Raw genomic sequence first — 115343 nt, 5'->3', positions numbered from 1 at the left:
TTCTTTAGAATCCGTATACATATGTCTTAATGATGATAAGATTGTCGGACAATCTATCACACTTCCGGAAAAGTTTGCTTTTAAAAATAATATTTATTCTGGTTATTGGGGGCAGGATTATTTTGTTGATGAAGAATACAGAAAGTTTGGAATTGGAATAGGATTGGCAAAACTATTCATAAAAAAAGACTACTATTTTGGGATGAATGCATCTACGAATGCACTTAAATTACAACAAAAATTAGGATGTAAAATTATTGGAGAACTTAACTTTTTTTATAAACCTACCAGTTACTATCATATTGTAAAATTCTTATTTCATCGTTTTTTTAAAATAAAAAATCCTTCATTACATCAATATAATTTCCCTGATCAATTAAATTTTTCACACTATGAAAATCAAAATTTCAGACTAATTACAAATATTGATGATTTTGTTATTAATACTCCACAATGGAATGAAGAAATTATAGAGACACTGAGGGATAAAGATTTTATGAGCTGGAGATTTTTACACAAAAAAAATCGCTATTATATTTATCAATCTACCATACACACTGATCAAAATAATCCTTCATTTTTTGTTGTAAGACCGGTACGTTGGAAAGCTGTTAATTGTTTAATGCTTGTTGACTACAGATATGATTTAAATAATCCTTCCGAACTCCAAACTATTATAAATAGCGTTACAAAACTATCTGAAAAATTAAATCTATTTGCCATCATTACCTCTTCTTCTTTGACTGCTTGTAACAATATATTATTTAACAACAATTTTAAAAAGCTAAGTTCCACATCAGTATTTAGTACATTTTCTAAGCATATTACTATCGAACCTTCTGATACTAATACAGAATTTCAACTTTCATATGCTGACAGTGATGCAGAGTATTATTTTGGTACTAATAAATTTGTATATGATTAAGATTATTAACTTCCACGAAATAAATGACCCAAAATGGTTTGAAGAAACCATTCAACTTTTATTATCTATGTACAGTCCTTGCAAAATGGAAGACATCCAGAGGTTTTATAAAGGTGAAAAAATAAAGGAAAATTCTTTCTTTATAACTGTGGACGATGGTTGTTTAACAGATTACACTATCATTTATCCAATTTTAAAAAAATATAATTTGCAGGCTGCTATTTTTGTTTCTCCTTACATTCTTAAGTCTGAAACTAATTTTTGGTTTCAAGAAATGGAGGGATATAATGAAAATTATGTTCGACAAATTATTTCAAAAAAATTTAATATCAGCATAGAGTTCATGAAAGATTTTTATCTCTATTCCATGTTAAAAAATATGAAAATATCTGATATTCTTGATATAATTTCAATTTATAAAACAGAAAATCAAATATCTTCAAGGCCTAGAAGGAATATGAATATCTCAGAATTAAAAGAGTTAAACAATTCCGGACACTTTCTTATAGGAGCACATACTCTCAATCATCCTATTCTTGCTAATGAATCCGATGACATTGCATATAATGAGATCAATCAATCGATAAATGAACTAAGTGACATACTAAATCAACCCATTAAATTATTCGCTTACCCTAACGGCGTTTTTAAAACAGACTATGGAAAGCGAGAAATTAATTTACTTGAAAACACATCTATTGATTATGCTTTTAGTTTTACATATAAAAAATTAAATCGTAAAGACCTTCTTTATAATATCCCTAGGTTTGGTTTAAGTCACGGTTCTACTTCCAAATTGAAAAAGAAATTAATTGTAGGTGAATACTGGGAAAATCTTAAAAATTTATTATTTAATAATGAGACTAAACATAGAAAACAAATTAAACAGCAAATAGACTTTTTAAAATAATTTTTTTTGGCACAATTAATGTTCTTTAAAATTGTGTTGTTTTGTATCTAAATTATTATTAATTTTGTTAGCATAATATAGTTATGGTGAAAGTTCTATCTTTTATATTTATTTTTCTTTCATTTAACTTGGTAGTTGCGAAAAACGAACTACCAACACAAACTTCGTATATTAGTTTTAACGAAAAAACCACACGATCTCTGCTGTTCCCTAATCCTGCTACGGATTTTACCATTATAAAAAACACAACATCTACTAAAATAAAAAACATATCAGTTTTGTCTATGGTAGGAAGTTCTGTTATCAACAGAGAAATCTCTGACAACAACGCCAGACAAGAACTTAATGTCGCGAAACTTCCTACGGGAAGATATTTTATTAAGGTTTCTTATGCAGATGGCGAGGTTGAAATTCTTACTCTTATTAAAATATAAAAATATTCTACAAATTGTATGTTACTTATTCTTGCAGCTGTGAGGCAGCAAGTGATATTCTTTTTTATTTGGCATATTAATTGACTTTTGTAAGTAACAGAATATGACACTGTTTTCTTTATACTCTAATTTTCAAAAACATACAGAATTATCATACTCTATATTTATTTTAAATTCAATTAAAGAACAGAAGGTTTGTCATAAAATAAAATATATAACATTATGAAATTTGACATCTTGTCATTAGATCAGGTAATGCAAAATGATAGCGAATTTATTCCGTTATTAAGTCAGGAAGAAGAAGACAAAATGATGAACGAGTCATTCCAAAATGTACTTCCACTTTTGCCCGTAAGAAATGTAGTTTTATTTCCCGGCGTAGTTATTCCAATAACTGCAGGAAGAACTAAATCTATTAAGCTATTGCAGGAAGCGCAAAAATCGGACAAAATCATTGCCGTTGTCACACAAAAAGACGTCAAAACCGATAATCCACAAATAGAAGATTTACACAAAATAGGTACAGTTGGTAAAATATTGAAATTACTGAAAATGCCTGATGGTAGTTCTATGGTAATTATTCAGGGGGTTCGTAAATTTTCATTAAACAATATTATTGAAGATGAACCTTACATGAGAGCCGAAGTTACTTTATTGGAAGATAAGAAAAAAAAGACAACAAAAAATCAGGAACATTTTAATGTTCTATTGGAAAGTTTAAGAGAAACGGCAATCAAAACTATACATGAAAATCCGGCTATTCCTTCGGAAGCCTCTTTTGCTTTAAAAAATATTGAAGGAAGCACGTTGTTGGTTAATTTTGTTGCATCAAACCTTGACCTGCCTTTACCTGAAAAACAGGAATTATTAGAAATCGATAATCTTTCAGATCGTGCAGCTAAAACTTTAAAGTATTTAAATCTGGAATTACAGAAAATTTCTCTTAAAAATTCCATTCACGATAAAGTAAACACAGATCTCAATAAACAGCAGAGAGAATATTTTCTTCATCAGCAAATGAAAACCATACAGGAAGAACTGGGTGGAGTATCTTATGAAGCTGAAGCTGAAGAAATGAGAGATAAAGCTTCGAAAAAGAAATGGAGTAAAGCTGTTGAAGAGCATTTCGAAAAAGAATTAAATCGTATGGTCAGGATGAATCCTCAAACTCCTGATTATGGAGTTCAGAGAAATTATCTTGAATTAATGCTGGATTTACCTTGGGAAAAATTCTCAAAAGACAATTTTGATATTATAAATGCAGAAAAAGTTTTAAACAAAGATCATTTTGGATTAGATGATGTTAAAGAGCGTATTCTAGAATATTTAGCTGTTTTAAAACTTAAAGGAGATATGAAATCTCCCATAATTTGTCTTTACGGCCCTCCGGGAGTAGGTAAAACCTCCTTAGGTAAGTCAATAGCATCTGCTTTAGGAAGAAAATATATTAGGATGGCCTTAGGGGGATTACATGACGAATCTGAAATACGAGGGCATCGTAAAACCTATATTGGTGCAATGCCGGGAAGAATTATACAATCTATTAAAAAAGCTGGGACTTCCAACCCGGTAATGGTTTTAGATGAAATTGACAAAATTACCACCAGCGGGCATGGTGATCCTTCTTCTGCATTGTTGGAAGTTTTAGATCCGGAACAAAACAGTACTTTTCACGATAACTTTCTGGATATAGATTATGATTTATCTAAAGTATTGTTTATAGCTACTGCTAATAGTTTATCTACCATACAACCGGCCCTGTTGGATCGTATGGAAATTATTGACATTTCCGGATATACTATTGAAGAAAAAGTAGAAATTGCCACTAAATATCTTTTACCTAAACAAATATTGGAACACGGCTTAAGCAAAAAAGACTTATCTATAGGTAAAAAAGAATTGGAATTTATTATTCAGGCTTATACCAGAGAATCAGGTGTAAGGAATTTAGAAAGAAAAATAGCCAAAGTTGTAAGACATATTGCCTTGTTGATTACACGTGACACAGAATATAACAAGAAACTTTCCAGAGAAAAATTAGAAGAAATTCTTGGACCTCCCATGAAGCCTGAAGAATCAGAAAACAATACAGTTCCTGGTGTAGTTACCGGACTTGCCTGGACTCAGGTTGGAGGAGATATTCTTTTTATTGAAAGCATTTTATCCAAAGGAAAAGGACTGCTTACTATGACAGGAAATCTGGGCAATGTTATGAAAGAATCTGCAACTATTGCTTTGGAATATATTAAAGCGAATTATGAAAAGTTTGGAATAGATCCTTTAAAATTAGAAGAAAGTAACGTACACATACATGTGCCGGAAGGAGCTACACCTAAAGACGGACCTTCTGCCGGTATTGCAATGTTAACCTCTCTGGTATCTTCATTTACAGGAAATAAGGTAAAATCCAAATGGGCGATGACCGGAGAAATAACTTTACGAGGTAAAGTTTTACCTGTAGGGGGGATTAAAGAGAAAATATTAGCAGCTAAAAGAGCTGGAATTACCAACGTAATCTTATGTGAAGAAAATAAAAAAGATATCGATAAGATTAAGCCCGAATACATTAAAGGATTAAAAATTCATTACGTATCACAAATGTCTGAAGTAATTGAACTCGCTTTGTAACAGTTCAATGATTATATAAAAGTCCGGTTTTTTTAAAACCGGACTTTTTTTATATAAAAACCTAACTCCATAAATATCACTGACACACAGTTGTCACTCCCCTCTTTTACCTTTGTATTATAATTATAAATACACAATTATGAAAGATGGCATTTTAAATCCTGCTCAATTATTAGAATATTTTCAGGGACACCGAAGAGTTACCCGGAAAACGATTGAAAAATTCCCTGAAAAAGATTTATTTGAATTTTCAATCGGAGGCATGAGGCCTTTTTCTCAAATGATAGAAGAATTATTGGCAATTGCAGGTCCGGGACTCAAACAAATTGTAGAGAAAACTCAAGAGCCTCATGCAGAAAGTTTAGGACTTTCCACAAAAGAAGAAATTCTTAAATGTTGGGATGAACAGACAGAAATAATCAACACGTATTTTAAACAGATTCCTGCAGAAAAATTTCCTGAAAAATTTAATTTGTACGGACAATACAACCTTCCTATAATTCATAGCATTTTTTATTTTATCGATAACGAAATACATCACAGAGCTCAGGGATTTACCTACTTAAGGGCTTTAGGAATAGAACCTCCTTTCTTTTGGGAGATGTAACTTATTATAAAGGTCTTTTTACAAGACCTTTTTTCATTATATAAAGCAATAATCTATATTTTTTTTAACTATAGATTATGTTACAAGAAAATATAACTAAAACCCGTGTTTGCTTTTAATGTTATAGAAAATATTTTTCACAGTAACCTTAAGTTCTTCCGGCTCCAATATAGTTGCATAATCTGCAAAAGATAAAAACCAACGGGGAAATCCTTCATTAATATCAGCAGTTTGAAATGTCATTTCTATCTGATTTCTTACTTCTCTTTCTGAAATAAATCCAAAACCAGTTTTTGCATTAACTAAATATTTAGCCGTTAACTTATCTACTAATATTTTTACTCTAATTTTAGAGCCTGTGCAATATTCGGTTTTATAATCTGACAATTCCCCATGAGTACTGGTAAATTCTTTATCTGTCTGAATGATATTTAATATCCTGTCTGTACGAAATTGCCTGTAATCCTTTCTAAGCAGACAATACCCCATGATATACCAGAAACTATTTTGAAAAAATATACCTACCGGTTCAATTGTTCTACAAGTTATTTCATCTGTAACCGATTTATATTTTATAATACTCTGTCTTTTTGCTACAATACTTTCTAAAACAATCTGTAAAGAGTTTACTATATCTGACCCTGAAAAAGAATTTACAGAACGAATATCAATTCTATTTTCAATACGGCTTACTGCATCTTTCTGACTAGAACGTAACACTGACTTAATTTTAACCATGGCCGATATATAATGTGCACCTATTCCCTGATCCGTAAATTTTGTCATTAATTTTTCAGCAGTTATAAAACTAAGTGCCTCTTCTTTACTAAACATAACCGGAGGTAAACGGTATCCTTCCATTATAGAATACCCTGTACCGGCTTCACTTACTATAGGAATACCTGCTTTTTCTAAAGAACGAATATCTCTGTATATGGTTCTTATACTTACATCAAAACGAGAAGCTAAATCCTGAGCTTTTATAATTTTCTTTGATTGCAAAAAGGTCATAATAGAAATGATCCTGTTAAATCTTTTTAAACTTTCATCATTCATAGTCGTTAGTTTACAACTATCAGCAAGATATAAAAAATAAAAAAAACCGTTATAAGATATTTATTTATTGAAAAATAAATTCTATTAAATTATCTTTGAAACATGAATTATAACGAATTAAATAATTATTATCTTGAAATTATAAATAAAGAAAAACAAAAATTAGAACCTTTAAAAAAACAGATTTTTCTTATCGCCTTACTGCGTTTTATCTGGACTATTGGCGGAATATTACTCTCCTACATCTTATGGAGTCATACTTTTTACCTGATTAGCAACATATTTGTTTTTCTTATAGGCTTTATTGTTTTATTAAAAATTCACGACAAGCTTTTTTATAAAAAAAATTATGCCTTAACTATGATTCAGCTTGCAGAAAATGAATGTAAGAGTATTAACTATGACTTTAGTCCTTTTGACGGTGCTCCTGAAAATATTCTAACTGAACATAGTTTTTGCTATGATCTGGATTTATTTGGTGAACGATCCTTATTTCAATCAATCAATCGCACCATTACTAAAATGGGTAAAAAATATTTATCTGACTTGTTTTTATATCCATTAAGTGATAAACAAAAAATTATTGAACAACAAGAAGCTATTAAAGAACTTACAGGAAGTCAGCAGTTAATTCATCACTTTAGAGTTATAGGCAACCTTGACAAAAAAGAAGACATAGATACTACAAAGTTTACCTCTTCTTTTTCTCATAAAAATCTTTTATATAAAAATAAATTCTGGGAAACTGTATCTTTACTAGTTCCTGTTATTTATTTGATTACTTTAGTCCTCTGTTTTACAGGTATGCTCCCCTTCATAACATTTATTCCATTATGGTTAATAACATTTGCTTTAAGTTCTTCTTCTATAAAATCTATTCATACTGTCCTGGATATTTTTGATAAAAAAACAGACCAACTTTCCAATTACCACTCTCTATTTCAACTGATCGAAAATCAAAAATTTGAAAGTAATTTATTAAACACTAATCAGAATTTTTTAAAATCTGGTACTACACAAGCGTCTCTTGCCATAAAAAAGCTGGAAAGATATTGTTCCAACATAAATATGGGACTTTCCTATCCGGTGGTCTTATTTTTTAATCCGGTTTTATTCTGGAATGTACGTTATGCTATTAAGATTGAACAATGGATTGAAAAACATCAAAATGAAATTCCTTTATGGTTTGAGGCACTTTCCCGATTTGATGCACTATCATCTCTTTCTGTTTTTAGTTACAATCACCCCGATTATATTTACCCACTCCCTATTACAGATCACTTCAATTTCGAAGGTAAAGATTTAGGTCATCCACTCATACCGAGAGATATTTGTATAAAAAACGATATACAAATTAAAAACAACTCTTTTTTTATGGTCATTACCGGCGCAAATATGGCTGGAAAAAGTACATATCTCAGAACTATTGGAGTAACTCATCTTCTTGCCTGCATAGGTGCACCGGTTTGTGCTAAAACCTTAAATTTCTATCCGGGTAATTTGGTTACAAATTTAAGAACCACCGACTCATTAGTTGATAATGAATCTTATTTTTTTTCGGAATTAAAGCGTTTAAAAATGATTATTGACAGACTAAAATCCGGTGAGCAGTTATTCATAATTTTAGATGAAATATTAAAGGGCACTAATTCAGAAGACAAACAAAAAGGATCTTTAGCCTTAATGAAGCAGCTTATACAATTAAATGGTAATGGAATAATAGCTACACATGATTTAGTTTTAGGTTGTTTAGAAAATGAGTATCCGAATCATATTAAGAACTATCGCTTCGAGGCTGATATTACTCATGATAAATTATCATTTACCTATAAGATGCAGGAAGGTATTGCTAAGAACATGAATGCTACTTATCTTATGAAACAAATGGGTATTACCGGACTCTAAAATGCACAGGAAACAGGAAGGTTGCTTAAGATAAGCAACCCTCCCCATTGATTTAATTAACTATGAAAAATTAATGTATTAAATAAATCATGGTAAAAATAAACATCAAAACCTAGTATTATAAAATATACTCTTACACGATTTAAACAAGCGGTTCGTTCTTATCAATCACAACTTTTTTACGAACCATCGCCCGGTAACGTTTAATAAACCTCTCCCTATTATCAATGATAGCTGTTAAAGCTTCTATAACATCCTCTTTAGCTCTGGCAAATCGAGTTCTTACATTTTCTGGTGTGGTTTTTAGCAATTTAGATGCTAACACATAATCTCCTACCTCCATTTTTTCTTTAATTTGTTCGATTGTCATAACAATATAATATTTTTTTAATATATTTGTTTATTAATAAACCAAATATATAAACATTTTGTTTCAAAAACAAATTAAATTACACATAATGTTTATATTTTATATTAAACATGGATAAAAAGAGCATTTTAAGAGAAATAATGAGCTATTACAATTTTAAAAGAAAGTATATGTTTGCTCAGTTTTTAGGAATTTCTTCACAAAGATTATCAAATTGGCTATCTCGAGGAACCTATAATCCCAAATTATTAACCACAAAATGTGTAGAATTTAACCCCGAATGGATTGTTACTGGCAAACAACCTGTTTTCAAAGACGAATACAAAAAAATAGATTTTACTGAGAACCTGGTCGAAGAACCAGAAAACGGAAGTATATATAAAAAACAAAAAGCACAAAATATTCCTTTATATAAATTAAACGCGAACACCAGCCTCAAAAACGTTATCAACAACAAAAGCAAAAATATAGCTATAACCGATTTCATACACTTACCAGATCTAGCAGAGTGTGACGGAGCAATATATGTTAAAGGAGAATTTATGAGTCCGCTTCTAAAAAGCGGAGATATTATCACATTTAAAACCCTTTCAATTAAAAACATACTTTGGGGAGAACTTTACCTTGTTGAAACAACTCTGGAAAACAAGAACATATCTTTAACTATCGGATACATTCAAAAATCAGATATTGGAGACAACTTTATAAAGATAACCAGTGAAAATCAAAATTTAGAGGAATTGAATTTAAATATCAATAAAATAAGTTATTTAGCCCTTATACATTCGAGTATTAGATTTCATTAAAAAGGAAAATATTTCCCAATATAATATCTATTAATGTTTTTGATTTTCTAATTATCAAAAAACAAGATTGTTTACCTGTTATAACAATATTATCGTTTTTTTATTATATTTGTCTAATAATCAAACCGATAAATAAACAATATGTTTATTTAAAAGATAAAAAACGTATGAATATTTCTGAAATTTTAAATAAAATCAAAGAATTTTATGGTATAAAAAAGGATGCAGAATTGGCAAAGATGCTTGACATATCACCTCAGACACTTTCTAACTGGAAAAACAGAAATACATACGACCCACTTCTCGTTTACACAAAATGTGTAGGCATCAATGCAGAATGGCTTCTTACCGGAAAAGGATCTATGAACAGACATGAACCTTTAGACAAAGACGTCCTTATTCAACTGGCAGAAGACACTGATTTTGTTTTTACCCCGGACAAAAACAAGATAATTCCTCTTTACGACCTTGACAATAATGATGATCTAAAAAATATACTGGAAAAGAAAACCGACGACTCTCAAATACTTAATTTTCTCAAAATACCTAATTTAACCGGCTCCGATGGAGCAGCCTACGTTAAAGGCAACTCAATGAAACCTTTGTTTAAAAGCGGAGATATTATTATTTTCAAAGGCATTCCGGTGAGTGATATATTTTGGGGAGAGATATATCTTATTGAAATCGCCTTAGATGATAATACATGTTTTTCAACTATTAAATACCTTCACAAGTCAGAATCAGGAGAAGACAGTATCAGATTAACCAGCGAAAATCCTGCTTATGACTCACAAGACATTCCTCTGAACAAAATAAATGCAATCGCATTGATACGAGCAAGCATCAGAATGCATTAAATAAGTCTTAGTTTAAAACTCCTTAATCCCTTGATATTATACCGGTCACAACTTATTTAATTTTATTTAAGCAAACCACACATACAAAAAAAACACCAAATATAATTTTGTTTATTAATGCTAAAATTATAATTCTAAATCATCCACATAAACACAAAATAAGACTTTTTGTCACTAATTCGCTTCCTGTTAATTAAAAAACGACATTTTGACTTATTTAAATTCATAATTATATCATATATGTCATAAATAAATGATTCATAGCAAATTAATTTAACTAATAGCTAATTTGGATCACATTTTGATGAATCTATTTCAGATAATTTAAACTATGGATTTTAATAAATTAACCATCAAATCACAAGAAGCCTTACAGCAAGCACAAGTGATTGCTCAAGGCATGGAACATCAGGCCATAGAGCCTGCTCATTTGCTAAAAGCTCTTTTAGAAAGCGAAGCAAGTGTAATAACATTTATATTAAAAAAACAAAATTCCAATTTAGCATATATAAACTCAGAATTACAATCTATATTAAACTCCTTACCAAAAGTATCCGGAGGTCAATTATATCTTTCACAAAACGCTAATAAGGCACTTAATGATGCTCAGCTTGAAGCAAACAAGATGAAAGATGAATTTGTAAGTCTTGAACATATTTTTATTGGAATTCTTTCTGTTAATGATAAAACTTCCCAATTACTAAAAGATCAGGGAGTAACTAAAAATGGAGTAGAAAAAGCTATTGAAGAAATACGGAAAGGAGAAAGAGTAACCTCTCAATCTGCTGAGGACAATTATAATTCTCTAAATAAATATGCGAAAAATCTAAACGAATTAGCTCAAGAGGGAAAATTAGATCCGGTAATTGGTAGAGATGAAGAAATAAGAAGAGTATTGCAAATATTATCCCGTAGGACTAAAAACAACCCTATACTAATTGGTGAGCCAGGAGTTGGTAAAACGGCTATTGCAGAAGGTATTGCCCATAGAATAATTAACGGCGATGTACCAGAGAACTTAAAAGATAAAACCATTTATTCTCTGGATATGGGAGCGCTAATTGCAGGAGCTAAATACAAAGGTGAATTTGAAGAACGGCTGAAATCAGTTGTGAAAGAAGTTACCTCTTCCGAGGGTAATATTATCCTCTTCATAGATGAAATACACACTTTGGTAGGAGCCGGAGGCGGAGAAGGAGCCATGGATGCTGCAAACATTCTAAAACCTGCGTTGGCAAGGGGAGAATTACGTTCCATTGGCGCAACTACTTTAAATGAATATCAAAAATATTTTGAAAAAGACAAAGCTCTGGAAAGGAGGTTTCAAAAAGTAAATGTGGAAGAACCTGACGTAGAAGATGCGATAGCTATACTGAGAGGTATTAAAGAAAAATATGAAGCGCATCACAAGGTAAGAATTAAAGACGAAGCAGTCATAGCTGCTGTAGAATTATCAAACCGTTATATTTCTGACAGATTCCTTCCGGACAAAGCGATAGATCTTATAGATGAAGCCTCTTCTAAGCTTAGAATGGAAATGAACTCCAAACCAGAAGAACTGGATGCATTGGATCGAAAGAAAATGCAGCTTGAGATTGAATTGGAAGCTGTTAAGCGAGAAGCAGAAAGCCCTACTTCAAATGAATCCATTAAACAGGCAAATGAAAAGAGGCTGAATCTGGTAAAAGAAGATTTAGCTCAACTTAATGAAAGACGTGATGAATTAAGCGCTTCATGGAAAGCTGAAAAAGAGAGAGCTGAAAAAGTACAGGAAATCAGAAAAAATATTGAAGATTACAAACTGGAAGCGGAAAGAGCGGAAAGAGCAGGAGATTATGGAAAAGTTGCTGAACTGCGCTACGGAAAAATTAAAGAGCAGGAAGAACTTCTCTCTCAGGCAGAAAATGATCTTTCCGATGACAGACCTAGGCTAATAAAAGAAGAAGTTGATTCTGAAGATATTGCTGATGTAGTTGCTAAATGGACTGGTATACCTGTAACTAAGCTGGTACAAAGTGAACGGGAAAAATTATTAAACCTTGAATCTGTTTTACACCAAAGGGTTGTTGGACAACAAGAAGCGATTGAAGCCGTAGCAGATGCAATACGACGAAATCGTGCCGGATTGAATGATGAAAGAAAACCTATCGGATCTTTTCTTTTCCTTGGAACTACCGGAGTTGGTAAAACAGAATTAGCCAAAGCCTTGGCTGAATTTTTATTTGATGACGAAAATTCAATGACCCGAATTGATATGAGTGAATATCAGGAAAAACATTCTGTAAGCAGATTGGTTGGAGCTCCTCCGGGATATGTAGGTTATGATGAAGGTGGACAATTAACTGAAGCTGTAAGAAGAAGGCCTTATTCTGTTATATTGCTCGATGAAATAGAAAAAGCACATCCGGATGTATTCAATATATTACTTCAGGTACTTGATGATGGAAGATTAACGGATAATAAAGGAAGGACTGTAAACTTTAAAAACAGTATTGTCGTCATGACCTCTAATATGGGCTCAAATTTAATACAGGAAAATTTTGAGAATCTTACTCAGGATAACCATAAGGAAATACTTGAACTAACCAAAAACCAGGTCATGGAACTATTGCGCAAAACTTTACGACCTGAGTTTTTAAACAGAATTGACGAAACTATTGTTTTCAAACCATTAGATAAAAATGAAATCAGAAGCATTATTGATATACAATTAGATTCGCTTAATAAAATTCTCAGTAAAAAGGGAATACATATGAATATGACTGATGAAGCAAAAGATTATATTATGAGTAAAGGTTACGATCCTTCTTTTGGTGCCCGACCTTTGAAAAGACTCATACAACATGAGATTCTTAATCAGCTTTCTAAAGAAATATTAGGAGGAAAAGTAAATGATAACGATAATATAGTCGCAGATTACTTCCCTGAAACCGGTCTGGTTTTCAGAAAAGAAAATGCTGATTAAAAGCCAACGTTAAATAACTTCACAAAAACTCTTTGGGTTACCAAAGAGTTTTTTTTAACCTATAATAATATCTTTGTAAAAGTCTTATATATATGTAGCTATAAAAACTTCATTCCGTAGCTTTATATAAGAATAGTTTAAAAGAATATAAAAAAAATCATTTATTTTATTTTTTAATTAATGTATATTTACTATATTTGTATAAAGCATGAAGGGGTTCATGTTATATAAGAATAATTCGCACTATAATTTTTTATTAAGGAACTCCCCAAGACATCTGTCGGGGAGTTTTTTAAATTTTAGGCTTTTTTTTATCTATCTTAATCTAACCTGAAATCAAGGCTAAATAAACTCATAAAAAAATTCAATCTAAATAACTTACCTTTGTAACAATTTTAAAAATTCTTACACTTATTTAATAAAGAATGAAAATTCATTTTACAGAATGAGAATTTACATTATTATAATTGCTTTTTTCATATATGAAATAGCTAATGCTCAAAAAGTATGGTCTTTTAATGATTGTCTTACGTATGCACGTGAAAATAATCTGCAGGTCTTGGCCTCCAAATTGAATGAACAATCACAGGAAGCAAATTACAAAATTGCTAAAAATCAGAAATTGCCGGATTTTATAGGTAATGTAGGTAATGACTTTACCTCCGGTCCTATATCTAAGCAAACGATAGATCTTAAAGAATTAAAAATTAATTCCCGATATAATTATACTCAGGGATATCAAAACAGTTTAGCTTTGCAGTCCTCTGTTATTTTGTATAATAATGGAAACCTAAAAAAAACAGAAGAAAAAAACAGTTTGTTGCTGAAACAGTATCAATATACTACTGAAAAAATAAAAAATGATATCTCTTTACAACTTGTTGGAAATTATTTGACAGTATTGCTAAATAAAGAGCTAAAAATTGTAGAAAAAAACTCTTTAAATACGTATGAACAACAATACGACAGAAATTTAAAATTATATAATGCAGGAAGTATTCCTTTGAGTACTTTATATGAATCTAAAGCTAATCTGGCAAATGCGAAAAAATCATATGAAAATTCCATCATTGAAGTAGATCGCTCACTTATGGTTTTAGCAATGCTTTTACAAAAAGATTACAGAGGGTTTCAAATAGAAGACGTTAAAATATCAGATAATATAAATTCTCCGCTGATCAATGTTCCGGATGTGGTACAATACGCATTTCAAAATCAACCAGAAATTAAATCCGCAGAATTAGGTATAGAAGCAGCCAAAAAAGATATTGATATAGCTAAAACAGCTCTCTATCCTACTATTACCGGTGGTTATAAAGCAAGTACTTCTTATCAGAATTTTTTTGACCGTTCCAGCAAATCATTGAGTGAACAATGGTATGATAATCACATTCAAATGCTCTCAGTCGGTGTAAAAGTTCCTATTTTCAATAAAGGTATAAGTAAATTACAAATTGAGCAGTCCAAGATTAAACAATATGTTGAAGAAAACAAACTTGAACAAGAAAAGCTTACCTTAAAACAAAATATTGAAACTTCTTATTTTGATGTTAATTCATCCTTCCAGACTTTTCTTTCGGCTATGGAAGCAGTCGACTCCAACAGAATTTCTTACGAATTTGCTGAAAAAAGTTTTGCTGCCGGAAAAATAAATGTTTATGATTTAAACATTGCCAGAAATAATTATTTCTCTGCTCAATCTCAAATGCTTCAGGCTAAATATTCATATCTGTTTAAATTAAAAATCCTTGATTTTTATACCGGAACTCCATTAAATATTACTTCAGACGAGGATCTATCCGGGAATCAATCCAAAAATCAAAACTTATCTCCTCAACAAATACTTTCAGAAAAAATAGAATCTGAAGAAATGACACAAAACTCTTCTGAAACTGTGTCTTCTCAAGAAAATACTAATAGTGTATTCAATTCAAATACTCAAAAAGACAAAAGCAATGAAAGTGATTACAATGAGAAAAAAGTTACTGCAAACTCTGAAGTAGAAAACATTAAGAAAAGCACAAACATTCCTGCATCCGAGCAAACAACTGGCAAAACAGTAACAAATAGCTTTGAAAACATCAAAGAAAATCCTTCATCAGGTATAAAAGATGATGTTGTTCCAGCCAACCCGCAAAACATGCCAGCCCCTGAAACTAAAGTATCAGATGCAAAACCTGCTTCTAAATCTGTAGATGATGAAAAGGCTAAACGTGAAGCATTAATTATGGAGAGACGTGCTAAACTTATGAAAGGAAGTCAAAACGACACAATTTCCAACGATGCTCAGAGAGAAGCCTTGATAAAAGAGAGACGAGCAAAATTAAGTAAAGGTTTATAAAAAATATAATTGTTCAAAGGATTCTAAATTTAGAATCCTTTGAACTGTTTATTTCATTAAATTTTATAGGCATATAACTTCTGAACATATTTACCTATAATATCAAATTCAAGATTAACTTTATTACCGACTTTAAGATTTTTTAAATTAGTATTTTCCCAGGTGTAAGGTATAATAGCAACAGAAAATTGGTTATTTTGACTATTAACTACTGTCAAGCTGATGCCATTTACAGTTATTGAACCTTTTTCAACGGTTATGCTGTCTCCTTCATAAATAAAAGTCAACAGATAACTGCCATCTTGGTTTTCTACTGATTCTAAAACTCCTATCTGATCTACATGTCCCTGAACGATATGACCATCCAGACGATCCGAAACCTTAACACATCTTTCCAGATTTACAATATCACCGACTTTTAATTCTGAAAAATTAGTCTTTTTCAGAGTCTCAGCAATTGCAGTTATACGGTAACATTCTTCATTGATATCTATTACTGTTAAGCATGTTCCGTTATGAGAAACACTTTGATCTATTTTTAATTCAGTTAAAAAAGGAGCTGATATGGAAATCAATAAATTAGATTCTTGCTTTTCGATATCAATTACTTTACCTGTAGCTTCAATAATTCCTGTAAACATGAGATTGTTTATTTTTTACTCAAAATTACTATATTTTAAACACATTTAAAGTAATTAGCATAATACAATTGTATCCTTCGAGTTGAACTGTGGCTGCACAAAAGTCTTAGAACAGGAATCTTCCTCTTAAATTTTCTTTTTAATAAGACGTTTCAACGTTTATTTTTTTTAATTTTGTTCTCAATATAATATAGCAAAATCTGTGATGAAAAATAATAGGATAAAAGTTGGAATTAGTGTAGGTGATCCTAATGGAATAGGTGTAGAGGTAATTCTTAAAGCCTTACAAAATAAGGAAATTCTTGATTTTTTCACTCCTGTTATTTTTGGCTCTACTAAATTAATGTCATATCAGAAAAACATTTTCGGACTAAACTCCATGCATTTTCAGGGAATTTTTAAACCTGAAGAAGCAATACATGGTAAAATAAATGTAGTAAATCTTTGGAAAGAAAATGTAACTATAGAGTTTGGGCAACCTACTGCTGAAGGTGCGCAAATGGCACAATCATCATTAAATGCTGCTTTGGAATCATTACAAAAAGGCTCAATTGATGTATTAGTTACCGCTCCGATAAATAAAGAAGTTATGCAAATGGAAGAATACAAATTTCCCGGGCATACAGAATTCCTGTCAGATGCTTTAGGAGGAAAAGCTCTTATGCTACTTGAGAATGAGAATTTACGAATAGCATTGGCTACACACGATCTTCCTTTATCTGAAGTAGCTCCTAAACTAAATAAAGAGGTTCTAAAAAAACAAATAAAATCTCTAAATACAACACTTGTTCAAGATTTTTGTATTGAAAGACCCAAAATTGCTGTACTAGGTTTAAATCCTCATGCCGGAGATAACGGATTGCTCGGAAAAGAAGAAATTACAATTATACAGCCTGCCATAAAAGAGAGTTTTGATAGAGGAATTTTAGCATTCGGCCCGTATTCAGCAGACAGCTTCTTCTCAGAAGTACAATATACGGCATTTGATGCTATTTTAGCCATGTACCATGATCAGGGAATAATACCATTTAATACTATTACAGCTGAATATGGAGTTAAATTTACTTCCGGATTATCCTTTATTAGGACAGCACCCAGTCATGGAGCAGAGTATTCCATAGCAGGCCAGAATGTTGCTCAGCCCAAATCATTTGAGCAGGCTATATTTGAAGCCATATCCATTTATAAAAATCGAAAAGAATATATCAAATTAAAAGCTAATGCCTTACAAAAAACTAAAATAGAAGGTATTGATATTGATGAAGATCTTCCTTTGGATGGAGAAGAAATATAAAAAAACAGATTACATATTTATAAAATCGCAACTTAAACTTTCCATTTCACAAAAAGGACGCAAAGCATTTATCGTTACAAAAGCATCAAATGCATGAATATCTTTTACAGCTATATCTATCGGTTTAATTTTTCCTTCATCTATCAGCTTAGCTCGCTGGGTACCCTTTAACAAAGGAATTCTAGGTGTAAACCAATCATCATTTTTCCTAAAAACTATATTTGCTATTGAGGTATCAGTTATTAAACCATTTTTTAAAATCAATATATCATCCGCATCAATATCTTTTTTCAGCAATTCGATGCAGGAACGATTTTCGTATTTATAATTATATTCTATAGTATTACTAATTACTAATTGTAGCGTTTTAATCTCCTTTTTTATATAAGGAATAAATTCATAACTCTCTATAACATCTGAATAAATAATTCTGCAACGATAAATTTCATTCTTATTTAATTCGTCAGGAACTGATATTTCATTCTCAATTTTTAAAATATCAGATAATTTAAAGAAATCATATCGGCTTTTATTTAATCTAAAATTATGATAGTCAATATTTTCCAACTTATTATTTTTAACTAATATAGTTTCAATAAACCGGCACATATATTTTTTGTATTAATTCTTCGTATTCTTTTCTTGCATCACTCATAGAGGTTATTCCTCCCCCACTTTTATAATAATAATTATTATCGTTTTTTTCAATATAACGAATCATAACCATACTATTCACCGTATTACCATCAAAAATTCCGGCAATCCCCGTATAGAAACCTCTGGAATGTGTTTCTGTCAGATTAATTATTTCAATAGTTCTTTCTTTAGGAGCTCCACATATTGAGCCGGCTGGCAAAAGTTTATCAAAAATGTCTCCTATATGCATATTCCAGTTATTATTCAAGATTCCGCTTATTCGTGAGCTTACCTGCAAAATACTTCCATTCTGAGTTTCAACTTTTTCAATATATCGAAATTTCTCTACTGTAACATTTTTAGAAACTAAATTTAAATCATTTCTTATCAAGTCCACAATCGTATAATGCTCAGAGCTTTCTTTAATGTCAGACAAAATTATACTTTCAGCATTAGGTATACTTCCATCTATTGTTCCTTTCATTGGATAAGAAAAAATTTTATTATCTATTATTTTCACAAAAGTTTCCGGAGAAAAACACACAAATTTATCATCAAGCCAAAGCCTGTATTTAGCTTTTGCGCAGTGGAAAATCTCCTTAAGGCTATATTTGCTTTTAATGGGTGTAGAAGTGGTTAAATTGAGCAAATATGTATTCCCAGAAGCAATTTCATGCTGTATTCTGTTAAATTGATTTAAATAAGTTGTATAATCAACTGGAAACACTTCCAGCTGAATTGATTTTTCAGATTTAATAGTCTTGCTTTCAGTATTTGAAATACCTTCAAAATCATACAAGAGCATGTCTGTATTAATTTCACTTAAAGGTATAACTACTGAAGTATCTTCATGATAGTCTATTATAAAGACAAAAGGAATTTTCTTTTGTCCAAGTAGGTTCATTTTTTCCTTAACAACATGTGATATTTTCATAGAATTTATAAATAACAAAAATAATATTTAATTTTGTGCCCCGACATGGTCAACATAGCTTTAATCGATAATCATGATTCTTTTACCGGCAATCTTTATCAATTATTTGATGAAAATAAAAGTTGCAGGATTAAAGTCATTCCTTACAGCCAGATAAATATAAATGAGTTAGAGGTTTTTGATAAATTAGTTTTTTCACCAGGTCCAGATATTCCAAAGAGATATCCGCTATTATCGGAAATTCTTAACCGATATTCAACAACTAAAAGTATTTTAGGCATTTGTCTCGGCCATCAGACTATTGTAGAACATTTCGGAGGAAGCCTTTATAATCTCCCCAAAGTAAAACACGGTGTAAAGGAAAAAGTATATATTGAAAATAACGAATTATTATTTGCTGATCTGCCTAACGCTATAGATGTGGGCTTGTATCATTCATGGGCTGCAAATCCAAGAAAATTACCTAAAGATTTTACTGTCATTGCGAAAAATAAAGAAGGAATAATTATGGGAATTTCTCATAATCTGTTTAATATTATAGGTCTTCAATTTCATCCTGAGTCTTATATGACTGATTTTGGGAAGGTAATTATTAATAACTGGTTACATTTAAAATAAAAAAGGACGGTAAACCGTCCTTTATATATAATTTTTTTAGAATATTATCTTGCTATGTTAACAGCTCTGGTCTCACGAATTACAGTTACTTTAACCTGACCGGGATAGGTTAATTCATTTTGAATTTTTTCACTAATTTCAAAAGATAACTGAGAGGCTCTCTGATCATCAATTTTTTCACTTTGAACCATCACCCGTAATTCTCTACCTGCCTGAATTGCAAAAGCTGTGTTAACACCATCAAAACTTAATGCTGCTGTTTCTAAATCTTTAAGACGTTGTATATAAGATTCGATTACCTGTCTTCTGGCTCCGGGTCTTGCACCACTTATAGCATCAGCTACCTGAACTATTGGAGCTATCAAGCTTTTCATTTCAACTTCATCATGGTGGGCACCAATTGCATTGGATACTGTCGGGTTTTCTCCGTACTTTTCTGCCCATTGCATACCTAATATAGCATGCGGAAGTTCAGATTCTTCTTCCGGAACTTTACCTATATCATGCAATAAACCAGCTCTCTTAGCTATTTTTGCGTTCAGCCCTAACTCAGAAGCTAAAATTCCTGCAATATTTGCAACTTCTCTGGAGTGCTGTAAAAGGTTCTGACCATAAGAGGAACGATATTTCATACGCCCTACAGTCTTAACTAACTCAGGATGCAATCCATGTATTCCTAAATCTATAATAGTTTTTTTACCTATATCTATAATCTCTTCCTCGATCTGTTGTTGCGTTTTTGCTACGATTTCTTCGATTCTTGCCGGGTGTATTCTTCCATCTGTTACTAAACGGTGAAGGGAAAGTCTGGCAACCTCTCTTCTTACCGGATCAAAGCAAGATAACAATATAGCCTCGGGAGTATCATCAACAATAATTTCAACACCGGTAACAGCCTCTAACGCACGAATATTACGTCCTTCACGACCAATGATACGTCCTTTAATTTCATCAGACTCAATATTAAAAACCGAAACTGAGTTTTCTATAGCCTGTTCTGTACCCACTCTTTGAATGGTTTGTACAATAATTTTCTTCGCTTCTGCTTTTGCATTTAACTGAGCTTCTTCTACTATAGCTTGTATTTGAGCTTGTGCACGGGTTCTGGCTTCCTGTTTTAAAGCCTCTACCAATTCTGCTTTAGCATCTTCCGCAGAGTAACCGGAAATTTTTTCCAACATCTCTACCTGCTGCACGTGCATCTGATTGAGTTCCTCTTGTTTTTTAGCTAGCGTCTCTGCTTTTATAGTATTATCTTGAACAGCCTGTTCAAGCTGTTTCTTTTGATTATTGTTCTGATGCAGTTCTTCGTTTAGTTTAGTTTCTTTGTCTTTAATTCTTTTTTCAGCTTCAAGCATTTTTTTCTCTCGTTGATTAATCTGTTCTTCGTGTTGAACTTTTAATTCAAAGAATTTTTCTTTTGCCTGAATCATTTTTTCCTGTTTTACAGCTTCGGCTTTTAATTCCGCTTCTTTAACAATTACCTTGGCTCTTTCTTCTGCTTCTCTTATTTTATTTTCTCTGAATTTATTCAAAGAACTTTTTGATAGGAAAAAACCTATAATTGCACCTACAAACAAGGTTGCTATCAACTCTATTATTATCGTTGCATCCATAACTATATATTATTTATATAAAAAAACCTACATCAATTCTAATATACTGATTTGAGTAAACTCCATTAATCAGGATTTAAGCTATGCTTTTTCTTTGTAATCTGCTGTTGATATAAAATCAAATCATCCCTAAAGATGAGAGGCAGCCCGCCATTAAAAAAAACAAATCACTCTGTCAGTCAATTTGCGTTGAGTTTACCAAATTGAGTTAGAATCAATGTAGGATATTTTGTTCTACATATATTTTATTTATAAGATCAAATAGAAATGTTTCCGTATTATTCAGTAACTAAGTTACTAATTTTTTTTATTCTAAGCAAAATTTCTTCCTGTTCCTTTGTTTTCTCTTTAAGTAGATTCTCTAATTCAGAAGCAAGCTGCAAAGCACTCATAGCTAATGCATCTTGTTTTTCAGATATGCTGTAATTTTTTTCAAACCGAACCACATATTCTTCTAATCTTTTAGCTGCATTTCTTAACACTTGTTCTTCATCTTCCTGTACAACCAGCGGATAATTTCTTCCTGCTACCCGTATGTTTACTTTCTGCGACATTTTTTAAGTATTCTGTAATTCAGCAATGCATGAATCTATCTCTTTAATCATTCTATTCATCTGCAATTTCATCACTTTTTTGTATTCTCCGCTTCCTGAAACTGCATTAATAACCTTCAATCTTCTATTTTGCTCTTCTAATTCTTTATATTGTTTTTCTTTAAGAATAAATTTATCTTCACTTTTCGAAAGAGACACTTCCAGATATTCACACTTATCTTTCAACTCCCGATTTTCTTTAGAAAATTCGAGGATTGTAAGCTCCAATCTTTTTAATTCTTGAATTATCTCTTCCATAGGTAATGAAAACATTTACCATTCTAACTCTGGCGCAAATATATAAAATTCTTTGAAAAAAATTGTAACTATTTTGTAGTTTTACTCAAACTTTACCGAAAAGACAAAGGCTCTGGAGTGTATGGATTTTAAAGCTCCGGCCCAGTAAGGTGGAGTTCCCGGGTTATCTGCCACCAATTCATTATTGAAGAAGAATATTCCTCTGACTGCAGGAGTCATTTTGAATCTTTTAAAGTAAATTTCAATTCCTGCTTCTAATTGGTATGAAAAGTTATGGGTTTTCATTCGGAAAATCTGATCGTAATTATCCTGCTCTTTCTTCTCATTGGACTGTAAATTAATCAACCAACTGATACCACCTTGTACATATGGGCGGGTATTTTTCCATCGATCACCATGAAAATTAAGAAATAAAGGAAAATCTAAATATGTAGATTTGACATTCCTGTAAATATCCTGCTCAGTATAGCTAGGTGTCATGCCATTAGCAACTTCCTGATCAATAAGTTTCTGAACATTATGAAAAATTAAATCTCTTTGCACGAAATGCATAGCTGGCTCCAACCGTAAATCTACATAATCATGAACTCTCATTCGCCCGATTAAACCTACAGTAAATCCTGCTTTAGTGTCAGCATTAACTAAAAATCGTCCAGATTGTTCAAGCCCTTCTTCACTCGGATGCAGTTTTAAATCAAAATAGTTAGCACCCAGATAATATCCCCAGGAAAACGGTTGCTCATCGAAATCCGTATATCTTTCCAAAACCTCTTTGGTACGGAACTGTGCATTTCCCGTAAAATACAGCATTAACAACGCAAAAGTGACAATCTTCTTCATAGTAGGTGAAACGTATTTTTTACTCATTTATTTTATTCCCTCATAAATAGTTGCAACGCCAAAAGTATACTTTTTAAACTTAGCTTCTTTAAAGCCGTTTTTCAAAATCAGACGGGTCATTTTGTCCCCGTAAGGCATAGTGTCGACTGAATTGGGAAGATAAGTATATGCTTTAGAATCACCAGAAATTAATTTACCAATTCCAGGTAGAATATTCTTAAAATAAAACATAAAAAACGGAGCAAAAAAACCTGAAGGTTTAGAAAATTCCAAAATCAGCAATTTACCGCCATCTCTAAGTACTCTGGACATTTCAGAGATTCCCTTTTCCAGATTTTCGAAATTACGCACTCCGAAAGAGGCTGTTACCATATCAAATTCACCTTCATGAAACGGAAGGTTTTCTGCATCGCCTTTTATTAGCTTAATTCTATCTTTAAAGCCACTTTTATTAACTTTAACCTGGCCATAATCAAGCATTTTTTGAGATAAATCCAAACCTGTTACTTTTGCCTGGGTTTTCTTAGCATGCTCAATAGCTAAATCAGCCGTTCCGGTTGCAACATCAAGTATTCTTTCCGGCTTAAAAGCAATTACTTTCTTTTCAAGCTGATTTCTCCAATATATGTCTATTTTGAATGACAGCAATCTGTTTAAAAAGTCATAGTTTTCAGAAATATTATCGAACATTTCCTCCACTTGCTTCTTTTTACTATCGGTATCATTATAAGGCTTAACTATATTAGACATAGGAAACAATTTTTCTTTCAGTGAGTTGCAAAAATAGCAGTTTTATTTAAAACTTGTTTGATAAAAATCCAAAAATTGATTTTTCCTGAAAAGCTTAACTCTTGATTCTACAGAATCTACTTTGTTAATTACTTTAGGAAAATTTTGATTTACATTGTAATAAAAGTTTTCAATTACCAAATGATTATATCTTTTGATTTCTCCAACAAATTCATCTCCGTCAATAACCGTTTTGTGAATCTTGTATAAAGAATCAATATTTTTGATATGTCCGTAATACCGGCGAAAAGAGTAATACACAGATAGTGTTGGATTAATAAGTCCCCTATCAGTTCTCCTCACATTAAAAAAAGTATCTTTTAAAATCAAACTTCCCTTATCCGTTGATGAGGATATCGTATTTCTTCCGTCTTTAACTGCTACTGCTAAAGTCTGCCCAGGAGCAAGAACATACTTATCTCCATTTAAAAAAACATCAATACTCTTTTCTGTAGGATTATCCAGTAAAAAAGAATCTTTTTTCTCGATAAATATTTTGTAAACAAAGAAAGAAATTATAGATAGTATGACAGCTATGAATAACCCCATCAATGATTTTTTATCGGACATAATTTATTTTTTAAACACAAAGGTAAGAATATAATAGATTAATTAGTATTTATTGCATAAATTTGTCCAATTCTTTAACTAGTAACATACATTCATAGTAAAAGCATATGTTGAAAAGTATTATAATAGGATCCGGTTCTTATCTACCAAAAAAGATTGTTCCGAACAGTAGTTTTGAAGGAATCACATTTTATGATGAAAACAGAGAGCCAATTACCAAGCCAACTCCAGAAATCATTCAGAAATTTGCGGATATTACCGAAATAACGGAGCGGAGGTATGTTGACGATCCTAATGTGATGAATTCCGACTTAGCCGCAGAAGTCGGCAGACTCGCTGTAGAAGACGCAGGAATAGATAAGGAAGAGCTTGACTATATTATAGTCGCACATAATTTTGGTGATATTGATGCTAATGAAAGACAGGTCAGAATTATGCCTTCTATTTCAGCTCTTACTAAACACAAAATGGGTATTAAAAATTTGCAGTGCAGACCGTATGATATGACATTTGGTTGCCCCGGATGGAATGAGGGCATGATTCTGGCGGATCAACTTCTTAAAGCCAGAATAGCTAAAAAAATATTGGTTATTGGCTCAGAAACATTATCCAGAACTGTCGATCCGTATGATCGTAATTGTATGATATTTTCCGATGGTGCTGCGGGTGTGGTACTCGAATCCAGAGAAATTAATGAGGAAATAGGTATTTTAAATCACTATACACGAAGCGATAACGGGGATGAAGTTGGCTATTTGATAACTGACACTTCGCTGAATCCTGATTACATTGGCTCGAAAGCCAACATACGTATGAGGGGACGCAAAATTTACGAATATGCTTTAACTTATGTACCTCAGGTAATTAAAAAAGTAATAGATGAAGCTGGATATTCAATTACTGATATTAATAAAGTATTAATCCACCAGGCAAACGCTAAAATGGATCATGCTATGTTACAAAGGGTTTTCAAGCTTTACGGACTAGGTGTAAACTCAATTCCAGAAGGCATTGCCCCAATGACTATTCAAAAATTCGGAAATTCTTCTGTAGCAACTATACCAACCATGTATGACATGATGATAAAAGGGAATTTTCTGAATCAGAGTTTAAATTCTAAAGATTTGGTGATCTTTGCTTCTGTGGGAGCAGGCATGAATATTAATGCCATTCTGTACAGAATGCCTTAGAAAAAATTATTTTATGGCAAAAACCTTAATTGGAGTCTTATTTTTTGTATCTCTGATTATAGAATATTACTCTTATCAGTCAATAAAAACACTTACATCGAAAAAAATATTTCGAAGGATATGGATTGCTTTTTCTATCAGCTCCTTTCTTATTATTTTTGTTTGGTCGATGTATATAGATAGAAACAACAGAGCTCAGGTTCAATTTTTAATGGGATTTTTTGTACTTACTTATCTTCCCAAGCTTGTTTTATCGTCTGTTCTTATCATAGAGGATATTTACCGTTTTGTTTTTTATATCTTTAAAAAAACAACCAAGAGGGCTGAAAATCATAGAGAAAACTCCAGCTATTATCCTGATAGAAGAAAGGCAATAAGTACTTTAGGGCTTGGGCTGGCCAGCATTCCTTTTTTCGCAGTTATTGAAGGAATTGTATGGGGTAAATTTGATTTCAGAGTGCGGAAAATAACCTTGTCTTTTCCGGATTTACCTGACTCTTTTGACGGTTATAAAATAGCTCAGTTATCTGATATTCACATGGGCAGTTTTGACATAAAAGATTATAACAAAATTGAGAAAGGAATTCAGTTATTAAATGAACAAAAACCAGATATTTTCTTTTTTACCGGTGACTCTGTTAATAATTATGCTGATGAAATAAAACCTTGGCTGAATTTACTCAAAACTATTAAATCCAAAGATGGGAAATATTCAATTCTAGGAAACCATGATTATGGAATTTATGTTTTTGGTGCTGAAAATAAATCCGCTCAGGAGAAAAATATTGAAAAATTACATCAATATCATTCTGAAATTGGATGGGATTTATTAATGAATAAATCTGTAAGGCTTCATAAAGGAGATGATACCATTAACTTAATTGGTGTCAGAAATTGGGGAGCCGGAGGTCATTTCCCTAAAGACGGAGATCTTCAAAAGGCAACTGAACATATAAATGACGGAGAGTTTAACATCCTTCTCTCCCATGATCCTTCTCATTTTGATCATAAGATTAAACAATTTCCTAAAAAAATGCATTTAACTTTATCGGGTCACACACACGGAATGCAATTCGGTGTTGAAATACCAGGTATTATAAAATGGTCTCCGGTTAAATACCAATATCCAAAATGGGCCGGGCTATATCGTGAAAATGATCGTTATCTCTACGTAAACAGAGGTTTTGGATTTATCGGATTTCCTGGAAGAGTGGGAATATGGCCAGAAATTACTTTAATAGAATTAAAAAAAGGTTAATTTTGTCTTTCACTACCTTAGAAATTATAATTTTCTGACATAAAAATAGAATTAATATGTTGCAATCAATGACCGGTTACGGTAAATCAGAAGTTAATACTGAATGTTTAAAAATATCTATCGAAATAAAAACATTAAATAGCAAATCTTTAGACTTATTTGTTAGGATTTCTCCCAGATATAGAAATAAAGAGCTTGAATTAAGAAAAATTATCGGAGATCAATTATTAAGAGGAAAAGTCGATTTTTCTATAGCTATTGAAAATCTTAGCGCTGATAATAACTCCAGAATAAATTTAAATACTGTACAGGGATACATTGCTAATCTGGAAGAACTAAATATAGAGGGTTCAAAACTGGATTTTCTGAAAATGGCAGTAAGAATGCCTGAAGTATTTACCAATCAGGAAGTAGAAATAAGCGATGCCGAATGGAAACTTGTCATTGATTGTCTTACCTCTACTCTTCAAAAAGTAAACGAGTTCAGGCAGGAAGAAGGAGGTTCTTTAGAAAAGGTACTTCAAGAATATGCGCACAATATTTTAAATTTACTTACTGAGATTGAAAAATATGAAACGGAAAGAATTGATGGTATCCGTAGCAAATTGCAAAAACAGCTTTTGGATTTACAAGTACAGTTTGATGAGCAAAGATTTCATCAGGAATTGATATATTATATTGAAAAACTGGACATTAATGAAGAGAAAGTACGATTGAAGCAACATTGTAAATATTTTTTCGAAGTTATGGATACCGATTTTCAGGCAGGAAAAAAATTAGGATTTATTTCTCAGGAAATGGGTAGGGAAATTAATACTATCGGCTCAAAAGCTAATCATCCTGAAATCCAGAAACTGGTAGTCCTGATGAAAGACGAACTTGAAAAAATTAAAGAACAAATTAATAACGTTTTATAAATCATGGCATTGGTATACCACAAACCGGGAAATGACACTTTACAGTTGAAAGAGCTATTACCGGGTAAACATATTGAAGGAAAACTTATAATCTTATCTGCACCTTCAGGAGCAGGTAAAACTACAATTGTACAATATTTATTATCGGTTATACCTGAACTATCATTTTCAATATCTTGTACTACAAGGCCTAAAAGAGAGAATGAAACGGATGGAAAGGATTATTACTTTCTGACTGAGACTGAATTTAGGGAAAAAATTGAAGGAAAAGAATTTATTGAATTTGAAGAAGTTTATAAAAATCGTTTTTATGGAACACTTCATACAGAAATCGATCGCTTATGGAATCAAGGAAAGCATGTAATATTTGATATAGATGTGCAAGGCGGCTTAAATTTGAAAAAACAGTTTGGTGATCGTGCGCTTGCTTTATTTATAGCTCCTCCTTCGTTAAAAGAACTAGAAGAAAGATTACGCAGTAGAAATACTGAAAATGAAGAAACTTTAAAAATGCGCATAGAAAAGGCTGATCAGGAACTTTCTTTCGCAAATAATTTTGATCATGTTATTGTTAATGATAATTTAGAAAAAGCAAAAAATAAAGCACATAAATTAATTACTTCATTTTTATCCGAATAATTATTTATATTAAAAATACACAAAAACTGCCTATTCAAACGGCAGTTTTTCTTTTATATAATAATTTTACATACATCCAGTATCGACATTTATATTAAAATTTATTTAGACTTCGTAATTACTTTATAAACTATATGTAATTTAAGTAAGGTATATTAAATTTATTAAGAATAATCATCTTATTAAATACGCATATTTATTAGTTTTATAATAATATTATTTTTAATCAATAATTTATTTAAAATAATTATATTTTAATGTTATAATAAATTTTTTATTGATTTGTTTAACTATTATAAACTAACTATTATAAAAAATTCATATGCAAAAAAATGCTGTAAAATCTATTCGTTGCTTTTTCCTTTTATTACTTCCACTGCTTAATTACCAAATGCTGAGCCAGACATTGGATGAAGAAAGAATCTCAAATCTTGAAAAACGAATAAGTGTTCTGGAAGATTCAATATCCGTAAATAGGAAGAAAGAGAAACAAAGCAATACTATCAAAACTGTGTTGAATAAGGTTTCAATCGGAGGTATGTTTCAGACTCGTTTTATTAGCAGCTTAAGTTCTGGAATAGCTCATAACGGTATACATTTTGGAGATCAGGACCATTCAAGCAATACGTTTGACATACGAAGAGCCCGCTTATCTGTTCAGGCAGAGATAACGCCCAAAATCAAAATTAATGTACTCACCAATTTTGCTGATTTTAAATCTGATACTAAAACCCGTGTATTGGAAAATGCTTATCTAGGATTTAAGTATAATAAATATTTAAATTTTCGTATAGGACAATTCCGTCCATTAGTAGGTCCTGAAAATATAATACCTGTTGATATAGTAAAATCATTGGACTTTTCAAATCAATATTATTCATTAGGTGCAAATGGTTGGGGAAGCTTCCAAGTCGGAATGGATGTTTCCGGAAGCGTAGATATTGGCAAAATACCCATGTCATATTCAGTTGCTATTGTCAATGGAAATGGAAAAAACAAACTGGATACTGACAATGGAAAGTTATTTATTGCCCGAGATGCATTTAATCTTTATAAAAAATACAAATTAGAAATCGGCATAAACGGTAGCTGGGGACGAGTGATGAAGAAAGATGTCTATATGGGAGCTATTGACATCACCAGCACTATTCCTCTTGCTTCTCAATGGTCTTTATTTCTTCAAGGTCAAGGGGGAAAAGCAATTAATCACAATGAATATTTAAAGGCTTCTAATGTATCTACTTATAAAATAAACGACTATATCATGCAAGGCTGGTTTATTTTACCTAATCTCAGATATGAGGCAAAAAGAAAATATTTACACTCTGTAGAGTTTTCTTGTAGAATTGAGGAATGGGAAGTAAATAAGTTAAACGATAATAAAAAAACTTCAGTAACACCTGCACTAAGTTTTGAGTTTATTGAGAATTATAAACTTCGTCTTGTCATCGCCATGCAAATGGATCGATACAAAAAAAATATCCCTTCAACATCCTTTTACAACAGCAATTTACTTACTATTCAGTTACAGGCAAGATTTTAAATATCGACAATTATTTAATGCATAAAATAATTATGATTTTAAAACAAGTTTTATAAATTTGATGTCTTGAAGATTTTATTTTCCAGAAAAATTAAAAAATGGTAAAAATTCCTTATGAAAAAAAGGACAAAGAAAACAACGAAGAATCAAAACCTAAAAAATCCAAGCTATAAATTTTATTATTGGCTTACAGGAATTATTCTTTTACTTGCACTTGTTTTCTTTTTCAGAACTACATTTACCATGTACTATTTCATAATCAAAGGTAAATTTGAAGAAAGAGAGTATGGATATAAAAATCTGGAAAAATTAAGGCCTGAATCTGAAGCTTTAAAAATTCATTCGATAATTAATAGATACAGATCTCATGCGATAGGAATAGATATAAGTCAACATCAGGGAAATATTGCATGGGACAGTGTTAAGTATATTAAAAATGATATTCCCATTTCGTTCGTTTTTGTGAGGGCTACACGCGGGGCTTATGTTCAAGATGCTTTTTTCAGGAAAAACTGGACAAATCTTAAAAATAAGAATCTTTTAAGAGGAGCTTATCACTATTATGATGTAAATAGAAACTCAACCGATCAGGCTGAAAACTTTATGAAAACGGTAACTCTTGAAAAAGGAGATCTTCCACCAGTTCTTGATATTGAAGAGTTACCCAAAAACCAGTCTTTGGAATTATTAAAAAAAGGCATAACCAACTGGTTACATTTAATTGAAAAACAGTATCAGGTGAAACCTATTATTTATTCCAATGATGCCTATTTTATTCATCATATTGCAGATATGGATTTGACAGAATACCCTATCTGGGTTGCAAATTACAATCCCAGAAATAGTCCTAAGCATAGCCGATGGTCTTTCTGGCAATTTTCGGAAAAAGGTATAATTAAGGGTATTACAAGTAATTTTGTAGATATTAATATTTTTAATGGTAATACGAATCAGTTGGAAAAGCTAACTATAAAATAAGGAAAAGGCCAGTAAACAACTGGCCTTCTCTGATCTTAACTAAGTATAATTATTTAAAAATTCAAAAATATTTATCGGAAATATCCGAAAAACACAAGAAATTTATTTTTTTACAAATTCTAAAATCAACTGTCCATCCTTAAACAAAAACAAATTGTTGCCTTCATATTTTGCGATGTTTACACTTTCCATTGCCTGAGTAAATCCGTATTCATCATTTTTATTTTGACACATCATACGGGTGGTTACGAGTCTGGATATTATAAATTTATTTCCTTCCAATGCAAAACCACCACTGTAACGATTACATCCGGCAAACCCCTGTACTCGTGATTCTGCTTTGTCAAAACTTAAGGTGGGAACTTTATCAAATAAATCTTTCGCAGACTTACCGTTCATTTTAACCAACTCCCAGGTATCTTTAGACTTTATATTATCAATTGACAGAAAATCCGAGTTTGAAGTTTCAACTAAGGAAAACTCTGAACCAGCAATTACCTTTTCACTTCCACCAATTTCATTATTGTCCCTTTTTTCATTTTTATGCGTTCCGCAATTATAAAGCATTATCAGAAATACAAGAATTAAAGACAATTTCAAATACTTATTTGTTATTTGCATAACATTTTTCATAATTTAGTTATATTACTATTAATGCGCATTCGAGAACAAAAAACCTGCCAAATCTTTAGAATCTTCTGATTAAAATATGTTTGAGGAAGCTTATATTAAGAAATACTTGACTTTAGGGTGTTTCATATTGTATATTTGCAAACTTAAATTGAAAATATTTATAAATGAAGACTTCAGATTTTGATTTTAAATTACCCCCTGAGTTATTGGCTGAAAGACCTGCGGAAAACAGAGATGAGGCAAGGTTAATGGTGGTACACAAAAAGACAGGGGAAATTGAACATAAATTATTTAAAGATGTCATTGACTATTTTGACGAAGGAGATGTCTTTATTTTGAATAATACAAAAGTTTTTCCCGCTCGCTTATATGGCAACAAGGAAAAAACCGGAGCCCAAATTGAAGTTTTCTTACTTCGTGAACTTGATGCTGAATCAAGAATTTGGGACGTATTGGTAGATCCTGCCAGAAAGATCCGAATCGGTAATAAACTGTTTTTTACAGAAGATGATAGTCTGGTAGCTGAGGTAGTAGATAATACCACTTCCCGTGGAAGAACTTTACGTTTTTTATTTGATGGTTCTTATGAAGAATTCAGAAGAAAATTAAAAGAACTAGGGGAAACACCACTTCCAAAATATATTAAAAGAAAACCGGATGCTGATGATGCTGAACGTTATCAAACTATTTATGCAAAGGAAGAAGGAGCTGTAGCAGCACCTACTGCCGGATTACATTTTTCGAAACATTTACTTAAACGGCTGGAAATTAAAGGCGTTGAATTTGCTGAAGTTACTTTACATGTTGGATTAGGAACTTTTGCTTCTGTAGAAGTTGAAGACCTCTCCAAGCACAAAATGGAAAGCGAACAAATCAGTATAAATGAAAAAACTTGCAAAATAGTTAATAATGCAATTGAAAGTAAACATCGTGTATGTGCTGTGGGTACGACCTCGATGAGGGCTATTGAAACTTCTGTATCTGCTAATAAACGATTGAATCCCTATGATGGATGGACGAATAAATTTATATTTCCTCCTTACGATTTTGGTATTGCAGATGCTATGATTACCAATTTTCATACACCTAAATCAACCTTAATGATGATGATCGCAGCTTTTGCGGGTTATGATCTGATTATGAAGGCTTATAAAGAAGCTATTAAAGAAGGATATAAATTTTATTCGTATGGTGATGCTATGCTAATCATATAACATACGGGATTATATTTTGAACACAACTAAAAAAGATATAAGAGCCTTAAGTTTACATGAACTTGAGGCTTACTTTTCATCTATCGGTGAAAAAGCGTTTCGTGCCCGTCAGGTATATGAATGGTTGTGGAATAAAAATGCTCATTCTCTTTCTGATATGACCAATCTGTCGAAATCTTTACGAGAAAAACTGGATGAACATTTTATTATAAATCCTGCAGAAATACACGTTATGCAGAGGTCTATAGATGGAACTATAAAAAATGCGGTAAAGCTTCATGATGGCAATGTGGTTGAATCGGTAATGATTCCAACTTCTACCCGAACGACAGCTTGTGTATCTTCTCAGGTTGGATGCAGTCTTGATTGTACCTTTTGTGCAACGGCAAGACTTTCCAGAATGAGAAATCTTACTCCTGCTGAAATTGTAGATCAGGTGGTTTTGATAGATAAGCAAAGCCGAGAGTATCATGAAAAGCCTCTTTCTAATATTGTTTTTATGGGTATGGGTGAACCCATGCTTAATTATCCCTCTGTTACCGAAGCTATACGGAAAATAACAGATGAAAAAGGGTTAGGCATGTCACCTCGCAGAATTACTGTATCCACTTCCGGAATACCTAAAATGATTAGTAAACTGGCAGATGAAAATTTAAAAGTTCGTCTTGCTTTATCTCTTCACTCAGCTATAGAAAGTAAGAGAAATCAATTAATGCCATTCAGCATTAAATTTCCTTTATCAGATGTTATGGAGTCTTTACAGTATTGGTACTTAAAAACAAAAAGCAGAATTACCTTTGAATATATTGTATGGAAAGGGATTAATGATACTGACGAAGATATTCAGGCGCTGGTAAGATTTTGTAAAAAAGTACCGTCTAAAGTCAATTTGATTCAATATAATTCTATTGAGGAAGGAGGCTATAATCAGGCTTCCAACCAAATTACAGAACGCTATATCCAACTTCTGGAGAAAAACGGAATTACTGCTAAAGTAAGAAAAAGCCGGGGCGAAGATATTGATGCAGCCTGTGGGCAGTTAGCCAATAAGCATTAAAGTTATATCAAATATTCTGAAAGAGCTTTTCTAATTTCTGTGTTTCCGTCCTAATTTGACTTACTCCGATAACACCTCCTGAAAATCCGCTGGATACAGAGGATACTGCAACAGAATAAGTGTTTTCTCCCTCGGGTTTTATAAGAACCTTAAATTTAAAATACTTTACAAATGCTCCAAATAAGAGTCGTAATACCCGATCTCCTTTAACATATACCAAACCTTTTGCACTGTCAACTTTTTTGTATTTTTCACCTCTTAAAGCCAGATCTATGGTGTTTTCCAAATCGCTTGCTGAGGAACATTTATAGATGTGCACAAATGCTATAGAAGAAGTAATTTTATTATTTAAAAAAAAACTCATAATTATAATTTATTACTATTATTTTATAAAAATACTAAATTTAATTAATTTCTAAATTGTTTTTAAACGCAGTAAACATAAAATTAATTACATTCTTTTCAATATAAATTGTTTAGATATAAAATCTGAAATAAACTTTAACAATAAAAATTTATTTTCCGGATTCTTTATACCATTTATAAACCCCAATTAAGGCATTGATTTCATATAATACCGACTGAACGGCGAAAATATAATTATGGGAGAGTAGGTTAACGGTAAACCATATGAGATTACTTACAGACCAAAGAATCCAGGAAAAGGGTTGCCTCATGATCATAGTGAACTGTGCAGACACTCCAATGACAAAGGCTATACAATTTAATATAAATAACCAGAAACTGGTTTCTTTGCCTATAATTGTTTCTCCACAGAAATACATAATTAATACTCCTAGTACACAGAACAAGATAGTTAGAACAAGACTTGTATAATTAATTTTTGATATTTTAACCTTGCCTTGCCTATCCTGATTTTTCTTTTGGGTCCAGAGACTTAAACCTAAGATATGAGTAATAAAGTAATATAAGCTACTTGCAGCTAATCCTAAATTACCAAATAAATACTGAGTGTAAATTTCTCCTACATTGGCAGACATACCTAATACGTTTGACCATATGGGTGAACGCCCTACTAAAACACTTACACACATATACCCTAAAAATACGGTAAGAACAAAAATACAGACTGCCGTGAAAGGCTGTTTCCCGGTTTCCCACATCTCCCAGCCTAAATATAAGGTAATTCCAAAGGCAACTGCATACCATAGAATTCTGAAAATTTTCTCTAAAGATAAATAATGATTTCTATTTTTTGTTTCCATACATTTTATTTTACCTTCTTCCGTACGTATTTTATTTTAACTCCATTCTCTGCCAGATAAACACCCGCTAATATACAGATAGAACCTGCAATTGCTATCTGGGTTATTTTTTCGCCTAAAATTGCGGCAGAAGTTATCAAAGTAACTAAAGGCACTATATAAATATAATTAGATGTTCGGATAACTCCCAAATTTTTAACTGCTGTATTCCACATGAAAAAACATAGCATGGAGGCTATAATTCCTAAAAACAATAAATTTATATAAACTACAGGTCTAAATAAAATTTTTAAATCAATGCTAATAGGCTCGTATATAAAAAAGGGAACAAGAGTTATAATTCCGTAAAAAAAGACTTTCCTTGTGATAAATAATATAGGATATCTATTTTCCATTTTTCTTAAAATCAGACTATAAAAGGCCCAGGAAAAAGCTGCCGCAACAGTTAAAAAATCACCCAAAGGATTTAATTTTAATATAAAGCTACCATTAAAAATTACTAAAGTTACTCCAATAATAGCCAGTAATGAACCATATATGAGTTTGGTGGTTGGTTTTTCGTTTTTTCTATTGATTAAAAAAGACAAAAGAGCTGTAAGTAAAGGAGCTGTACATAAAATGAGAGAAACATTGGAAGCCTGAGTTATTCCTAATGCCATATTTTCTGTTATAAAATATAACGATCCTCCGAAAAGACCTAATAGCCCGAAATAAAATTCATCTTTCCAGTTTTCTGATAAAAATTTTTTGGGAGAAAAGAACCATATACAGAGATAAGCCATTAAAAATCTAAAAAAAAATATTTCAGTTGGCGTCAATCCGTTATATATTAAAATCTTAGTTGATATTAATGTAGTTCCCCAAATTACAGCTGTTATTAAAGCCAGTAAATGATATCTAATTTCTTTTCCTTTTGCAATCACTGAATATTGTATCTAATTAGATGCAAAAATAAAAAATACTGGCAGTTATAAAATATAACTGCCAGTAAAATAATTTCTGTAGAATAAAATTAAATTTTAAGGATTTAGCTTTTTAAAAACTGATCGATATGCTCAGCTGTCTTTCTTGCATGAGCAATACTGGATACTACTAAAGATTGCCCACTGACACAATCTCCGGCAGCAAACACTTTATCAACACTAGTTTTTCTTAACTCATCCGTATGAATATTTTTTCTTTCATTCATAATGATTTCCATTTCTTCTAAAAATCCTTCCTGTATAGGGTGAACAAATCCTAAGGCTAAAAAAACCAAATCAACTTTCAAAGTTTCTGAGTTTCCGGTCTCATTTAGCATCATTCTTCCGGTCTCATCTTTCCCCCATTCTACTTCAACAAGTTCTACACCTGTTAGCTTTCCGTTTTCTCCAATAAATCTTTTGGTATTTAGTGCCCATCGTCTGTTGCTACCTTCTAAGTGAGAAGATGAGGTTTTAAGATAAACCGGAAAAGGAATCGGCCATCTATGTTCAACTTCTTTAAGTTCTTTGGGCTTAGGTAAAATTTCAATCTGGATTACATTAGCTGCTCCTTGCCTGTTTGCCGTACCGATACAATCTGATCCGGTATCTCCTCCTCCTATTACTAATACATTTTTACCTTTTGCATTAATTAATTGCTCATCAGGAACCATTTCTCCGGCAATAAGCTTATTTTGCATAGTTAAGTACTCCATAGCATAGTAAACCCCCTCCAGCTCTCTTCCTTCAATGGAAAGATTTCTAGGCACCTGAGAACCTATAGCTATACAAACCGCATCAAACTGAGCAACTAGTTCAGAACTTTTAATATCTTTCCCTACTTCGGTATTGGTCACAAATTCAACTCCTTCCTCTTTCATTAGCTCAACCCTTCTTTGTACAATATTTTTATTGAGTTTAAAATCAGGAATACCATATCTCAAAAGTCCACCTATACTATTTTCTTTTTCAAAAACAGTTACCATATGTCCTTTTTTATTTAATTGATTGGCTACTGCCATTCCTGCCGGCCCTGACCCTATGACGGCAACTCTTTTGCCTGTTCTTTCCAATGGAGGCTGAGGTTTCATATGTCCTTCGGAATACGCATGTTCCATTACTGCTGCTTCATTCTCCCGAATAGTAACCGGTGAATCATCAATGGCTAATACACAGGTTTTTTCACAGGGCGCAGGACATACCCTTCCCGTAAATTCGGGAAAATCATTAGTAGACTGTAAACTATGTGCTGCTCTCTTCCAATTTCCTTTATAAATAAAATCCTGCCATTCAGGCATTTTATTTCCTAATGGACAACCATACTGGCAAAAAGGAACTCCGCAGTCCATACATCGTGATGCCTGCAACAGGCGATCTTCTGTGTTTAATGTCTGCTCTACTTCGCCATAATCTAAAATCCTTTCATGTTTTGGACGATAACCGGCTTCTTTTCTATATACTGTTAAAAATGCTTTAGGATTTCCCATTTTTATTTTCTCTTATCTTAATAATCGTATTCTACTTTTGAAATTTTTTCATTAATTGCTTTCATCTTTTCTTCCTGTAATACCCTTTTGTATTCAATCGGCATTACTTTTATAAAGCGATTAACCTCTTCGTTCCAATTATCCAGAATTCTTCGGGCTATAGGACTTTGAGTATGTTCATAATGTGTGGTTATCAGATTTTGTAGTTCCCGATTATCTGACGAATCTTCAATTAAAGACAACTCCACCATTTCCATGTTACAGTAATAGTCAAAATCACCATCTATGTCATAGACGTAAGCGATTCCACCACTCATTCCAGCGGCAAAGTTTCTTCCGGTTTTACCTAATACTACGGTTCTACCTCCGGTCATATATTCACAGCAATGATCTCCTGCACCTTCAACTACTGCAATAGCTCCACTGTTTCTCACACAAAATCTTTCTCCTACCTGTCCGTTTATGTAAACTTCTCCTGATGTTGCTCCGTATAAAAGTGTATTTCCAGCTATTATGTTACTTTCAGGTCTGAAGTTGGATGAACCTGGGGGTAATAATATAATTCTTCCTCCTGAAAGCCCTTTTCCTAAATAATCATTAGCATCTCCTTTTAATGTAAATGTAACTCCTCTGGATAAAAAAGCTCCGAAACTTTGTCCTGCTGATCCTTTAAATGAACAACATATCGTATTTTCCGGAAGGCCCTGGTTGCCATATTTTCTGGCAATTTCACCGGAAAGCATAGATCCTACGGTTCTATCCGTATTTTTAATAGCATGGGTAAGCGAAACCGGCATGGCTTTATCAATTGCGGGATGACAAATTTCTATAAGTTCCCTGTCTAATACTTTATCAATTTTATGATCCTGAAGTATTGCCTGACGTATTGAGTTTTTATTCTCTTGTGGATAGTAAAGTATTCTTGAAAAATCTAATTTTTCCTGACGAGTATTTATACCTTCTTTTTTAGCATATAAAAGATCTGCTCGTCCAACAACATCTTCCAATCTTTTAAATCCTAGTGCAGCCAGATGTTCCCGGACTTCTTCCGCAAGGAAATTAAAGAAATTGATTAGATAGTCACTTTTCCCTTTAAACTTGGCTCTTAGTGCTTCATTTTGTGTAGCAACCCCTACCGGACAGGTATTTAAGTGACATTTTCTCATCATAACACAACCTAAAATTATCAGGGCACTTGTAGCAAATCCAAATTCTTCAGCACCTAGCATAGCCGCTACTAAAATATCTTTCCCTGTTTTAATTTGTCCGTCAGCCTGTAATCGAATATTACCTCTTAAGTTATTAAGTACCAAAGTCTGCTGAGCTTCTGCTAAACCTATTTCTAATGGTAAGCCTGCATGTTTAATAGAACTTAAAGGGCTGGCTCCGGTACCTCCGTCGCAACCACTGATTAAAATTAAATCTGCTTTTGCTTTAGCTACTCCTGCTGCAATGGTTCCTACTCCACTTTCTGATACTAACTTAACACTTATTATAGCTCTGGGATTTACATTTTTCAAATCATAAATTAACTGTGCTAAGTCTTCAATTGAGTATATATCGTGATGGGGTGGCGGAGATATTAGGGATATACCCGGTATGGAATGTCTGGTCTTAGCAATAACATTATCCACTTTAAAACCCGGTAACTGTCCTCCTTCTCCTGGTTTTGCTCCCTGAGCAACTTTAATTTGAATTTCATCTGCATTTACCAAATATTCCGTGGTAACTCCAAAACGTCCGGAAGCTACCTGCTTGATAGCTGAGCGCGCATTTGTAGCAAAACGTTCTGCCAGCTCTCCTCCTTCTCCTGTATTACTTTTTCCTCCAATTGTATTCATAGCAACCGCCATGGCTTCATGGGCTTCTTTGCTAATAGAGCCAAAGGACATAGCTCCCGTTACAAACCGTTTCATTATGGAAGATGCCGGTTCTACTTCGCTTATATCTACGGGTTGATTGGACTTGAAATCAAAAAAGTCACGAATAAATATTTTATTGGTTTTATAATCGACCTCACGGGTAAACTCTTTAAATTTGCTATAATCGCCAGTTCTGGTAGCTATCTGTAGTTTAGCTATGGTCTCGGGATTCCAAGCATGCGCTTCTTTATCTTTTCTCCAAGAATAAAATCCTAAATTTTCATAAAATGTGGAATTATAATTTTCTTTATATGCTTTATTAAATGCCTGTATTGCATCTTCTGCAATATCTCCTAAATCAATTCCTTCGATTTTTGAGACTGTATTACCAAAATAAGTACTCAATACACCTGTATTAATTCCTACAGCTTCAAATACTTGTGCACCTATGTAACTTTTCAGGGTTGAAATCCCCATTTTAGAAAGCACTTTAAGAAGACCTTTATGAATAGATTTCATATAATTTTTTTCCGCTGTAGGAAACATCATCTGAATTTCTCCTCTTTTCACCAGACTATCTAAAACGGCAAATGACAAATACGGATTAACTGCATTTGCGCCATACCCAAACAGCAAGGCAAAATGCATAACTTCCCGGGGTTCGGCAGATTCTATAACCAAATCAACCTGCATTCTTTTCCTTTTGTTTACCAGATAATGGTGTACAGCTGAAACTGCTAATAGTGAAGGAATAGCTATTTCTTTCAGACTTGCAGTACGATCACTTAAAATAATGTAATTACTTCCACCATCTACAGCTTCTTCAACTTTTTTACAAACTATTTCTAATCCTTCCTCTAATCCTTTCGTAGGTGAATGATCATCAGGCGAGAATGTCATAGGAATAACTGAAGACTTAAAACCTTTATAATCAAGATGTAAAAGTAAATCAAGCTCTTTATTCGTAATTATAGGATAGGCCAATCCTACCATTTTACAATGTTCCGGCATTGGCTCCAAAATATTTTTATGTAATGAACCTATATACCCGGCCAAAGACATTACCAATTCCTCTCTTATAGGATCAATAGGAGGATTAGTAACCTGTGCAAAATGCTGTCTGAAATAATTGAATAACTGGTTGGGTTCTTTTGACAAAACCGCTATAGGAGTATCATTTCCCATAGAACCAATAGGTTCTTTCCCATCTACAGCCATGGGTATTAATAATTTTTCAATATCCTCTCTATAATACCTGAAAGCGGAAAGTTTTGTTTCTAAATTATCCAACTCATATTTAACAGATCTTCCAGAACTTATACCATCGAGAGATATTCTGTTTTTACCTAGCCATCTTTTATATGGGTAAGCTTTGGCTAAATTTTCTTTTAATTCTTTATCATATTTAATAGTTCCTTCTTCAATGTCTACCATCAGCATTTTCCCAGGTCTTAACCGGCCTTTTTCTCTAATTTCAGAAGGATCAAAGTGTAATACTCCTGTTTCTGACGCTACAACCATTACATCTTTATGGGTTATTAAATATCTTGCCGGACGTAATCCATTTCTATCGAGCAGTCCGCCGGCATATCTACCATCACTAAATAAAATAGTTGCAGGCCCATCCCATGGCTCCATTAAAATACTATGATATTCGTAAAAAGCTTTAAGATCTGAAGAAATAGGATTTTTATCGTTCCATGATTCTGGAATCATCATTGCCAATGCGTGAGGAAGAGATTTTCCAGACATTACCAGAAATTCTAATACATTATCAAAGGATGCACTATCACTCATTCCTTGTTGTACAATAGGCCAAATATCTTTTATTTCTCCGATTTTTTCGGATTTAAGTACGCTTTCTCTTGCCTCCATCCATAAACGATTACCTTTAATCGTATTGATTTCACCGTTATGCCCTACGAGGCGAAAAGGCTGAGCTAAATCCCAGGTAGGGAATGTATTTGTACTAAACCTTGAGTGAACCAATGCTATTGCGCTTGTAAAGTTGGGATGTAACAAATCAGGGAAATATTGCCTTAATTGACAAGATGTCAACATTCCTTTGTAAATAATTGTTCTTGTGGACAGACTGACAATGTAACAACTCCTTTTATCTTTTATATCTGCTTCTAATATTGCTTTTTCATATTTTTTTCTTAACAAATAAAGTTTTAGTTCTAATTGTTCTTGTGAAAAATCTTCTCCTGAGATAAAAATTTGTTTAATTATAGGCTCGGTTTCTATTGATGTTTCTCCAAGTATATGACTATTGACGGGAACATCTCTGAACGCTAAAAACGTAAGTTTTTCTTTATTTATTAAATCTTCTAAAATAGCTTTAGCTTTTTCCTCTTCGCTTTTTTCTTTAGGAAAGAAAACCAGTCCGGATCCGTATCTCCCTTTTTCGGGAACGGCAATACCCTGAAGAAGAACAAATTCATGAGGAATCTGCATCATGATACCGGCACCGTCTCCTGTTTTATTATCTGCACTTTCTGCTCCTCTATGAGTCATGTTTTCCAGCACCTGAAGCCCATTCTCAATAATTGAATGCGAACGCACACCTTTAGTGTGAACTATCAATCCTACCCCACAAACATCATGCTCATATTCGGGGCTATACAATCCCTTTTGTATTACTTCTTTTTTCCACATATTATTAATTCAGATAATTTTAGTTTGTATAAGATTATTCTACTTGTTTATTTGTGACGTGCCTATACATTAAATACTGATTTATATTTCAGAGCTTGAAATATTTGATTTATTTAGCTGATTTTATTTCCAGAATTTGTATTTAAAAGTATTTACCAACAAACAACCTGCAAATATATCAAAAATCAAGAATATTTTTTAAACAAAAAGCAAAAAAATAACACTATTTTATGTAAATATCATATATTAATAATATTTTATACCATATAAAACAAATTAAAAGATTTTTTGGGATTTTTTTTAAGAATATTTCAACATTATTTTTTTATTTTCATTAAAAAAAGTATGACCCCCTATTTAAAACAGATCTACTTCTATAAAATAATTAAAAAAAAATAAACCACCCTTATTTTATTTAGACTGCTTCTAAATAAAATAAGGGTGGTTAAATTCTCTAACATACAATTTGAAGTATATTACGGATAAGTTTTTTTTCTTTTTGAGCTGTTAGTAAGTCGAATTTTTGTTTTTCGAAGATGCTTATGCATATTTCTATGTAGTTTTTGATGATATAAAAACCATCCCCCTAATGCACCTATGCAACTGCCAATAGTTATATCCAGAAATCGGGCATAAATTGACACAGACGGTTGTGTATCAATTGTTTTTCCACCTTCAGCCATGAATATGGTTAAAGCTGTAACGAAGATAATTGCAGCTCCATAATGTCTGGTCACCAACATTTCTACAATAAATTGTAAAATAACTATACTTATACATATTGAAATTGCCGACATATGGGTACTTAACAGAGCAGAAGCTAATCCGATACCTATAAATGTACCTATTATTCTGTGAAGGCTTCGCTGCCAAACATGTTTGCTGGTTGAACCCTGCATTACTGCTGCACAAGATACCGGCACCCAATAGGGATTAGTTAGATTTAAGCAGTAAGCCAGCATTAATGCTGCCCCGATAAATAATCCTGTAATTATTGATTCTGTAATATTTGAATATGAACTTTTATTGACAATAATTATTTCTGTCCGATCTGAGTATTTTTTTAGGGTTATTAAACTGTATATAAAAGCCAACATACAGGTTGAAATAGTTCCCATTGTAATAATACCCAGTTTAGCCGATATTTGATCAGGTTGAAACGGCATACATATTGCAACGGATGCAATTAAAATAAAAAAGAAATATCCTGGTGGTTTTAACCTAAAATATTTGGTTATCCAATACATTACAGATGCATAAAGACCCAGCGTTATGGATGCTACCCAAGGATTGAAACTAAAAATAAGCCCTGCGAAAAATGAAACTACAAATCCGAACGAACATATCATTAGAGTTGTCATTCTATTAGCTATTGCGGTCTGCGGTAAATATAACACTACCAAACCGGATATACTTGCTAAGATACCATTAGCAACCTGATTCATAAAAAGCCCCGATAACAGAGGTACACCCACACAAAATGCTGCTAAAACCGGCAAATGCCATTTTCTTTCAGTTTTTTTAAATTCTACTAGACTTTTTAAATTTTCTTTAAACCCTGAACTTATTTTTATATTCATTTTAACTCTTAAAATTATATTCTTATTATTAAAATTAATTCTCCTACTATGTAGTGTGCTTAATTAACCTGCACATAGTACACAACTTTTTACTCTTTTCTGATTAACAAAACTTATATGAAACAAAATTAAATCTGTCAATGCTTTCATACAAACAAACAGCATCTTTTTTAATAAATAAGAAAAATTCATACGCAAATGACAAAATCCATATAAGATAAAATTAACTCCTTCTTATCTGTTTAGTAACTACTTCTTAATATTTATATGCTTTTTTTGCCGAAAATTATTATATGAAAAATTATTTATTAAAGATAGGAATTGCATGTATCGGATTTATACAAGCTATATCTTGTAGCAATGATGATACGGCTACAACTAATACTAGCCTGATTAATGGTAAAGATATCTCGACATATGCTTCGCTTACTGCAAACAAATCAATTCAAAAAAGTGAATTTAGCGTTCTAAACAACGGAAACTGGAAGCTTTATGAGGGCGATAATTCAAATTTTAATTTTGATATACCTCTTTTACAAGGAACCAGTGAAGGCAAATATTTGCTTGACAATCAAATATTTAAACTTTATTGCTTTGAATGGAAAGATGGTTCAAGAAACATTTTAGGTCTCAGACAGTTACCTATTGAAGGACAACCTAATTTTCGTGATTTAGGGGGATATAAAACCCGAGATGGTAAATATGTAAAATGGGGTGCTGTGTTCAGGTCCGGTAAATGCAATATACTTACGAGTAATGATCTCTCCTATTTGTCTACTATTCCTTTAAAAACTATTATTGATTTTCGCTCTGAGAGTGAAAGAACTTTCGAACCGGACAGGGTTCCTACCAGTGTAAAAACACAAATTCAATTACCTATTGAACCTGGAAATCTAAGTTCAATAAATATTTCAGATGTTCTTGCTAATGGTGATGTGGCCTCTTCTAAACAATTTTTAGTTGATGCTAATAAAATATTGGTTTTAAATTTTCAAAATGAATATAAAACTTTTTTTGCTCATTTAATGAATCAAGATAGTAAACCAATCATGTTTCATTGTACGGCAGGCAAAGACAGAGCTGGTTTAGCTGCCGCTCTATTTTTATCATCTTTAGGTGTAGATAGAGAAACTGTTATTCAGGATTATCTTCTTACAAATACCCTAACCGGAGTAACTATGGAATCAATGAAAGCTAAATACGGTGATAATGCTACTGCTGAATGTATGTATTACTTATATTCGGTACAAAAAGAATATATTGAGGCTGCTTTTTCTACCATAGAAAAGGAATATGGAAGCGTGGAAAATTATTTAACTCAACAGCTTAATGTTGATTTAAACCTTATGAAAAGCTTATATTTATATTAATAAACCTATTTATAACAAAAAAGAGACAGGAAATATATTTCCTGCCTCTTTTTTATTTTGAAAATTTATAATCCTGAATGAAAATATTAACCGGCAGCTAATTTTTCTTTAATCTGGACTTCGATTTCTTCTAACAATTCAACATTATCTTTTAGTAATTGTTTTACAGCATCTCTACCTTGTCCTAGCTTGGTATCCTGATAACTGAACCAAGAACCAGATTTACCAACGATTCCCATCTCTACACCTAAATCTAAAACTTCTCCTACTTTTGAAATTCCTTCCCCATACATAACATCAAATTCGGCCTGACGAAACGGAGGAGCAACTTTATTTTTAACAACCTTAACTTTTACACGGCTACCTATAGCATGTTCCCCATCTTTAATTGGTGTACCTGATTTTCTTATATCAATTCTAACTGAAGCATAAAATTTGAGTGCATTCCCTCCTGTTGTTGTTTCAGGATTACCAAACATAACACCAATTTTTTCCCTCAGCTGGTTAATAAATATAACTGTACACTTGGTCTTGCTGATTGTTCCGGTAAGTTTTCGTAATGCCTGAGACATTAGACGTGCATGTAACCCCATTTTGGAATCGCCCATTTCTCCTTCAATTTCTGCTCTGGGTGTAAGTGCAGCGACTGAATCGACAACAACAATATCAATAGCTCCTGAACGTATTAAATTATCAGCTATTTCCAAAGCTTGTTCGCCATCATCCGGTTGCGAGATAATCAAATCATCAAGGTTTATACCTAGCTTTTGCGCATAGGTAGGATCAAAAGCATGTTCAGCATCAATAAAAGCTGCTATACCGCCTTTTTTTTGGGCTTCTGCAATTGCATGCAATGTCAAAGTTGTTTTACCTGAAGATTCCGGTCCAAATATTTCAATCACCCTACCTCTTGGATATCCATTCACGCCCAGTGCTAAATCTAATCCGAAAGAACCGGTAGGAATTACATCTACCTCTTCGACCGGTTTGTCTCCCATTCTCATTACAGCTCCTTTGCCGTAAGTTTTATCTAATTTATCCAGAATTAAATTCAATGCTTTTTTCTTAGCATCAGAACTATTTGCTGACTCTTTTTCTGCCATTTTTATTTTATTTTTTATTTTGCTCAATGATTTGTTCTGCGTGATTTTTAGTTTTTACTTTAGTTATTATGTTAGTTATTATTCCGTTTTCATCAATTATAAAAGTGTATCTTAATATTCCATCAAACTCTCTGCCCATAAACTTTTTCTTTCCCCAAGCACCAAATGCCTGGATAATTTTCTTATCGGTATCTGCAATCAATGGAAATGGAAAATTGTATTTATCATGAAATTGTTTTTGTTTTTGAATTGTATCAGCACTTACACCTAAAATAGAATATCCTTCTGCTTGCAATACATGATAATTATCTCTTAGGCTACATCCTTCAGCAGTACACCCGGGCGTATTAGCCTTTGGATAAAAATACACTACTAATTTTTTGCCTTGAAACTCCTGATAAGTTATTGTTTTTCCTTCCTGATCTACCCCTTCAAACTGGGGAATTTTATCTCCTATAGTTAACATATTTTAAGGTCTTTAGCATTCGTTATATGTAAAGATATTTATAAATAATGTAAGTATCAATTTATAAGTATCAAATTTACACACACCCCAATCAACGCCTTAATAAACAACAACTTACATAATAAAATTTTGTTTACAAACCAATTAGTAATACTATTCGATTATTCAGCTAAACAAAGTAAATGTTAAAAAATTTTATTTTTTCGACAAAATCAAATCAGAAATTCATCGTATCTTTTCGTAGTTTTAAATCCTTTCTGATTGAAGTATTGTTGGGAATTTTCTGTATTTTCAGCCATAACAAAGTCTCCGCCCCAAGCTCCTAAACTTTTAATGAAACCGGGATAATCGGAGAATATTTCTTCTTTAACTGTAGGTATTCCTAAAAATTCAGAGATGGACTGTTCATGTAAAACCATAAGTTCTGAAAATTTTTTAAAAGTACATTTTGGTTTGTTTACAGCTTTCGTGATTTGAGTTATGGTATTAATTAAATCCTGTGATTTTTCTTTTTTTCGATACTGCTGGATTCCTTCTCTGGAATTTTGTTTTTTATTTAGATGTACAAAAATTAAATTATCAGATATAGATGAGGATATAAATGCATCTTTTACTAATGGTTCACCATTCATAAGTTGATATGTAATGGGCGTTTCAGCATCAGCACAGGCTATATCATAACCACTGCCCCCAAAAGTTTTGGATAGCAGATGATATGGATTAACTTTTGACCATTTAGCTATATTATTGATTAATGTTGAGCTTGAACCTAAGCCCCAATCTTCTGGAAATTCTAACTGGGTTTCACATTCATATCCAAAATCTTCATTAAAAATAGGTGAGCCTAATTCATGTACTTCGTGAAATATCTGCAACAGGGTTGCTGCCAGTTCTGGCTTATTAGTACTAACAATTTGATTTTTAATCACATCAAGTATACAAGTAAACCATAATTCACCATTATTTTTATAGGCAAGCCATGTAATTCTGTTATTTTTCTGATTTGAAAAGTGTACATTTAGTGATTGTCCTTGCTGTGTTGGAACTGCTAGAGCTAATGCTCCATCCAGTACAGTATATTCTGCTGTTAGTAATATTTTTCCTTTGCTTCTGAAAGTTTTAACTGAGTCCAAATTTAGTATTCTATCTTTTTAGAGGTTTAAAATAATAAAAATTCATGGTTAAGCAAAATATTTTTCTGCTTCTTGAATTGATTCCGGTTTACCAACATCAATAAGCTGCGCAGAATGTTTGTAGCCTAAAATATTCTGGGTTTCCATTATATCAAGGTATGTTTTAATAATTGAATATTTACCTCTTTCTTGCATCAATTTAAAGAGTTTTGGATTTACTACATGAATACCACTAAATGCAAAAGCATCTGTATCTGATAGAGAAAATCCATCTTTAAAGACTGAATCTCCTGAGGTTAAATTACTCCATCCTACAAGACTATTATTTGAAAAAAAAAGTTTCCGTGAAGAATTTCTGTCTGAAACGGCCAAACTTACCAATGGCTGATACTGCTCATGAAACCTTATCATAGAATTAAGATCCAAGTCTGTTAAAATATCAACGTTCATTAGCAGGAAGGAATTTTCTTGTAAGAATGGCTCTGCCTTCTTCAAGCCGCCTCCGGTTTCTAAAACTGCTTCTCTTTCATCTGATATTTCAATTTGACAATCAAAATAGTTATGGTATTTTAAAAAATCTATAATCTGCTGGCCAAAATGATGTATATTGATAACTATATCATTAATCCCAAAAGATTTTAAATATTGAATATTACGCTCAAGTAATGTCTTACCATTAACTATAGCCAAGGCTTTAGGGTGGTTTTCAGTAAAAGGCTTTAAACGAGTCCCTAAACCTGCGGCAAATATCATTGCCTTCATAATCTAATTATATATATTTTGAAAATGCCTGATCTAAAACTGTGGGTAAACTAACTCTTCCTTTAACTACTGCTACCACTTCTGCTTTTGCTTCTGAACATATTTTACCATCTGATTCCCGAATTATTTTCTGATTAAAAAAATATCTTATTCCTTCTTTTTGCAAAGAATCTACTGTACATAAGAATTTATTTGATCCTTGTAAAGGAACTAAGTATTTCACATGGATACTTATCAACACTAAATCGGTTCCCTGCTGATGAAGTTCGTAAAAGTTCAAATTATTTTCTTCTAAAAATTCATGTCTTGCAACTTCGTAATAGTGTTGGTAATTTGCATTATTCACTATTCCCTGGGCATCACATTCGTAATCCCTCACTTTCATCGATATCTTAAAAATTGAATTATCCATTCGTTTGTTTTAATGTAATCAGATTTATTTTATTTTTAATTATGTAAAAATATACCAAAGCACTCCTACATTTAAGCGGAAGTCAGTATAAGGATTTAAGGGTGTACTATAGAAATCATACCCGGTGAGACTGGAATTAAAATGTTGCCCTTCCAGTATAATCATCATTCTTTTTACTTTAAACTGTAAAAAAATATCAAATACCGGATATTCTCCTATATTATAATTTTCTGTGGAAGATTGTAGTCTAAACTCATTGGTAACAGGAAAAAATATTCTGGATTTAAATTTTGAAAAATAATAGGCATTTAAGCCCAGTTGATATTCTGCATGATTTTTAAATGCCTTGGATTGATAGTAAAATGTTGCTCTCCCTACAAATTCCGGTAAAGGCAAAATCTGACTGTTATTTGTTACTTTTTGATACGCTAAATGAGTTTCAAGATGAAATTTTTTAAACTGAAAAGAGTTTTGTAAACCTATTTGAACAATATTTACTGATGCACCAGATTGTTGTGGCTGTGCATTTTCATCTATGTAGGTATATTTATTTAAATCATAAAACTGCGCCCTGATTCTGGTATTAAAAGGTTTTAGGTGCAATGTACCACCAGCTTGCAAAATTCTTTCATTTGATGGATTTTCCGTAAAGTAATTAAATTTTTTATAAAAACTTTGATTATAAAGCAGATTCAGAGATGGAATTTGTGATTTAATTCCCAAATTGGCATCCAAGTAGTAGTTTTTAATCGGCTGAATTACTAAATGGTTATCAATAAAATAGGAGTTTTTAAATGTATCACCTGTTAAAGCTTCCGCTTTTGATTTCAAAATTACTCCTTCTTTCCAATTGAAAGTCAGGTTACCTGCTGCTCCTATTCTGTTGTCTTCAATATGCTGCGGATAATTAATGCTTGAATCTACAGGCCTGTCAAACTTAAATTCCAAATGTTCGTATTTTAGTCCGGCTTCAAAAAGCAATTTATCTGTCCAGTTAAAAGTTGCCGAAGTAAAATTGGTAAATTTCCTTAGTTTTTTTGAATTATAATGTCCTTTGATATTAGTTCCGTCAAACATATTATCCTGAGTGTCAAAAAAGGTATTTAATGTGCTGGTTTCTCCGTACGTATAATGAGTAGTTTCGTAAGATAAAATATTTCTAAGTGACACAGGGTATAAATTTTCTCCAGATGAAAAAAGGCCTAACTGCTGTCCTATATAAAATCTTCGTTTTTCATATTTGGAATTTGCCCCTGATAAATTCATTTCCATCCTGTTACGATTTTTAAAACGAGAATCTCCATTTTCAAAATTTTCGGGATACATAATTCCAGCATTTTCTTCGTTATTTACATTTGCAACCATATAATGCCCCCATAACTGGTATCTTCTATTTTTTGTATGATAATTGGTTGTAAATAGGAGTGTATTACTGGACGCAAGCTGATCCATATATTTTCCTTCTGATCTCAACCCTTTATATTGTATGGAGTAGTTGATACGTGAATTAATATTATGTGTAAATAAACTGGATAAGGAATGTCCTTGTTTATAGCCATTGTTATACTGAAATTCGGTCATAGGTGTCTGAACATCAAAATATCGTATGTCTTCAACTCCCAATATGTTTGATGATTTTCCAGCTGGCATTAAATCTATGGACGAATTAATTTTTGTACTATATAATAATTGATTGGCTGCTTCTCCAATATTTGAAAAAGGCATACTTCCAAAGTAATCTTTAAAATTGTACATTCTATTTTTGTAGTACTTGTCAATGGTTAAAACGGTATCAAAAATAGTTTTGGGTGATTCTTCTTTCCAATATTTATACGACTGTATAGTTGGATTATAAATCTTTACAGAATCGTTTGCGGATCCTGATTTGATATTGGTTTCCGGTGGATTTTTTTTATCATTTTCTTTTACCTGAGCAAATAAAAAACTTCCTACGAATAAACAAATTAAAAAAATTTTTATTCTAGTCATTTATAAGAGATACAATATGCAAATATAACAATAAAAAGCCGGCTCAAAGACCGGCTTTTTATGTAAGCTTGTTAATTTTTATAAAAAAATGTTAATTTTTACTGAACAATAATTTTCTTAGTTTCTATTTTTGTTCCGTTATTTAATTTGATTAAATACACGCCGGTAGTTAATCCTGTTATATCCACTTTATTTTCGCCATCTGTTAAGTTTCCTACCGAAATAATTTTTCCAGCCATATCAAAAATCGTAAAATCTACTTTTTGATTAACAGAAACATTTATATTCCCATGAGCAGGAACAGGATATATTTTTGTTTTAAATTCTGTCGTCGATATATCTTCATTTCCTAACGTCTTTATATTTGCCCCTGTCACTAGCAGCGTATACTCCTGATTACCGGAAACTTGTGAGTTAGCAGCATTTAATTCTTTTAAATCTCCTTTATGAGATACTTTAACTGTATATTTTCCTGCAACAGGTTTTAAGATATCTATTCTTTCAAAGTTATCTACCAAATTATCTCCTTTTGTTGCTGCCAATGATGGATTTTTGCCATTCAATTTCCAAGGATAGTATGTATTGCCTTGAGTATCAATTACTCTTACATCCAAATCATTTACTAAATATATATCATCCGGATCAGTAGCTCTTTTACTATTGTAATTAGCTGCTGGCAAATCTGTCCATGATATAGATACGATCAAAGGTTCTGTGTCACCGTTTACATTAAATTCCTTCGTATAATCAGTTCCGTTTTCTAAAATGTTTTCTTCTAAAATAGCTTCTCCGGTTTTACTTCCGGAAATAGTTAAAGCAGATTTCTTGAAATCGGCTAATCCCCAACCATATCTGTAATCGGGTCCATCTGCATCACCAGCTTCTTTTGCAGTATGTTGTACAAGACCTCTTACTGTAGCTGATTTCATAAATTTCCCGTTTAAACTGTTAAAGTATTGTTGTATAAGCAGAACACCTCCTGTTATTCCTGGAGATGCCATAGAAGTACCACTCATCGATGCATATTTATTTGTCTCTGTTGGATTATTAGCATCAAAATATGTAGAGTATACTCCTACCCCCTTACTCGCTATGTTCGGTTTAATTCTTCCATCATCTGTAGGCCCGGGACTACTGAAATAAGCTAATTTTACTGAAGACGGACCGGTATAGTTTGAAACATTTTCTACTGCTGCAACGGTTAAAACATTTTTAGCAACACCTTGAGCGGTAATCAATTCATATCCTTTTTTATGAGGATTTATATAACTCCATTCATCCAAATCATTTCCTGCTGATTTTACAATCTGGTAGCTTTTATTGGAGTAAGCTACTAAGTCTGCATTATAAGTAGAAGCCAAATAAGCTCCATAATAATAGGTAGGTAAAACATAACCAGAACTGTGAATACTGGCTAAACCATATGAATGGTTTGAGACTATATATCCTTGAGAAGCAAACTTCTGCATGGCTGCAATATCATTATCCCAATGATAACTATGTGCTTTAGCCACTGATGCCATTCCTTTAGCTTTTGTATCAATTCCCTGAGCCATTATTGTACCTGCCACATGTGTTGCATGATAATGATTAGCTACTGAATCTTTTTTAATTAATCTATTACCTGAAAATTCAACATGATTAGGCATTGCTATTCCTCCATCCCAGATACCTGCCACCATATTTTCTCCATTAATTTCTAAACCTAATTCCCCGCCAGATTGTAAGGCATTAGCACCAATAGTTTGTGCAGCTCCCTGATTAAATGTACGATTAAATACTGGTGTTCCAAATTCAGAAATTTCAGCTATTCCATAGATTATCCCATCTTTAACATATTGTCTTTTAACATCTGGATTTCGGATTAGATATGATTCAATCTTACTCTTTCTTTCATTTTCAAATGTATTAATAACCCTCTCGACTGAAACCTGCATCTCTTTGTCGTAGGTCTCAATAACTCTTTTTCTTTCTTCAATAGTTTGTGAATTAGCCAAACTATAAAATGCTAAAAAAGCAAATAATAAATTTTTTTTCATATACACATTAATTTATAATATGCTCTAAATTATAAAAAAATTCATAACAAACCTCTTAATTAAGATTATTTTTTCTTCATTTAGGAATAATATACCTTATTATTATATCAGAAAAATACAAATTATTTAATGGTATTTATATTATTTAAGCTAAAAAATCGTTAAAATTGATTTTTCAAATTATAAATACTTCAAGCACTTGGTTTTTTTATATCAAACTTATTTTTTTCACACTTCAAATAATTTTATTCACGACATTGCTATAATGAGCTTTTTCTTAGATACTATATATCTAAATTTTTATTTTATACTCAAATTATTATTTCTAAACTAATAATGAAATATTACTGTTATTTGATTTTATTATATTAAAAAAGCCGGATAAACCGGCTTTTTAATTTTATTTACTGAACTATTATTTTCTTTGTTTCTATTTTATTACCATAATCTATCTTTACTAAGTAGGTTCCTGTTGGAAGACTAGATGTATTTAATACATTTGTCCCTTGAACAAAATTACCTGAAGAAAGTATTTTGCCTGTCATCTCAAATAAAGTATATTTAGCTTTTTCATTTAATACTACAAAAACCTGATTCTTTGCCGGTATTGGATATATTTTTGTTGTAATTTCTTTCAAATCTATATCTTCCGCATTTAAGGTTTTCATATCAGGCCCTGTAATTATTAATGAATATTCTTGTCCTGAACCTGATAAACTCCCTTTATGTGAGACTGTTACCAAATACTCTCCATCTGGATTTGAAATGTCTATTCTTTCAAAATTATCTACATCATTGGTTGTATCATTCTTAGCAGCTTCTGCTGGAGCTTTACCATTTAATCTCCATGGATAATACGTTTGTAAAACATTACCATCTTTATCTATTTTATCTACTTTAACATCTATATCGTTAACCAGGTATTTAGCTCCACTAGGATCTTTTTCTCCTATTATGGAAACCCCTTCATTAGAATATCCTAAAATATCACCATTATAGGTAGTAAATTCAGGATCTGTCCATGAAATTGAAACCTGAAGAGGAGTAGATCCGGAAGATTCAATTTTTTTAGTATATGTCTTCTGGTTTTCTAATTTATTTTCTTCTATGAGTGAACCTTGAGTATTATTTGTAATTGCTAAAGCAGCAGATTCAATATCTGCCAATCCCCAGCCGAAAGAGTAATCCGGACCGTCATAGGAACCAGCTTCTCTGGCTGTATGTTGGATCAGTCCTCTCACTGTAGCAGAAAGCATAAATTTAGAATTCAGATTTTTATAATGTTCCTGTAAAAGAAGAATAGATCCGGTAATAGCAGGTGTTGCCATGGATGTACCTTGATCAATATAATAATTTGAATCTCCGGTTGAGTTTGTTGAAAAAACAGACACTCCTTTTGCTGAAATATTTGGTTTTATCCGACTATCATCTGTTGGTCCGTAGTTACTAAAGGTTGACATGGTAACACTAGAAGCTCCGGTATAATTAAGTTGTTCATAAACAGCCGCCACTGTTAAAACATTTTTTGCTACTCCATAAGTTGTTACCAATTCGTATCCTGGATTTACTGTATTTAGTTGAGAACCATAGTTTCTATCGTTTCCGGCAGCAAAAACCATCTGATAATATTTATTCAGATGAGCAATCTGATCTATTTTATAGCTGGTATAGTCATATGCTCCCAGTCCCCACCAATTAGCCCCATAATAAGGTTTACCATTGACTATCAAGGTTATCCCATAGGAATGATTGGAAACCAAGTAACCATTAGTTCCAAAAACCATCATTTCGGACAAATCATTAGTAAAATCGTATGATTTTATCAACGCTTTAGGTGCCATACCTTTGGAATAACCTGCTGGATACGTTACGGATTTTATGGTATTCGCAGGAGACACTCCTGCTGCTGCAATAGTACCTCCTACATGCGTTGAATGGCTACTTAATGCTGTAATACTATCTGTTCCCAGCTCAATCCTGGAACTTCCTCCTTGTGTGACAAATTCAATATGACTTCTTCGTATTAATCCGCTATCCCAAACCCCTGCATATAAACCCTCTCCGTTTAATCCCAGATTGAGATTAACGTTTCTTGCGCCTATAGTTTTAGCCGAGCCTTCGTTAAATGTGCCAATATAAACTAAGCTTCCATCCGGATTAATTCCAACAGCCAGTTTACCCTGAGCTTCATCGTTTGAAAAAGGTAAAACTTTAAATTTATTCAAATAATTATTTAGCGTTTTCTGTCTTAAATTATTTTGTAAGATAAGTTCCTTTTTAACTTTTTCTATCTTATTATAATCGTAAGATTTTGTCATCTTCTTTTTCTGTTCTGTTGTTTGAGCGCTAAGAAGAATCACTGAAAAAACCGATATGATAGTTAATAGTTTTCTTTTCATATAATCATCTCATTTATAGATTATTTAGTACAAAAGTAATAAATAACTGAATATCTTTTTTAATCTTCTCTATAATAAATTTTATTATAAAAAAATAGCCGCTAAGTATAGCGGCTATTTTTTATTTTATATGAAAATTAAATTTTTAATTTCTTTTTGACTTCTACTTCCTCAAACGCTTCTAATAAATCACCTATCTGGATATCGTTATAGTTTTTGACATTCAAACCACACTCGTATCCTTTAGTTACTTCTTTCACATCATCTTTGAATCGTTTAAGACTTTCCAACTCTCCGGTATAAACTACAATGCCTTCTCTGATAATTCTGATTTTAGCATTTCTTGTTATTTTACCATCAAGAACCATACATCCTGCAATTGTTCCGACTTTAGATATTTTGAAAACCTCTCTGATTTCGACGTTACCCATAATCTGCTCTTTAATTTCAGGAGAAAGCATACCTTCCATTGCTTCTTTCACATCATTAATCGCATCATAAATAATTGAGTAAGTACGTATTTCAATTTCCTCTTTATCTGCTAAATCTTTAGCACTCATGTTTGGCCGTACATTAAATCCTATTAGGATAGCATCTGAAGCTGCAGCAAGCAATACATCAGATTCTGTAATCTGTCCTACCCCTTTATGAATGATATTGATTTGAATCTGATCATTTGATAGTTTTTGTAAAGAATCTGTTAAGGCTTCTACCGAACCATCCACGTCTCCTTTAAGAATGATATTAAGTTCTTTAAAGTCTCCTAAAGCTATACGTCTACCTATTTCATCTAGAGTTATATGTTTTTGAGTTCTGATGGATTGTTCTCTCATCAGCTGCTCTCTCTTATTAGCTATCTGTTTAGCTTCTCTTTCATCTTCAAAAACTCTGAATTTATCTCCGGCAGTTGGCGCTCCATCCAGCCCCAAAATAGTAACCGGTACAGAAGGACCTGCTTCTTTCATAGGTCTTCCTCTTTCGTCAAGCATAGCTCTTACTTTTCCATGGTTCTTACCTGCTAAAAGATAATCACCTACTTTCAAAGTTCCATTTTGAACCAACACTGTGGAAACATATCCTCTTCCTTTATCTAAAGCAGCTTCAATAACTACTCCATTTGCAATTCGGTTAGGATTTGCTTTTAAATCTAAAATCTCTGCTTCTAATAAAACTTTCTCTAGTAAAACATCGACATTATTTCCAAATTTAGCTGAAATTTCCTGGGACTGAATTGTTCCCCCCCAGTCTTCTACCAATAAGTTCATTTGAGCTAATTCCTCTTTGATCTTATCCGGATTTGAATTTGGTTTATCTATTTTATTTATAGCAAAAATCATCGGTACTCCAGCTGCCTGAGCATGGCTGATAGCTTCTTTTGTTTGAGGCATTACGTTATCGTCAGCAGCTACTACAATAATAGCTAAATCCGTAACCTGAGCTCCTCTTGCTCTCATTGCGGTAAAGGCTTCGTGACCCGGCGTATCTAAGAATGTTATTTGCTGTCCGTTGTTTAATTTAACGTTGTAAGCTCCAATGTGCTGAGTGATTCCTCCGGATTCTCCGGCTATTACATTCGCTTTTCTTACATAATCCAAAAGAGAAGTCTTTCCGTGATCCACGTGACCCATTACAGTAACAATAGGGGCTCTGTGGATTAAATCTTTTTCATCATCTTTAACGTCTTCTATTGCTGAGTCATCAACCTCAGAATCTGTAAATTCGATCTTATATCCAAATTCGTCAGCTACCAGAACCATGGTATCAGCATCTAAACGTTGATTCATGGTAACCATGACTCCTAATGAGAAACAAGCAGATATAATTTCTGTAGGAGATACATTCATTAAGCTGGCTAATTCATTTACTGTAATGAACTCGGTCACTTTAATAGTGTTATCTCTGCTTTCTAATTCAAATTGTTCTGCTTCTTGTTCTCTTCTCTGAATCCTTTTATCTCTTCTAAATTTAGAACTCTTAGATTTCCCTCCTTTGGAAGTAAGCTTTTCAAGAGTTTCTTTTATTTGATTTTTAACTTGTTCGTCAGTTAATTCAACAGGTCTTACGTTACGGTTGTTATTACCTCCTCCTGTAAATCTTCTATTACCACCGGTGTTATTCCCACCTTTTTTGAAGTTCCTGTTATTATTTTGTCCTTGCTGGTTACCCGCAGGTTTTTTATCACCATTGATAGTTTTCGCTACCTGATTTACGTCTACCTTTGAATCTTTAACAATACGCTTTCTTTTTTTCTTTTCCGCATTACTATCTTTGTTTGTATTGGTCTTCTTAGGGCGCTCAAATTGAGATAAATCAATTTTTTGTCCCGTCATTTTAGGCCCATCAAGTTTTTGGTACTGAGTCGTAATTCTTTCTGGTTCGTCAGGCTCTTCCTGTTTTTTCTCAACAACTTTATCCATTTTAGGAGCTGGTTGTGCAGGTGGCGTTTGTTCTGCTTTAACAACTGGCTGAACTTCCTGTTTCACCGGTTGATCATCTTTTGTCTTCTCTTTTTCTTTAACCCTCTTTACAGGATGTGTCGGCTCCTTAGATCTTTGCAAATCTTCTGCTGACATTTTTCCTATAATTTTAATTCCTGATGTTTTTGCACCTGTAGTTATTTCTTCTTTTTTCTCAGTAACTAGATCTTGCTTAGGCGCTTCAACTTTTTCTTCTTCTTTTTGAGGTGTATTAATTTTAGGTTTTTGAGCATTTAAGTCTATCTTTCCTAAAGTTTTAGGTTTAGATATCTCTTCTGCTTTTGCTTTAATAACCTCTTGCTGAATCGGTTTTTCTTCTTTCTTTTTTTCTGGAATTTTGTTAATGACCACATCTAAAGACGCATCTTTTTTTAGTTTATCTTCTGAAAATTCAGTAACTAATAGTTTATACGCCCCTTGATCTAACTTAACGTTAGGGTTCTTCTCTATCTCAACATTTTGGGAATGCAAATATTCCGCAGCTCTGTCAAGAGAGATGTTAAGGTCTTTTAATACTTTACTTAATCGAATACCCGACATATAATATTTTGTTGTTATTCTTTTTATTTACAAATATGGTAATTTATTGATAGTAATACACTATTACTCTTCAAATTCTTCTTTTAAAATACGGATAATGTCCAGAACGGTTTCTTCTTCCAAGTCCGTAAGTTCCAATAGATCATCTACATCTTTTTCCAATACTGATCTAGCTGTATCCAGTCCTACTTTTTTAAACTCTTCAATAATCCATGAATCAATTTCATCAGTAAATTCTGTCAACTCTATATCTTCTTCTTCTGGCTCGTCTCTTCTAACATCGATTTCATACCCCGTTAACCAGCTGGCTAACTTAATGTTCTGACCTCCTTTTCCAATCGCTTTTGACACCTCTTCAGGCCTTAAAAAAACAATAGCATGTTTTGTTTCCTCATTTACTTCCATTGAAGAAACTTTTGCAGGACTTAATGCTCTTTGAATGAACAATTGTTGGTTATTGGTATAATTAATAACGTCAATGTTTTCATTTCTTAATTCTCTGACTATTGAATGAATTCTAGAACCTTTCATTCCTACACAAGCACCTACCGGATCAATTCTGTCATCGTATGATTCTACGGCTACTTTTGCTTTTTCTCCCGGGATACGTACTGTTTTTTTGATGGTAATTAACCCATCGTAAATTTCAGGAATTTCAAATTCAAAAAGTTTTTCTAAAAATTTCGGGGAAGTACGTGAAAGTATAATCTGAGGTTTCCCGCCTTTTAGACCTACTTCTTCTACAACTGCACGAACTGTTTCTCCTTTTCTGAAAAAGTCTGAAGGAATTTGATTTTCTTTGGGTAATATCATATCATTTTGTTCTTCATCCATAAGAATTACTTGCTTATGTCTGATATGATGTATTTCACCACTTACAATATCTCCTTCAATAGATTTGAATTTTTCATATAAATTTGAGTTGTCATATTCAGCAATCTTAGTATTCAAAACTTGTTTGAATGCTAAAATATTTCTTCTTCCTAACTCATTCAATTCTATTTTCTGAGTATATTCTTCCCCTACTTCAAAACTCGGATCTATTTTCTTTGCTTCACTAATTTCCATCTCCAGCAAATCATCTTCAGACATTTCATCTTCAACAATTTTTCTGTTTAAATATATTTCTAAATCTCCTTTATCCGGATTAACAATAACATCGAAGTGTTCATCTGAACCATATCTTTTTCTCAATACAGTCTTCATCGATTCTTCCACGATGGCCATTAAAGTGATTCTATCTATATTTTTTTCGTCTTTAAAATCAGCAAATGACTCGATTAATTCTATACTATCCATTGATCCTCATTTAAAATTTAATAATGATTATTGCTTTCTTTATATCGTTATAGGGTATTTGTTCTTTTAATTCAACTGTTTCTTTGCCTTTACCTATTTGTTTAGGCCTTCTTTCTTTCCATTCTAAAACTACATATTCTTCCGTAGATTCGGTTAACACCCCTTCAACCTCTACACCATCCACTTTTGTTATTTTTAAATCTCTTCCTACATTTTTGTGATATTGCCTTGGAAGCTCCAACGGATTTGAAATCCCCGCAGAATATACTGACAATTCAAAATCTTCTTCCTCTCTGTCTAAATTATTTTCTACTGCACGACTACAATCTAAACAATCCTGTACGGAAACACCTTCATCACCGTCTATAATAATCTCAATCTGATTTAATGGAGAAACTTTACAGGAAATCAAAAATAAATCTGTTCTTGTCTGTAAAAAATCATTTAATAATGTATCTACTTTATCCTTTAATTTCATATTTTACTTTCATGCAAAAGAACTTATTTTATTAACAAACAGAATGTTAGCAAGAAAAAACTTAAACTGTAAGTACAAAAAAAAGCCCTTTGTAAATTAGGCTTTTCATTTTTTTAAGTCCCAAAACTTTGCAAATATAATACTTTTTTTTTAATTTTTAAAATATTACACGCCTTAGAATAAGAGAATTAGTAACTTATTTTATCTGTGAAACTCAGCTATATCAATTTTAACTGAAAAAATATTTGAATAGAGCGCCACAGATGCATTCCCTATGTTGGTTAAAGCATAGTCAACCGTAACTCCTCTGTATTTAAATCCAATTCCTGCATTGGGCTGCATTGTGATTTTTTTTGTTCCATCATATTGCATTTCATGTTGCATATTTGTAAAGCCCGCTCTAAGAAACACGGTATTATCATAATCAAACTCAACTCCTAAAGATGGCGACATACTTACAACATCTGAAGATACCAAATCGTTTGTTTTAGAAAATTCAAAATTTAAATTTGCTTCTGCTAAAAAACCAATTTTTTCGCTTATATCCAACTTTTTAGCCACACCTAATTTTAGTTTAGGAATGGTTAATTCTATCTTATCTTCAGGGGCTTCATTTAAAGTCTCTCCATCTAGTTCCATTTTATTTAATTCTTTCTCATTAACCGACCACACATTAAAGGTTGTTGTTATGTCGCGTACCATTACTCCAAAATAAAACTTATCTTCTGTTCTATATTGCAAACCAGCATCTAAACCAAATCCGAATGCATTTGCAAATTTACCAACATGTCTGTATACAATTTTAGCATTGGCTCCTACTGATAAGTTAGGATCATTAAAAAGATTTCCTGCATATGAACCCATTAAAGCATAATCTGCAGTTGAAAAACGACTTATTTTATTATAATCAATATTTCCCTGATTATCTATTAATTGTGTTGTATTCATGATATCGTCAACTGCGAAACGATATAAGGAAATCCCTACCGTTCCTTCTGTACCTCCATTTAAAGGTATAGCAACAGCTGCATATTCATATTTTGCAATAGATTGAAAATATTCTGCATGCATAAGAGCTGCCTGCCATGAATCAGTAACTTGAGTGAGACCCGCCGGATTCCAGTAAACGGAATTTACATCTGAAACATTAGCAACCACATTATTACCCATACCAAAAGCTCTTGCATCGGCTCCAATATTTAAAAATTCATTAGAGTATTTCCTGAATGATTGCGCTTTAATTGGCAAATTAATTATAAAACTAATTATTACTAATAGTAGTAATTTAATTGTATTTGTTTGTTTCCTTTTCAAAAAATAGTTTTTGCAAAAATAATTTTAATTTTATAAACGTACGAATTATGTTTTTATTACCACAACTATATTCCGTAAATGGCAAAAAATTATATTTAAAATTCATAGATTTGTAACTAAATTTTTTCCTCGAAGTAAATGAAACATCTCCCCAATATACTTACTCTTGCAAATTTATTTTGTGGAAGTATCGCTTGTATTTTTGCAATAATTAATGCTCCTACCTCACTTATTTTGTATTTACTTATTGCTTCTCTGATTTTTGATTTTTTTGATGGTTTTGTTGCTAGAGCTGTACGAGCTTCCGGTCCTTTAGGTAAAGAATTGGATAGTCTTGCTGACATGGTTACCTTTGGCTTATTACCAGGAATATTAATGTTTAAATTGCTAGGTGGTAATTTAATTTTGAATAGTTTTCTTTCTCAATCATTTACACTTACGGCTCATTCTATATTTCCTTTTTTTGGGCTGTTAATCACATTATTTTCGGCTTTACGTTTGGCAAAATTCAATCTTGACGAAGAACAAAGCTATTATTTTAAAGGGTTGCCTACTCCTGCTAATACTATTTTTATCTTTGCTATTTATTGGATTATCGAAAAAAATTCAACTATATTCTGGAATAATAGTCTGATTCTTTTTTTTCTCACAATTTTAAGTTCCTATATTCTTGTTGCTAATCTTCCTCTGTTAGCATTAAAATTTAAGAGTTTGAAATGGAAAGATAATTCGCTTGTTTTTTCATTTATCATTCTGTGTGTTGTTTTATTACTTTTACTTCAAATTTCAGCAATCCCAATTATAGTATTCCTATATATAATCATATCAATCTTATTCAGAAAAAAAATAATATCTAATGGAACTAAAACTACATAAATCAATCTGCTTTTTTGATCTGGAAACTACCGGAATTAATGTCAGTAAAGACCGAATAGTTGAAATAAGTATTTTAAAGGTCAATCCCAATCAGTCCAAAGAAAGTAAAACATGGAAAGTCAATCCCCAGATACCCATTCCTAAAGAATCATCTCTTATACATGGTATTTATGATACGGATGTTGAAAATGCTCCAATATTTAAAGACATAGCTCCTCAGATATTAGAAATGATTAAAGATTCTGATCTGGCTGGATACAATTCTAATCGTTTTGATATTCCTTTACTTGCTGAAGAACTATTACGAAATGATTTTGAATTTGATATTAAAAAACATCGTCCTATTGATGTACAGGTTATTTTTCACAAAATGGAACCTAGAACTTTAGCTGCTGCGTATAAGTTTTATTGTGATTCTGATCTTGAAAATGCTCATTCCGCATCTGCTGATACCTTAGCTACTTATGAGGTTTTAAAGGCTCAAGTAGAAAAATATGATGCTGTTGAAAATGACATGAAGTTTCTGCATGAGTTTACCACTCAGAATAAAAATGCTGATTTAGCCGGTTTTGTAGGCCTGGATAAAGAGGGCGATGAGATTTTTAATTTTGGAAAACACAAAGGGAAAAAATTAAAAGAAATTTTTAAATCTGATCAAGGTTATTATTCTTGGTTAATGAATGCTGATTTTCCTTTATATTCAAAAAAAATATTTACAAGAACTAAATTAAAAAGTGTATTATGAAAATTATATGTGTGGGAAGAAACTATAGCAATCATGCTAAGGAGCTTAATAATGACATTCCTAAAGAACCTGTATTATTTTTAAAACCGGACACAGCAATACTTAGACCGGGTGAAGATTTTTATATTCCTGAATTTAGTGATAATTTACAGCATGAAGTCGAATTATTGCTGAAAATATGTAAAACAGGAAAGTATATTCAACCTGAATTCGCTGAAAATTATTACTCCGAAATAGGCCTTGGAATTGATTTTACTGCTCGCGACTTACAGGATAAACTTAAGGATAAAGGTCTTCCTTGGGAAATATCTAAAGCTTTTGATCATTCCGCTTTAATTGGAAATTTTGTTACTAAAGATAAAGTCAATCTAGAAAATGTTAATTTTTCTTTATTAAAAAACGGAAATATGCAACAGCAAGGAAATTCTTCCGATATGCTTTTTCCTTTTAATACGCTCGTTTCTTATATATCCCAGTTTTTTACATTAAAAACCGGAGATATTATTTTTACCGGAACTCCTTCTGGTGTTTCAGCTGTAAAGGAAAATGACATTTTGGAAGGTTTTATTGAAAATGAGAAATTTTTTGAGATAGCTATAAGATAAGTTTATTTATTTATCTTTATCTTATGATCCTGGCTTTTTGGAACAATAAAAAATTTTTCAGGCGACCACTGTGCTAAAAAAATTTCGGATACGTCTTCATATCCTTCTTTTTTAAGCTCTTCCTTAAGCCAGTCTTCCGTTTTATCTATTCCTTCCAGATAAACATGATTAATTTCCCCTTCTATAACTAATAAAACTGCGTATTTGTCATAATCATCTGTAAAAGCTGTAATCGACCCATCTTGCTCCATTTGTGCAAAATACACTTTAGATATATCATAGATTCCATCATTTTTCAAAACGTTTGCATAGGTCATAATATCCATTTTTGCTTTTTTAAATCCTTCAACATTGAGTTTTCCTTTAAGTACCAAGGGAATAATAGGCCCTTCAATCAATCCTCTTAAACGGCTATATTTTTTCGAAAAAAAAGCAATAAAATATATAATTATGGTCCATATCAATAAGACTATCCCAAACTCTAATATAGAAATACCCGGATTGTATAATATCCCTCCGACGAGACCTCCTAAAACAATATTCTGAATAAGGTCTATACCTGATACCTGATTTAGGATTGTTCGCCCAATAAGCTTAATGTAAACTAAAACAGCTATAAATGCTACAACAAGTTTTATTCCAATAAAAATGTTGTCAACCAAATTAAAACTACCGAAAAAAGCATTTTTTAAATCCATTACCTTATGTAAATTAGTGTTGAATACAAAATTATAAATTTTATCTTACAAATTGTCTAATTTTTCTTAGCTCATTTAATTGACTATACGTTTTTAATTAAACAGATTATAAAAAATGAGCCAAAAGTCTTTAACTTTCAGCTCATTTTAAACAAAACTAGATAAAACCTTTCTGTTTTAATCTAAAACAGAAACCGGCCTTTTATCATCTCCTACAGCAACAAAAGTAAATTCACCAGTAACAGCTTTTTCTCTATGTTCATAATACATTTGTTCAATAAATATTTCCACTTTTACTTTTAAACTGGTGTTTCCAATTTCTATTACATTCCCAATCAGTTCCACAATTGTTCCTGCAGGTATGGATTTTTTAAAATCAATTTTATCACTTCTAACGGTAACCATTTGCTTGTGGCAAAATCTTGTCGCTGTAATAAAAGCAACTTCATCCATCCACTGCATAGCAGTTCCTCCGAATAAAGTGTCATAATGATTTGTTGTACCAGGAAATACAGCTTTTAAAATTCTTGATTCCGATTTTTTCTTTCTTTCTTCCAGGTTTAGATCCATATTTATTATTTTATTGTTTATACATGCGAAGCTCTCATTTCTTCAGCAGCTGCTACCATTTCTATAAGAGCTTTTTTTGTTTCATCCCAGCCTCTGGTTTTTAAACCACAATCAGGATTAATCCATAATTGATTTGTAGGAATTTCTTCTTCGGCTTTCTTCATAAGATTTACCATTTCTTCTCTCGAAGGAACCCTTGGTGAATGAATATCATAAACACCCGGCCCAATATCATTTGGATAATTGAATTTAGAAAATACATCTAATAACTCCATGTTAGAACGAGAACATTCTATAGTAATTACATCTGCATCCATATCAGCTATATTCTCTATGATATCGTTGAACTCAGAATAGCACATATGCGTATGAATCTGCGTTTCATCCTTTACACCACAAGACGAAATTCTAAATGCTTTAATTGCCCAATTAAGATAGTTTTCCCAATCTGCTTTTCTTAAAGGCAATCCTTCTCTGATAGCAGGTTCATCTATCTGTATAATATTGATTCCTGCTTTTTCCAAATCAAGGACTTCATCTCTAATTGCTAATGCTATTTGATAACAGGTATCTTTTCTTGGTTGATCGTCTCTTACAAAACTCCATTGCAAAATAGTAACCGGACCTGTCAACATACCCTTAACCCATTTATCTGTAAGAGATTGCGCATAGGCAGACCATTGCACAGTCATAGGCTCAGGACGATGAACATCTCCATAAATGATTGGAGGTTTTACACATCTGCTTCCATAGCTCTGCACCCATCCATTTTTTGAAAATGCAACACCTTCCAGACTTTCACCAAAGTATTCAACCATATCATTTCGTTCAAATTCGCCATGAACGAGAACATCCAATCCAATTTCTTCCTGAAAACGTATAGCCTTTTCAGTTTCTTTCTTTAGTAAATCTTCATATTCAGAGAGAGAAATTTCTCCTTTTTTCATTTTTGAACGCCACGAGCGTACTTCAGCGGTTTGTGGAAATGATCCTATAGTTGTAGTAGCAAATAAGGGTAATTCCAGAGCTTTTTGTTGTTTTTCTTTCCTTTCGGAGAAAATATTATGTCTTTTATCCTCTACTTTTTCTATATTTTTAATTCTATCCTGAACGTTTTGATTATGAATAAGCGGAGAAATATTCCTTCTACTTACAGAATCTGTGTTTTCTTCCAATTCTTTTAAAAATTCGGGTGTATCCTTTTTTTCTGCTAATTGTTTAAGTGTTACTACCTCTTTGATTTTTTGTTTGGAAAAAGCCAGCCAATCTTTAATTTCCGGAGAAAGAACTTTTTCGTTGGTTTCTGAGTCCAAATCTACAGGGCAGTGAATTAAAGAACAGGAAGGTGCTATTATCACTCTATCTTTTCCTACTTTGTCTGAGGCTCTGTCAATTATTTTTAAAGAATTCTTAAAATTATTTTTCCAGATGTTTCTCCCATCAATAATCCCTAGAGAAACAGACATATTTTCCGGAAGCTTGTCAAGTACTTCATCAAGTTGTTCAGGACAGCGAACCAAATCTATATGTAATGCCTGCACAGGCAAGCTGAGAGCTAGATCTAAATTATCTTTAAGACCATCAAAGTAAGTAGCAATCATTTTCTTGATAAACGGATACTTTTTATTAATTTCGGTATATACATATTGTAATGCATCCTTTACTTCAGCGTCTATATCTAATGCAAGAAAGGGTTCATCGAATTGTATCCATTCCACTCCTGCTTCTTTTAATTTTTCAATGATTTCCAAATAAATCGGCAGAAGACTTTTTACTAATTCTATCTTATTGAAATCTTTTTCTTTTTCTTTACCAAGCAACAAATACGATACAGGACCTATTATAACAGGCTTTGTAATAATGCCTTCTTGTTTTGCTTCTAAAAATTCATCTATAATTTTTGTTGAGAATAAAGAAAATTTCTGATTCTTTTCAAATTCAGGTACAATGTAATGATAGTTAGTATCAAACCATTTGGTCATTTCCATTGCAGTTATATCAATACCTTCCTTTTGATATCCTCTTGCCATTGCAAAATACAACTCCTGTTCAGAGTTTGAGCTCTTTACTAAAATTTTGTTGTAACGTTTAGGGATGGCTCCTACCATCAAAGACATATCCAATACCTGATCGTAAAACGAAAAATCGTTGGAAGGTATTACTTCTATTCCAGCACTTTTCTGTAACATCCAGTTTCCTAATCGGATATCTTTCCCTGTTTTCATCAGTTCCTCAACTGATATTTTACCGGCCCAAAATTTTTCACAAGCCTTTTTAAGTTCTCTGTTACTACCAATTCGCGGGTAGCCAAGATTGTGTGTTTGCATCTTTTTTAACTTTTAAATGATTAAACTATAAAAGTTCTTATTGTTAAACTTCAAAAATGCTTTCAAAAAAGAGTAAAGTATATGAGGTGTACTATATAGAAATAAAAATACCTCCCAGAAATATTTTATGGGATATACTTATCTTTATAATTTAACCTACGACCTTTGCTTCAAATCGCGAAAGCATTGTCAATTCAAAATAGGCAGGTCTCCTGGCTTGTAATATTTTATCTACCTTCTCACTTTTTACGGCAATGGTATATATTGATAAAACTCATACATTACTTACAGTTGCGCGACAGCTCATGATTTACACATGATTCCCTATTATTCTGCTTTTACACAGCACCATATTCTGGTTGATAAAGAAATTAAGAAAAGAACTTAACCAAACAAATATATAAAAAAAGTTATCTAATATTACGATTTATAACAAAATAAAAATGAGAGCAACACTCTCATTTTTATTTTGATTTAATTTTATTTAAAAAGCTTTTATTTATATTTTTTATAAAGTCAAAGTATCTGTTTTTATATACTTACTATTTAACTTCATACTCCAATCGAATAGTCACACTTGCTGTTTTATTTTTGGAAGAGGTATTAAATGTTCCTCCCCAAGAATATTCATCATCAGATGAATTTTGTGCTGTAATTTGAAAAACACCTAAATTTGCTGTTTTTAATTTACCTAATTTACCTCCTGCATTTTTAGCTATTTCCTCTGCTCTTTTTCTCGCATCTTGAGTAGCATCTGCAATCATCTGAATTTTTAAATCCGCTAATTTTGTATAATAATAAGAAGGGGCTTTTGAATAAAGTTCAACGCCACTATTAATTAGTTCGGTTATTTCACGTGATAAATTTTCAACTTTTTCGACATCTTTGGATTCAATGGACACTGTTTGATCTAATTGATAACCTGAAAATACAGAACTTCTCCCTCCATCTGTATTATAATAATCATACTGTTTATTAATATCTACAGAAGAAAAAACCAGCTCATTATCTTTGAACCCTTTTGACACCAGATAATCTCTTATTTTTTTCCTATCTTGCTCTAAATCCGAATATGCCGTTTTTAAATCCATGCTTTTCTTTGAAAAATCGCCATTCCATACAATCAAATCAGATATGAAATCTTTAGTACCTAAACCTTTAACTGAAATAGAAGTAGTCAGATTTTTATTTTTGAAAGAATTACCTAAAAAATAGGCTGATATTATTAAACCTAAAGAAGCTATTAATGTTGATACAACTAATCCTTTTCTCATTTTTATATTTTTATACCAAATATACAAAAAAAATAGCCAGATTATTAATCCAGCTATTTTTTTACTTTATAATTACTATTAAAGAGTATCAATATTATTTAAATCTTTAAAGGATTGTTCCAGTCTTTTCCCAAAAGATTCTTCTGATTTACGAACCCAAACTCTTGGATCATAATATTTTTTATTTGGAGAATCTTCTCCTGTTGGGTTACCTACCTGAGTTCTCAGATATTCTATATTAGTTTCTACATAATCTCTTACTCCTTCAAGATAAGCAAACTGTAAATCTGTATCTATATTCATTTTTATTACTCCGTAACTAATAGCTTCTCTAATTTCCTCCAAAGAAGATCCAGAACCTCCATGGAATACAAAGTTGATAGGTTTTTCAGAACCGCCAATTTGTTTTTGAATATACTCCTGAGAATTTCTTAATATTTTCGGTTCTAATTTAACATTACCCGGCTTATAAACTCCATGAACATTACCAAAAGCAGCAGCTATTGTGAAGTCTGGACTAATTGAATGTAATGCCTGATATGTTTTGTAAACATCTTCCGGCTGAGTATATAGTTTAGAGCTATCAACATCAGAGTTATCCACTCCGTCTTCTTCACCACCTGTAATTCCTATTTCTACTTCAAGAGTCATTCCCATTTTAGCCATTCTTTCGAAATATTTAGCCGAAATCTCAAGGTTTTCTTCTAAAGATTCTTCTGATAAGTCCAGCATATGTGAAGAGTATAGTGTTTTACCTTCTTTTTTATAAAATTCTTCACTTGCATCTAGCAAACCGTCTATCCAAGGAAGTAATTTTTTAGCGCAATGGTCTGTATGTAAAATTACTGTAGCACCATAAGCTTCAGCTAAAGTGTGAATATGTTTAGCTCCTGCTATAGCTCCTAAAACGTCTGCTCTAACATTATCATTTTTAAAACCTTTTCCGGCATTGAACTGTGCTCCTCCATTTGAAAATTGTATAATAATAGGAGCATTTACTTTTACTGCAGTTTCTAAGGCCGCATTTATATTACTGGAACCAATCACATTACAAGCAGGCAAGGCAAATTGTTTTTCTTTTGCGTAATCAAATATTTCTTTAACCAACGAACCGGTTGCAACACCGGCAGGAAACTTTCTACTCATGATTTTTTTGTATTTATTAAACTTTTAAGTTGTAAAGGTACTAAAGAAATTACATTTTAAAACCTAATTTTCATTGAATTTTCTCAGGTTTATGAGTTAATTTAACCAAATATTATATATTTACCTGATAAGCGTTAAAAATAAATACATTGAAATAGGATGAAAGATATATTTGAAAATAAAGTTATTTGGATTGTTGGTGCATCTTCGGGTATCGGTGAAGCTCTGGCTGTATATTTTAATCAATTAGGCAGCAAAATCATCTTGAGCGCCCGAAGGGAAGAAGAGCTTTTACGAATTAAGAACTCAACTTTATTTCCAGAGAATAATAAAATTCTGCCACTAGATTTATTTGATTCTTCTGATTTTAATGAAAAAACAAAAGAAGCTTTTTCATTTTATAATACTGTTGATTACGTATTTCTAAATGGGGGAACAAGTTCCAGAGGTTCTGTTGCGGAAACGAATATTGAAGTTTATAGGAAAATGATGGATTTGAATTTTTTCAGCTACGTAGAATTAACTAAAGAAATCCTCCCTTATTTTAATAAGCAAAAACATGGTCATTTTATAGTCACAAGTAGCACAATGGGTAAGATAGGCTCACTTGGGCGATCGGCTTACGCTTCTTCTAAACATGCCTTACATGGTTTCTATGATTGTCTAAGAGCAGAAGTTACTCCTCAAAATATTTATGTCACTTTATTAACTCCCGGATATATAGCTACTAATATTTCATATAACTCTCTTATGCCCGACGGATCTCCTAGAAAAGAGATGAGTGAAAACATTAAAAACGGTCTTCCTGTAGCTAAAGCAGCTCGACAGATTGCCAAGGGTGTCAAAAAAAAGAAAAATGAAATATTTATTGGAAAAAAATTGGGCGTAGAGCATCTATCATTATTTTTAATGCGTTTTTTTCCAGGTATACTCCATAAAGCTGTACGAGCTTTCCCTCCTAAATAAAAAAATTAGAGGAATTTATAAAAATAAATTCCTCTAAAAACTCTCTATAGCTACTAATGCTAACAAAAAATTAATTATGTTTTTTAGTATTTCTATTTAACATTACAAATGTACTAATTGAAACAAACCATATTTTGCTGATTTAATTTAATTACGAAAAAAAATTGCATAACATATAACAACCAGATTAAAAGCATCTTACATCAATTAATTTCAGAAAAAAACTTATTTTATTTTAAGATTTACTTTGTTTATTTTCTTTAACTTCACGCCCGCTAACTAATATATGAAATAACTTGTGGACAATTTTAAAAAAAACAGTACCAAAATTTTTATTGATACAATTAAAAGGGAGTTTATAAAAAACTATTTTAAGCTGCTCTGTTTTATGCTACTCATTAATTTAATTATTTATTATGTGTATGAGTGCAAAATGTTAGTAGATTACTTGCTGGGTGCAACTCTTTTTTTGCTTTGTTCACTTTTTTTATTTCCCAAATATTATAATATTAATCGTTTAGTAGATACCTGGTTTATCTTAAGTCCTATATATTTTACAGTTTTTATTATTCTTTTATGGAATTATTCATGCATTATTGTTATATGGTTGTTTCTAACCCCGTTGGGTGCTTATATGTTTTTCACTTTTAAAAAAACTATATACTGTACAATATTTATTTTCATTTATATAGCTATTCTTTCTGTCATATCTCATTATGTAGGTCCCTTTAATAGCTTTAGTATTGACAAAAATGGTGTTTTTATTATTGATATGGTAACCATTATTAATTACTTTATAAATATGGTCCTTTTACTTTTTTATAAAAACAAAATTAACAGAGCACAGTATAATGCTCAAAATCAACATGAAATTGAAAAATTGATAAATATTAGAAAGAAATATTTACAATCAGAATTTACGCCGGATGAATTAACTAAGTATAGTGAATTGTTTACAAAAATAAGTGACTATGTGGAAGTGAAAGAACCCTTTAAAAAATCTGATTTCACCATATCAGAATTATCTTCTGCTTTAAATTCAAATAGCTCCTACGTATCCAGAGCTATACGTATGAACGGTTTTTCAAATTTTAACAATTTCATGAATTCTTATAGAATCAATTATGTAAAACAACAGCTTCTTCAAAATCGTCATCAACAATATACTTTATGCTATATTTATACTGAGGCGGGTTTTACTCATCAGTCAACTTTTAACAGAATTTTTAAAGATTTTACTGAACTTACGCCTTCCCAGTACATTCAAGAAATAAAAAATATCCCTCAAAAAGATTTGTAAGGGATATTTTTGCATTTTTTTGAGCTTTGCACTTATTATTTTAATGCTGAAATTGCTTTTTCGTAGTCTGGTTCATTAGAAGTTTCTGCAACTTGTTCTTCATAAACAACATGACCTTGTTCATCAAGAATTATTACCACTCTGCTTAGTAAACCTTTCAAAGGCCCATCTGCAAATTCAAGCTCATAGTCTTTTCCAAAGTCAGATCTAAAGGCTGATAGTGTTATAACATTATTTAGTCCTTCGGCCGCACAAAATCTGGATTGTGCAAAGGGCAGATCTTTAGAAATACATAAAACTACTGTATTGTTTAACTCGGAAGCTTCTTTATTAAATGTTCTCACAGACATTGCACAAGTTCCAGTATCTACACTAGGAAATATATTAAGAACTACCTTTTTTCCAGTAAAATCAGAAAGTTTTTTTTCTGATAAGTCAGCTCCCGTTAATATAAATTCTTTAGCTTTTTGACCTATCTGAGGTAAATTACCTAATGTATGTACTTCGTTTCCTTTTATTGTAACTGTTGCCATATTTTTTTATTTAAATGTAGTGAATTATGTTTATCAGTTCATCTATATTCCTATAATTATATATTATATTTTTATTACAATTAGTAATAATCCATAGCTGAGTTTATTATTTATAATTATTGAGTAAATATTTTAATGTTTTCTAATAGTTAAAAATAAACTATATCTTTGAGTTAAGAAATATAATCTTATGTTTAACCTTTAAAATAATAATTATGCAGCCTATCTTTAAATATTGCCCGAATTGTCAAAGCTCTGACCTTAATTTTAGTAATGGAAATAAGATTTATTGCTCAAATTGTGATTTTGAATATTATCATAATACTGCTGGAGCTGTTGCTGTTATTATTCAAAAAAATGATGAGATACTACTTACTGTCAGAAATAAAGATCCAAAAAAAGGTTTTCTTGATTTGGCTGGAGGTTTTGTAGATCCGGCCGAAACTGTTGAACATAGTTGTGCAAGAGAATTGGAAGAAGAACTAAAAATAGTTATAGATAAGTCTAAACTTAAATATATCAATTCAAATCCTAATACTTATGTATATAAAGATATTCTTTATAATACTATAGATTTATTTTTTTTATACAGAGATGATCATTTAATTATAGAAGATTTTGACTCACTAGAATTAAATGGATTTGTCTGGAAAAAATTAGAGAGTATAAATCTGGATGAGCTAGCTTTTGAAAGCCAAAAGAAAACTTTATCTATGTTGATAAATAAAAAAAGAAACATATAAGCTTTTTTTTATTTACTATTTTAACTGTTGTTTATAATTTTTTAGATATAAAAAAAAGAAATGATTCTAAGCCATTTAGAATCATTTCTTTATTTTACTTTTACTAATTTTAAATTACTAAAATAGAAGTGTAAAGTAAAATATATAATTTCTCATTTTTTGGTTTGTGTTTGAAGCCTTTACTTCGTATGCCACTAATATAATAAAATATTTGAAAGGCGTATGCTAAACGTAAAAAAAATCATAATTTTATTTATATACCTTAGCAAATAATAACATTAATAATTAATAATCAGTTAATTATGTAAAAATATTTTTTTTATAAAAATTATTTTTACAGGTGTATCTGCTACACTTTTCAATCATTTTAGTATTTTTATGCAATCAAAAACCTAACATTTTTGATTGCAAGAATATGAAAGATGAGACATTTTACGAAAAAGTGTATCAAATTGTAAAAAAAATTCCTGTGGGTAAGGTTACTACTTATGGCTTAATTGCAGAATATTTGGGCACTAAAAAGTCTGCTCGTTTAGTAGGCTATGCAATGAACAATTCACATTCTTTACAAATTCCCGCCCACCGAGTAGTTAATAGAAATGGCTTGTTAACAGGTAAACATCAATTTCCTATTCCTACACTCATGCAGGAATTACTGGAAAATGAAGGAGTAATTATTAAAAATGATCAAATAGTTAATTTTACGGACTGTCTTTGGATTCCTAAAGACCAAAATAATTTATAAAAGGTATTTTTTTTTTACTAATTTCGCAAATTAGAAACATCTAACAATTGAGTAAGAAATCCCTACAAGAAGTTCATCAGTCGGTAGATACTGATAGTTCAAAGAAGTGGCGTCGTATTTTCGCATTTTTCGGCCCAGCTTATCTCGTTGCGGTGGGTTATCTGGATCCGGGTAACTGGGCAACTGATATAGCCGGAGGTAGTAAGTTTGGTTATGCTCTTATCTGGGTATTGCTAATGAGCAATATTATGGCCTTACTCTTACAATCACTAAGCGCCAGATTAGGAATAGTCAGAGGGCTAGATTTAGCTCAGACAAACCGTGAATATTATCCAAAATGGATGAATTATATTCTTTATGGGTTTGCTGAAATTGCTATAGCGGCAACGGATCTGGCAGAAGTTTTAGGAATGGCCATAGGTCTACAGCTACTTTTTGGTCTGGATTTGATATGGGGTGTATGGATTGCAGCATTGGATACATTACTTTTATTAGTTCTTCAAAGATTCGGAATTCGAAAAATGGAGGCATTCATCATTGCTTTAGTCAGCATTATTGGTGGTTGTTTTCTTATGGAAATGTTTCTGGCTAAACCTGATTTAGGTGAAGTCGTTAAAGGATTTAAGCCTACTTTACCTAACAATGAAGCGCTATATATTGCTATTGGTATTATTGGAGCAACAGTAATGCCTCATAATTTATACCTGCATTCGGCACTCGTGCAAACCAGAAAAATAAAACGTGATTATAAATCCATTAAAAATGCAATTAAATATAATTTTTATGACAGTCTAATAGCTTTAAATATGGCCTTTTTTGTTAATGCTGCTATATTGATTTTAGCTGCAGCAACCTTTTACAAGGCTGGACTTCATGATGTTGCCGGTTTACATGATGCTCATAAAATGCTATCTAATTTATTAGGTCCTTTGGCTCCATTTCTTTTTGCAATTGCTTTAATTGCCGCCGGACAAAGTTCAACTGTAACAGGTACATTAGCTGGACAGATTGTTATGGAAGGTTATCTGCATTTTCGTATGAATCCTGCATTAAGAAGATTACTAACCCGAATGCTTGCTATCATTCCAGCTGTAATTGTAATTAGTATACTTGGGGAAAATTCTGTTGATGAAATGCTAATTTTCAGTCAGGTACTGTTGAGTATGCAACTAGGGTTTGCCGTAATTCCTTTGATTCATTTTGTAAGTGATAAACAAAAGATGGGGAAATTTGTAATTAAACTACCAGTAAAAATATTATCATGGATTGTGTGTACTGTTATTGTTCTTTTAAATATTAAACTTATATATGATGAGGAAATAAATTTATACAACAGTCCTGATGTATCAATCTTTATTAAGCTTTTACTTGGTGGTGTTTCTTTGGGTATGCTACTATTCCTTGTCAGTATACTTGTATATCCTTGGATAAAGAAAACTCAAAAACTTAATTACTCTGTTCATAAAACCCGTATACAGAAAAAAATTGGTGAAATTCCACCTTTTGAAACTATTGGTTTGGCTTTAGATTTTAGTGAAAACGATAATCGTGTGTTGAATTATCTTCCATTAATAGCTGATTTAAATACCAGTATAATTTTATTTCACGTTACCGAAAGTGCATCAGCCAATTATTACGGAAAAATGGCTGATGATTATGAGGTTAAATTTGATCAAAACAAATTGGAGGATTATAAAAAGTTACTTCATCAGGAAGGCTATACAACAGTTGAAACCTGCCTGGGATTTGGTACTCCAGCTGTTAATTTACCTAAACTAATCAAAGAAAATAATATTGATTTGTTATTGATGGCCAAACATGGACATAAAGGATTGGGTGATTTCATTTTTGGAACTACTACTAAACAACTTAAAAATAAAGCTGACATCCCTATATTAATAGTATAAATTGCGATTAAATTTATATTGATTATTTGACATAAAAGTAATTAAGTCCGAATGTACGTCGTTCGTAAACTTTTCGGACTTATATATTACAGAATCTATTATTTGTTTGTTAAATCCAAAGCTGATTGAGGGTATCTTTCTCCAGTATCTGGATATTTTGATATTATATTTTCTACTTCAATAATTTCATTAGTAGTAAGTTCTATTTCTACTGATTTTGCATTTATTTCTAAGTATTTTCTCTTTTTTGTACCTGGAATGGGAATAATATTGTCTCCTTTTGAAAGCAACCATGCTATAGCTATTTGAGCTACATGCACATTTCTTCTTTTAGCAAAGTCGTTGAGTTCTCTCATTAAATTTTTATTATTTTCCAAATTCTTTCCCTGAAATCTAGGTAGTAATAAGCGTGCATCTCCTTCGTCAATTTTTCCTGAGAAATCTTCAGTAAACATGCCTCTGCCTAATGGTGAATATGGTATTAATGACATTCCTAACTGGTTTACAACATCTAAAATTTCACCCTCTATATTCCTGCTTAGTAATGAATATTCACTTTGTAAAGCTGAAATAGTATGAATTTTGTTTGCTTTTAAAATAGTTTGGGTTGAAGCTTCTGATAATCCGATATAGCGAATCTTCCCTTGTTTAACAAAATCAGCCATAGCTCCTATCGTTTCTTCAATCGGAACCTGCGGGTCTACCCGATGTAAATAGTATAAATCTATATACTCTGTTTGCAACCTTTTTAAACTTTCATGAAGAGCTTCATTTAACCATTGGGGTGAGCCATCAATCTTACTTGCTAACAAGTTACTTTTCTCATATTTTAATCCAAATTTACTAGCTAAAACAATCTTATCTCTGTTTTCTTTTAAAACATTACCTAATAGAAGTTCATTTGCCCCATTGCCGTAGAAATCGGCAGTGTCCCAAAAATTAATTCCTAAATCAATTGCCTTGTGTAGTGTAGCTAAACTTTCCTTATCATCTTGACCTGTATAAGCATGTGACATTCCCATACAACCTAATCCGATTGATGATATTTTAATTCCTGTACTTCCTAAGCTTCTGTATTTCATAATTCTTTTTTTTAGTACATCAAATGTAGCAACAACAAGATAAATTTAATTTAACAAATCAAAGCATTAGTTACACAAATCAAAGAGTAGGAAATCTTATTTCTTTAGGAGTACTTTTTGTGTGCTTTTTTACAAAATTTGTAAAATGAGAAGGGTATTCAAATCCTAAAGAATAGGCAATTTCTGATATTGTCCAATCTGTATTTTTTAACAAAGCCATAGATTCTCTTATAAGACTATCGGTTATTAAATGTCTGGACGTTTTACCCGTATTTTTTTTTAATGAATAATTTAAATGATTAACATGAACAGATAATTTTGAAGCAAAATCTTTGGGTGCTCGTAACTCTAAAGTCATTTCAGGAGAATCAAGAGGAAACTGATATTCCAATAATTCTAAAAATTGATAGGTTAATCGCTTAGAAGCATCAATACGAAATAAATCAATATTTGCCTGAGGTCTTAATTTTTGTAATTCATGAATTATTAGATGTAAATAATTTCGTATTATTTCTGTTTTATATAAATACTCTGAAGACATTTCCATAACTATCTTTTTAAAAATAGTATTCATATATTCCAGTTCATTTTCATTCATGAAAAATACAGGATTTGAAATTGAATTGAGTAAAGGTAGAAATTTGTCATTGTCTATATTTTTACAAACAAATTCTTGTGAAAACATACAAATCCACCCTTCTTGTACTTCGGATATAGGCGTCCATGAATATGGAATTCTAGGATTAGCCAAAAAAATTGCTGAATCTATGATGTTAAATTCTTTTTCTGCATACCGCAAAATACCTGAACCTTTAACCAATACTAATTTAAAAAAATCACGTCTTAAGTAGGTACCGTTACATCTCCATCTTGGAAAAATATTAAATTGACCGTCAAATGAATTATTAGAAGTTTTCAACTGTTTCATATCAGCAAAATCTACTTCAACGGGAATATCCTGAAAACTATTTATATACTTCATATTGTGAACATACAGTTTTATTATGAAATAAGGAAAACTATTAAATAAAAATTTCTCAAAACAATATTTATTTTTATCTTATAACCTTAGATATTATTTACTATGTTAATATAACTAAAAAAGCTACTAAAATTTCAGATTTTATTAGCCACTTTCAAACTTCAGTGCTGTGTATTTTAATTAAACTCAAAATTACAACGTATGAATTAATCGATTTTATATAATCTTAACCAGATATTTTTCTATCTTCCGTATTGTTGAGTTTATAATTTAAATTTATTTCATCCTTAATAAACTATTCTTAGCCAAAACATATTAGTTTGTATATTTATATCAATAAAAATTTTACTTCTTATGAAAGGGAATATTACTTTTCTGTTTTCTATTCTCAGCTTTATTTTTTTAAGCTGTTCTTCTAAGTCTGAAAATATACAAAAACTTACTATTGACTCTAAAAAACAAGAAAAGAAATTAAAAAATATATCTGTATTTGATAGTAATACTAAGACTATTCATGTTTTAGTTGCTTTATGTGATAACAAATATCAGGGTATAGTTCCTGTTCCTCCAAAAATAGGAAATGGACAAAATCCGGATCTAAATCTATATTGGGGTGCCGGATATGGAATTCGTACTTTCTTTAAAAAAAGTAAAGAGTGGGTCTTACTAAAATCGAAAAAGATTGATTCTATAAAGATGGAACGATTAATTTTTCAACATACCAAGAATAAAGAGTATTATCTGGTGGCTGATGATTATAATGGTAAATATATTAAAGATTGTACCAAGGATTTTTTATATAGTAGTGCTGGAAATTTGAATGATACTCTCACAATTAACAATTCAACTATTGGAATTTATGGAAATTCATCTCTTATATCTTACATTGGACATGATGGACTTATGGATTTTCAACTATCTGATTCTTTTAAAAATAACGATGAAAAAACAAGAGATATTATTGTAATCGCTTGCTTCAGTAAAAAATATTTTTCTCCTTATTTGAAAAATTCAAAAATTAATCCAATACTGTGGACTTCACATCTGATGGCTCCGGAGGCTTATACTTTACATGACGCTTTAACTGGTTATATTAATCAGGAATCTAACGAAAAAATAAGGATGAGAGCAGTTCTTGCATATTCTAAATATCAGAAATGTAGTGAAAAAGCAGCCAGGAATTTACTTGTAAGCGGTTGGTAAAATCATTTTAAAGAAAAATATAAAATCTTTCATTAACCCACTAATTATTATTTTAACAGCATTTAGTATTAGTGTTAAAACTTATATGTCCGTTTATAAAACGTAAATGTTTTTTATCCTTTAAAGTAACAGTTTTTTTAATCCTAATGATTTATTAATTACTGTAGATATCTTATCATATTTTCTAATTTAGCTGTAAGAATATATTCTTTAATCCTACTAATCAAGCCAGGCTATAATAGTAAATCTTTCCGTATATTATGTCCTGATGGACTTTTCTGTATTTTTATAACTTCTACTGTATACAATCCGATACTCCGTAAAAATCATCCACAGTAATTAACTATGATCTTAATTAATGAACTTCTTCATTTTAAGCGATTCCTTTTTTGAATGTTTTCAGATGGTTCTTAGATGAACCAAATTAATGCTAAATAAAAAGACTCATATATCTTTCAATTTACCCAGTTTTATCCGAAAATAAGTTATATATACATATTCTTTCCTTAACACTAAAAAATTGGCCTTAAACTAGCAATACTAAACATGAAAATCATGTTACTATTATTTTTATTTCTTAGGTATATATAATGTTTAATTGATAAAAGATTATATCTATTTTGTGTAAGCAAAGAAATAGATCATTTTTTACATTTTTTAGCAGTTTTTAAGTTTAAAAAAGAAATATGCTAAGTTCAAAGGTTCTCTGTAAAATTTATTATCGCAGATAGAGACATTACGGTAATATAGTTTTATGTAATTGTAGATGCCGTAGTATTAGTATTAGTTTTCCTTGATTTTAGCAATAGCAATATGCTGATTATCACTCCCAAAATGACAATTACTAAAGCCTAAATATAATAAACAGAAATACTCTTACGAGCATTGAATTTCATGTGATTAGAAAAGTTATTGAAAAACAGAGTTATAAATTAATCTATTACTTTATATTGAGGTAAATAATTTCAACTGTATATATATCTTCGTATATAAAGATAAAATTTTAGTATAAAATGAAATTAAAGGCAGTATTCTAAAATGATAAAAGCTGCTAGAAATTAGCAGCTTTTAAAATATGTCTTGTTTGTATATTTTTATATTCTGATGAATCCTGATATCTTAACATCAGAATCAACTGATTTTACATAATCTTCAACAGATACTTTTTCACCCATGATGTAATCTTGTTTTACTAAAGTATTATCTTTAAAGAATTTGTTTAATTTTCCTTTTGCTATATTTTCTAGCATAGCTTCTGGTTTTCCTTCCTGACGTAATTGATCTTTAGCTATTTCTAACTCTTTTTCAATAATTGATGAATCCACTTGTGTTTCATCTAAAGCTATCGGATTCATAGCTGCAACCTGCATAGAAATATTTTTAGCTACTTCAGCAGCATTATCAAAAGCTTTTGATAAACCTACTGCAGAAGCAATTTTATTTCCAGCATGTATGTAAGCTCCTACAAATGGGGCTTCAAGAGTTTTGAAATCTGCAATTTCAATTTTTTCACCTATAACTCCGGTCTGTTCAATTAATTTTTCGCTGATTGGAAGACCGTTGTAATCTGCTGCCAATAATTCTTCTTTAGATGAGAAGTTAAGTGCTAGATTTGCAAAGTCTGTTGCTAGTTTTACAAAATCTTCATTTTTGGCAACAAAATCTGTTTCACAGCTCAATTTAATGATAGCAGCTTTTGTATTATCTGAATTTACAGCAGCAATTACAGCACCTTCAAGACTTTCTCTATCAGCACGGTTAGCGGCTACTTTCTGACCTTTTTTTCTTAATAAATCAATTGCTTTATCGAAATCTCCTTCGGCTTCTACTAAAGCTTTTTTTGAGTCCATCATTCCAGCTCCTGTAACGTTTCTTAGTTTTGCTACATCTGCTGCTTTTGGTGAATATGACATTTTATTTTGATTATTTTAATTAAACTTTATAAATTTTATTCTTCAGTCTCGTTGTTATCATCAACAACTACATCAGCTTCCTCTTCAACTAAGATATCATCATCATCGTTAGCATCATCTTTAGCTTTAGATTTTTCAGCTTTTTCAGCTTTTCTAACGCTTAACCCTTGTTTGATAGAGTTAGAGACAGTTTCTAGAATTAAATCGATTGATTTTGATGCATCATCATTACCTGGTATAGGGAAATCAACTAATAAAGGATCAGAGTTTGTATCTACGATAGCAAAAACAGGTATTCCAAGTTTTTTAGCCTCTGTAACAGCAATGTGTTCTCTTAAAATATCTACAACAAATAATGCAGATGGTAAACGTGTCATATCAGCAATAGAACCTAAATTTTTCTCTAATTTAGCTCTTTGACGATCAACTTGCAGTTTTTCTTTTTTAGAAAGAGTTTCGAAAGTTCCATCTTTTTTCATTCTGTCGATAGAGTTCATTTTCTTAACTGCTTTTCTGATAGTTACAAAGTTAGTTAACATACCACCTGGCCATCTTTCAGTGATGTAAGGCATGTTTACAGATTCCGCATGTTTTGCAACAATATCTTTTGCTTGTTTTTTTGTAGCTACAAAAAGAACTTTTCTTCCTGAAGTAGCAATTTTTTCTAAAGCATTAGATGCTTCTTCTAATTTTACCGATGTTTTGTGTAAATCGATAATATGGATTCCGTTTTTCTCCATAAAGATATACGGAGCCATGTGCGGATTCCATTTTCTGGTAAGGTGCCCAAAATGCACACCTGCATTTAAAAGGTCTTTTACATTAACTTTTGCCATGTCTTTTTTTAGTTTACGTTCCGCTGTTCATGCAATCAACATCAAAGTATTTTGAGTTTGGATGCTAAACTAGACGGCAAGTTTATAATTTTAAATTGTTTTAAAAAACTAAATATAAAATAACCACTAACAAGGGTAGTGGTTATCTTTATTATTTCAGAAATATTAACGTTTAGAGAACTGGAATCTCTTACGTGCTTTTTTCTGACCAAATTTCTTTCTTTCTACCATTCTTGGGTCTCTGGTAAGAAGCCCTTCTGGTTTCAATACTGCTTTGTTCTCTTCACTGATAGATACTAAAGCTCTGGATACAGCTAGTCTGATTGCTTCAGCCTGTCCTGTAACTCCTCCTCCGAAAACATTAACTTTAATGTCATACTGACCTAAAGTTTCAGTTAGTAAAAACGGTTGAGTAATTTTATATTGTAATACTTCTGTAGGGAAATACACTTTATAATCTTTTCCATTGATAGTAAATTCTCCTTTTCCTTCAGAAAGGTAAACTCTTGCTACAGATGTTTTTCTTCTTCCTATTTTGTGTGTAACTGCCATTATTATTTCTTAAATGAAAGCGTTAATATCTAAAGTTTTTGGCTGCTGAGCATCTTGTCCATGCTCTGTCCCTTCATATAAATACAAGTTTTTAAGGACTTTTCTTCCTAGTTTATTTTTAGGAAGCATCCCTCTTACTGCATATTCCAATAATCTCTTAGGATCTTTAGCTTTTACATCAGAAACGCTTGCAAATTTTTGCCCCCCAGGATAACCCGTGTGTCTTATATACTCTTTTTGCTCTGTTTTGTTTCCAGACAAAGCAATTTTTTCTGCATTAATAACAACTACATTATCTCCACAATCTGCATGAGGCGTGAAATTTGTTTTATGTTTTCCGCGTAAAATTTTAGCTAGCTTAGAAGCTAAACGACCTAATTGCTGTCCTTCTGCATCTACAAGTAACCACTCTTTGTTTGCAGTTTCTTTGTTAGCTGATACGGTTTTGTAACTTAGTGTATTCACTTTTATTTTTTTACCTTTATTAAAATATAATTACCCTAAACAGGGTTGCAAATTTATAAAAGTTTTTTGATTTAACAAATATATTATAATATTTTTCTACACATTTATTTAACACAGTTAATTTTAGTAGTTTTGTTATTCATAAAAAAATATATGAAACATGTATTAAATATATTTCAATAAATGCATAGAAATAATTTTGATTTTCTTAGGATTCTTTTTGCAGTACTTGTAATAATTTCTCATTCCTATGATTTATCTACACCGGAAAATCAAACTACTTCTATTTTACACCCAGTTATAAACTCCATATCTCTTTCATATTGGGGAGTAAGGGGTTTTTTTGTGATAAGCGGATATCTAGTTTTACAAAGTTTAATCAGAAGTAATTCAGTCATTTCTTTCTTATGGAAACGAATTGTACGTATTTTCCCGGGTTTGATTTTAATACTAATCTGTACTTTATTATTACTCCCATTTTTTTACACATCACCAATTCCTTATTGGAAAAATTCTGAGGTACTAAGTTATTTTCCCTCTAATTTAAGCCTTTTTCAACTTCAATACGACATAAAAGGGATTTTTGAAAACAATCCTTATCCTAAAATAATAAACGGTTCACTTTGGACTCTACGTTATGAATTTTTTTTCTATCTATTGCTAAGTCCACTTTTTTTCTTGAAAATGAATATAAAATTAATCCGGATAATATTGATTTTCAGTTATATTTTAAGCTATATTTTATATTTTTATTTTTCCAGTTCCAATAGCTCATATTTTAATATCAAACTTCATTTTACTGATTTATCGTTATTTTTTTTAGCAGGTTGCATATTTGCTACATTTAATGTATCCGTTACAATAAATTCTAAACTTTACATTTTATTGATAACCCTTATTATTTTAATCAGTTTTATTTCAAAAGAAATAGTTGATTACCTAAAGTATGTATATTATCCTGTTTTAATTATTTTATTTGCCAATATGTATATAAAGCCTTTAGAATATATCCCATTAAAATTCGGAGATTTATCTTATGGTATTTATTTATCTGCATTCCTTATTCAACAATCAATTCTTAGTACATTTTCAATAAGTCCTATAAATCTAATGTTTGCAACTATTTTCATTTCATCTATCTACGGTTTTCTATCCTGGAATTTCATTGAAAAAAGAGCTTTAAGTTTTAAATATTTATTTTAAAAAAAATAATATCTTTACATTGAACTATTTTACATCCCATTTCAATTTTTATGAAAAATTTCTTTTTATTTTTTTTTATTTCTGCATTTTGTTTTTCTCAAAACAGCAGATGGACTGATTATTTTTCATATTTCAATATTAAAAAAATAGAAAAGTCAAATGATTTACTCCTATGCTCTACTGAAAACGGATTATTTAGCTATAATGAGAATTCTGGGGAGTTAAAAAAAATATCCAAAGTCAGTGGTCTTCATGAGGTTAAAGTAAATGCATTTACTTATAATACCAATAACAATTCTGTTATAATTGGTTATAGTAATGGTAAATTAGATATCGTCAAAGATGGAGAAGTTCATTTGATAGTAGATATTCCTTTTGAACAAAATTATCAGGGGAGTAAACAAATCAATCATATTGATACAGATGGAGATTATGCTCTGCTTTCACTAGATTTTGGTATTTCAGTTTTTGATCTTAAAAGAATGGAATTCAGAGAAACTTGCTATTTTAAAAACGGTTTAACTTATTATAAGGTTAATAAAGCCGCAATTTTAGACAATAAGATATATGCTGCAACGGATTATGGTATTTATTCTCATGAAAATAACGGATTGATACCTAATTTTGCATCCTGGAATGTTTATTCGTCAGGTACAGCTTATGCTCATATAGCTAAATTTAATTCCTCTTTGATAATCGGTACAAAAACTAATTTAATTTCCACAAGTTCAAACGGCACTTCGTGGCAATCTATCGGTAGTTATCCAAATCTCAAAGATATTGTCCCTACTACATCCAAATCTATATTGATTGTTCAAGACAAGATTATTTCAGTATTAAATGAAAATTTTGTAAAAACTAACACAGTAAGCTATTCTGAAAGTCTAAACACCGGATATTTATCCAATGGAATTATATATGCCGGCACTCAATTGAAAGGAATTCAAAAAAACAATCAATTTATAGCTCCTGATGGCCCATATAATAATTCATCCTATTCCATTAATCTTTTAGATAATAAAATTTGGATTGCACCGGGTGGAAGAAATAATGATAACTTGTATCGCCCTATCTCGAATACGTATGGCTACTACTATTTTAACGGAAATATCTGGGAGCACATTGCTTATGATAAAATGAACAAGGAATTATATCCTATGCGAGTCATTCCCAACCCTTCTAATCTTAACGAAACATACGTATTTTCTTATTTAAATGGCCTTATAAAAATGGTTGATGCTAATCTTTCTGTAATATTTAATAGAAATAATTCTCCGATCAAATTTTATGAAAGATTAACAGGAGGAGCTTATGATAACAAGGGGAATCTTATTGCCTTGCAAGCTTACGCACTTAATGGTAGTAAACCCCATAATTCGTTGATTTTTAAAACCCAAAACGATCAGTTTGCTTACATAGATCTTACTTCTGTTGCTTTAAGTAATTCCGATAGCTCCACTATGAACCCATATGTTGATGACAAAGGTTATGTTTGGATTCCTGCACAAAGGGGAAATGGCTTAGTTGTCTATAATTATAATAATACTCCCTTAAATACTGGTGACGACAAGATATATGTTATTGAAAATAAGGAAAATAAAGGGAATTTACCCAGTAATAATGTTATCTGCGTAACTCTGGATAATTCTAATACAGCATGGATTGGAATGGATGTAGGATTACGAATATTTAGAAATCCGTATTCGTCTCTAGAAAGCGGAAGTTATAATGTTGAACGAGTTATCATCGAACAAAATGGCCTTGGAGAAGAAGTATTGAGAGACATAAGGGTTAACTGTATTGCAGTAGATGCTGCCAACAGAAAATGGGTGGGTACTCAAACTTCTGGGGTTTTTTACTTATCAGAAGATGGGAAAACGTTGTTAAATAAATTTAATTCTGATAATTCTCCAATTCCAACTAATATGATTACAGATATCCAAATTGATAAAAGCGGTGAAGTTTTTTTTGTAACTCCTTCAGGAGTGGTTTCTTACCGAGGAGACATTACTGATACCGGTGATAAATTTGGAGATATTTTAGCCTATCCCAATCCTGTGAGACCTGGATATACAGGAAATATAACTATCAAAGGTCTGGCACACGATGCCTTTGTAAAAATTACAGATGTTGCTGGTAATCTGGTCTATGAAACCAAAGCTCCGGGGGGTGTAGCCACCTGGAATGGGAATAATTTTAATAATAAGCCTGTTGCCTCGGGTATATATCTAGTTCTAATGAGCAATGCTGACGGAAGTGAGCATGCCACTACAAAAATAGCAGTTATCCGATAGTTTTAATTTTTTATGATACTAACATCTAAGGCGTTTATTCTTTCTTACCTGAAGTATGGAGATTCTTCCTATATCTTAAAATGTTATACCAAAGAATTTGGTTTTAAAAGTTTTATACTAAAGAATTCTTTTTCGAAAAAACAAAAAAAGAATCACCTTTTATTACTTTTAAACGAGATTGATATTTCCTTTTATCAAAAAAAAAATAATTCGTTAGAACTGATTAAAGATATATATCAGGGCTTTATTTTCACCAATATTCATACTGATATATACAAATCATCCATTATTACTTTTGTTAGTGAAGTATTGAATTATACTCTTAAAAACGAGAATATTCCGGATGCACAGTTATATCAGTTTATTTCTCAATCATTAACTACACTGGATAAGAAAGAGAAACAATATGCTGATTTTCACCTATATTTCCTTAAGGAATTTTCGAAATATATTGGATTTTATCCCTTAAACATAAACCAGGAATTTGCATATTTTAATTTGAGAGAGGGTGTTTTTTCAAATAAAAGGGATACACTAACCAAGGAACAAAATGCTTTTTTATGGAATACTCTTCTAGCGTATGAGTTCAATAATTTATCTGACAACTGTTTTAACGCCTCTCAAAGAAGCCAAATGCTGGAAGAGATACTCACCTACTACGAGACTCATTTAACTAACTTTAAAAGGCCTTTATCTTTAGATGTTTTAAAAGTAGTCTTCAGCTAATAAATTTAAGCAATTACACCACTTCCTATAAGTTCATCTTCTATATACCAGGCAGCAAACTGTCCACGGGTTATAGCTGATTGTGGCTGCGAGAACTCTATATACAAACCTTCATTATATTTATAAAGCGTAGCTTCTTGTAATGCTTGCCTGTATCGTATACGTACTTGTACATTTAAAGTCTGATCATTTTCAAGTTTTAAATCATCACGTATCCAATGTTCTTCTTCTGAATTTATAAAAAGAGCCTTTCTAAATAATCCTGGATGCTCTTTCCCTTCACCTACATATATAATATTTTCTTTGACATCGGTATCAAGGACAAAACAAGGTTCTATATGACCTCCTATTCCTAAACCTTTTCTCTGCCCAATAGTATAATAATGAGCTCCCTGATGGCTCCCGATAACCTTACCCTCTTCTTTTTTATAAATTATGGGGGTGGAGAGATATTTTAATTCTTCTTGTTTCGTATCAAAATCTGTGTGTATCTTTTTTGTGCCGTACCCCGAAAACTCTTTGGATATTTCTATTAGCTCTCCTTTTTTCGGTTTTAACTGTTGCTGTAAAAAGTCAGGCAAACTTACTTTACCTATGAAGCATAATCCTTGCGAATCTTTTTTATCGGCGGTTACCAGTCCCATTTCTCGAGCTATGTCCCGAACTTCAGGCTTGGTTAAATTCCCTATAGGAAACAACGATTTTGATAATTGATACTGACTTAGCTGACATAGAAAATAAGATTGATCTTTATTGGTATCAACTCCTTTTAATAATCTGTAAACCTTTTCATTATTTTTAGAAAAAGACTCTACTCTTGCATAGTGTCCGGTTGCTACTTTTTCTGCCCCCAAAGATAAAGCTGTCTTTAGAAATATATCAAATTTGATTTCTCTATTACAAAGAACATCCGGATTAGGAGTTCTTCCCAGCTCATATTCGTGAAACATATAATCTACAATTCTTTCTTTATATATTTCTGATAAATCAATTACCTGATAAGGTATTCCCAATTCCTGAGCAATTAAAAGTGCATCATTGCTATCTTCAACCCACGGACATTCGTCTTCTAATGTAAACTCTGCATCATTCCAGTTCCTCATAAAAAGCCCGACAACTTCATGTCCTTCTTTTTGTAATAAATAGGCGGCTACACTTGAATCTACTCCACCTGACAATCCTACTACAACTTTCATTTTGTTTACTTTATTTAAATTAAATTGAAAAAGCATACTCTGAACAGAGTATGCTTTATATATAATATAATTTCTCTATTCTTTTATTTTGCCGGTTGATTTTCCGGATATCTGGCTAAAGAAAGCTCTTTAGAGATTGCAGATCTTTCAAATTTAATTTTACCTGCCATGGTTTCAATAATAACTCCGCTGTCCTGAACTTCTGCTACTTTACCATGTATACCTGATGTAGTAACTACTTTTGTCCCTGGTTTTAAATTTTCCTGGAAATTTTTTTCTTGCTTTTGTTTTTTTGTCTGAGGTCTGATAAAAAAGAAATAGAAAATTACAAATAGTAAAGCGAGTGGTAAAAAAGCCATCCAGTCTATTCCTTGTTGTGCTTGTAAAATTATTGTTAACATATTTTTATTATTCTTTGATTTTTATTGTTATTTTATTTTTGCCTGAAATTGGATAACTTTTGTTTTAAAATTTCCTGATACTGCAATTGTCTTTAAAACAGCACCATCAAAGTTTGAGGAATCAAAAGTTACAGTAATAAATCCTTTTTTCCCAGGAAAAACAGGTTCTTTAGTATACTCAGGTGTTGTACATCCGCAAGAAGGACGTACTTCAGAAATAACTAAAGGTTTTTTACCTGTATTTGTAAATTTGAATTCGTGAGTTACTTTATCTCCTTTTTTTATTTCTTTGAAATCATAATTATCTGCATCAAAAGTAATCTCAGATTCATCCGTAATTCCAGGTACTTGACCAGCTCCATCACTGGATGTTTCACTTGGATTAACTGCTGATTCCTCCGATTTAGATTTTGCTTTATTACAACTGCTCAAAGTTAACAGACACCCTATAAAAAGAATTATTATTTTTTTTACTATCATTGTAACTACTTAATTATTAAACTTTGTTTGTATCACGGGCATATCTATCCAGAATACCATTGATAAAAACATTACTTTTTGTACTTGAATAAACTTTTGCTAATTCTATACACTCATTGATAACAACTTTTGCGGGAACCTGTGGAAAATGATTCAATTCAGTAAAGCCCATGGATAAAATGATTTTATCAATTTCGGCAATTCTGTCCAGTTCCCAATTATTAGAACGTTCACCTATTAATTTTAAACATTCAGAATAATGTTTAATGGTTGTTCTGAAAAGATTTTTAGCAAATGCTTCCCCTTCGTCAGATTTTAATACTTGTATCAGTGTATTAGATGCTTTTCCTTCTTCCAATGCTTTAATAGTTTTTAATGTCATATTATTTGCAATATGAACATCATCAGCCCAAGAAAGCTTAAGCTCTTCAAACCACTCATACATGGTATCATTATCCGCAATATATTTCAAAAAGAGTTTTAAGATAATTCTTTTGTCCGATTCAAAATCGGGCGTTTTATTATCCATATACTCCAAATAACTTCTAGATAGCTGAAATTTCTTGAAAATCATAGCCGGATAATTGTTATTCAGATGCCAAGATAATTCTAAATGCTTATCTGAATATTCTTTTCTGGCTTTATTATCTTCTAATAAATCGAAGATTTTATTTTCTACAAATTTAAGATTCGGATTTTTTTCCTCGTCCGTAGCAAACCTTTTTTGCTTTTTACGCTCTATAACTTCCAGAGCATATTCTTTTACAGCCAATAATAAATTTAATTCATATACATACAAATCATAAATTTCATCTATTGACTGAAACATTCGACCTTCTACATAGTCTATATCGTTCCCTCCTACATTATATGCATAAAGGGCCTGTAGAATTTTTTCTCTAATTTGCCTTCTTCCTAACACAACAATTATTTTTTAAGAACTTTTTTGTTATTATTTTTTAGTGTTATCACATTATAAATTAATCTACTTTGTTTCAGCAGAATTTGATTGTTGTGAAGTGTTTACAGGCTGATTTTTTTCCTGGTTAGATGATGAATAAATGGTGGGTTTTGCAATCATAACTGAAGCAAAAATTGATAAAATAACAATTACAGCTCCTAATGTCCAGGTTGCTTTATCCATAAAATCATTAGTTTTCTGAACTCCAAACATTTGAGTTCCTCCTCCTCCAAATGTGGAGCTAAGACCACCTCCTTTGGGGTTTTGTGATAATACAACTAATACCAACAAAATGCAGGCAATAGCTATAAATATCATTACTATTCCGTAAACAGTATCCATATTATTTTGAATTTTTTAATTTTCTTATTTTCTTAATTTCTGTTGCAAAATAACTACTTTTTTCCGGATATTTCAAACTTAATATTTTAAAAGCCGTTATTGCCGTATCGTATTTTCCCTGTTCTACATACAACTGGGCTAACGTTATAGTCATTAAATTTGCAATATCTTTTATTTCTTCCTTTTTAAAACTTATATCCTGCTTAGTTGAAATTTCTTTTTTCGGTGTTGTAATTTTAGGATTTGTTTCGATAAACTTATCAATTACATCTTTTTGTTTCTCCTGCTCCTCAGAAGTTTTTTCTTTAGAGTCTTCATCATCAATAACCACTTTTTTACTTGATAAAGAGAGCCACTCATTGAAAGATAATTTTTCAACTGTAGACAATTTATCTTTAGAACTATTTTCAGGCTCTTGTATATTTTCAACTTTTGCCGATTCATTACCTGTAGGTTCAGGAACTGAATTAACAATTTCTTGTACCTCTTCTATTTTTTCTACTGATTTAACAACTTCTTCAACGAAATTATTTTCTTTTTCTTCCGTACTATGATTACTTTCTTCTGAGACTTCAGCCTTCAACATTTCGTCTATCTCATCAATTTCATGTTTACTGTTCCCCTGATCTGCTTCATTAAATTTTTCAGAGTTAGAGTTGGTAAATAAATGAGATATACCTAATTTATTAATAAACGAATTTTTTTCTCCTTGCTTATCTTCAACTGTCAATTTTTCTTGCGGGTTCTCGTTTCCAAGTTGCATAACATTTATCTGATTTTCCGATTGAAAATTTTGTTCTTCTTTTACTTCCACCTTTTCATCATTAGAATGACAAGAATGCTCAGACTTATCTGCCTCAACCATTATATCCATAATGACTGGTAATGAGCCATTTTTTTTATCAAGTGTTAAGATCTTTTTTATAACTTCACCTGTATTAGTATAAATTGAGGCTTTTTCTACAACCTGTGTTTCTTCTTGTTGCGAATATAAGTGATTCCATCGTAATTTTAACATATGAAATGCAGAAACATATGGGTATCTTAACAATTCTTGATCTATAGTAACTCTATCGGACACAAGTGTTTGTTCCGGATTTAGTATTAATTCTATGATTCTGTTACTATCCATCTACCAGTCTGCTACAATTGCTGTAAATATTTGATCTATAATTCTTTGATTAATTTTTTGAGAAAGATCATCCTGAACATTGATTAATAGTTGAGTACTTGAATAATCTTCGTAATCTGAAAATGTCTTTTCAAAACTTTTATCTGGTTGTTTTTTATTATCATATCTTACTGCAACAGTTATGGTAAGACGATTCTGTGTTGCCTGATCGGAATTACTTTGAATATTTACCGGGTTGGTTGAAAAATTTGTTATTTCTCCTTCAATAGTTATATCCGGATCTACGTTAGTTTCAACTAACTTAGTTCTTTGATTAAATCGGTTTTGTAAAGCCGTTGTAAAATCAACACTAAGGTTAGGACTTTGATAAGCCGATAAATTTGGGAATGATTTTATTTCCACTGTTTTAATACTGGGATCTAATGAAGAACCCGTAAAAGAATAGCAGCCCGATAGAATTGAAAACAATATAGCGGCTATTAAATAGGAAAATTTATTCTTCAATATCATATTGCTTTATTTTTCTATATAGTGTTCTTTCTGAAATTCCCAATTCTTTAGCGGCTAACTTACGTTTTCCATTGTATTTTTCCAAAGCTTTTCTAATCAATTCTTCTTCTTTTTTTTGAAGAGAAAGTGATTCCGGCTGACTGGACACCTCTTCAAAGTCATAATCGTCCACATCTTCATGGAAATTATTCACTGAGGCTACTGCGGGTAAGTCCGGCTTGTTATCATAATATACCAAAGACTCTGTTGCAGGAACATCATAATCTTTATACACTCTTTGAAAAAGATCTTTTTCATTAGGTGTAAGACTCATATCTCCTTTGTTTTTAATTAAGTCTAAAGTCAAAGCTTTCAAATCATTTAAATCTTTTTTCATGTCAAACAAAAATTTATATAAAATTTCTCGTTCTGAAGAAAAATCTGAATGTTTTTCATCTTTATTAGGAATATTAATCAGGGAAGTGGTTTGAGGTATATCTTTTAAATATTCTTTCACATTGTTTAAAGTCATGTCCCTTTTAGTTTCAACTACTGTAATTTGTTCTGTGAAATTACGTAATTGCCTGATATTTCCCGGCCAAAAATACTGTTGCAGATAGGCTATTGATTCATCTGATAAATGAATAGCCGGCATCCTGTATTTTTCTGAAAAATCAATTGCAAATTTCCTAAATAACAAAGGAATATCATCTTTTCTTTCTCTTAATGCAGGGATGTCTATCTGTACTGTATTCAATCTGTAATATAAGTCTTCTCTGAAATTACCTTTTTTGATTGCATCCAGCAGATTGACATTGGTAGCAGCAACAATTCTAACATTGGTTTTTTGTATATTGGAAGAACCTACTTTTAAAAATTCACCACTTTCAAGAACTCTAAGCAGCCTTACCTGTGTCTGTAAGGGGAGCTCTCCTACTTCATCAAGAAAAATAGTTCCTCCATCTGCTACCTCAAAATAACCTTTTCTCACCTTATCCGCACCTGTAAAAGCTCCTTTTTCATGTCCGAAAAGCTCTGAGTCTATCGTTCCTTCGGGAATAGCACCACAGTTTACAGCTATATATTGTTTATGCTTTCTGGGTGACAGGTTATGGATTATCTTTGGAATAAACTCTTTTCCTACTCCACTTTCTCCCATTACTAAGACTGAAATATCAGTAGGTGCAACCTGAATCGCTTTTTCCAAAGCTCTGTTTAAGGCTACATTATTTCCTATAATTCCAAACCTTTGTTTAATATTTTGTAATGAGTCCATAAATGTCTATTGTTTTTCTCCTATCAAAGTTGCTGATGTACAATCTATTACCCCTACCAGTACAAAATCCCCGATATTAGTATTTTCAGTTTTAGGAAAAACGACTACTGCATTCTGTGAAATTCTCCCATACCAATAATCTTGACTTTTTTTACTTGTACCCTCAATTAATACTTTATGTGTTTTACCTACATACGAATTCATTCTTTGCAACGATAACTTCTGCTGCATAGCTATAACCTCAGATAACCTTCTCTTTTTGATATCCGCAGGAACATCGTCCTCCATTTTTTTATGAGCAGGAGTTCCCGGTCTTTCTGAATAGGCAAACATGTATCCGAAATCATATTGAGCATATTCCATCAAGCTTAATGTATCTCTATGCTCTTCTTCGGTCTCTCCGCAGAATCCGGTTATCATATCATGTGAAATGGCACAATCAGGAACTATTTCTCTGATTTTATCTAATAATTCCATATATTCTTCACGGGTATGCTGGCGATTCATTCTTTCTAAAACCGTAGTACTTCCACTTTGAACAGGTAAATGAATATATTTACAAATGTTATCGTGTTTTGCCATTACATAAAGCACATCTTCGTTCATATCCTGAGGATTTGAAGTTGAAAACCGAAGACGTGTGTCCGGATGTGCTGTAGCCACTAAATCTAATAAGTGTGCAAAATTCACTGCTGTTGCTTTTTGAAGTTCTGTAGCTTTATTAAAATCTTTTTTGGGTCCTCCTCCATACCATAAATAACTATCTACATTTTGGCCTAAAAGAGTTATTTCTTTATATCCGTTAACAACCAGTTCACTACATTCTTTTAGAACGGAATGCGGATCGCGACTTCTTTCTCTTCCTCGAGTAAAGGGTACTACACAGAATGTACACATATTATCGCATCCACGGGTAATTGAGACAAATGCCGTTACACCGTTTCCTCCTAAACGAATGGGGCTTATGTCCGCATAAGTTTCTTCTTTGGATAATAGTACATTAATTGCATTTCTGCCATCATCTGTATCTTTTAATAAGTTAGGCAAATCTCTATACGCATCAGGTCCAACAACTAAATCAACAAGGTGTTCCTCTTCTAAAAATTTAGTTTTTAATCTTTCCGCCATACATCCTAAAACCCCTATAGTTAAATTAGGTTTTTGTTTTTTTAGCGTATTAAACTGCGAAAGTCTTTTTCTGACTGTTTGTTCAGCTTTTTCTCTAATAGAGCAGGTGTTAAGCAAAATTAAATCTGCTTCTTCCAATTGTGCTGTTGTATTATAACCTTCCTCATTTAATATAGAGGCAACTATTTCACTGTCAGAGAAATTCATTTGACACCCATAACTTTCCAAAAATAATTTTTTTGAATTTTGAGTGGTACTTTCCATAACAAGTACTTCTCCCTGTCTACCTTCTATAAATTCTTTTTCCATATATTAATTTACCATTTTAAAGTATGGTTTTTCAAACTAAAATTTGCATTAATATGCAAAGATAGAAATTTATATGCCAAGTTGACAGATTTTTTAGTTTTATTCTAAGAAACCATTGGTTAAAGCTTTTGTAACAAATGCTTTTATGGAGATAAGACCATTTCGAAGAAACCGGTAAATTGCTGTAAAAATAATACCCAACCTATTATTACCAATGTACCCACTATAGCTCCGAAAAAGCCTCCGATATAAAAATCGGACTGCTTTAGCATTCCTGTACTGTAAACAATTGCATTGGGAGGTGTTGAAACTGGTAAAAATAATCCACAGGATGAACAAAGACCGACAACCAACCCAACCGGTAATATTTGCTCAGGTGGCAAGACAACAGCTGCAATGTTAATAACAATTGTTGCTGTGGCAGTACTACTCATAATGTTAGAAAAAACAATAGTTACCAAAGCAAAAACTATCATAATAAAGTATTCGTTAAATTGTGCATTTCCTAACAATTGAGAATAATAAGGAGCTAATAATTCTTTGATAGCAATACCCAGGGACAAACCTCCGGCAACCAGCATTAGTGTATCCCAAGGTAATTTTCGTATATCTTCCGCCGTAATAATACCCAGCATAGGCAAAAACATAATAGGAATTCCTGCTGTAGCTGCTGTAGGTATATTCAGCCTGCTGCCCATCATCCACAAAACTACGGTTATGATAAGGATAATTACTACAAACAAACGTTGTAATTTAATTTTTGCCGGCAATTCTGAATTTATGTCAAGAAAATCTAAATCAATTTTTTCTACTTTGGATGTATATTTTTGTTTAAGTATCAGCCAGAAGACTATGAGCAATACCAGCGCTACCGGTAGTCCAAGGATCATCCAATCAAAAAATGAAACATCTATCCCTTTTGATTTTAATGCATCTACAACGATAAGATTAGGAGGTGAGGAAATTAAACTTCCCATACCCGCAAAAGTTGCTGATGCAGGTATACATAAAAGGATAGCTTTTGACATAGGTGAATTTTCTCCTTCTCTTGCTAAAAAAGGCATGACTGCAGCCAGAATCATTGCTGAGGTTGCAGTATTTGAAATAATTAATGATAAACAAGATGTGGTTAACATAATCCCTAACAACATATTACCTGGTTTTGAACCAAAAATTGATATGGTGCCTTTAAACAAAGAGATATCTAAGCTTGTTTTTCTCATTCCTTCACTTAAGAAAAAACCTCCAAGAAATATCCAAATAACACTATCCGACCAGGTATTGGAAATAGTTCTCGGATCTAAGGTTGAACCTTCAATGTTTCCCATAGTATAAATAAGAAACCCCATAATCATGATACCCACAGCAAAAGGAGGAATTGCTTCTGTAACCCAGAGAAGAATTGCAAAAATGAGAATAAACATAGTGTATTCTTGTGCTTTTGAAAATTCCACAGGAGAAATGAGATATGTTGCCGCAATTGACAATCCTAAAGAAAAGAAAAATAGCCCTACTTTGGTTTTTATATTCCAGACATCTAGTGATTTTTCAATGAGCAGGTCGCTATAACTTCTTATGTTGGTATTAATCTTTTTTAAATCCTGATTAATTTTGTGAAAGTCAAAATCCATAGTTGTCTGATCTGATAAGTTATATTTTTATTATAAAACTTTTTATTTGATGTTTATTTTTATTGCAAATATCATTCTTTTTTTACTTGATCTAACCTGATATTCTCCCGATAAATAAAATAATTATAAATTTGTCATTTATATTTAAAATTTAAGGAAATGGATTTAAACAATAAACTTTGGGTTTTTCAGTCAAATAGATTATTATCTTCTGTTGAAGAAAATCAGATAAGCGAAATTTTATCTAACTTTTTGGATAGCTGGGCAGCTCATGGAGCTGATCTTAAATCCAATTTAAAAATTTTAGATCACAAATTTATTATCATAGAAGTTGATGAAAATCAAACGAAGGCTTCAGGCTGTTCAATAGACAGTTTAAATCAATGTATCCGTCAGATTGATGCTGAATACAATCTTGAATTGTTAAATCGATTGCTTGTAAGCTTTGAATCAAAAGATGGAAAACTGGAGACTATCCCCATGAAACAGTTTAAAGAAAAAATAAAAACTTCTGAGATTGACGGAAATTCTTATGTCTATAATTTATCAGTAAGTTCTCCTGAAGAGTTTCAGTCTCAATTTAAATTACCTTTGAAAGAAAGCTGGGCTAAATCATATCTGACTTCCTAATTTTAAAGCAATCTGTTTTAAAATGTAAATTCTTTACCTGGTATTGCCTGATTTACATTGATTGTTTTTATAATTAATACAAAATCTGATTCTCCATTAGTACTTTTCACCTCTATTCTGTAAGGAAAGTATAACCCGGAAGCTTTTCTGAAATCACTAAAAGTTTTAGATTCTGATACACTTTCCTCTCGTATTAACTGATAAGATTTCATATCAAAATAATAGGTGGTTATATTGGTATTTTTTATTAATTTAATTTTATAACAGTTAGATTGTTCTATCTTCTCCGTACCTATAAAAACAGCCTGAAATCCTTTGTCTGAAAAATTAATTAAATCCGAATCAAAACTTTCCGGAACATAATCGGGTTTATTTACTAGTTTGTTAGACTGAAAATCGTATTGTATCGCTTTTTTACCATTATATGCATTTAATGTTATTTTTTTTCCCTGAACATACATATAGGTCTTATTCCAGTTTGGGCGTTGCTGATAGATTTCAACATTATAACTTTCATTTACACCTAAAACCATTTCTCCTTTAAGTACAACAGAATTAAATCCTCTCCATTTGGTCAAACCTCCTGTTATTTCCAAGTGTTTGGCTATAACTTCCTCTGCTGTTTGTGCTTTAATTATGATTGCGAAATTAAAAATCATCAACAGTATTAAATTGATTTTTTTCATGTTATTTCTTCTTTATTTAAAATTAAAAAATGTTACGTTAAAAAACCGGGTTAAATGATTATAACCCGGTTTTTAATATAATTAGTATATTTTTATATAAAAAAACTACATTGCTTCATATAAAGCTCTCAGCTTTTCCTTGGTCATTATTTTTTGCCAATCTTTTCCTAAAGCATTTTCCCACAAGGGAACCATACCGTATGAAACATTGATCATTATATCAAATTGTTCGTCTGTTAATCCTTTACAAATACCCTGAGGAATTTCAATATGATTTTTTTCAACCATATATTTAAATTCTTTTACTCCTTCAGGATAATATTCTTCTAACCGGTCAAATACTATACAGTTTCCGACTCCATGATGCGTTCCCAATAAATAAGACAAACCATAACTTACTGCATGTGCAATACCTACCTGTGAATAGGCTATACTCATACCCCCATGCCAGGAAGCCATCATCAAATCTTCGTCAGATTCATCATCCCATTCGTTTTTGTGAACATATACTTTCTGACACAGCTCCAGAGCTTTTTCACCATAACTTTTACTAAAAGCATTCAGATAGGTTCCGGTTAAAGATTCTATACAATGGATATAACAATCCATTCCTGTGAAGAATGCCTGATTTTTTTCTACTCCTTTTGCTAAAGCTGGATCCAGAATTACCTGATCAAATGGTGTGAAATCTGAATTAATACCCAACTTTCTTTCCGGACCGGTTAAAATACAAGTTCTGGAAACTTCTGCTCCTGTTCCACTGATGGTTGGAACTCCGACGTGATAAACTGCCGGATTTTTTACTAAATCCCATCCCTGATACTGAGCTGAAGAACCTTCACTATTCAGCATTATAGCTACTGCTTTTGCCGAATCCATTACACTTCCGCCACCAATTCCTATTACTCCGGATACTGTACCGAATTCTTCTTTTAAAGAATCTCGAATAGCATCAATACCTTTAGTCTTAGGTTCGTCAATTGTATCAATGAAAATAATTTTGTCTTTTCCTTTTAAAGGAATATTTTTTATTAATTCTTTCCCTTCAAAAACTTTATCTACTAAAAAGATAAACGGATATTCTTTATTTCTTTTTTCTTCAATAATTTCTGAAGTCTGATCAAAACTTCCGCGACCATAGACTACTCGCGGAACCATTGGGAAATTTCTGAATTTCATATTTTTATATTTTCTCGTTTTCTTGTTTTTTTAAAATCTCGTTGGCTTTTTCCAAATCTTCAGGAGTATCTATCTCTACTCCTACAAAATCTGTTTGAATTAGTTTTATTTTCATTCCATATTCCAGATAACGAATACATTCTATTTTTTCTGCTTTTTCGTTTTGTAGCATGGGTAATTTAGAAAAACTTACTAATGCATCTTTTCTGAATGCATAAACACCCACATGTTCATAATAATCCGCAATAAAATTTTTTTCTCTTGGATAAGGGATTACTGATCGTGAAAAATATAAGGCATAATCATCTTTATCTTTTATTACTTTTACGTAATTAGGGTCTTCAATTAGTGCCCAATCATCCATTTTCCTAATTAATGTGGCTACATCAATTTCATTTTTTGCATCTTGATGAAAAGCATGAATTAATTGTGCCAGAGGTTCTTTTTTAACAAAAGGTTCATCCCCCTGAATATTTATAATTATATCACATTCGATATTTGCTACTGCTTCAGCTATTCTATCACTTCCTGTCTCGTGTTCTTTTATACTCATTATGGCTTTTCCTCCATTTCGAGTAATTTCATTATGAATAATTTCAGAATCTGTCACTACAAAAACATCATCAAACAATAAGGTTTCTTTTGCATTTTCGTAAGTTGATCTTATAACTGTCTTTTCTCCTAACATTCCCATTAATTTGGCAGGGAATCTTGATGCTGCATAACGAGCTGGAATAACTGCAATAATTTTCACTTTAAAATGAATTAAGTATTTATGCAAAGTTAACTAAAATACGTAACGTTTTTACTGAATTTGACAGAAATAAAAAAGCCATCCTATACAGGATGGCTTTTAAATATTTAAGATTTTTCAGTTCTTATTTTTTTCTTTTTGATGAAGCTGGTTTTTTAACCTGAACTTCTTTTGTTATAGAAACTTTTTTCCCTGTTTCCTGATCTAGTACTACTACTCGTCTGTTTTCTTTATCACAAGTTGCCTGATCTGGGAACATAATGTTTCCGTTTTCATCTTTTTTCTTGTTGATATCAGCCTGAGTACAAAGTAATTCTGATTTACCGAATCCACGGGCAATTAATCTATCTTTAGCAACTCCTTCTTTTACTAGTTCATCTACTACAGATTGAGCTCTTTGTTTAGAAATTCTATTGTTAACAGCTACTGAACCTACTCGGTCTGTGTGTCCGTCTACATAGAATTTTTTACCTTCAAAACCTTTATCATTTAGCATTGATGATGCATCTTTTACTAATGGTAACGATTCTGCTGTAAGTTTAGAACTGTTAAATTCGAAGTTGATGTTTTTAAGTTTAGTTGTAACATCTTTTACATCCCAAGGACATCCGTTATTTTCTTTTGGACCTGGTATTGTAGGACAAGCATCATCTTTATCTAACACTCCGTCTCCGTCAGTATCCGGCCAAGGACAACCATTGTTTTCTTTTGGACCAGGGATAGTAGGACATTGATCATCCGGATCAGGAATACCGTCTCCGTCAGTATCTGGACAACCTTGGAACTGAGGTAACCCCGGTGTATCAGGACATCTATCTTCATTGTCTGGAATACCATCACCATCTCTATCTTCAATAGTTGGTACGATTACAGGTACATCAATTACTTCTTTTTTAGCTCCAAATTTAAAAATTATGGATGCTGAATGCTGGAAAAAGTCAGCATAATTTCTTGAATATGTTGTCACCCAGTTGTACTGAGATTCTATATTCAACCCAATATTTTTAGTAAACCAAAAGTTAATACCAGCTCCTCCGTTAAGTACAAAGTTGTTGTCTTTTCCTTTAAATTTACCTTTAAGTTCTCTGGATTCTTTATAGTCACGGTTATAAGCTGTATAAGGGTGTGCTTCATCAATGTTTATTCCTTCATAAGAATACTTATGATAGTTAGCACCAACTCTTACATACGGATCTAACCATTTAAGAGAATTTGATTCACTTAGAGGTGAAAATCTCAAACCTAAACCGGCTAATAAAAAGAACTCATCGTTTATTTTGAGTCTTTTGTTATCCATATTACCTAAAGATGCCTGGAAATCAACGGCCAGGTTCTTCGCTATACTTCTCGCTACTGTAACTTTTGAAAAAGGAAAAGAGAAACTATAATCCTTTGTATCAAAATAGTTGTTGAAAATACCATCAACCGAAGTATGATCTGTAGCGTGTATTCCCAGTCCAACATACCATTTGTCCTGGGTGTTCTGAGCTAGTGCAAAAGCAGACATTAAAACAACGGCTGCTGTTGATACTATTAATTTAATATTTTTCATAAATAATTAAAAATAATTTATTTGATGCAAATTAACATAATTTTATCTAATGGACAAAAAAAAGCCACCAAAATATTGGTGACTTTTTTATTTATGCCCTAAAAAGGCATTTTTTTATTATTTCTTTTTAGCCGGAGCTTTAACTGGTACTGTTTTTTTGATAGTTAAATCTCTTGGTAATACTTCAACACGTCTGTTAACATGGTCACATTCTTCCTGAGAAGCATATTTTCCATCTTTAACATCAGCTTCAGTACATTTTAATTGAGATTTACCAAATCCTCTTGCAGTTAATCTGTCTTTTGAAACACCTTCTTTAACTAAAGCATCAACTACTGATTGTGCTCTTTGTTTAGATATTCTCATGTTTACAGCTTCACTACCTACACGGTCAGTGTGTCCGTCAATATAAGCACCGCTTTCTTTAAGAGTTCCGGTATTTAATAATTGGGCTGCTGCTTCAATTTTGCTTCCTGATTCAGGTGTTAATTTAGCTGAATTGAACTGGAAGTTGATATCTTTTAAAGTTGTTTCAACAGTTTTGTGATCTGGACATCCGTAGTTGCTTGCAGGTCCAGGTTGATCCGGACATCTGTCATCTTTATCTGGAACTCCGTCTCCATCTCTATCTGGCCAAGGACAACCATTATTTTCTTTTGGTCCAGGTACTGTAGGACATTGATCATCCGGATCTGGAACTCCATCGCCGTCAGTATCAGGACATCCTTGGAATTGAACTAATCCTGGAGTATCCGGACATCTGTCATCTTTATCAAGAACACCGTCTCCGTCTCTATCTTCCCATGGACAACCGTTATTTTCAACTGGCCCCGGTACTGTTGGACATTGATCGTCTATATCTGGAATACCGTCTCCGTCAGTATCAGGACATCCTTGGAACTGAGGTAATCCTGGTGTATCCGGACATCTGTCGTCTTTATCAGGGATACCGTCTTTATCTCTATCATTGTTACCAAATTTAAAGATAATAGATGCTGAATGCTGGAAGAAATCTGCATAGTCTTTGGAATAAGCAGTAGCCCAGTTATATTGGGATTCGATATTTAAACCAAAGTTTTTAGTAAACCAGAAGTTAATACCTACACCACCGTTTAAAACAAAATTATTGTCATGTCCGGTAAATTTCCCTCTTAAGTCATGAGTTTTTTTGTAGTCTGAATCATAAGAAGTGTAAGGATGATCTGCATCGATTTTAATTCCATCATAGGAATATTTATGGTAGTTAGCACCTACTCTTACGTAAGGGTCTAACCATTTCAAAGATTTAGATTCACTTAATGGAGTCCATCGTAAACCTAAACCAGCTAAAAGGAAAAACTCATCTTTAATGTTTAACCTTTTGTTATCAACCTCGCCTATGGAAGCTTGTAAATCTACTGCGAAATTTTTAGCAATGCTTCTTGCTACCGTTAGTTTTGATAAAGGAGGTACAAAGCTGTAATCTCTTGTGTCAAAATAACCGTCAAAAATACCACGAACAGAGGTATGGTCAGTCGCATGTGCCCCAATTCCGATATACCACTTATCGGAAGTGTTCTGTGCGAATACAGAAGTAGCTAACATGGTCGCTGCTGCTGTAACTAACAAATTGAACTTTTTCATATATAAAATCTAATTTTAATTGCAAAATAACGTTTTTCAATACTAACAGACAAACAAAAATCAATATTTCTTGACTAATCTGCTAATATTCCTTTTTGTCTCTCTCTCCTTAATTGTTTCTCTTTTATCATAAATTTTCTTCCCTTTAGCTAAATAAATCTGTATCTTAGCCCAACCTTTCTCATTTACGTAAAGACGGGTAGGTACAATCGTTAAGCCCGTCTCCTTTGTCTTTCTTAATAATTTGTTAATTTCTTTTTTCTGTAACAGCAATTTTCGTTCCCTTTTTATCAAGTGATTGTATCTTGTACCAAAAAAATATTCATCCACCGACATATTTATCACATATAATTCATCATTTATGAACTGACAAAAACTCTCTGCTATACTTGCTTTACCTAATCTAATTGACTTTATTTCAGTACCATGAAGAACCAAACCTGCTTCATACTTATCCATGAGTTCATAATTGAACCTGGCTTTTCTATTTAGTATATTAACTTTATTTTCAAATTTCATAATCAGATTTTTTCTTATTACTTTTGTGCAAATTTATTAAAGTATATGCTTACAGTATCAAACTTATCTTTACAATTTGGAAAAAGAGTTCTATTTGATGAAGTAAATGTGAAATTTACTAAAGGAAATTGCTATGGAATTATTGGAGCCAATGGAGCGGGTAAATCAACCTTTTTAAAAATTCTCTCCGGAGATGTAGATCCTACTACGGGTAGTGTGAGTCTAGAAACAGATAAGAGGATGTCTGTTCTTGAACAAGATCACTTTGCCTATGATTCTTATCCTGTCCTTGAAACCGTGATGAAGGGAAATCAAAAACTCTTCCATATAAAAGAAGAAATGGATGCATTATACGCAAAACCGGATTTCTCTGATGCCGATGGTGTGAAAGCCGGAGAACTGGGAGTAATATATGAAGAAATGGGTGGATGGACTGCTGAATCAGATGCCGGAACTTTGTTATCTAATTTAGGCATTAAAGATGATATGCAATATAAAATGATGTCTGAGCTTGAAAATGCCGATAAGGTTCGTGTATTACTAGCTCAAGCATTATTTGGTAATCCTGATGTTCTTATTCTTGATGAGCCCACCAATGATCTGGATATTGATACCATTTCATGGCTGGAAGATTTTCTTGCAGATTACGAAAACACAGTCATTGTCGTTTCCCACGACAGACACTTTCTGGATGCAGTTTGTACCCACACCTGCGACTTAGATTTTGCTAAATTAAACCTTTATACAGGAAACTATTCGTTTTGGTACCAGGCAAGCCAGCTAGCCGCCAGACAAAGAGCTCAACAAAATAAAAAAGCTGAGGAAAAGAAAAAGGAATTACAGGAATTCATCGCCCGCTTCAGCTCTAATGTTGCTAAGGCCAAACAGGCGACTGCCCGTAAAAAAATGATCGAAAAATTAAATATTGAAGATATCAAGCCTTCATCAAGAAGATATCCTGCCATCATATTTGAACAGGAAAGAGATGCCGGAGATCAAATTTTAGATGTTAAAGATCTTGAAAAAACTAAAGATGGAGAATTACTATTCAGCAATATAAATGTCAATCTTAAAAAAGGAGATAAAATTGCTGTTTTATCAAAAAATTCTCTTGCAATTACAGAGTTTTTCCAAATTCTCGCCGGAGAAACTGAAGCCGATATGGGGAACTATACTTGGGGAATCACTACAAAACAAAGTTATTTACCTCTTGATAATACTAAATATTTTCAATCTGACGATAACTTAATTGACTGGTTAAGACAATATGTTAATACTGATGAAGAAAGACACGAAGAATATATTCGTGGATTTTTAGGAAAAATGCTTTTTAGTGGTGATGAGGCTTTAAAATCTTGTAAAGTATTGTCCGGTGGGGAAAAAATGCGTTGCATGTTCTCAAGAATGATGCTTTTTAAAGCTAATGTTTTATTGTTAGACGAACCTACAAACCACTTAGATCTGGAAAGTATAACAGCCTTAAATAACTCTCTGGATAATTTTAAAGGAACTGTTTTACTTTCTTCTCATGACCATGAGCTACTTTCTACTGTTTGTAACAGGATTATTGAGTTAACTCCTAAAGGTGTTATTGATCGGTATATGACTTATGATGAGTACTTATCTGACCCTAAAGTAAAAGAACTTAAAGCTCAATATTATTCTTAATATCTAATTAAAACCTTATATTATATTAAAAGCTTCATTAAATGAAGCTTTTATTTTTTCTGTTCGTCTATAAAATTCCCCCTTCTGTCGTTAAAAAGAAATATTTAATATAATATTATCGTTTTTTTAACAATATTCCTTCAATATTTGCCCGTTATTTGCGTTTAATAACTTGAATTAACTTTGAATGTTTTATACTATTTTAAAAAGTTATTTCACAAACGTTCTTTATAAATAATACATTAATTTATACTTAGTTAAAAAACCTTTCAAGCTTTAAACGGCTTGAAAGGTTTTTATTTTTGTATCATCATAATAAGATTGTTTACAAACTTTAAAATCTCTTAATTCTAAATAATGGTTTTGTATATAACTAAATCAATCAAATTGTTCTAGTAAGTATTTAATAACATCTGTCGTAGTAACAATCCCTACAATTTCATCTTCCTGAATTACAGGCAAAGCTCTGAATGAGGATGAGGCAAAAATTTCTGCCACTTCTTTAATTGTATCTGAAGGAGCTACCGTTTTTGGATGGGCAGCCATTACCTGTTCTATACTTAACATATCAAAAAGTGAGTTATCCATTTCTTCCTGTCCGGAGTATATATCTCCAAATGAAAGCCGCATAATATCCGTCTGGCTTATGATACCTATTAATTTTTTACCGGAAACTACCGGAATATGCCTAATACTTTGTTTTTTGAATAGGCTGTTTACTTTTGCCAGCCCATCAGTAAGATTCACTGTAACCGGGCTTTTAGTCATTATTGTGGATACGGGAGTTCTTTTTTTCATAATTACGTTTTCTAAGGATTATTAGTAATTAAATGTATGAAAAAAAGAAATAAAAACGCTTATTTGATTACATGATAATTGTTATAATACTCTTTTAGCTTTGATAAATTTCCCTTTCCAATAGGATTCCTCTAATGAACTAACCATTACCCCTTTAGATGTTGAAGCATGAATAAATGATACTTCTCCTGTCTGTTTTATATCGTACACTATTCCTACATGATTAATCCCCGAACCTCCTGTCGAAAAAAACAGAAGATCACCTTCTTTAACTCTGGATATAGGAACGGTATCGCCCTGATTAGACATATCAACCGATCTGCGGGGAAGCTTTACATCTATTTTCTGGAAAGCTACACATACCAAGCCTGAACAATCTATACCACTTGAAGTACTACCTCCGTATTTATATGGCGTACCTTTATATTTCCCTGCCTCATTAAGTACTATTTTTACATCTTTGGATTTAGAAACATTGGCTTTTTCTGATTTGAGCACAACAGCCTTATCTTCTTTTTTTATTTTATTAACATATGGAGTTGACTTTTTTGAAGAATGTCCTGAGCTTTTTTTAGAATTGTAGGTATACCTTGAAGTTTTTGATGAATTGCTTTTCTTTTTATATGAAGCTGATGTTTCATAGGAAACACAGGACGTCAGCAAAATGGAGCATATAGAGAAACCAGCATATAAAATATTCTTGATTTTCATTTTTAAAGCTTATAATTATTAATTTGCTAAATTATAAAATTATCAACAAAATATCAACAGTTTATAAACATTTACTTTTACCTTATATAGATACCACACAGTAACTTAGTTTTCAATACTAACAAAATTCAGTTACTACGCTTACTCGCAAAACTTTAATCTTTACTGATATACTTTATAGAATCTCTTCAATAAAATAAATGTAGATTAATCAAATAATTACGATTTTAAAGTGTGGAGATTAAAGGAGTTTAGTGTTATGATTTTCATAGTCCGTATCTATAGACAACAAATCTGAACGGGAAGCCTGCACAGCCAATCTATCAGCTCTTTCATTTTCTACATGTCCTTCATGCCCTTTGATCCACTGAAGCTTAACCCTATGGTTCTTATATACTTTTAAAAAACGAATCCATAAATCAGGATTTTTTACTTTTTCAAATTTTTTTTTCTGCCAACCATAAATCCAATTATTATTAACAGCATCTACCACATATTTTGAATCTGAATAAACTACAACCTCCTGATTGGGCTTACTGATTTTTTCGAGTGCGACAATGACAGCCATAAGTTCCATTCTGTTATTGGTTGTTAATCGAAAACCCTGACTAAAAGTTTTCTCATAATTCGTCCCTTTAAGACGCATAATGATACCATATCCTCCTTTACCCGGATTTCCTGAAGATGCTCCATCTGTAAAAATTTCTATCATATAAGAATTAAAATAGCTGCTTTAATTCAATTAAATTATTAATCACTGGGAAACCATTCATTTTTGAAAGATCACTATCTTTTTTATAATTAAAATAAATACCCAACATCCCTAAATTATCACTACCCAAAACATCCGCTTCAAAATCATCCCCAATAAATGAAGATTCCTCAGGGTTTGCATTCGCCTTGTCAAGTCCTAATTCAAAAACTTCTCTGGCTGGCTTTCTTTTGTTAATTTCTTCTCCACTTGTAATGGTGGTTATATAATCTTTAATCGGTGTATCATAAACTTTTCGTTCTGTAGGTTTTATAAAACCATTAGAAACTATATGCATGATATATCCCTTAGATTTTAAGTAGCTTAATACTTCAACTGTATTATCAATAAGAGTATTGTGTTTTACAACTTTTTCTAAGAAATGAGCATCAAAGTATGAACGTATTACCTCATCTCTGATATCAAATTCTTCAAATGTATTTTTGAATCTCTGGCTTAATATATCATTTTTTGTTACTTTATCCTGTCTGAATAAGGCCCATAAATGCTCATTCCTTTGGTAATAACTATCATAAAATTCTTGAAAATTTACATTATAAATTTCTTCTACTTTTACATCTTCATACATTTGCTTGAGTGTAAGCATAGAATTTCTGTCAGTATCCCAAAGCGTATTATCCAGATCAAAAAATATATGTTTAATATTTCTCATAATTTTTTTCTTTTACAATGTAAGTCCCATACCAAATAATACAGCAAAAAAAAGAGCAAGCAATGCTGTAGGTTTCATATATAAATCTAATTTAGCCGGATCTGTTGTATATAAAATTTTACGTCTTAACCACGTAGTTGGTAAAAATAATATAAAAAATATAAATGGTTTTAATGTAGTAAGATGATCCAGACTAATTGAAAATTGCTCCTGATGAATAAGTAAAAATATAAGACATAAAATAAAAGGCAAATTCATTAATAATAATTGATAATATTTAGCATTTTGAAAGCCGAGACGAAGGGCTAATGTATTTTTACCCGCGTCTTTGTCCGATTTTATATCCCTCATGTTATTAAGGTTTAATACGGCAACACTAAATAATCCAACTGCTGAAGCCGGAAGTAAACTATCCCAATTAAATGTTTTAGTATATAAAAATTCGCTTCCAATTACAGATACCCACCCAAAAAAAACAAATACAAAAATATCTCCCAACCCCATGTACCCATAGGGCTTTTTACCCATAGTATAGAATATGGCAGCCAAAATACAGCCAATACCTAATCCTATAAATATGAAAAATGCTTCCCAATATTTGGGTATGAATGCATAAAAAAGTAAAATTATTGCGGATATAAAAGATAAAATAACGGTAATAATAATTCCTTTGAACATTTTTTTGTGACTTATTGCTCCTGATTGTATAGCTCTTACCGGACCGATTCTGTTCTCATTGTCTGTCCCCTTTGTTCCATCTCCATAATCATTAGCAAAATTTGATAACACCTGAAACAGAATAGTTGTTAAACAGGACAAAACAAATATATTGCCATCAAAACTTTCTTTCCATTTAGCTAACATGCCACCTAAAATAATACCACTTAAAGAAAGGGGTAAAGTCCGTAATCTGGCAGCCTCAATCCAATTTTTCATATACTCAACTTACTATAATTAAAAATGAATGTAAAAATACATTATTTTACATTCATTTTAAACACAAAAGTAGTTTAGTCTCAATAGGCGTAAACTGAGCGTATTTTAAATCAATCATTTTCAAAACTTTATTTTATCTTGTTTTAATACTTTATTTATTTGTTTTAAATTAAATTTGAAAATATTAAAATAATTATTGAAAATACTTTTTTATTCTGAAAATGGCATTAGATTTGTTAAAAGCAAAAAATTATTAAAACCATAGTTTAATTATATGAAACAAGAGTTTGATGAGTTCATGAAATTAGTGGAAATGAGAAATCCTAATGAACCGGAATTTTTACAGGCTGTACGCGAGTTTGCTGAAACCGTGATGCCTTTTATTTCAGAACATGACAGATATAACAGAAAAAATTTGTTATTACGAATGACAGAACCTGAACGTTCTATTATTTTCAGAGTTCCTTGGGTTAATGATAAAGGAGATGTACAGGTAAACCGCGGATTCAGAGTTCAGATGAATTCTGCAATCGGCCCCTACAAAGGAGGATTGAGATTTCACCCATCTGTAAATTTAAGCACTATGAAATTCCTTGCTTTTGAGCAGGTTTTTAAAAACTCTTTAACCACGCTACCAATGGGAGGTGGTAAAGGTGGGGCTGATTTTGATCCAAAAGGTAAATCTGATGCTGAAATTATGCGTTTTTGTCAATCGTTTATGACTGAACTGTCTAAACATATTGGTGCAGAAACTGATGTACCCGCAGGTGATATAGGTGTAGGTGCTAGAGAAATAGGATATTTATTTGGTCAATATAAAAGATTACAAAATGAGTTTACGGGCGTATTAACCGGAAAAGGTCTATCTTATGGTGGTTCGTTAATCAGACCTGAGGCTACCGGTTATGGAGTAGTCTATTTTTGTGAAAAAATGCTGGAAACTATAGGTGAAAAAATTGAAGGTAAAACTTTTGCGGTTTCTGGTTTTGGAAATGTTGCCTGGGGAGTTATTAAAAAAGTAAATCAATTGGGTGGAAAGGTTGTAACAATTTCCGGTCCTGACGGATATGTTTATGACGCAGAGGGTATCTCTGATGAAAAAACTGAATATTTACTTGAAATGAGGATGAGCGGTAACGATCAGGTTCAGGATTACATTGAAAAATACCCTTCTGCCGTATTTTATGAAGGAAAAAGACCTTGGGAACAAAAGGTCGATATTGCCATACCTGCCGCAACTCAAAATGAATTAGACATTCATGATGCCCGTGAATTAATTAAAAACGGAGTTCTCTGCATAACCGAAGCAGCAAACATGCCATGTACTTTAGATGCTGTTCACGAGTTTATTAATAATAAAATATTATACTCGCCGGGTAAAGCATCCAATGCTGGAGGAGTTGCTACATCCGGGTTGGAAATGAGTCAAAATTCAATGAGAATGCACTGGAGTAGTGAAGAGGTTGATTTACGTTTAAAAGAAATCATGATAGGAATACATGATAACTGTAAAAAATATGGTACTGAAGCAGATGGATCTATAAACTATGTTAAAGGTGCAAATATTGCCGGTTTTGTAAAAGTTGCTGATGCCATGCTGGCACAAGGAGTAGTTTAGGCTGTAAACCCAATAAAAAATACTATGAGTGGATTTGCTTATGTAAATCCACTTTTTTAATAGATCAATTTCACAAAATCACTTAATGCAACTTCTCCAAAGTATAGAGTAAGATCGACCTCATATAAAGCCTGATAAACCGATTCCTGTGTATATCTTACTCCAATAAGTTTATTTTCTATATCCTGAACGTCTTTTATCCCAAAAAAATCTCCATAGATTTTAATCTGTGTTATTATTCCTTCTTCAACATTTAACCGTAGATCAATTGATCCTACAGATAATCTCTGACGATTCTCTATATAAAATTTTGGAGAACGTCCGTAATTCCATTCCCAATTTGAATATCTTTCATCTGAGATCTGATTAATTTTATCCCAATCGTTTTCACCTAAAGGGTAGGATTTAATTTCATCCAAATGATTTACATTAAATATTTGTAAAAGTAAATTTTCACGAAATTCATTTATAGAGATACTCTCATTCATAAACTCTGATATATTGGCAACCCTGCTTCGTATAGATTTAATACCTTTAGATTCTATTTTATCTTTCCTAACATTTAATGAGTTAACAACCTCATCTATATTGCTTTTGAACAACAAGGTTCCGTGAGTTATTATTTTTCCTTTTGAAGTAAATTGTGCGTTTCCACTTATTTTCCTTTCACCAACTACCACATCATTTCGCCCTTTCAACTCTGCATCAACACCCATATTTTTCAATGCTTTAATCACCGGTTTTAAAAATTTCCGGTAATTTGAAAAACTGTTTCCATCATCTTGAGTAATAAAACTAAAATTTAAGTTTCCTAGATCATGATAAACGGCTCCTCCTCCGGATAATCTTCTTACTACCTTTATATTATTTTCTTCGACATATTGAGTATTGATTTCCTCTATAGTATTCTGGTGCTTACCAATAATTATGGATGGTTGATTTATATAAAATAATAAATAAGGTTCAATTTCAACAGGCAAATAAGATATTATATACTCTTCAATTGCCAAATTTATTTGAGGATCAGTATTCCCTTTATTGTCAATAAATTTCATTGTTTTCTTTTCTGTTATTTTTAATCAAACAGATTAGTAAAATTACAAAACTCAACACACTTATGTAAGGGCTTAATTTTTGAATCAATGTTCCTGAATATTGAATCTTAACCCTACCCTGCCCTTTAATTTGCGGAATTTCCAATAATCCATTTTTACTTTCAGAAACTTTCAAATTTACTCCGTTCAAATCGGCATGATATCCTTTATAATAAAATAAAGGTAACTCCAAAGCATCCGTTTTATTTAGAGTGTTGATTTCAAATTGCGTTATTCCTTTATTAATATTATATTCTGATATTTGAGTTGAAGCATGGAGGTTCTTAACCTTTTTTTCTCTTTGCTCAGGATACTTTATCGAAGGAACTTTAGAAGAAATATATTCGAGAGCTCCCTGTCCATAAACATTATCTGAATTTCTTTCTATGGTTAAAGGATTATATTCTTCAAATTTATTTCTGGCAGTATTTCCTTCATTATAAAGAACAAAAACAATTGTTATAAAATAAAAACTAAAAACTAGACATCTGGAAGTAAAAGTTTTGAAAAGTATATATGAATAATATGCTCCTGCTATCGAAAAAAAATAACAGGCAAACTCGTAAAGTCTCCAAGGAAATCTTATAATTTCTAATTTACTGAAAGGAAAAATATCCCATGGGAAAAACTTTGCTGATGCGAGAATATAAAGTAATCCTATACACACTCCCAAATCTACACCTTTAATTTTTATATATTTGCTTTTAATAAATAATCGTAGCACAAGAGCCATTCCCATGGTTAAACCCATAGATACTAAAAAAATATTTTTATCCTGATTAGGATATATATTTCCAGCTGTCATCCCCCATAAAATCATGATAGGATCCACAGTAAATGTTTTAAGGTAAAATAATGGATGTGTATTATAATAAAATAAATTTGAATTTAGCTGCTCGATTAAAGGAAATAAAAAATACGCTGATAAAACTATAGTAAGTATTACTGAATAAAATAAATATTTTATTCTGATGGTTTCTTTCAATAAACTTCTGAGATAAAAAATCAACAACAGGAAAAGTGTGATTGCCGTTAAAAAAACAGACAGAACATGTGAGAAAATAATTAACGTCATTCCAATTGAAAGTATGTACCATCTTTTATAATTTCCTTTAATTATTTCATAAAAACCTAAAAATGCAATGGGTAAAAAGGTAAACGATAATGATTCTCCCAAAGCCGATCTTTCAAATAAATCCTGAATACGATAAAATGAAAAGGTATATATTAATGAACTGGTGGCAGCAATGTAAAAGCTTTTAAACATTCGCTTCATAGAAATATACATGAGTATACCACACAATATACTCATAATAAAAAGTAATGATTTATAGGCAAAAATAAGATTTGTAATTTTAGCTAAAAAAGCAAATGGAACTAACAAAATATCAGGATAAAACCACTTAGATGGATATCCATAACCATTTACTGATTCATAGTCTATATAAACAGGAAATCTACCGTCAGATAATGCTTCTTCAAGAGCTTTTAGTCTCATTACATGAAAATCAATATCATGACCTAAAAACAGATATGAACCCGGTTGAAACGAATAAATCATAAATGCACTTAAAAAAACTAATGCGGAGAAGAAAACAAAAAAATGAACTTTTTTATTTTTTTTAAATAATAAAATATATTTATCAATTAAATTCATAGTTATAATAAATAGTAGTTTATCAGAAAATGAACTCTAAAAACAGTCTCCAAAGATACAATTTAAACTCCAAATTAAAACATTAAGCTTAAAAGGGGCAACCTATTTGATTATAAAAGATAATTTTAGATATAATTTTATTTTTATAACGATACTGATTTAGTTAAAAATTTTAACTTTGCTCATTAAAATATTTATATGCTATGAATTCTTTTATTGAAGAGTTAACCTGGAGAGGATTAATTCACAACATAATTCCAGGAACGGAAGAACAATTAAATAAAGAAATGACGTCAGGATATATTGGATTCGACCCTACGGCAGATTCTCTTCATGTAGGAAGCCTGGTTCCTATTTTACTTTTGGTTCATTTACAAAAACACGGTCATAAACCCGTGGCTTTAATAGGAGGAGCTACAGGAATGATCGGTGATCCTTCCGGCAAAAGCAATGAAAGAAATCTACTAGATGATGATACTTTAAATAATTATCTTGCCGGTATTAAATCACAACTATCCCGTTTTTTAGATTTTGATAGTGACAAACCAAATTCAGCTGTTTTAGTAAATAATTACGACTGGATGAAGAATGTATCTTTTCTTGAGTTTGCCCGTGATATTGGAAAACATATCACTGTAAATTATATGATGGCCAAAGATTCTGTTAAAAAAAGATTTAATGGAGAATTTCAAGAGGGAATGTCATTTACAGAATTTACTTACCAATTACTTCAGGGATACGACTTTTACTATCTTTTTAAAGAGAATAATGTAAAATTGCAAATGGGTGGCTCTGATCAATGGGGAAACCTGACTACAGGAACTGAACTGATACGTAAAAAGATTGGTAAGGAGGCTTATGCTTTAACCTGTCCCTTGACTACTAAAGCAGATGGATCTAAATTCGGTAAAAGTGAAGGAGGTGAAAATATCTGGTTAGATGCCAATAGAACGTCTCCATTTAAATTTTACCAGTTCTGGCTTAACGTTGCGGATACTGAAGCCGAGAAATATATAAAAATTTACACTTTTCTTTCAAAGAATGAAATTGATTCGCTGATTCAAATTCATAGCGAAAATCCCGCGGCAAGAATACTTCAAAAAAAGCTGGCTCAGGAAATTACCCAATGGGTTCACGGAGAAGAAGAAACAAATAAAGCGATTAAAGCATCAGGAATTTTATTTGGGAAATCAACACAAGAAGATTTTTTGTCTCTTGATGAAAATACATTTTTAACCCTTTTTGAAGGAGTTCCTCAAAAGGAAATTTCTTTAGATGCAATTCGTAATGGAATTCCTGTTATAGATGTTTTATCTGAACTTAGTGGTTTTTTATCTTCGAGAGGTGAGGCGCGAAGAGCTTTAAAAGAAAACTCAATATCAATTAATCAACAAAAAATCAAAGAAGATCTTATTGTAAATTCCGACTTTTTAATACAACAAAAATATATTTTACTGCAAAGAGGTAAAAAATCATACTTTATATTAAAAGGAATTTAAAAAAGGTTATTATTTTTGAACAACAAAAAATTAAATATATTTAAAAAATATCCTATAAAACAAGATGAAAGGGTTAATTAAGTTTTATCATCCTGATGAAACACTTGAATATCATATCAGGAAATGTTTTTGTAAAGTGGTTTTCCTGAACAAAAAAAATACTTTAGTAATTGAAATTGAATCAGACGATGATCTGGATCATGTTGAAGAAGATTCATATCAAAATGAATATCCTCAAGTTTCTTTTACTGTTGAAGATTTTGAAATATCGGAAAAAACTATAGGCCAATTGATTGGTAAAAATTTCCAGATACCTTCTTTTGAAGAAAAAGAAAACGAAAATGGAGATGTTGAAGAGCTGTTTTATACTAACCTTAATAT

Annotated in this window: 103 protein-coding genes and 1 riboswitch (2 of these 104 cut by a window edge); of the genes, 38 read left to right on the top strand and 65 right to left on the bottom strand. The window is 31.7% G+C overall.

All coding sequences use genetic code 11. The features are described 5' to 3' along the window. The 5 genes from EOV51_RS05555 to EOV51_RS05535 form a co-directional block, all read left to right on the top strand. Nucleotides 1-925, top strand: the 3' portion of a protein-coding gene (locus EOV51_RS05555) for a hypothetical protein (RefSeq protein WP_128150711.1). Its footprint begins 131 nt before the window's first position; the window shows 925 of its 1056 coding nt (coding positions 132-1056); its start codon lies beyond the left edge, outside the window; its stop codon occupies nucleotides 923-925. Continuing rightward, on the top strand, nucleotides 918-1835 hold the full coding sequence (locus EOV51_RS05550; protein ID WP_164875248.1) for a polysaccharide deacetylase family protein: 918 nt from the start codon (nucleotides 918-920) through the stop codon (nucleotides 1833-1835). Before EOV51_RS05555 ends, EOV51_RS05550 begins: the two co-directional genes overlap by 8 nt. Before the next feature lie 83 nt (nucleotides 1836-1918). Next, a complete protein-coding gene (locus tag EOV51_RS05545) occupies nucleotides 1919-2269 on the top strand; it encodes a T9SS type A sorting domain-containing protein (RefSeq protein ID WP_128150707.1) in 351 nt (116 codons plus the stop codon). A 222-nt stretch (nucleotides 2270-2491) separates the two neighbouring features. Next, the gene (gene lon / locus EOV51_RS05540) at nucleotides 2492-4897 is read left to right on the top strand and encodes an endopeptidase La (protein ID WP_128150705.1); all 2406 of its coding nucleotides are present in this window, start codon (nucleotides 2492-2494) and stop codon (nucleotides 4895-4897) included. A gap of 139 nt (nucleotides 4898-5036) precedes the next feature. Further along, entirely contained in the window at nucleotides 5037-5504 is a 468-nt protein-coding gene (locus tag EOV51_RS05535) for a DinB family protein (protein WP_181951011.1), read from the top strand. Nucleotides 5505-5600: 96 nt separating this feature from the next. Here EOV51_RS05535 and EOV51_RS05530 read toward each other — a convergent pair whose 3' ends face one another. After that, the gene (locus EOV51_RS05530) at nucleotides 5601-6560 is read right to left on the bottom strand and encodes a helix-turn-helix transcriptional regulator (protein ID WP_128150703.1); all 960 of its coding nucleotides are present in this window, start codon (nucleotides 6558-6560) and stop codon (nucleotides 5601-5603) included. Between the two features lie 102 nt (nucleotides 6561-6662). On the opposite strand from EOV51_RS05530, the gene EOV51_RS05525 reads away from it, so the two are divergent. After that, nucleotides 6663-8465 (top strand): MutS-related protein, encoded by a 1803-nt coding sequence (locus tag EOV51_RS05525; protein WP_128150701.1) that lies wholly within the window; start codon nucleotides 6663-6665, stop codon nucleotides 8463-8465. Between the two features lie 142 nt (nucleotides 8466-8607). On the opposite strand, the gene EOV51_RS05520 is transcribed toward EOV51_RS05525, so the two are convergent. After that, nucleotides 8608-8835, bottom strand: a complete 228-nt coding sequence (locus tag EOV51_RS05520; RefSeq protein WP_128150699.1) for a hypothetical protein — start codon at nucleotides 8833-8835, stop codon at nucleotides 8608-8610. Between the two features lie 110 nt (nucleotides 8836-8945). Here EOV51_RS05520 and EOV51_RS05515 point away from each other — a divergent pair, with 110 nt between their 5' ends. The 4 genes from EOV51_RS05515 (at nucleotide 8946) to EOV51_RS05500 (ending at nucleotide 15804) form a co-directional block, all read left to right on the top strand. Continuing rightward, nucleotides 8946-9641, top strand: coding sequence for a LexA family transcriptional regulator (locus EOV51_RS05515; RefSeq protein WP_128150697.1), 696 nt, complete (start codon nucleotides 8946-8948; stop codon nucleotides 9639-9641). Between the two features lie 167 nt (nucleotides 9642-9808). Beyond that, nucleotides 9809-10498 carry a LexA family transcriptional regulator gene (locus tag EOV51_RS05510; RefSeq protein ID WP_128150695.1) on the top strand — a complete coding sequence of 230 codons (690 nt, stop codon included), beginning with the start codon at nucleotides 9809-9811 and terminating at the stop codon, nucleotides 10496-10498. A gap of 331 nt (nucleotides 10499-10829) precedes the next feature. After that, nucleotides 10830-13463 carry an ATP-dependent chaperone ClpB gene (clpB, locus tag EOV51_RS05505; protein ID WP_128150693.1) on the top strand — a complete coding sequence of 878 codons (2634 nt, stop codon included), beginning with the start codon at nucleotides 10830-10832 and terminating at the stop codon, nucleotides 13461-13463. 445 nt (nucleotides 13464-13908) lie between these two features. Next, nucleotides 13909-15804 (top strand): TolC family protein, encoded by a 1896-nt coding sequence (locus EOV51_RS05500; RefSeq protein ID WP_128150691.1) that lies wholly within the window; start codon nucleotides 13909-13911, stop codon nucleotides 15802-15804. Between the two features lie 56 nt (nucleotides 15805-15860). Here the strand turns inward: EOV51_RS05500 and EOV51_RS05495 are convergent, their stop codons facing one another. Then, entirely contained in the window at nucleotides 15861-16445 is a 585-nt protein-coding gene (locus EOV51_RS05495; RefSeq protein WP_128150689.1) for a riboflavin synthase, read from the bottom strand. A gap of 205 nt (nucleotides 16446-16650) precedes the next feature. On the opposite strand from EOV51_RS05495, the gene pdxA reads away from it, so the two are divergent. Beyond that, a complete protein-coding gene (gene pdxA / locus EOV51_RS05490) occupies nucleotides 16651-17739 on the top strand; it encodes a 4-hydroxythreonine-4-phosphate dehydrogenase PdxA (RefSeq protein WP_128150687.1) in 1089 nt (362 codons plus the stop codon). A 9-nt stretch (nucleotides 17740-17748) separates the two neighbouring features. Here pdxA and EOV51_RS05485 read toward each other — a convergent pair whose 3' ends face one another. Then, nucleotides 17749-18348: an aminotransferase class IV gene (locus tag EOV51_RS05485; RefSeq protein WP_128150684.1), complete on the bottom strand. Its 600-nt coding sequence runs from the start codon at nucleotides 18346-18348 to the stop codon at nucleotides 17749-17751. Then, nucleotides 18332-19309 carry an aminodeoxychorismate synthase component I gene (locus EOV51_RS05480; RefSeq protein WP_128150682.1) on the bottom strand — a complete coding sequence of 326 codons (978 nt, stop codon included), beginning with the start codon at nucleotides 19307-19309 and terminating at the stop codon, nucleotides 18332-18334. Before EOV51_RS05480 ends, EOV51_RS05485 begins: the two co-directional genes overlap by 17 nt. 45 nt (nucleotides 19310-19354) lie before the next feature. On the opposite strand from EOV51_RS05480, the gene EOV51_RS05475 reads away from it, so the two are divergent. Further along, on the top strand, nucleotides 19355-19927 hold the full coding sequence (locus tag EOV51_RS05475) for an anthranilate synthase component II (protein WP_128150680.1): 573 nt from the start codon (nucleotides 19355-19357) through the stop codon (nucleotides 19925-19927). A gap of 44 nt (nucleotides 19928-19971) precedes the next feature. On the opposite strand, the gene rny is transcribed toward EOV51_RS05475, so the two are convergent. From rny to EOV51_RS05445, 6 genes are all read right to left on the bottom strand, one after another. Next, nucleotides 19972-21543 carry a ribonuclease Y gene (gene rny, locus EOV51_RS05470; protein WP_128150678.1) on the bottom strand — a complete coding sequence of 524 codons (1572 nt, stop codon included), beginning with the start codon at nucleotides 21541-21543 and terminating at the stop codon, nucleotides 19972-19974. Between the two features lie 278 nt (nucleotides 21544-21821). Next, nucleotides 21822-22097 carry a cell division protein ZapA gene (locus tag EOV51_RS05465; RefSeq protein WP_128150676.1) on the bottom strand — a complete coding sequence of 92 codons (276 nt, stop codon included), beginning with the start codon at nucleotides 22095-22097 and terminating at the stop codon, nucleotides 21822-21824. Nucleotides 22098-22100: 3 nt separating this feature from the next. Next, complete coding sequence (locus EOV51_RS05460) at nucleotides 22101-22394, bottom strand: hypothetical protein (protein ID WP_128150674.1); 294 nt, start codon at nucleotides 22392-22394, stop codon at nucleotides 22101-22103. 81 nt (nucleotides 22395-22475) lie between these two features. Next, nucleotides 22476-23261 carry a type IX secretion/gliding motility protein PorT/SprT gene (gene porT, locus EOV51_RS05455; protein ID WP_228427741.1) on the bottom strand — a complete coding sequence of 262 codons (786 nt, stop codon included), beginning with the start codon at nucleotides 23259-23261 and terminating at the stop codon, nucleotides 22476-22478. Then, nucleotides 23262-23984: a bifunctional demethylmenaquinone methyltransferase/2-methoxy-6-polyprenyl-1,4-benzoquinol methylase UbiE gene (gene ubiE, locus EOV51_RS05450; protein ID WP_128150672.1), complete on the bottom strand. Its 723-nt coding sequence runs from the start codon at nucleotides 23982-23984 to the stop codon at nucleotides 23262-23264. It lies immediately after the preceding gene. 42 nt (nucleotides 23985-24026) lie between these two features. After that, on the bottom strand, nucleotides 24027-24593 hold the full coding sequence (locus tag EOV51_RS05445) for a hypothetical protein (protein WP_128150670.1): 567 nt from the start codon (nucleotides 24591-24593) through the stop codon (nucleotides 24027-24029). Between the two features lie 107 nt (nucleotides 24594-24700). Here EOV51_RS05445 and EOV51_RS05440 point away from each other — a divergent pair, with 107 nt between their 5' ends. From EOV51_RS05440 to EOV51_RS05415, 6 genes are all read left to right on the top strand, one after another. Then, nucleotides 24701-25783 carry a 3-oxoacyl-ACP synthase III family protein gene (locus EOV51_RS05440; RefSeq protein ID WP_128150668.1) on the top strand — a complete coding sequence of 361 codons (1083 nt, stop codon included), beginning with the start codon at nucleotides 24701-24703 and terminating at the stop codon, nucleotides 25781-25783. 13 nt (nucleotides 25784-25796) lie between these two features. Beyond that, nucleotides 25797-27041 carry a metallophosphoesterase gene (locus tag EOV51_RS05435; RefSeq protein WP_128150666.1) on the top strand — a complete coding sequence of 415 codons (1245 nt, stop codon included), beginning with the start codon at nucleotides 25797-25799 and terminating at the stop codon, nucleotides 27039-27041. Nucleotides 27042-27097: 56 nt separating this feature from the next. Then, nucleotides 27098-27958 carry a YicC/YloC family endoribonuclease gene (locus tag EOV51_RS05430; protein ID WP_128150664.1) on the top strand — a complete coding sequence of 287 codons (861 nt, stop codon included), beginning with the start codon at nucleotides 27098-27100 and terminating at the stop codon, nucleotides 27956-27958. A 3-nt stretch (nucleotides 27959-27961) separates the two neighbouring features. After that, complete coding sequence (gmk, locus tag EOV51_RS05425) at nucleotides 27962-28597, top strand: guanylate kinase (protein ID WP_128150662.1); 636 nt, start codon at nucleotides 27962-27964, stop codon at nucleotides 28595-28597. A 322-nt stretch (nucleotides 28598-28919) separates the two neighbouring features. Next, entirely contained in the window at nucleotides 28920-30140 is a 1221-nt protein-coding gene (locus EOV51_RS05420) for a porin (protein ID WP_128150660.1), read from the top strand. Between the two features lie 114 nt (nucleotides 30141-30254). Continuing rightward, nucleotides 30255-31118, top strand: coding sequence for a glycoside hydrolase family 25 protein (locus tag EOV51_RS05415; protein WP_128150658.1), 864 nt, complete (start codon nucleotides 30255-30257; stop codon nucleotides 31116-31118). Nucleotides 31119-31220: 102 nt separating this feature from the next. Here the strand turns inward: EOV51_RS05415 and EOV51_RS05410 are convergent, their stop codons facing one another. After that, the gene (locus EOV51_RS05410) at nucleotides 31221-31751 is read right to left on the bottom strand and encodes an META domain-containing protein (RefSeq protein ID WP_128150656.1); all 531 of its coding nucleotides are present in this window, start codon (nucleotides 31749-31751) and stop codon (nucleotides 31221-31223) included. Nucleotides 31752-31915: 164 nt separating this feature from the next. Between EOV51_RS05410 and queA the strand changes: the two genes are divergently transcribed. Beyond that, nucleotides 31916-32965, top strand: coding sequence for a tRNA preQ1(34) S-adenosylmethionine ribosyltransferase-isomerase QueA (gene queA, locus EOV51_RS05405; RefSeq protein ID WP_128150654.1), 1050 nt, complete (start codon nucleotides 31916-31918; stop codon nucleotides 32963-32965). A gap of 16 nt (nucleotides 32966-32981) precedes the next feature. Beyond that, a complete protein-coding gene (gene rlmN / locus EOV51_RS05400) occupies nucleotides 32982-34022 on the top strand; it encodes a 23S rRNA (adenine(2503)-C(2))-methyltransferase RlmN (RefSeq protein WP_128150652.1) in 1041 nt (346 codons plus the stop codon). A gap of 7 nt (nucleotides 34023-34029) precedes the next feature. Here rlmN and EOV51_RS05395 read toward each other — a convergent pair whose 3' ends face one another. From EOV51_RS05395 to EOV51_RS05370, 6 genes are all read right to left on the bottom strand, one after another. Continuing rightward, on the bottom strand, nucleotides 34030-34386 hold the full coding sequence (locus tag EOV51_RS05395) for a hypothetical protein (RefSeq protein ID WP_128150649.1): 357 nt from the start codon (nucleotides 34384-34386) through the stop codon (nucleotides 34030-34032). Between the two features lie 151 nt (nucleotides 34387-34537). Continuing rightward, a complete protein-coding gene (gene pnuC, locus EOV51_RS05390; protein ID WP_128150647.1) occupies nucleotides 34538-35248 on the bottom strand; it encodes a nicotinamide riboside transporter PnuC in 711 nt (236 codons plus the stop codon). A 5-nt stretch (nucleotides 35249-35253) separates the two neighbouring features. Continuing rightward, nucleotides 35254-36171 carry a DMT family transporter gene (locus EOV51_RS05385; RefSeq protein WP_128150645.1) on the bottom strand — a complete coding sequence of 306 codons (918 nt, stop codon included), beginning with the start codon at nucleotides 36169-36171 and terminating at the stop codon, nucleotides 35254-35256. A 104-nt stretch (nucleotides 36172-36275) separates the two neighbouring features. Further along, the gene (locus tag EOV51_RS05380) at nucleotides 36276-37697 is read right to left on the bottom strand and encodes a glutamate synthase subunit beta (protein ID WP_128150643.1); all 1422 of its coding nucleotides are present in this window, start codon (nucleotides 37695-37697) and stop codon (nucleotides 36276-36278) included. A 17-nt stretch (nucleotides 37698-37714) separates the two neighbouring features. Continuing rightward, a complete protein-coding gene (gltB, locus tag EOV51_RS05375) occupies nucleotides 37715-42217 on the bottom strand; it encodes a glutamate synthase large subunit (protein WP_128150642.1) in 4503 nt (1500 codons plus the stop codon). A gap of 476 nt (nucleotides 42218-42693) precedes the next feature. Further along, nucleotides 42694-43797, bottom strand: coding sequence for an FUSC family protein (locus tag EOV51_RS05370; protein WP_128150641.1), 1104 nt, complete (start codon nucleotides 43795-43797; stop codon nucleotides 42694-42696). A gap of 293 nt (nucleotides 43798-44090) precedes the next feature. Between EOV51_RS05370 and EOV51_RS05365 the strand changes: the two genes are divergently transcribed. After that, the gene (locus EOV51_RS05365; RefSeq protein ID WP_128150640.1) at nucleotides 44091-45167 is read left to right on the top strand and encodes a tyrosine-protein phosphatase; all 1077 of its coding nucleotides are present in this window, start codon (nucleotides 44091-44093) and stop codon (nucleotides 45165-45167) included. A gap of 86 nt (nucleotides 45168-45253) precedes the next feature. Here the strand turns inward: EOV51_RS05365 and recA are convergent, their stop codons facing one another. From recA to EOV51_RS05305, 12 genes are all read right to left on the bottom strand, one after another. Further along, nucleotides 45254-46270: a recombinase RecA gene (recA, locus tag EOV51_RS05360; protein WP_128150639.1), complete on the bottom strand. Its 1017-nt coding sequence runs from the start codon at nucleotides 46268-46270 to the stop codon at nucleotides 45254-45256. Between the two features lie 7 nt (nucleotides 46271-46277). Beyond that, nucleotides 46278-46736, bottom strand: a complete 459-nt coding sequence (bcp, locus tag EOV51_RS05355; protein WP_128150637.1) for a thioredoxin-dependent thiol peroxidase — start codon at nucleotides 46734-46736, stop codon at nucleotides 46278-46280. 212 nt (nucleotides 46737-46948) lie between these two features. After that, on the bottom strand, nucleotides 46949-47869 hold the full coding sequence (locus EOV51_RS05350; RefSeq protein ID WP_128150635.1) for a GYDIA family GHMP kinase: 921 nt from the start codon (nucleotides 47867-47869) through the stop codon (nucleotides 46949-46951). Between the two features lie 48 nt (nucleotides 47870-47917). Continuing rightward, the gene (locus EOV51_RS05345; protein WP_128150633.1) at nucleotides 47918-48631 is read right to left on the bottom strand and encodes a nucleotidyltransferase family protein; all 714 of its coding nucleotides are present in this window, start codon (nucleotides 48629-48631) and stop codon (nucleotides 47918-47920) included. Nucleotides 48632-48638: 7 nt separating this feature from the next. Beyond that, nucleotides 48639-49043, bottom strand: a complete 405-nt coding sequence (locus EOV51_RS05340; RefSeq protein ID WP_128150631.1) for an acyl-CoA thioesterase — start codon at nucleotides 49041-49043, stop codon at nucleotides 48639-48641. Nucleotides 49044-49082: 39 nt separating this feature from the next. Then, on the bottom strand, nucleotides 49083-51032 hold the full coding sequence (locus EOV51_RS05335; protein ID WP_128150629.1) for a putative porin: 1950 nt from the start codon (nucleotides 51030-51032) through the stop codon (nucleotides 49083-49085). Nucleotides 51033-51130: 98 nt separating this feature from the next. Next, nucleotides 51131-53071 carry a S8 family serine peptidase gene (locus EOV51_RS05330; RefSeq protein WP_128150627.1) on the bottom strand — a complete coding sequence of 647 codons (1941 nt, stop codon included), beginning with the start codon at nucleotides 53069-53071 and terminating at the stop codon, nucleotides 51131-51133. 404 nt (nucleotides 53072-53475) lie between these two features. Continuing rightward, nucleotides 53476-55470: a S8 family serine peptidase gene (locus EOV51_RS05325; protein ID WP_128150625.1), complete on the bottom strand. Its 1995-nt coding sequence runs from the start codon at nucleotides 55468-55470 to the stop codon at nucleotides 53476-53478. 137 nt (nucleotides 55471-55607) lie between these two features. Beyond that, nucleotides 55608-58487: a translation initiation factor IF-2 gene (infB, locus tag EOV51_RS05320; protein WP_128150623.1), complete on the bottom strand. Its 2880-nt coding sequence runs from the start codon at nucleotides 58485-58487 to the stop codon at nucleotides 55608-55610. A 63-nt stretch (nucleotides 58488-58550) separates the two neighbouring features. After that, nucleotides 58551-59786, bottom strand: coding sequence for a transcription termination factor NusA (nusA, locus tag EOV51_RS05315; RefSeq protein ID WP_128150621.1), 1236 nt, complete (start codon nucleotides 59784-59786; stop codon nucleotides 58551-58553). A gap of 10 nt (nucleotides 59787-59796) precedes the next feature. Next, nucleotides 59797-60264 (bottom strand): ribosome assembly cofactor RimP, encoded by a 468-nt coding sequence (gene rimP / locus EOV51_RS05310; protein ID WP_128150619.1) that lies wholly within the window; start codon nucleotides 60262-60264, stop codon nucleotides 59797-59799. Between the two features lie 201 nt (nucleotides 60265-60465). Then, nucleotides 60466-61554 (bottom strand): putative type IX sorting system protein PorV2, encoded by a 1089-nt coding sequence (locus EOV51_RS05305; protein WP_128153297.1) that lies wholly within the window; start codon nucleotides 61552-61554, stop codon nucleotides 60466-60468. Between the two features lie 162 nt (nucleotides 61555-61716). Between EOV51_RS05305 and EOV51_RS05300 the strand changes: the two genes are divergently transcribed. Genes EOV51_RS05300 through EOV51_RS05290 form a run of 3 tightly spaced genes read left to right on the top strand, consistent with a single transcriptional unit; the run spans nucleotide 61717 to nucleotide 63804 of the window. Beyond that, a complete protein-coding gene (locus tag EOV51_RS05300; protein WP_128150616.1) occupies nucleotides 61717-62454 on the top strand; it encodes a CDP-alcohol phosphatidyltransferase family protein in 738 nt (245 codons plus the stop codon). Further along, entirely contained in the window at nucleotides 62435-63199 is a 765-nt protein-coding gene (locus EOV51_RS05295) for a 3'-5' exonuclease (RefSeq protein ID WP_128150614.1), read from the top strand. The genes EOV51_RS05300 and EOV51_RS05295 overlap by 20 nt, the downstream gene beginning before the upstream one ends. Next, nucleotides 63196-63804 (top strand): fumarylacetoacetate hydrolase family protein, encoded by a 609-nt coding sequence (locus tag EOV51_RS05290; RefSeq protein ID WP_128150612.1) that lies wholly within the window; start codon nucleotides 63196-63198, stop codon nucleotides 63802-63804. Before EOV51_RS05295 ends, EOV51_RS05290 begins: the two co-directional genes overlap by 4 nt. Before the next feature lie 2 nt (nucleotides 63805-63806). On the opposite strand, the gene EOV51_RS05285 is transcribed toward EOV51_RS05290, so the two are convergent. The 5 genes from EOV51_RS05285 to fbaA all read right to left on the bottom strand — a co-directional run bounded on the left by EOV51_RS05285 (nucleotide 63807) and on the right by fbaA (nucleotide 69819). Further along, the gene (locus EOV51_RS05285) at nucleotides 63807-64502 is read right to left on the bottom strand and encodes a DUF421 domain-containing protein (protein WP_128150610.1); all 696 of its coding nucleotides are present in this window, start codon (nucleotides 64500-64502) and stop codon (nucleotides 63807-63809) included. A 177-nt stretch (nucleotides 64503-64679) separates the two neighbouring features. After that, complete coding sequence (locus tag EOV51_RS05280) at nucleotides 64680-65072, bottom strand: acyl-CoA thioesterase (protein WP_128150608.1); 393 nt, start codon at nucleotides 65070-65072, stop codon at nucleotides 64680-64682. Between the two features lie 17 nt (nucleotides 65073-65089). Next, entirely contained in the window at nucleotides 65090-67399 is a 2310-nt protein-coding gene (metE, locus tag EOV51_RS05275; protein ID WP_128150606.1) for a 5-methyltetrahydropteroyltriglutamate--homocysteine S-methyltransferase, read from the bottom strand. A gap of 185 nt (nucleotides 67400-67584) precedes the next feature. Beyond that, a riboswitch (cobalamin riboswitch) is annotated at nucleotides 67585-67768 on the bottom strand. A gap of 173 nt (nucleotides 67769-67941) precedes the next feature. Further along, nucleotides 67942-68673, bottom strand: coding sequence for an SIMPL domain-containing protein (locus EOV51_RS05270; RefSeq protein ID WP_128150604.1), 732 nt, complete (start codon nucleotides 68671-68673; stop codon nucleotides 67942-67944). A 78-nt stretch (nucleotides 68674-68751) separates the two neighbouring features. Beyond that, complete coding sequence (gene fbaA, locus EOV51_RS05265) at nucleotides 68752-69819, bottom strand: class II fructose-bisphosphate aldolase (RefSeq protein ID WP_128150601.1); 1068 nt, start codon at nucleotides 69817-69819, stop codon at nucleotides 68752-68754. Between the two features lie 159 nt (nucleotides 69820-69978). On the opposite strand from fbaA, the gene EOV51_RS05260 reads away from it, so the two are divergent. Both EOV51_RS05260 and EOV51_RS05255 read left to right on the top strand, forming a co-directional pair. Continuing rightward, nucleotides 69979-70785, top strand: coding sequence for an SDR family NAD(P)-dependent oxidoreductase (locus tag EOV51_RS05260; protein ID WP_128150599.1), 807 nt, complete (start codon nucleotides 69979-69981; stop codon nucleotides 70783-70785). A 433-nt stretch (nucleotides 70786-71218) separates the two neighbouring features. Beyond that, nucleotides 71219-72085, top strand: coding sequence for a helix-turn-helix domain-containing protein (locus tag EOV51_RS05255; protein ID WP_228427738.1), 867 nt, complete (start codon nucleotides 71219-71221; stop codon nucleotides 72083-72085). A 35-nt stretch (nucleotides 72086-72120) separates the two neighbouring features. Here the strand turns inward: EOV51_RS05255 and tpx are convergent, their stop codons facing one another. Then, nucleotides 72121-72618, bottom strand: coding sequence for a thiol peroxidase (tpx, locus tag EOV51_RS05250; protein ID WP_128150595.1), 498 nt, complete (start codon nucleotides 72616-72618; stop codon nucleotides 72121-72123). 215 nt (nucleotides 72619-72833) lie between these two features. Here tpx and EOV51_RS05245 point away from each other — a divergent pair, with 215 nt between their 5' ends. The 3 genes from EOV51_RS05245 to EOV51_RS05235 all read left to right on the top strand — a co-directional run bounded on the left by EOV51_RS05245 (nucleotide 72834) and on the right by EOV51_RS05235 (nucleotide 76013). Beyond that, entirely contained in the window at nucleotides 72834-73361 is a 528-nt protein-coding gene (locus tag EOV51_RS05245) for an NUDIX hydrolase (protein ID WP_128150593.1), read from the top strand. A 415-nt stretch (nucleotides 73362-73776) separates the two neighbouring features. Beyond that, nucleotides 73777-74106: an MGMT family protein gene (locus tag EOV51_RS05240; protein WP_128150591.1), complete on the top strand. Its 330-nt coding sequence runs from the start codon at nucleotides 73777-73779 to the stop codon at nucleotides 74104-74106. Between the two features lie 47 nt (nucleotides 74107-74153). Beyond that, entirely contained in the window at nucleotides 74154-76013 is a 1860-nt protein-coding gene (locus EOV51_RS05235; protein WP_128150589.1) for an Nramp family divalent metal transporter, read from the top strand. A 98-nt stretch (nucleotides 76014-76111) separates the two neighbouring features. Here EOV51_RS05235 and EOV51_RS05230 read toward each other — a convergent pair whose 3' ends face one another. Both EOV51_RS05230 and EOV51_RS05225 read right to left on the bottom strand, forming a co-directional pair. Next, nucleotides 76112-77095: an aldo/keto reductase gene (locus tag EOV51_RS05230; RefSeq protein WP_128150587.1), complete on the bottom strand. Its 984-nt coding sequence runs from the start codon at nucleotides 77093-77095 to the stop codon at nucleotides 76112-76114. A 79-nt stretch (nucleotides 77096-77174) separates the two neighbouring features. Then, complete coding sequence (locus EOV51_RS05225; RefSeq protein ID WP_128150585.1) at nucleotides 77175-78077, bottom strand: helix-turn-helix domain-containing protein; 903 nt, start codon at nucleotides 78075-78077, stop codon at nucleotides 77175-77177. Between the two features lie 354 nt (nucleotides 78078-78431). Between EOV51_RS05225 and EOV51_RS05220 the strand changes: the two genes are divergently transcribed. Beyond that, nucleotides 78432-79280, top strand: coding sequence for a hypothetical protein (locus EOV51_RS05220; RefSeq protein ID WP_228427736.1), 849 nt, complete (start codon nucleotides 78432-78434; stop codon nucleotides 79278-79280). Nucleotides 79281-80374: 1094 nt separating this feature from the next. Here the strand turns inward: EOV51_RS05220 and tsf are convergent. From tsf to rplM, 4 genes are all read right to left on the bottom strand, one after another. Beyond that, nucleotides 80375-81193, bottom strand: a complete 819-nt coding sequence (gene tsf, locus EOV51_RS05215) for a translation elongation factor Ts (protein WP_128150583.1) — start codon at nucleotides 81191-81193, stop codon at nucleotides 80375-80377. A gap of 35 nt (nucleotides 81194-81228) precedes the next feature. Then, a complete protein-coding gene (gene rpsB / locus EOV51_RS05210; protein WP_128150581.1) occupies nucleotides 81229-82029 on the bottom strand; it encodes a 30S ribosomal protein S2 in 801 nt (266 codons plus the stop codon). A gap of 165 nt (nucleotides 82030-82194) precedes the next feature. Further along, nucleotides 82195-82581 (bottom strand): 30S ribosomal protein S9, encoded by a 387-nt coding sequence (rpsI, locus tag EOV51_RS05205; RefSeq protein WP_128150579.1) that lies wholly within the window; start codon nucleotides 82579-82581, stop codon nucleotides 82195-82197. Nucleotides 82582-82590: 9 nt separating this feature from the next. Next, a complete protein-coding gene (rplM, locus tag EOV51_RS05200) occupies nucleotides 82591-83046 on the bottom strand; it encodes a 50S ribosomal protein L13 (protein ID WP_128150577.1) in 456 nt (151 codons plus the stop codon). Nucleotides 83047-83229: 183 nt separating this feature from the next. Between rplM and EOV51_RS05195 the strand changes: the two genes are divergently transcribed. Genes EOV51_RS05195 through recO form a run of 3 tightly spaced genes read left to right on the top strand, consistent with a single transcriptional unit; the run spans nucleotide 83230 to nucleotide 87269 of the window. Beyond that, nucleotides 83230-84249, top strand: coding sequence for an acyltransferase family protein (locus tag EOV51_RS05195; protein ID WP_128150575.1), 1020 nt, complete (start codon nucleotides 83230-83232; stop codon nucleotides 84247-84249). A gap of 50 nt (nucleotides 84250-84299) precedes the next feature. Further along, nucleotides 84300-86543, top strand: coding sequence for a type IX secretion system anionic LPS delivery protein PorZ (gene porZ / locus EOV51_RS05190; RefSeq protein WP_128150573.1), 2244 nt, complete (start codon nucleotides 84300-84302; stop codon nucleotides 86541-86543). A gap of 12 nt (nucleotides 86544-86555) precedes the next feature. Then, nucleotides 86556-87269, top strand: a complete 714-nt coding sequence (gene recO, locus EOV51_RS05185) for a DNA repair protein RecO (protein ID WP_128150571.1) — start codon at nucleotides 86556-86558, stop codon at nucleotides 87267-87269. A 5-nt stretch (nucleotides 87270-87274) separates the two neighbouring features. Here the strand turns inward: recO and mnmA are convergent, their stop codons facing one another. From mnmA to EOV51_RS05135, 10 genes are all read right to left on the bottom strand, one after another. Further along, nucleotides 87275-88501 carry a tRNA 2-thiouridine(34) synthase MnmA gene (mnmA, locus tag EOV51_RS05180; RefSeq protein ID WP_128150569.1) on the bottom strand — a complete coding sequence of 409 codons (1227 nt, stop codon included), beginning with the start codon at nucleotides 88499-88501 and terminating at the stop codon, nucleotides 87275-87277. Between the two features lie 47 nt (nucleotides 88502-88548). Next, the gene (yajC, locus tag EOV51_RS05175; protein WP_128150567.1) at nucleotides 88549-88866 is read right to left on the bottom strand and encodes a preprotein translocase subunit YajC; all 318 of its coding nucleotides are present in this window, start codon (nucleotides 88864-88866) and stop codon (nucleotides 88549-88551) included. Between the two features lie 27 nt (nucleotides 88867-88893). After that, a complete protein-coding gene (locus EOV51_RS05170; protein WP_128150565.1) occupies nucleotides 88894-89346 on the bottom strand; it encodes a DUF1573 domain-containing protein in 453 nt (150 codons plus the stop codon). 16 nt (nucleotides 89347-89362) lie between these two features. Continuing rightward, the gene (nusB, locus tag EOV51_RS05165) at nucleotides 89363-90268 is read right to left on the bottom strand and encodes a transcription antitermination factor NusB (RefSeq protein WP_128150563.1); all 906 of its coding nucleotides are present in this window, start codon (nucleotides 90266-90268) and stop codon (nucleotides 89363-89365) included. 63 nt (nucleotides 90269-90331) lie between these two features. Beyond that, nucleotides 90332-90649 (bottom strand): preprotein translocase subunit SecG, encoded by a 318-nt coding sequence (secG, locus tag EOV51_RS05160; protein ID WP_181951010.1) that lies wholly within the window; start codon nucleotides 90647-90649, stop codon nucleotides 90332-90334. A 1-nt stretch (nucleotide 90650) separates the two neighbouring features. Beyond that, complete coding sequence (locus tag EOV51_RS05155; protein ID WP_128150561.1) at nucleotides 90651-91781, bottom strand: hypothetical protein; 1131 nt, start codon at nucleotides 91779-91781, stop codon at nucleotides 90651-90653. Then, a complete protein-coding gene (locus tag EOV51_RS05150) occupies nucleotides 91782-92291 on the bottom strand; it encodes an LptE family protein (RefSeq protein ID WP_128150559.1) in 510 nt (169 codons plus the stop codon). Next, the gene (locus EOV51_RS05145; RefSeq protein ID WP_128150557.1) at nucleotides 92275-93546 is read right to left on the bottom strand and encodes a sigma-54 interaction domain-containing protein; all 1272 of its coding nucleotides are present in this window, start codon (nucleotides 93544-93546) and stop codon (nucleotides 92275-92277) included. The genes EOV51_RS05150 and EOV51_RS05145 overlap by 17 nt, the downstream gene beginning before the upstream one ends. Before the next feature lie 6 nt (nucleotides 93547-93552). Continuing rightward, nucleotides 93553-94983 (bottom strand): tRNA (N6-isopentenyl adenosine(37)-C2)-methylthiotransferase MiaB, encoded by a 1431-nt coding sequence (gene miaB / locus EOV51_RS05140; RefSeq protein ID WP_128150555.1) that lies wholly within the window; start codon nucleotides 94981-94983, stop codon nucleotides 93553-93555. A 143-nt stretch (nucleotides 94984-95126) separates the two neighbouring features. Continuing rightward, the gene (locus EOV51_RS05135; RefSeq protein WP_128150524.1) at nucleotides 95127-96614 is read right to left on the bottom strand and encodes an SLC13 family permease; all 1488 of its coding nucleotides are present in this window, start codon (nucleotides 96612-96614) and stop codon (nucleotides 95127-95129) included. 159 nt (nucleotides 96615-96773) lie between these two features. On the opposite strand from EOV51_RS05135, the gene EOV51_RS05130 reads away from it, so the two are divergent. Next, the gene (locus tag EOV51_RS05130) at nucleotides 96774-97244 is read left to right on the top strand and encodes a hypothetical protein (RefSeq protein WP_128150522.1); all 471 of its coding nucleotides are present in this window, start codon (nucleotides 96774-96776) and stop codon (nucleotides 97242-97244) included. Nucleotides 97245-97261: 17 nt separating this feature from the next. Here EOV51_RS05130 and EOV51_RS05125 read toward each other — a convergent pair whose 3' ends face one another. The 6 genes from EOV51_RS05125 to smpB form a co-directional block, all read right to left on the bottom strand. Next, entirely contained in the window at nucleotides 97262-97930 is a 669-nt protein-coding gene (locus EOV51_RS05125) for a histidine kinase (protein ID WP_128150520.1), read from the bottom strand. Between the two features lie 105 nt (nucleotides 97931-98035). Beyond that, nucleotides 98036-99109 carry an iron-containing alcohol dehydrogenase family protein gene (locus EOV51_RS05120; RefSeq protein WP_128150518.1) on the bottom strand — a complete coding sequence of 358 codons (1074 nt, stop codon included), beginning with the start codon at nucleotides 99107-99109 and terminating at the stop codon, nucleotides 98036-98038. 4 nt (nucleotides 99110-99113) lie between these two features. Next, the gene (gene kdsB / locus EOV51_RS05115) at nucleotides 99114-99863 is read right to left on the bottom strand and encodes a 3-deoxy-manno-octulosonate cytidylyltransferase (protein WP_128150516.1); all 750 of its coding nucleotides are present in this window, start codon (nucleotides 99861-99863) and stop codon (nucleotides 99114-99116) included. A 124-nt stretch (nucleotides 99864-99987) separates the two neighbouring features. Then, nucleotides 99988-101415 (bottom strand): OmpA family protein, encoded by a 1428-nt coding sequence (locus EOV51_RS05110; protein WP_128150514.1) that lies wholly within the window; start codon nucleotides 101413-101415, stop codon nucleotides 99988-99990. A gap of 117 nt (nucleotides 101416-101532) precedes the next feature. Further along, nucleotides 101533-103038: an OmpA family protein gene (locus EOV51_RS05105; RefSeq protein WP_128150511.1), complete on the bottom strand. Its 1506-nt coding sequence runs from the start codon at nucleotides 103036-103038 to the stop codon at nucleotides 101533-101535. Nucleotides 103039-103098: 60 nt separating this feature from the next. After that, nucleotides 103099-103557, bottom strand: coding sequence for an SsrA-binding protein SmpB (smpB, locus tag EOV51_RS05100; RefSeq protein WP_128150509.1), 459 nt, complete (start codon nucleotides 103555-103557; stop codon nucleotides 103099-103101). Between the two features lie 45 nt (nucleotides 103558-103602). Here smpB and EOV51_RS05095 point away from each other — a divergent pair, with 45 nt between their 5' ends. After that, the gene (locus EOV51_RS05095) at nucleotides 103603-105225 is read left to right on the top strand and encodes an ABC-F family ATP-binding cassette domain-containing protein (RefSeq protein ID WP_128150507.1); all 1623 of its coding nucleotides are present in this window, start codon (nucleotides 103603-103605) and stop codon (nucleotides 105223-105225) included. A 378-nt stretch (nucleotides 105226-105603) separates the two neighbouring features. Here the strand turns inward: EOV51_RS05095 and EOV51_RS05090 are convergent, their stop codons facing one another. From EOV51_RS05090 to EOV51_RS05070, 5 genes are all read right to left on the bottom strand, one after another. Continuing rightward, the gene (locus EOV51_RS05090) at nucleotides 105604-106023 is read right to left on the bottom strand and encodes a CBS domain-containing protein (protein ID WP_128150505.1); all 420 of its coding nucleotides are present in this window, start codon (nucleotides 106021-106023) and stop codon (nucleotides 105604-105606) included. A gap of 81 nt (nucleotides 106024-106104) precedes the next feature. Next, entirely contained in the window at nucleotides 106105-106734 is a 630-nt protein-coding gene (locus EOV51_RS05085; RefSeq protein ID WP_128150503.1) for a C40 family peptidase, read from the bottom strand. A gap of 241 nt (nucleotides 106735-106975) precedes the next feature. Continuing rightward, nucleotides 106976-107446, bottom strand: a complete 471-nt coding sequence (gene rnhA, locus EOV51_RS05080; protein WP_128150501.1) for a ribonuclease HI — start codon at nucleotides 107444-107446, stop codon at nucleotides 106976-106978. 7 nt (nucleotides 107447-107453) lie between these two features. Beyond that, nucleotides 107454-108158 (bottom strand): HAD family hydrolase, encoded by a 705-nt coding sequence (locus tag EOV51_RS05075; RefSeq protein WP_128150499.1) that lies wholly within the window; start codon nucleotides 108156-108158, stop codon nucleotides 107454-107456. 12 nt (nucleotides 108159-108170) lie between these two features. After that, on the bottom strand, nucleotides 108171-109094 hold the full coding sequence (locus EOV51_RS05070) for a 1,4-dihydroxy-2-naphthoate polyprenyltransferase (RefSeq protein WP_128150497.1): 924 nt from the start codon (nucleotides 109092-109094) through the stop codon (nucleotides 108171-108173). A 274-nt stretch (nucleotides 109095-109368) separates the two neighbouring features. Here EOV51_RS05070 and gdhA point away from each other — a divergent pair, with 274 nt between their 5' ends. After that, nucleotides 109369-110712, top strand: a complete 1344-nt coding sequence (gdhA, locus tag EOV51_RS05065; RefSeq protein WP_128150495.1) for an NADP-specific glutamate dehydrogenase — start codon at nucleotides 109369-109371, stop codon at nucleotides 110710-110712. A gap of 56 nt (nucleotides 110713-110768) precedes the next feature. On the opposite strand, the gene EOV51_RS05060 is transcribed toward gdhA, so the two are convergent. After that, on the bottom strand, nucleotides 110769-111767 hold the full coding sequence (locus EOV51_RS05060) for a lipoate--protein ligase (RefSeq protein WP_128150493.1): 999 nt from the start codon (nucleotides 111765-111767) through the stop codon (nucleotides 110769-110771). Beyond that, on the bottom strand, nucleotides 111754-113367 hold the full coding sequence (locus EOV51_RS05055; protein ID WP_128150491.1) for a hypothetical protein: 1614 nt from the start codon (nucleotides 113365-113367) through the stop codon (nucleotides 111754-111756). Before EOV51_RS05055 ends, EOV51_RS05060 begins: the two co-directional genes overlap by 14 nt. Nucleotides 113368-113666: 299 nt before the next feature. On the opposite strand from EOV51_RS05055, the gene tyrS reads away from it, so the two are divergent. Both tyrS and EOV51_RS05045 read left to right on the top strand, forming a co-directional pair. Further along, nucleotides 113667-114962 (top strand): tyrosine--tRNA ligase, encoded by a 1296-nt coding sequence (gene tyrS / locus EOV51_RS05050; protein ID WP_128150489.1) that lies wholly within the window; start codon nucleotides 113667-113669, stop codon nucleotides 114960-114962. A 64-nt stretch (nucleotides 114963-115026) separates the two neighbouring features. Beyond that, nucleotides 115027-115343, top strand: partial view of a hypothetical protein gene (locus EOV51_RS05045; RefSeq protein ID WP_128150488.1) — the 5' portion only. Its footprint extends 178 nt past the window's final position; only the first 317 of its 495 coding nucleotides appear in the window; the start codon lies at nucleotides 115027-115029; the stop codon falls past the right edge of the window.

Origin of the sequence: Apibacter raozihei (assembly GCF_004014855.1) — a bacterium.
Taxonomy (GTDB): Bacteria; Bacteroidota; Bacteroidia; order Flavobacteriales; family Weeksellaceae; genus Apibacter; species Apibacter raozihei.
The sequence above is the reverse complement of the archived record's forward strand: the minus strand, read 5'-3'. Positions and strand labels throughout refer to the sequence as shown.

Bases quoted from the DNA above. Each gene is read 5' to 3' on its own strand.
- EOV51_RS05345 (WP_128150633.1), bottom strand. From the start codon at position 48,631: ATGAAGGCAATGATATTTGCCGCAGGTTTAGGGACTCGTTTAAAGCCT.
- EOV51_RS05155 (WP_128150561.1), bottom strand. From the start codon at position 91,781: ATGGATAGTAACAGAATCATAGAATTAATACTAAATCCGGAACAAACA.
- EOV51_RS05440 (WP_128150668.1), top strand. From the start codon at position 24,701: ATGTTGAAAAGTATTATAATAGGATCCGGTTCTTATCTACCAAAAAAG.
- tyrS (WP_128150489.1), top strand. From the start codon at position 113,667: ATGAATTCTTTTATTGAAGAGTTAACCTGGAGAGGATTAATTCACAAC.
- EOV51_RS05090 (WP_128150505.1), bottom strand. From the start codon at position 106,023: ATGAAAAAAAGAACTCCCGTATCCACAATAATGACTAAAAGCCCGGTT.
- clpB (WP_128150693.1), top strand. From the start codon at position 10,830: ATGGATTTTAATAAATTAACCATCAAATCACAAGAAGCCTTACAGCAA.
- EOV51_RS05285 (WP_128150610.1), bottom strand. From the start codon at position 64,502: ATGGATTTAAAAAATGCTTTTTTCGGTAGTTTTAATTTGGTTGACAAC.
- EOV51_RS05110 (WP_128150514.1), bottom strand. From the start codon at position 101,415: ATGAAAAATATTAAATTAATAGTATCAACAGCAGCCGTTGTTTTAATG.
- rpsI (WP_128150579.1), bottom strand. From the start codon at position 82,581: ATGGCAGTTACACACAAAATAGGAAGAAGAAAAACATCTGTAGCAAGA.
- EOV51_RS05370 (WP_128150641.1), bottom strand. From the start codon at position 43,797: ATGAATATAAAAATAAGTTCAGGGTTTAAAGAAAATTTAAAAAGTCTA.
- EOV51_RS05195 (WP_128150575.1), top strand. From the start codon at position 83,230: ATGCATAGAAATAATTTTGATTTTCTTAGGATTCTTTTTGCAGTACTT.
- EOV51_RS05465 (WP_128150676.1), bottom strand. From the start codon at position 22,097: ATGTCGCAGAAAGTAAACATACGGGTAGCAGGAAGAAATTATCCGCTG.
- EOV51_RS05365 (WP_128150640.1), top strand. From the start codon at position 44,091: ATGAAAAATTATTTATTAAAGATAGGAATTGCATGTATCGGATTTATA.
- EOV51_RS05255 (WP_228427738.1), top strand. From the start codon at position 71,219: ATGTTAGTAGATTACTTGCTGGGTGCAACTCTTTTTTTGCTTTGTTCA.
- secG (WP_181951010.1), bottom strand. From the start codon at position 90,649: ATGGATACTGTTTACGGAATAGTAATGATATTTATAGCTATTGCCTGC.
- nusA (WP_128150621.1), bottom strand. From the start codon at position 59,786: ATGGATAGTATAGAATTAATCGAGTCATTTGCTGATTTTAAAGACGAA.
- EOV51_RS05485 (WP_128150684.1), bottom strand. From the start codon at position 18,348: ATGTGCCGGTTTATTGAAACTATATTAGTTAAAAATAATAAGTTGGAA.
- EOV51_RS05260 (WP_128150599.1), top strand. From the start codon at position 69,979: ATGAAAGATATATTTGAAAATAAAGTTATTTGGATTGTTGGTGCATCT.
- gdhA (WP_128150495.1), top strand. From the start codon at position 109,369: ATGAAACAAGAGTTTGATGAGTTCATGAAATTAGTGGAAATGAGAAAT.
- infB (WP_128150623.1), bottom strand. From the start codon at position 58,487: ATGTCGGGTATTCGATTAAGTAAAGTATTAAAAGACCTTAACATCTCT.
- miaB (WP_128150555.1), bottom strand. From the start codon at position 94,983: ATGGAAAAAGAATTTATAGAAGGTAGACAGGGAGAAGTACTTGTTATG.
- smpB (WP_128150509.1), bottom strand. From the start codon at position 103,557: ATGAAATTTGAAAATAAAGTTAATATACTAAATAGAAAAGCCAGGTTC.
- EOV51_RS05055 (WP_128150491.1), bottom strand. From the start codon at position 113,367: ATGATTTATTCGTTTCAACCGGGTTCATATCTGTTTTTAGGTCATGAT.
- gmk (WP_128150662.1), top strand. From the start codon at position 27,962: ATGGCATTGGTATACCACAAACCGGGAAATGACACTTTACAGTTGAAA.
- rimP (WP_128150619.1), bottom strand. From the start codon at position 60,264: ATGAAATTAAAGGATAAAGTAGATACATTATTAAATGATTTTTTACAG.
- EOV51_RS05105 (WP_128150511.1), bottom strand. From the start codon at position 103,038: ATGAAAAAGTTCAATTTGTTAGTTACAGCAGCAGCGACCATGTTAGCT.
- EOV51_RS05520 (WP_128150699.1), bottom strand. From the start codon at position 8,835: ATGACAATCGAACAAATTAAAGAAAAAATGGAGGTAGGAGATTATGTG.
- EOV51_RS05435 (WP_128150666.1), top strand. From the start codon at position 25,797: ATGGCAAAAACCTTAATTGGAGTCTTATTTTTTGTATCTCTGATTATA.
- porZ (WP_128150573.1), top strand. From the start codon at position 84,300: ATGAAAAATTTCTTTTTATTTTTTTTTATTTCTGCATTTTGTTTTTCT.
- EOV51_RS05550 (WP_164875248.1), top strand. From the start codon at position 918: ATGATTAAGATTATTAACTTCCACGAAATAAATGACCCAAAATGGTTT.
- EOV51_RS05120 (WP_128150518.1), bottom strand. From the start codon at position 99,109: ATGAAATTCAGAAATTTCCCAATGGTTCCGCGAGTAGTCTATGGTCGC.
- lon (WP_128150705.1), top strand. From the start codon at position 2,492: ATGAAATTTGACATCTTGTCATTAGATCAGGTAATGCAAAATGATAGC.
- EOV51_RS05220 (WP_228427736.1), top strand. From the start codon at position 78,432: ATGAAAGGGAATATTACTTTTCTGTTTTCTATTCTCAGCTTTATTTTT.
- EOV51_RS05340 (WP_128150631.1), bottom strand. From the start codon at position 49,043: ATGGATAATTCAATTTTTAAGATATCGATGAAAGTGAGGGATTACGAA.
- gltB (WP_128150642.1), bottom strand. From the start codon at position 42,217: ATGTGGAAAAAAGAAGTAATACAAAAGGGATTGTATAGCCCCGAATAT.
- EOV51_RS05230 (WP_128150587.1), bottom strand. From the start codon at position 77,095: ATGAAATACAGAAGCTTAGGAAGTACAGGAATTAAAATATCATCAATC.
- pdxA (WP_128150687.1), top strand. From the start codon at position 16,651: ATGAAAAATAATAGGATAAAAGTTGGAATTAGTGTAGGTGATCCTAAT.
- EOV51_RS05380 (WP_128150643.1), bottom strand. From the start codon at position 37,697: ATGGGAAATCCTAAAGCATTTTTAACAGTATATAGAAAAGAAGCCGGT.
- tpx (WP_128150595.1), bottom strand. From the start codon at position 72,618: ATGGCAACAGTTACAATAAAAGGAAACGAAGTACATACATTAGGTAAT.
- EOV51_RS05070 (WP_128150497.1), bottom strand. From the start codon at position 109,094: ATGAAAAATTGGATTGAGGCTGCCAGATTACGGACTTTACCCCTTTCT.
- rpsB (WP_128150581.1), bottom strand. From the start codon at position 82,029: ATGGCAAAAGTTAATGTAAAAGACCTTTTAAATGCAGGTGTGCATTTT.
- EOV51_RS05290 (WP_128150612.1), top strand. From the start codon at position 63,196: ATGAAAATTATATGTGTGGGAAGAAACTATAGCAATCATGCTAAGGAG.
- EOV51_RS05135 (WP_128150524.1), bottom strand. From the start codon at position 96,614: ATGGATTTTGACTTTCACAAAATTAATCAGGATTTAAAAAAGATTAAT.
- EOV51_RS05330 (WP_128150627.1), bottom strand. From the start codon at position 53,071: ATGAAAAAAAATTTATTATTTGCTTTTTTAGCATTTTATAGTTTGGCT.
- EOV51_RS05420 (WP_128150660.1), top strand. From the start codon at position 28,920: ATGCAAAAAAATGCTGTAAAATCTATTCGTTGCTTTTTCCTTTTATTA.
- fbaA (WP_128150601.1), bottom strand. From the start codon at position 69,819: ATGAGTAGAAAGTTTCCTGCCGGTGTTGCAACCGGTTCGTTGGTTAAA.
- EOV51_RS05530 (WP_128150703.1), bottom strand. From the start codon at position 6,560: ATGAATGATGAAAGTTTAAAAAGATTTAACAGGATCATTTCTATTATG.
- rny (WP_128150678.1), bottom strand. From the start codon at position 21,543: ATGGATGCAACGATAATAATAGAGTTGATAGCAACCTTGTTTGTAGGT.
- EOV51_RS05475 (WP_128150680.1), top strand. From the start codon at position 19,355: ATGGTCAACATAGCTTTAATCGATAATCATGATTCTTTTACCGGCAAT.
- EOV51_RS05500 (WP_128150691.1), top strand. From the start codon at position 13,909: ATGAGAATTTACATTATTATAATTGCTTTTTTCATATATGAAATAGCT.
- ubiE (WP_128150672.1), bottom strand. From the start codon at position 23,984: ATGTCTAATATAGTTAAGCCTTATAATGATACCGATAGTAAAAAGAAG.
- porT (WP_228427741.1), bottom strand. From the start codon at position 23,261: ATGAGTAAAAAATACGTTTCACCTACTATGAAGAAGATTGTCACTTTT.
- recA (WP_128150639.1), bottom strand. From the start codon at position 46,270: ATGGCAGAAAAAGAGTCAGCAAATAGTTCTGATGCTAAGAAAAAAGCA.
- EOV51_RS05325 (WP_128150625.1), bottom strand. From the start codon at position 55,470: ATGAAAAGAAAACTATTAACTATCATATCGGTTTTTTCAGTGATTCTT.
- EOV51_RS05085 (WP_128150503.1), bottom strand. From the start codon at position 106,734: ATGAAAATCAAGAATATTTTATATGCTGGTTTCTCTATATGCTCCATT.
- recO (WP_128150571.1), top strand. From the start codon at position 86,556: ATGATACTAACATCTAAGGCGTTTATTCTTTCTTACCTGAAGTATGGA.
- metE (WP_128150606.1), bottom strand. From the start codon at position 67,399: ATGCAAACACACAATCTTGGCTACCCGCGAATTGGTAGTAACAGAGAA.
- EOV51_RS05130 (WP_128150522.1), top strand. From the start codon at position 96,774: ATGGATTTAAACAATAAACTTTGGGTTTTTCAGTCAAATAGATTATTA.
- EOV51_RS05245 (WP_128150593.1), top strand. From the start codon at position 72,834: ATGCAGCCTATCTTTAAATATTGCCCGAATTGTCAAAGCTCTGACCTT.
- EOV51_RS05445 (WP_128150670.1), bottom strand. From the start codon at position 24,593: ATGTCCGATAAAAAATCATTGATGGGGTTATTCATAGCTGTCATACTA.
- EOV51_RS05075 (WP_128150499.1), bottom strand. From the start codon at position 108,158: ATGAGAAATATTAAACATATATTTTTTGATCTGGATAATACGCTTTGG.
- EOV51_RS05280 (WP_128150608.1), bottom strand. From the start codon at position 65,072: ATGGATCTAAACCTGGAAGAAAGAAAGAAAAAATCGGAATCAAGAATT.
- EOV51_RS05495 (WP_128150689.1), bottom strand. From the start codon at position 16,445: ATGTTTACAGGAATTATTGAAGCTACAGGTAAAGTAATTGATATCGAA.
- rnhA (WP_128150501.1), bottom strand. From the start codon at position 107,446: ATGATAGAAATTTTTACAGATGGAGCATCTTCAGGAAATCCGGGTAAA.
- EOV51_RS05335 (WP_128150629.1), bottom strand. From the start codon at position 51,032: ATGACTAGAATAAAAATTTTTTTAATTTGTTTATTCGTAGGAAGTTTT.
- EOV51_RS05480 (WP_128150682.1), bottom strand. From the start codon at position 19,309: ATGAAAATATCACATGTTGTTAAGGAAAAAATGAACCTACTTGGACAA.
- yajC (WP_128150567.1), bottom strand. From the start codon at position 88,866: ATGTTAACAATAATTTTACAAGCACAACAAGGAATAGACTGGATGGCT.
- tsf (WP_128150583.1), bottom strand. From the start codon at position 81,193: ATGTCATATTCACCAAAAGCAGCAGATGTAGCAAAACTAAGAAACGTT.
- EOV51_RS05240 (WP_128150591.1), top strand. From the start codon at position 73,777: ATGAAAGATGAGACATTTTACGAAAAAGTGTATCAAATTGTAAAAAAA.
- EOV51_RS05510 (WP_128150695.1), top strand. From the start codon at position 9,809: ATGAATATTTCTGAAATTTTAAATAAAATCAAAGAATTTTATGGTATA.
- EOV51_RS05515 (WP_128150697.1), top strand. From the start codon at position 8,946: ATGGATAAAAAGAGCATTTTAAGAGAAATAATGAGCTATTACAATTTT.
- pnuC (WP_128150647.1), bottom strand. From the start codon at position 35,248: ATGGAAACAAAAAATAGAAATCATTATTTATCTTTAGAGAAAATTTTC.
- queA (WP_128150654.1), top strand. From the start codon at position 31,916: ATGAAGACTTCAGATTTTGATTTTAAATTACCCCCTGAGTTATTGGCT.
- EOV51_RS05545 (WP_128150707.1), top strand. From the start codon at position 1,919: ATGGTGAAAGTTCTATCTTTTATATTTATTTTTCTTTCATTTAACTTG.
- mnmA (WP_128150569.1), bottom strand. From the start codon at position 88,501: ATGCTTTTTCAATTTAATTTAAATAAAGTAAACAAAATGAAAGTTGTA.
- EOV51_RS05460 (WP_128150674.1), bottom strand. From the start codon at position 22,394: ATGGAAGAGATAATTCAAGAATTAAAAAGATTGGAGCTTACAATCCTC.
- EOV51_RS05145 (WP_128150557.1), bottom strand. From the start codon at position 93,546: ATGGACTCATTACAAAATATTAAACAAAGGTTTGGAATTATAGGAAAT.
- EOV51_RS05430 (WP_128150664.1), top strand. From the start codon at position 27,098: ATGTTGCAATCAATGACCGGTTACGGTAAATCAGAAGTTAATACTGAA.
- EOV51_RS05415 (WP_128150658.1), top strand. From the start codon at position 30,255: ATGAAAAAAAGGACAAAGAAAACAACGAAGAATCAAAACCTAAAAAAT.
- EOV51_RS05270 (WP_128150604.1), bottom strand. From the start codon at position 68,673: ATGAGAAAAGGATTAGTTGTATCAACATTAATAGCTTCTTTAGGTTTA.
- EOV51_RS05410 (WP_128150656.1), bottom strand. From the start codon at position 31,751: ATGAAAAATGTTATGCAAATAACAAATAAGTATTTGAAATTGTCTTTA.
- EOV51_RS05535 (WP_181951011.1), top strand. From the start codon at position 5,037: ATGAAAGATGGCATTTTAAATCCTGCTCAATTATTAGAATATTTTCAG.
- EOV51_RS05060 (WP_128150493.1), bottom strand. From the start codon at position 111,767: ATGAAATTTATTGACAATAAAGGGAATACTGATCCTCAAATAAATTTG.
- bcp (WP_128150637.1), bottom strand. From the start codon at position 46,736: ATGTTAACTATAGGAGATAAAATTCCCCAGTTTGAAGGGGTAGATCAG.
- EOV51_RS05525 (WP_128150701.1), top strand. From the start codon at position 6,663: ATGAATTATAACGAATTAAATAATTATTATCTTGAAATTATAAATAAA.
- EOV51_RS05225 (WP_128150585.1), bottom strand. From the start codon at position 78,077: ATGAAGTATATAAATAGTTTTCAGGATATTCCCGTTGAAGTAGATTTT.
- EOV51_RS05170 (WP_128150565.1), bottom strand. From the start codon at position 89,346: ATGATAGTAAAAAAAATAATAATTCTTTTTATAGGGTGTCTGTTAACT.
- EOV51_RS05125 (WP_128150520.1), bottom strand. From the start codon at position 97,930: ATGAAAAAAATCAATTTAATACTGTTGATGATTTTTAATTTCGCAATC.
- EOV51_RS05300 (WP_128150616.1), top strand. From the start codon at position 61,717: ATGAAACATCTCCCCAATATACTTACTCTTGCAAATTTATTTTGTGGA.
- EOV51_RS05295 (WP_128150614.1), top strand. From the start codon at position 62,435: ATGGAACTAAAACTACATAAATCAATCTGCTTTTTTGATCTGGAAACT.
- EOV51_RS05395 (WP_128150649.1), bottom strand. From the start codon at position 34,386: ATGAGTTTTTTTTTAAATAATAAAATTACTTCTTCTATAGCATTTGTG.
- EOV51_RS05150 (WP_128150559.1), bottom strand. From the start codon at position 92,291: ATGATATTGAAGAATAAATTTTCCTATTTAATAGCCGCTATATTGTTT.
- EOV51_RS05095 (WP_128150507.1), top strand. From the start codon at position 103,603: ATGCTTACAGTATCAAACTTATCTTTACAATTTGGAAAAAGAGTTCTA.